This is a genomic window from Zhongshania aliphaticivorans, from assembly GCF_902705875.1.
GTDB classification, from domain to species: Bacteria; Pseudomonadota; Gammaproteobacteria; order Pseudomonadales; family Spongiibacteraceae; genus Spongiibacter; species Spongiibacter aliphaticivorans_A.
This window is the reverse complement of sequence record NZ_CACSIK010000001.1, coordinates 1326441-1441783: the sequence shown is the minus strand read 5'-3', so window position 1 is coordinate 1441783 and position 115343 is coordinate 1326441. Positions and strand designations below refer to the sequence as shown.

The following is a 115343-nucleotide window of genomic DNA, read 5'->3' as shown; positions in this document are numbered from 1 at the left end:
ATCAGTGGTTTGTGGCAACGGCAGAGCTGGCTAAACCCGCTATTGAAGCAGTTGAAGACGGCCGCATTGAGTTTGTACCCAAACAATATGAAAACATGTACTTTAGCTGGATGCGTGACATCCAAGACTGGTGTATTTCTCGTCAATTGTGGTGGGGACACCGCATTCCCGCATGGTATGACAGCGAAGGCAATATCTATGTTGCCCGCAATGAAGCCGAAGCCAGAACCAAGTATTCGCTTCCCGAAGACCTCACGCTAAACCAAGATGATGATGTATTGGACACCTGGTTTAGCTCAGCATTGTGGACATTTGGCACCTTGGGCTGGCCGGAACAAACCGAACGTTTAAAGACATTCCACCCCACCGACGTGCTCGTTACTGGTTTTGATATCATTTTCTTCTGGGTTGCCCGAATGATTATGATGACCATGCATTTCAATAAAGACCAAGACGGCAAGCCACAGGTACCCTTTAAAACCGTTTACGTCACCGGCCTTATTCGCGACGAACAAGGTCAAAAAATGTCAAAGTCAAAAGGGAATGTTCTCGACCCCTTAGACATGATTGACGGGATTGAATTAGACGCACTGCTAGAAAAACGCTGCGGCAATATGATGCAACCCCAGCTTGCCGAAAAGATTGCCAAGGCCACCCGCACCACATTCCCAGAAGGCATTGGCGCTCACGGCACTGACGCACTGCGCTTTACCTTGTTTTCGCTTGCGTCAACCGGCCGAGACATTAACTGGGATATGCGACGCTTGGAGGGCTATCGTAACTTTTGCAATAAGATCTGGAACGCCGCCCGCTACGTGCTAATGAATACCGAAGAACAAGATTGCGGCGTTAATGGCGAAGCGGTTGAACTTGGCTTAGCCGATCGCTGGATTATTTCCCGCTTACAACAGACCGAGCTAACTATTGCAGAAGCGATGGCAACGTATCGACTAGACCACGCCTCTCAAGCGATCTACGAGTTTATTTGGAATGAGTATTGCGACTGGTACTTAGAACTCTCTAAACCTATCTTATGGGATGATGACGCCAGCCTTGAAGCTAAACGTGGCACCCGCCAAACCCTCATCCGGGTATTGGAAGCCACCCTTAGAATGGCCCACCCTTTCATGCCGTTTATCACCGAAGAGATTTGGCAGCGCGTTGCCCCAATCGCGGGGGTAAATTTTTCAGCTGGCAATGACACCATCATGCTGCAGGCATACCCACTGGCGGTAAACGACAAAATCGATAACGCCGCCATCGCCGACGTAGAATGGCTTAAGCAGGTGATGCTCGCTATTCGCAATATTCGTGGTGAAATGAATGTACCACCATCGAAAGCGCTCTCACTATTATTAAAAAATGGTAGCGATGAAGACCTTCGACGTTTAAATAGCACCCGTCAGTCACTCACAAAACTTGCCAAACTTGCAGAAATCAAATGGCTTTCTGCCGATGACGAAGCCCCCATGTCGGCCACCCAACTGGTAGGTTCCATGGAAGTATTGGTGCCCATGTCAGGTTTAATCGACAAAAGTGCTGAAATCGCACGTCTCGAAAAAGAAGTGCAGAAACTCAACAAAGAGATACAACGCTTACAAGGCAAGCTCAATAACGCTGGATTCTTGGCCAAGGCGCCTGCCGAGGTCGTTGCCAAAGAACAGGAAAAACTCAGCGCTCAACAAGCCGCCCTTGAAAAGCTCAGCGAACAAATGCAAACCATAAAAACGCTTTAAGAGGCGATCAAAATCTACTATAACGCGCCAAGGCATAGACAAAACTGCTAAAGCCGTTATAGTAGAGCTCACAACGAATCTGATCTTCGCCCTAATGTAATGGTTGCTAGAAAAAACATCGCGCAGATATCAATGCTGATCCTTGGCAAAACTTGCTGTTTTTGCACCTATTCCCTGCCAATACTCCCTAGACGCGTTACCTCCAAGTATTTCCAATCAGATTCTAGCAATACAAAAACCCTCCCGTTTTCACCCAATCTAATCATCAACTCAACGAGGAAGAGCAATGAGCGACCGAGTTTCTGGTACGGTTAAATGGTTTAATAACGCTAAGGGCTTTGGGTTTATTACCCACAGCGAGGGCAATGACGTGTTTGTTCACTTTCGCTCTATTCGTGGCGAAGGTTATCGTACCTTGGACGAAGGCCAAGCCGTTGAGTTTAACTTGATTGATGGCCCCAAGGGACTGCAGGCTGAAGATGTAACCAAGATCTAAATAATACCTAACCGCGGCACTGCTGTGGTTAGGTTTTTCCTATCGCAAGTAGTCGTGGCTTAAACTCCACTGCCCGTACCAGTGCCGATGGCAACAGAGGATTACAGTACACTTTGCTTGCCTCCTTTGCCTGACCACGAACGGGCCTAGGTGAAATAAGCAGCACTCTCACCCCCGCTTTCTTGCAATATTCATTGAGGCTATCTTCCAGCTCATCTGTCGCAATAAATACACTATTTTTTGCATCTAATGTCTTAATTTGTTCAGCCAACTCGGTAGTGGAATACACCCAATGAACGTCACGTCCACCAAGCGCTAGCGCTGCCTCAATTGACTCTTTTAGCAGCCCCTCACCCAAATTAGCGAAAACCGTCGCATCTCCACCAATTGCAATACGCCTAGCCCCTGCATCCACCGTAAATGGAATGGAAAACACAAAACGACTGCCCTTCGTATAGGCCTCATCCAAGGCAATATCACCACCCATTAACCGCAATAAACGAGCAGTAATAGCCAAACCTAGGCCTGCGCCACCAAAGCGTCGAGCTCGGCTATTCTCTTCCAGCATAAAGGGTTTAAATAACTGCTTACGCATTTCGCCCGACACGCCAATGCCATTGTCAATCACTTCAAATTCCACTCGTTGCCGGGGCTCACCGCCACCTTCTACTGCACTCATACGTAATTGAATAAGCCCGTCGCTAGACATAGAGTTAGTAAATTTTATGGCGTTTTCCAATAAGATAACAATGATCTTACGCAACCGTGCTGCATCTGCGAACACAGCCGTAGGTACGTTAGGGTCAACATGTAGAACAAAGCTAAGCTTGTTCCTTGCGACAGTATCTGCAAATTCATCTGCCACCCCTTCAACAAACTCTACCAACTGAATATTCTCAACATTCAACTCTACATCACCAGACTCAAGAGCAGAATAATCCAACACATTATCTAGTGTTCCTAGTAAGCCGATGGATGACCGCCGCACGGTATCCACCATCATCCATTGCTCACGGTCTAACTTAGTTTTACTGAGCAGATCCGCCATACCAATAACGCCATTCATGGGGGTGCGTATCTCATGCCCCATAACGGCTAAAAACGTTGCCTTTGCACGATTTGCCGATTCAGCCTGCAATAGCGCACTTTCTAACTGCTGTGTCCGCAAGCGAACTCGATCTTCCAAACTTCGGTTTAAACGCCTAACCTCGCGCTCTGCCTCTTTAAAATGGGTTACATCAGAGTGCATGCCCACAATGCGCAAAACCTGACCTGAATTATCTCGTTGCGCACAAGCTCGAGTGACGGTATCCCGCACGGAACCATCCCTTCGGCGTAAACGGTGCTCATCCCTAAACAAAGTTTCATCGCTTTTAATAAATTCCTCTATTGCTGCTCTAACTCGCGGGCGATCTTCAGGATGAATACTGTCATCAAATATAGCTCGGCCATCGAGGGGCTGACCTCCGCGAATCCCAGTCATTTGTAACCATGCCGGACTAAAAAACACCGAATCCGTCTGCATATCCCAATCCCACAGACCGTCACGCGACGCCATCATGGCCATTTCAAAGCGTTTTTGGGAGTGTTGATACTGCTGATATAAATACCGACGCTCGGAAACATCGTGCAAACAAAGAACAAGAATATCGCCATCCGCAGTTTCAAAATCACCAAAAAACAGTTCAACTGGTAGCTCATCACCATCCGAGGTCACAAACAACAGCTCACGTCCCTTGCTAGCGCGTCCCTCTCGATCTCGCCCCGCATCCATATGATGCTGACTAAATAATTTATATTGCTGACGAAAACGCTTGGGGAGTAGTGCTGAAACTTCCATATGCGACAACTCGTCAACCGAGTACCTAAGAAAATTGGCCGCAGACTGGCTAGCGGCAACAACGCTTCCACTTCGATTGGCTAATATCACCACACCGGGCAACGAATCAATTAAACGATTAAGATACTTACTAGTCTCCAGCATAAATTGATGTTCCCGCGCAAAGCGACGAGAAACATAGACACCGGGAATGAAAGGGAGGAAACATAGAAAGGCTAACGTCGCAATAAACAGACTTTGTTGGCGCCATTCTTTACGCTGATCAAGCACTGATAATGCTAAGCCCGACACCCAGTCCCCTTGATATTTACGCAGCGCTTGCAATCCGTTTTGTAAATTCACACTATCTGCTTCTGGGTTTAAGGGTACAGCAAGGTCTACTAAATGCTCGCCCGCATCCGTTTGATACGAGAGGTAAAGGGACAGCATCCACACGAGGTCTTGAACATCTTGTTTTGGAAACAACTGCAAGCTTTCTCCCAGCAGGAGTTCTCGTCCCCGAGCTAAACGACTCCGAACAACCTCTATCTGAGATTTATTATTAGCAAAATATACCGCGGAGAACTCATGGAGAATCGCACCACGAGCTAGGACACGGTCAAGCTCAAGCAAAGCACTCTCTCTGTCATCAAGCTGTTCTGCAACCGCCTTTGACGTTGACTGTAGCTCTGCCTTGCGGAGGAAGTAGGCTTGGCCAGCAACTAAGGTCACCAGCAGCAACGTTAATACCACTATCGCAATATTCAGTACGGTGCGGTGCTTTTTAGTGCTAAGCTTGCTGTCTCTGGATTCCGTCCAGTCGTGCATCTACACGTCCCCTAACTTGGTCATTGTGCGGACAAGATTTACCTCACCATCAACGATCTGTCATTGTGTGTTTATTGGTCATTGAGAACTATTCGTAGTTACCCTTAGCGCCCTTACAATCTAGCACTCAGCTAATTTCTAGCAGCAAATTACGTCCCATAATTCAGCCACGAAGGTGGCTCTGATTGCCAGCATAATATTTACCGACACTAGGTCCCGCGACGACAGGGTATACGGATGCTATAATCAGCCGCGGGTAAATCATCACCCGTAAAACAAGCGCAATTTCTTTCCACTTTCAGCTATTTTTTGGATTTTTATGTTACTGATAATTAGAATTATATTTTTAGCCATCTTGACCTTTGTGAGTATTGCAGCACTCCAACTCACTGGCGTAGAAACAAGTAGTCCCCTTGCGGTCGCCATCATTGCCGCGGCGATACTTCTTGGGATGTTAGCTGCACCAAACCTTCCCGCTGTGGCCGATAAATTCAAAAGCCAACGGGAACGCGGTGTTGTTAAATGGTTTAACGTTAGCAAGGGATACGGTTTTATCACCCGCGATGCAGGTGGTGACGTCTTCGTTCACTTCCGCTCGATTCGGGGCCAAGGCAAGGGCCGCCGCAGTTTAAACGAAGGTCAGACAGTAGAATTCATTCTCACTGAGGGCGATAAAGGCCCGCAGGCTGAAGAAGTCACCTTAGTAAAATAAGTCCCCGTTAACCTGCGGCATATAATGCATGTTATTGCCGCAGGCTTTCCTACAAAGGTACCTCGCAACATAAAATATTGGCCACATTAGTAATGTGGAGGACGCTCGATTCCAACCAGCAGACTTTCCTCACCCGCGGTATTTTTCTGTTTCATTTGCTCGTGCAATAACTCTATGGTTCGCCTTAAGTTACGTAATTCAAGATCCTGCGCAACCACGCGTTCATTAAGCGCATTCAACATGTCTTCCTGAAACGTCAGCTGAGTTTGCACATCGACAAGCTGTGCTGATAAATCATTAGCCATCCTAAAGCCCCCTCAAAAACTAAAACTCAAATCGCCCCTTCTCAAGGCGAAGCTATTATAATCATCGCAGCACAAAATAGGAGGAAATCATGTCTCGACTTGTTTATTCAACGGATATTGGCCGCCGCTGCCCAACGTGTGGCCAGGCAAGTAAAGAATGTAGCTGTAAAAATACCCAGTCTACCCCCAGTGGTGATGGTGTTATTCGCATTCGACGTGAAACAAAAGGCCGCAAAGGAAAGGGAGTCACCATTGTTAACGGTCTTTTGTTAGACGCCAAAGAGCTAAAGGTATTAGGAAAGGAACTCAGACAAAAACTCAGTACGGGTGGCGCAATAAAAGACCATGAATTGGAGTTTCAGGGCGACCATCGCCAAGCACTCAAAACCCTATTAGAAACCAAGGGTTACAGTGTAAAATTATCTGGTGGTTAAACGACTTAAATACTGCCGCTAAACAAAGGTAACGTTTAATCATCAATTACTCAAAACGATGGTTTGCACATACACTTGGTATCAATCACACGGTCTAATACTAAACGCTGAAATGAAACAAAATAACAATAAAAGGTGAAAACATGCCCCCTCGCCCCCTCCCTAATAGTATAGAAATTGGTATTGTCACCACCAATATGACCGAAATGCGGCACTTTTACGGTGACACCTTAGGCTTAAAATACCAATCCGAATTAAGTTTTCCCGGTGGTGTCATGCATCGCTACCACCTTGAAAACAGTATTATTAAACTTGTTAGCTACGACACTCCCCCCGCAATTGAAGTCATAGCCGGCGGCGGATTGGCGGCAAAAGGCTATCGATACATTTCTATGGGTATGGAGGGTATATCGGCCTGGTTTGCCGAACTCGAAACAATGGGTGTGAGCATCCCCGTTCACGTCACGCCCTTTGCAGACGGTATCGGTTTTGGCTTTATCGCAGACCCAGATGGTAACTGGATAGAAGTTTTCGGTACGCTCTAGCTTAATTACTGAGACCTAATTTACGCATTTTTTCAATCAACGTTGTTCTCCGCAGCCCTAGGTGTTGTGCCGCTTTAGTCACCACACTGGCATGAATATCTAGGGCTTGTAGTATCCACTCGCGCTCTAAGTCTTGAAAATACTCTTTCATCACCACCCCCCCCTTCGGCAAGGGCGGCACACCACCTAGATCAACCTCGACAGAGGTACTATTTTCGTGAGAAGCGGCCCCAGACCAATTATCTTCACCGTGGCGATAGTTTTCAGGTAAATCGGCAAAACCTACGACCTTTTCAGGGTACAAAATCACCAATCGCTCTAATAAGTTTGCCAATTCACGGATATTGCCAGGCCAGCTATGCGCACTTAATGAACGAATTGCAGAGTCGGCTAAACGCAAACGCCCCAAGCCCTCTAGCTCACATTGTTTAGTCAAAATTCGAATCAAGTGAGGAATATCTTCCGGTCGTTCGGCTAACGCGGGTACATTTAGAGGGAATACATTGATTCTGTAAAACAGATCCTCTCGAAACTGCCCTAATGCAATCATGGCTTCTAAATCACGATGTGTGGCCGCAATAATTCTGACATCAGTGCTACGTGTTTTATCGGACCCTACCCGTTCGAACTTCCGCTCCTGAATAACACGCAGTATCTTTACTTGCATTTCTAATGGCATGTCACCAATTTCATCAAGAAATAGTGTTCCACCCTCTGCTAATTCAAAACGCCCCGCTCGGCTTGAGATCGCACCGGTAAACGCCCCTCGCTCATGGCCAAAGAGTTCACTCTCTAAAAGTTCTCTGGGAATGGCACCACAATTAATGGGCACAAAGGGCCCCTCACAACGAGAGGATAAATCATGTAAAGACCGCGCAACCACTTCTTTTCCTGCCCCAGACGGCCCCGTAATTAAAACGGTCACAGCTTTATCTGCCACCTGAGCCAGCATGTGCCGCAATGTCATAACCGCTTCACTAACGCCAACCAAACGGTCTTTACCTTGGGGTAATAATGTCTTGTTACCCACATCTAGGCGATACAATACCTCCAGCACATCTTGATAATAAAAATCAGTACTGAGAGTCAACCCATTGTTGAGGTCTTGAGTCAGCGTTTCAGGCGGCACCAAGCTTACCAATGGTGTATTAGCAGCGCCTAGCCAAAGTTTGAGTTCTGCGCTCAGGCCATCACTAAAAATGGCATCACACTCGCTTGCCTCCACCTCCGCATGCGATGTCACCACTTGGTATTTTCCCACAGCGGATAAAATTACTTGCAAGCGATAAGCCAGAGGCTTTGATGCCAAAACGGCAAATTGAAGGTATTTCTTAGCTAGGGCCACAGTCACTCAACACCAAAAAGTCATTTAATTGACTATAACAATAATTTCGACCCATGCGCACCAAAAACCCCTTACGAAAGTCAAAATATTGACACAACCTTGATCGCGTCAAACACCAATCACTATGATTTAGCACCCACTCTGATTTCGCTAACGCCTTGCGATGACGCCTCCCATACGGCACAATTTGCCACCTTCCAGCTTGCAGAAAAGTCAGCATATGTCGAACAACACCCCTCCCGTCTATTACCTATCATGGGATGAATTACATCGTGACACGCGGAATCTAGCCCGTAAACTCACCTCTCAATCATGGAAAGGGGTTATTAGCATTGCCCGAGGAGGCCTTGTGCCCGGCGCCATCCTAGCTAGGGAATTAAATTTACGGGTTGTTGATACCCTATGTATCGCAAGCTACGACCACGACCAGCAAGGTAAAATTAATATCCTGAAAACCGTTGAGGGCGATGGCGACGGCTACCTACTCGTAGACGATTTGGTCGATACGGGCGGCACAGCAAAAATAGCTAAAGAGTTACTACCCAAAGCATGTTTCGTAACCATTTATGCAAAACCACAGGCAATGGCGCTAGCTGAACATTTTGTCCGCGAATTTGAGCAAGATACATGGATCCACTTTCCATGGGATATAGAACCCAGTTACAGCGAGCCATTAGTACAATAGATAGCCCCTATCAGCAATGCGTCTTGGTTATCCTACTCTAAGCTCCGCCAGTGTATCTTTGCTTACATTCTCCTCACTGGGGGGCAATACCATTCTGTAAGTTATTGTGGACAATCGAGAAACGGTAATGCTTATGTTAAATATACTCAAATATATCACCAGCATATCTTGTCGACATTGTTTACCATATCCAAACGAAGCACGGCTACGTGGGCATGATGAGTAACCATAGGCATTGCGACAAAAACACACTTACCTAGCAGTTAAACCATACTGGTAAACTTGTAAGCTATATAAGAATCAGCAACGTGGGAATCAAAAGGATCAATCAATGACGAGAAAATACGCGACTCCGCTAGCGTTGAGCATTAGCCTAGCATCAAGCTTTTCCCTAGCATCGGAAAATAACGTCACGCCAGAAACCGTCGTTGTTAGCGCAGACAGAATCGAAAAACAATTAAATGCGCAAAGCATAGCCATGAGCGTTATAGATCAAGATGACATTGAAAATATTGGCCACACTCATATTAGCCAACTATTAAACCAAGTACCGGGCGTTACGATTAGCCGGGGTAACGGGCAAGAAAACTTAACAGCAATTCGCTCTGGCGTACTGACCGGTACCGGAAGCTGTGGCGCATTTTACTTTTCCGAAGATGGTATTCCTTTGCGAGGCCCCGGCTTTTGCAATGTTAATGAATTATTTGACGTCAATGCCGAGCAAGCGGCACGCATTGAAGTCATTAGAGGACCAGGCACTGCCGTACATGGTACCAATGCTTTAAATGGGGTGATTAATGTCATTAGTCAGTCGCCATCCGACACGCCTGAATCGCATTTATCTTTAGAAGCAGGACCAGATGGTTATGGCCGACTAAAAGCCAGCCACAGCGATACCAACGGTCAACACGCCTACCGTATCAGCGCACAAGGGAGCCATGATGATGGCTATAAGGACGATTCCGGTTACGCGCAGCAAAAGCTTAATATTCGTCACGACTACGACGGCCAAACATGGTCGATTCAATCAATGCTGGCTGCCAGTAACCTCAATCAAGAAACCGCCGGTTATATTCTAGGCAAAGACGCTTACAAGGTTAGTAGTCGCAAACGTGAAAACCCTAACCCAGAAGCCTTTCGCAATAGCAGTAGCGTACGCTATTACAGCCGCTTTGAACGAGATGGTGAGCGCGACAGTCGTTTTGTGGTCACACCCTACCTACGATACACCGAAATGGAGTTTCTCCAGCATTTCTTACCTGGCACACCGCTAGAAGAAAATGGTGAGCGTACTATCGGGCTACAGAGTGCGTTTTATCAAAACTACAGTAAAAACGTCACGCTCTACAACGGCTTTGATATGGAGGCAACCAAGGCCTACTTACAGCAGTATCAAGCTCAGGCGAGCTTTACCTCCTTCCCCACTGGCCAACATTATGATTACGAGGTAGACGCACTTTACGGCGCTTGGTTTATTGGCGGAGACTGGCAAGCCAGTAGCCGTACCAAGGTTAATTTTGGTGGCCGTTACGACCTACAATTTTATGATTACAACAACTTGATGATAGACGGTAACACCGCAGCAGATGGCAGCGCTTGCCCTTCTGGCACTTGCCGCTACGCACGACCAGCCGATGACAAAGAACACTTTCGCAACAGCTCATTTAACTTGGGCGTAATCCAACAAATTAGCGAGCACACAGACTTAACTGCAAACGCGGCGCACGGTTTCAGGGCCCCTCAGGCTGCAGAGCTTTACCGTCTGCAAGCCCAACAACTTAATGCCAATTTGAGTGAAGAGTCCCTCAACAGCCTTGAGATAGGTTTACGCGGTACTTGGAACGCCTTTCAATATCGCGTATCCACTTATTGGATGCATAAACACGATGTTATTATCCAAGACAGCAATCGTAACAATATCAACGGCGGTAAAACGATTGACCGTGGCATTGAAGCTAATTTTCACTGGCAATTGACACCTACATTGCTCTGGCAACTTCAAGCAAGCTATAGCAAGCATCAGTATGCCAATAACGCCCTTACTGCAGAGGGTAATGAGATTGACACCGCACCGCGTCAACTTGCCGGCACCGTTGTTCGCTGGACACCGCTAACTAATACTCAAATTGAACTCGAAATTCAGCATCAAGGCGAATATTATTTAGAAGAGAACAATTTGCACACTTATCCCGGACATACCCTAAGCAATATTCGCTGGCGCCAACAATACAACAAGCAACTTTACTCTGTTCTGAGGATAACAAACCTAACCGATATTAATTACGCTGAACGTGCAGATTATGCATTCGGTAATTATCGTTATTTTGTAGGCGAGCCTCGCGCCGCTTACCTAGAATTAGGAATCGATTTCTAATTTCCGCGCGTTTGCATGATAGCGGGATAAATCATCCCGCTTGTGTGAACGCGATCACAGCTGCGCAAAACGCGTATACCGCGACTAACAATAGTCGTTATATTTAAAATAACTTCGCTGCTGTTAGGTCGCTGTCATGGCTTATTTTAAAATACTCGTACTTACCTCTGTACTCGCCTTAGATAACATCGCTATTGCAGAGCGTGACTCATCGACAACAGCGCAGGTACTTCGAGCAGCGTGGTCGTCATGGAGCCATGACATAAAACCCAAAACCGATAAAGCATGGCCAGAACTTCGCAAGATAGACGCACGCTTTAAAATAGAAGCGCGCCCACAATTGAATCTACAAAAAGGTGGCTCCTTAGTCTTTACCTTAAGCCCAGCTGGTATGTCTTTAAGATCAACATTCTAGACAAGCTCCCCAAGAGAGAGAAATTCATCCCGCTATTAACTTAGCTGCCCCTTCTCAAAATACTCCGCTATTTAAAAGCAGATAAACCGACTGCTTTGCGCACTTTATCCAACATAGGAGCCGCGTGTGCACGGGCTTTCTCAGCGCCCTTTTTAAGCTCCGCTTCTAAAAACTGACCGTCTTCAAGAATAGCTATATAGCGTTCACGCGCGGGTGCAATTTGTTCGTTAATTAATCCAAACAATTCTTTTTTAGCCTGCCCCCAAGCAATACCGTCAGCAAACTTTTGACGCATTTCGGCAGTTTGCTCAGGCGTGGCAAATGCCTGCCATATTTCAAATACGGTTGAATCCGCAGTGTCCTTTGGGTCTCCAGGCTCTAATAAATTCGTTTTAATTTTATTAATGTGCTTCTGAAGTTTTTTCTCAGGTAAAAATAAAGGAATGGTATTGCCATAGCTTTTACTCATTTTACGGCCATCTAAGCCGCTAAGTACCGCCACATCATCGCCCACCTCTGCTTGGGGCAATACGAATGTCTCACCATATAAGTGATTAAAGCGTTGTGCCATATCCCGCGCCATTTCAATATGTTGAATTTGATCACGCCCTACCGGCACTTTACTGGCGTTAAACATCAGAATATCTGCAGCCATTAAAATCGGGTAGCTAAACAATCCCATAGTGACGCCAAAATCTGGATCATCACCATTTTGTTCATTTGCCTGTACTGCCGCTTTATAGGCGTGAGAACGGTTCATTAACCCTTTTGCACACACACACGTCAGAATCCAGCTAAGCTCAGTAATCTCAGGTACGTCGGATTGACGGTAAAAAGTCGTGGTATCCGTATCTAAACCCAAAGCCAACCACGTAGCTGCAATTTCACGGCTAGACTGATGCACCTTATTAGGCTCATGGCTTTTGATAAGCGCGTGATAATCCGCTAGAAAGAAAAAAGCATCAAATTCACCGCGCTGACTTTCCGCAATCGCAGGGCGAATAGCGCCAACATAATTTCCCAAATGCGGCGTTCCGGTGGTAGTAATTCCGGTAAGTACCCGCTGCTTAGCCATAGTTGTTTCCTATAAGAATCTTAACGCGAGCTTTATCGCCGACCCGCTAATGAGAAAGGCGCCTATGATACTGACTCACTTAGACGCTGTCAGTATCCGTCTAGCTACCAATTGACTCGGCACGTAACCAAGTCCCTAAAAACCTCTGCATACTTTGGCGCCAATACTTCCCAGGACAAGGCCGACACATCCACAGCAGCCAATTTCCCCAGCCTTTTTTGCGCCATGAAATACTGCAATTTAGCCAAACAATTGGCTGCCTCCTCAGCTACGTTATCACTAGCTAAATAACAATAGTCACGACCAAACCACTCCGGATAACAAAGCCGCTCTGGAACGAGGGGCACGCAACCCATTGTCACGGCCTGGAGAACAGATAAACCCTGAAAGTCATGAATCGCGGTTGATAACACAATATCGCAGCTTGACAATATTGCCTTGTATTCATTGTGGTCAGAGACATACCCCCACTGACATAATGTTAAGGTATCACTCGCTAAGATTATCGACTTAATATCATTAAACTCTTTAGGCTCCTGCCTAAACTGCTGACCAGCCACGTAAAAATCAACTGGCAGCGCAGCACTCGAGCACGCTTTAACAAGCTCTTGTAAACGATCCGGCCCCTTGTCGTATTCCCAGCGATGATTCCATAAAACACGCAGCCGATCCCCCGCCGCTCGCTTCACATAGTTCGCTGACGAGAGACCAACGGGCAATATCATGGCATCAGCAAGCTCTGCCGCCACTTCTAAGCGCGGAGTAAAATCAGGTAGACGGCGCATCAAATTATCCACACCATCTAAAAAAGAACGACGATTATAATGACTATTAAACAACACTTTATCTGCCGCCAATGCAGTGTAAAGATTGAGCATTTGCGGTTCGACGCCTTCACGCTGCCTAGAGCTTTGAGGATAAGCAAACTGATTCTCATGAAAATAAACTACTGTGGGTATTTTACAAAGCTCAGGTACTAAGCCTCGCAATGCCGATAAGTCGGTCATTGAGGTAGCAATAAGCAAATCATAAGAGGCGGTCAAGGTATCTCGTTGTTGCATAGCCCATGTCAGGCTATTCCCCCTAATGCGCCAGCTAAAATAGCGTGGGGGTAAACTCAACACCGTCCACTTAATATTAGGCAAATGCGTCATCAGCCCTTCGAGCCAGTAACGATGACTATCTGCATGATAAGCCGACAACACCAACACTCTCATCTTTTAAACCACACCATTAAACTATTTGTTTGTGAATTGACGCATGAATCCAGCTCTATTACCCTCTCGGCTCAATTAAATAATCGGATCAAACGGCTGATATGCGTAAATACAATACTTTACAGTGGGAAAATGCCAACGGCATCGCCAAAATCACTCTAAATCGTCCTGATGCGGCAAACAGTGTCAACTTAGAAATGGCACAAGAACTAATGCATGTGGCCATGGTCTGCGATGAAGACTCAAGCATTCGCGCTGTTATTTTAACAGCCACCGGTAAAATGTTTTGTGCTGGCGGCGATGTGCCCAGCTTTAAAGCCGCAGGCGATGATATTGGCCTGCTGCTTAAAGATGTCACAGCTTGCCTACACTCCGCCAACTCTCGATTCGCCCGTATGACTGCGCCTCTCATTGTTGCTGTTAACGGCACGGCAGCAGGAGCAGGATTTAGCCTCGCGGTTTCAGGCGATATTGTTGTGGCGGCAGATACGGCTAAATTCACCATGGCTTACACCGGAATTGGTGCCAGCCCTGACGGTGGCTCTAGCGTTTATTTGCCTAAGCTCATAGGTTTACGCCGCACCCAAGAGCTCATGTTAACTAACCGCGTTCTTTCTGCACAAGAAGCCTTAGATTGGGGACTGTTAACCAAGGTGGTTGCCGCCGACGAGCTTGTAAATGAAACCGAAGCACTAGCTAACAAACTTGCTAACGGCCCACTATTAGCTCATGGTCAAATTAAATCATTACTGCTAGGCAGCTATTCTAATTCCCTAGAGACTCAGCTAGAAATTGAAAGCCGCGGCATAGCCAAATGTATTAGTAGCCCTGAAGGTCGTGAAGGTTTGCTTGCCTTTGCTGAGAAACGGAAACCCGATTTTAAATCAGTAAGCTAAATCTAATATTTCTAGTACACCACTAAAAGCTTGTTTCAAGCTCTTAGTGGTTATCACTATCAAGCACAGATTCCAATTCAAAATAATTGCGCAATACCGTGTGCAAATCAAAGCTGTCACGACTGCCAGCCAACTCTCTGATTGAATGCATAGCAAAAGTGGGGACACCAATATCTAAGGTCTTCACACCAATTGCTGACGCCGTTATAGGGCCAATTGTGCTTCCACAGGCCATATCGCTGCGTACCACAAAACTTTGAACAGCGACACCACAGTTGGCACATAAACGGCGAAATAACGAGCTCGTTTCACTATTGGTGGCGTAGCGTTGATTTACATTATTTTTAATCACAGGTCCCGAATTCAACAGGGGACCATGGTTACCATCATGCTTGTCACTAAAATTGGGATGAATACCGTGGGCATTATCTGCTGAAATCATCATGGAGTTTGCTATGGCCCGCTGCCACACCACCTCCTCACCGGCTACTCTGCGCAACACTGACTCCAGCATTGGCCCCTGCGCCCCAACAGCAGACTGACTACCCACTTCTTCGTGATCATTACACACCAATACGGTGTGCTGAGTAGTATCGGCGGCCAAAAGCGCTTCTAAACCAATAAAACAAGACAACAAGTTATCTAATCGAGCACTAGCTATAAAATCGCCATTCCAGCCCATAATCGCAGCGGCTTGGCAGTCGTAAAAACTCAACTCATAATCAAGGACAGTATTAACATCATCAATACCTTGTTGGGCTAGCTGCTCTTTCAACAGCGCTCTAAAATTCACCCCCTCTTCGCTTTGCATCAGCACCACGGGGAGGTCTCGCTGAGGGTTTATGGAGCGGCCACTATTGGCCTCACGATCAAGGTGAATAGCCAGACTTGGAATCACCCCAACCGGGCGATCTATATTGATCAGTGCTGAGCACAAATCACCACTAGCATTTTCATAATTCACCCGCCCAGCCAAGCCCAAATCACGATCGAACCATGGGTTGAGTAGCGCACCGCCATAGACTTCCACGCCAAGCTGGACATAACCATGACGAAGAAGCTCAGGGGTTGGCTTAACCTTTAAATTAGGGCTATCCGTATGTGCGCCCACCATTCGCCAACCACATTCTTGCAGATTTTCCGTTCCACAGTGAAAAGCGACGATCGACGAGTTATTGCGAATCACATAATAAGACTTACCAGGCTCTACACACCACTCAGCACGTTCATTCAGCGCGATAAAACCCGCCGTTTCTAGCCGCAGCCGCATGACCTCCACTGCATGAAAAGGCGTTGGACTCGCATCTAAAAATGCACACAGATTTGCATTAAATTGATTCACATCGCTCATACTTCAAAATCACCCTGACATTCAATTCACATTAATCTTTAAGCGCTAACACCAAACTCGACGTGTCCTTTCGGCCACCACCACGACGCTGAATTTGCGCATAAAACTGATCAACCAACGCAGTCACTGGTAAGGTGACATTGTTTTGACGCGCCTCATCCAAAACGTACGACAAATCCTTGCGCATCCAATCGACGGCGAATCCAAAATCGAATTCATTTGCAAGCATCGTCTCTGCACGATTATCCATCTGCCATGACTGAGCCGCACCGCCACTAATAACATCAATCACGGCAGACATATCCAAACCAACTTGCTCTCCAAAGTGAAGTCCCTCTGCCAAGCCCTGCAATAACCCCGCAATACAAATCTGATTAACCATTTTGGCTAATTGCCCAGAACCTGCGGGTCCAACACGCTGATAACGCGTAGCGTATGTCGCGAGTATTGGCACAATTTTGGTAAAAGCCTCCTCATTGCCACCTGCCATAATCGTCAGGCTTCCGTTTTGCGCACCGGCTTGGCCACCCGACACCGGCGCGTCGATAAATTGTTGGCCATATACACTGGCCTTTTCGACCATGTCTCTTGCAAGCTTGGCAGACGTGGTTGAGTGGTCAATAACTATGCCATTTTCTGGCATGGCCGCATAAACTCCATTCTCACCACACAATACTGAGCGCACATCTTCATCCGCGCCTAAGCACAAGACCACCACTGCGGCGCCACTCACAGCCTCTGCTACCGAGGTGCTCGCTTTAAGACCAAACTCTTCTGACCAGCGCTTAGCTTTATCTTGACTACGATTAAAAACAGACAGGGTTAATCCCGCCCGACATAAATGCCCCGCCATCGGGTAACCCATTGTACCCAAGCCTATAAAAGCTACGTTCATATAAGCACCTCAAACACTATCTTAGGACGCTAAAACCCAAAATAACACCGCCGCTAAAAGCACTCTGTATATCGCAAATGGCATCATTCCCATACGCTCAACCCAACTCATAAACAGGCGGATACATGTGTAAGCCGTCACCGCTGAAACTACAGCACCAATGGCCAAGAAATTCCACGCAACCGGATCGCTTCCTTCAATTAACTCAAGTAATTTGTAAGAACCGGCTGCTGCGATAATAGGCATAGAGAGCAGAAAGGAAAAACGTGCAGAGTCGCTACGATTCAGCCCCAACATCAATGCTGCAGTAATCGTAATACCCGACCGTGATGTACCGGGAATCAGTGCTACTGCCTGTGCTAGACCAATAATGATTGCAAAACGTAACGTGATATCGGCAAGTTGTTTTCCATGTTTTGCGTATCGATCAACAAGCCCTAATAACACCCCAAATACCAGAGTAGTGGTTGCTAATACATAGCCGGAGCGAAGGTGAAGCTCAATAAAGTCATTAAAAATAAGCCCTGCTAATACCGCAGGTATCGTTGCTACAATGACCATCCAGCCAAGACGGCTATTTTCTGTGTGTTTACGAGAGACTAAACTTGCAAACCAATCTCCCAATATAGCCCGCACCTCAAGGCGGAAGTACCACAGTACGGCAAGCAGAGAGCCCACATGTACTGCGACATCAAATGCCAACCCTTGGTCTTCCCAGCCAAAAAGTGTCTGAGGCAAAACAAGATGCCCCGAGCTAGACACGGGAAGAAACTCTGTTAACCCTTGAATGGCCGCAAGAATGACCGCACGAAAAGAATCCATTATCATTAACGTCCTAGAAAGTAATTTACGTTTTTTGCCACGCGACACTATCGCGTAAATAAACAGGTTGAGCTTGCTCTGCCGCAATGTAATTACCGCGTTCATAATCACGTACAGCAAGTTTTAATATCGATTGTGCTCGAGGGTGAACATCAATAACTATGTTGTTTAGCGTTGATTCAATGTCAAATCTTGGCTCATAAACCCAACCGTTACCCAAGCCAAACACCCGGCCAGTGCTCTCAGTAATACAAATAGTTTCGGGCGATCGTAAACTGTCTGGTTCCACCTCCTCACAAAATCCATCGCGGTAACAATATCGCCCCCAATATACCTCATCCATCCTTGCGTCTATCGCCGGCAATAATATATCGCCATTACGCAGTGATATTTGCTCTCCCCAGCCTTGCGCTAATGCCTGTAATGTTGACACAGCAACCACAGGTAGATCAGCCGCAAAAGCAAGTCCCTGAACAACCCCAGCACAGACTCTCAGGCCCGTAAATGAACCTGGCCCCGCTGAAAACCCGATAGCATCCACACTACTAAGGCTTATTCCCGCCTCGGTTAAAATTTGATCAACCATGGGCAATAAATAGCGTGTATGGGCACGGGGTAAAAGGCGAAAGTCTTCACGAATATGACCTTGATGAAATAAAGCTACAGAACATGCTTCGGTTGAAGCTTCAATCGCGAGTAAACTTGTCATTAATTCAGCCGTAGAGCAGTTTCAGAATGTATTTATTAACCCGGCAGAATCATAGCATAATGCGCTACTTTGAGTTCAGAGGACTTGTCTCCTGAAAGACAATTGACTCAATGTAGACGCCAGTAACCCGGAGTTTTCATGGCAAGAAATAATATCCAAGCAGAGGATGTGACCGCAGTTATCTTAGCGGGGGGTGAAGGACGCCGCATGCAGGGGCGTGATAAAGGATTAATAACGTGGAATCAACGACCGCTCATAGAATACGCACTGGAAACCATCCCAAGCGACATTGCTCACACGCTAATTAGCTGTAACCGAAATATCGCTAATTATCAAGATTACGGCGAAACTGTACAGGATAGCGGCGAGCTGTTTCAGGGACCCTTGGCTGGGATTCATGCCGCCATGCAGCGCACAACCACGCCTTATATCATGGTTATCCCCTGTGACACGCCACTTGCACCGAAGAACATCTTGTTACATTTAATTACTACACTAAATGCCAGCAATGCCGATATTTGTTATGTGGATGACGGTGAGCGCAAACAATATTTGTTTGCCCTAATACGAACAAATTTACTTTTCTCTTTAAACGAATACTTATCATCAGGTAATCGACAAGTACATCGCTGGTATAAGCAAAACAACTATGTAGAGGCGAACCTACATGGCCAGCAACTCGCATTCAAAAATGTCAATAGTAACGCCGAACTATGAATTACAGCTAAGAAATAAAAAAGGAGGCTTTCGCCTCCTTTTTAACAAAGCTCAAGCGCTGCTTAAGACTCTGACTTTGGTGCCTCAGCAGGAGAAGCCGCCACTTCAGGTGTAGCAGCTACTTTCTTAGCAGGCGCTTTTTTAGCAACTGCCTTTTTAGCGACAGTCTTTTTTGCTACCGCTTTTTTAGCTGCGGCTTTTTTAGCAGGGGCTTTTTTAGCAACCGCCTTTTTAGCTACAACCTTTTTAGCAACTGCCTTTTCAGCCACAACTTTTTTAGCTGCGGCTTTTTTCGCGGGCGCTTTTTTTACTGCCGTTTTCTTAGCTACCACTTTTTTAGCAACTGCCTTTTTAGCAACTGCTTTTTTAGTGGCAGGTGCCGCTGCACTAACTTTCGCAGCCGCTGCTAGTTTCGGGTCACTAATTTTTGCACCAAGTTGTTTTACTGCCTGCTTATGCTTAGCAAGCAACTTTTTCTCAATCGCAGCCAACTTAAGTTTATTAGCGGCTAAACGCTTTTTCTTAAAACGCTGTTCAAATAATTTAACAGCTTTCTCTACATCTGCCTCTGCCTTACTAGCTAGAGCAGCAGAACGCTCCTCTATCTTTTGTTTTACAGCTGTTTCAGATGCCTTAATTCTGGCCAAAGCTTTTGCATTGGCGACAGCAGCTTTGGTATCAGCTACCTTGGCGCGACTTACTTTAAGCTTAGCGTTCAATTTTTCTGCAGCAGCAGCGGCACGTTTTACCGCATTTTTATCAGCGGCACGTGCAGTTTTTTTGGCTTTTGCACGAGCTGCATCCACTTTTGCTTTTGCAGCTGCAAGCGCTTTACGCTCGTTCGCCACCATGGCCTCAACTTTTTGCAAACCCGCTTCCGCTTTAGTCACAATTGGGTTTGTTAAAATCACATTTTTGGCACGAGGCTTACGTTTTGTAGGCGCTTTTTTTACACTGGTCTTGCTAGCTGGCATCAGTTATTCTCCTTGACGATTACGATGCTGGTATTAATGGGTGTAAAAATAGCACATAAAATAACCAACGCAAAAAAAAGTCTTTTAATTAACGACTTTTTCTTAATATTTATCGAAAATTTACGTTTTTTTCTTCTAAAAATGGCTTACAAAGTGAAAACAACAGATTTTGATGTTCTTCACTGTCGTTTAAACAAGGAATGTAACGGAAGGCATTACCACCATTTTCTATAAAAAATTCGTTGGCCTCACCGTCTATTTCTTCAAGCGTTTCTAAACACTCAACAGCAAATGCGGGGCAAATAACATCTAATGTTTTAGTGCCGTTAGTAGCAAGATTGATGACTGATTTATCCGTGTAAGGTTGTAACCATTCCGCTTTACCCAGACGTGACTGATACGTCAGCATCCATTGCTTTTCATTCAAACCTAAATCTAAAGCCAAAGCTTCTGCCGTTTTTTGACAATGAAGTTGATATGGATCGCCCAAATCAACATTCCGTTTTGGTATTCCGTGAAAAGACATTAACAGTAATTCAGCACGCCCATTGTCTGACCAGTGCTGCCTCACGGTTTTTGACAACGCAGCAATATAACTGGGGTGATCATAGTAACTTTTTAACCAAGCCCACTCAGGTATATCTCGACATTGGGAGAAATAATGACAAATTTGATCATGCGCTGCCGCCGTTGTCGTGGCCGAATATTGTGGGTATAGCGGTATAAAAAACAGACGTTCACACCCGCTTTCCAAAAGCTCATTAATAGCAGATGAAATACTGACATCGCCGTAAGTCATTGCCAAACGCGTATGAATTTTTGCATCAGGGTAAGAATCACTAAACTTAAGTGAGACTCCGTCAACTAGGCGTTGTGAAAAATAGCGCAAAGGTGAAGTGTCGTTCATCCAAATCTGTTTATAATTTCGCGCTACTCGAGGTGATCGAAACGGTAAAATGATCAAATAAAGTATCAACATCCAAATAACGCGCGGAACCTCCACGACTCGGCGATCAGACAAAAACTCACGTAAAAATTTTCTCACCGCCCCAGAATTTGGTGCTTGCGGTGTGCCTAAATTTATAAAAATGATGCCAGTTGTTTTCATTTCAACTCTACTAACGTATTTATCAATATACGGATTATGAGTGATATTCGATTAATTAAAACAAAAAAGGCACCCGAAGGTGCCTTTTAAATACAAATGAGCAACTACGAATCGAGCGCTTCGAACACTCGACGAGTAATCTCTGACACACTACCAACACCCTCAATACGGGAGTACTTTGGTGCATGCTCACCTTCTAAGCTGCCATAAAATGACACAAGAGGTTTAGTTTGCTCATGGTAAACATTCAAACGATTGCGGACGGTCTCTTCTTTGTCGTCCTCGCGCTGAATCAATTTTTCACCTGTCAGGTCATCAACACCCTCATTTTTGGGTGGATTATATACAATATGGTAGGTGCGGCCAGAACCTTCATGGGTGCGACGCCCACTCATACGAGTAACAATGTCTTCGTCTTCGACAGCAATCTCGACGACGTTATCAATAATTACCCCGGCATTGATCAGCGCTTCGGCCTGAGGAATGGTCCGAGGAAAACCGTCAAATAAAAAGCCGTTTTTGCAGTCATCCTCAGTAATACGCTCTTTAACTAAGCCTATTATCGTTTCATCTGAAACCAGACCACCAGAAGCCATTACTTCCTTAACTTGCAAACCAAGCGGCGAGCCTGCTTTAACAGCTGCCCGCAACATATCACCCGTAGAGATTTGCGGAATAGCAAATTTTTCAGAGATAAACTGAGCCTGAGTGCCCTTACCTGCCCCAGGTGGCCCTAATAATATAACGCGCATAGCGGGAAACTCCCCAAATAGGTTACGAAATCATAGCCTGCAGCGTAGGGGCCGCTGCAGCAAAAGCGCATAACGATACACAGCAATGACCTGCCATACAAGACTTACACCGTATGAGTACGCCAAGGTATGGTCGTTAAACGAGAAAAATCAACGCCATTTATTACTCTAATAACCGCAATTACTCGCTAAAACGGCAATATTTAGACAAAAATACATCAATGACTGATAAGACACAAATTTACAGACCGCGGCATCAAGGCGGTTATTAATTGGCTGGCTAAAAGATCGATTATCACCAATTCACTACTAGCATTCTGATCAAAAACACTAGCAAACATTGCTTATTGCTATGTATCATTTATTAGTGAGTGAATATTCTCTATAACCAGCCAAGAGAACAGGAAGCGAACAATGAAAGTGCGAGAATTACTATCTTTTTGGGAAGAAACCGCCAGCGACACTCAGACAAGTGAGAGTTACAATGTGCACCTTTCAATTAAAGATGCTGCTCGTCTGCAAGCATTAACTGAACTCTATCCTCGCCGAACCCTTGAAGAGCTTATTACGGACCTACTTAGCGCAGCGCTTGAAGAAATGGAAAGCGTGATGCCCTACCAACAAGGGTCGAAGGTTTTGTCTATTGATGACCAAGGGGACCCGATTTACGAAGATATAGGCCCTACACCGCGCTATCTATTACTTATAGAGAAACACTTGAGTCGCTATTCCGAGAATAAGGAATAATAGCACCTTACAATTCTCGGCCTAGTTGTAATTAAGTTATAGCCCTGTCGCCTTGGCCTCATTCCAAAACAACGCCATTTGACGAGTTGCGTCTTCACTTTTCTCCGACACATTCATGTCAGTACACCGCTGCTCCACGAATTTAAACCGTCGTTCGAACTTGGCACAAGCATGGCGAGCTGTAGTCTCTGCATCTAAGCCCAAATGTCGACTAAGATTCACCGCAGAAAACAACACATCTCCCATTTCATCAGCAATAGAGGTGCGCTCACCCGTGTGAATAGCCTCCTCCAGCTCAAGAAGCTCCTCTCGCAGTGCGCAGACAACCTCCTTTAGCTCAGTCCAGTCGAAGCCCATACCTGCCGCTCTTTTCTGCAACTTGGTCGCTCTTGTCAGTGCAGGCAATGCTAGCGGAATATCATCCAATACACTGTATTGTGACTTCTGCGCCCGTTCTTTTTTCTTAATATCTTCCCAGCGTGCCTTAATGTCAGCTTCATCGGGTGCCGTCACATCTCGACGCGATTCCAAAGTGCCATCGGGAAAAACATGAGGATGTCGTCGTACTAATTTTTCGACAATATCATTAACGACGTCTGAAAAACGGAAGGTATCTTGCTCAGAAGCCAGCTGGCTATAAAAAATCACTTGAAATAATACATCACCCAACTCTTGCCTAACTTGGGCAGGGTCATCTTGCTCTATGGCATCTACAAGCTCGTAGACCTCTTCAAGCGTATAGGGAATAACACTTTTTGGCGTCTGCTTTAAATCCCATGGGCACCCTGTTTCGGGGTCTCTCAACCGGCTCATCAGATATTGCAAATCAGTGATGCTATATCCCAACTTAGCTCTCCCGAATTCGCTTCACACTAACCACATTAGGCAGACCATTTAGCCTACTTAATACATCAGAGAGTGTTGCAAGGTCACGTATTTCTAGCCTAATACTCATGGTAGCCATATGATTTGCTGTGTCTGTAACCGTATTTAACGACACCACATTCACTTTCTCTGTGGCAAGTTGAAGAGTAATATCTCGAAGTAAGCCTTGGCGGTCATAGGCTTGTAGCTCAATATCAACTGGGTAAGTATCAACTTGGGCATCGGCCCAATCTACCGCGATAATACGTTGCGGCTCCACGCTTTGCAGCTGTAATAATTTATTACAATCTTGGCGATGCACACTTACACCACGACCAACAGTGATGTAGCCAGAAATAGCTTCACCAGGTAGCGGCTTACAGCAGCGCGCAAAGTAAGTCATTAAGTTGCCAACGCCACTGATGCGGACTTGGCTACCATCATTGCTTTTAACACTAGCCGGACGTAAGCGCAGTATTGACTGTCCGTTATCATCATCGCGACCAGCAATATTATTTGCCGCCCTAACCAGCTGAAACATGCTAATTTCGCCGGCACCCACTGAGGCGTACATGTCGTCAACACTCGCGCAATGCATCTGATCGGCAAGATATTTATAGTCAATGCTGTTTAATGCCAGCCGCTTAAATTCTTTATCTAACAATGCACGGCCAGCGGTAATATTATCTTCTTTAGCCTGCAGCCTAAACCAATGCTGGACTTTTGTACGTGCGCGTGATGTTTTTAAATAACCAAGGTTACTCTGCAACCAATCTCGCCGAGGTTCACTTTCTTTTCCGGTAAGAATTTCGACGCGCTCACCCGTTTTAAGCGTGTAAGTAAGCGGTACGATTCGCCCATTTACCTTTGCACCACGACAACAATTTCCGACCTCTGTATGAATATGGTAAGCAAAATCCAGCGGCGTTGCACCATTCTGCAAGTTCACTACATGGCCATCAGGTGTAAACACATAAACGCGATCTTGTGCTCGGGTAAATTGCTCAGCTACATCACTGCTGCTTCCACTTTCTTCATGCCAATCAAGCACTTGGCGTAACCATGCAATTTTTTCATCGTAACTATTGTTATTGTTCTTGCCTCCGCGATCAGTTCCCTTATACATCCAGTGCGAGCAGACCCCAAACTCAGCTTCGTCATGCATTGCTCGGGTACGGATTTGAATCTCCAAGACTTTACCGTCAGGCCCGATCACAGCGGTATGCAAGGAGCGGTAACCATTCTCTTTTGGGTTGGCGATATAATCGTCAAATTCATTTGGAATATTTCGCCACAAGCCATGGACCAAGCCCAGTGCGGCGTAGCAAGATTTAGCATCGGGAACTAACACCCGTAATGCACGAATATCATAGACTTGAGAAAAGCCAATACCCTTTCTCTGCATTTTCCGCCAAATACTGTAAATATGCTTTGCTCGACCGGCAATATCAGCCTGGATATTGTCCGCTTTTAGCGCCTTATCAAGCACCTCTATTGCATCTTCAATATAGTGTTGCCGATCAAGACGTTTTTCATCTAATAATTTAGCTATTTTCTTATAGGCTAATGGCTGCAAATAGCGAAACGAGAGATCTTCAAGCTCCCACTTAATATGCCCGATTCCCAAGCGGTGCGCCAAGGGGGCATAGATATCGGCAACCTCTCGAGCTACTCGATAGCGTTTATCTGGTTTGTTCTTAACTGATCTAATGGCGGAAGTACGCTCCGCCAGCTTAATTAAGGCCACCCGCACATCATCGACGAGGGCAACTAGCATCTTACGAATGGTTTCACTCTGCGCTTCTGATTGCCCTAACACAGGCGCATCAAGCTCGGCATTCACCTTTGAAATCGCCGCCATGCCCAATACGCCATCAACAAGCTTGGCAACCGACTGCCCGAACTGCTGTTCAAGCTCCGCTAGCGTTAAACGATTTTCCCGCACCGCACGGAATAACGTCGCGGCGATAAGGCTATCCTGATCAAGATGTAGATCTGCCAAGATCTCAACCATCTCTAAAGCCGTGTAAAAACTACTGAGAGCGTCACTTTGATCAAAAATGTTCGGCACTTGTTTTGCCGCACAAAATTCAGCCAATTCAAATGCGCGCTGTAAATCTACCGTGTGGATTATTTGCCGGTCTACCGGTAACCGCGCAATCCATGCTGTAATATCGACATTGCCATTATCTAGCAGCGGAAAGTCTTCCCTTACCTTAACCATCTATACTTCCCACTGCGGTAAACACCTTAAAATCCATGCCTATTACCCGAATCACGTTGTGAGTGCAGAGTCGAACACGCCAGTTGATAAATAACGATCGCCGCGATCACAAATAATCGCAACTATCACCGCATTATCTAACTCTTCACTTATACGAAGCGCTCCAGCAACCGCGCCCCCCGACGATACTCCACAAAAAATACCTTCCTGAGCTGCCAGTGCACGCATAGTATTTTCCGCACTTCGCTGATCCATATCGATGACTCTATCAACATGTTCAGCATCATAAATACTAGGCAAATACGCTTCTGGCCAGCGCCGAATACCTGGAATACTTGAACAGCCATCAGGCTGTAAACCGACAATTTCAATATTTGAATTTTGCTCTTTCAAATATTTTGACACCCCCATTATGGTGCCCGTGGTCCCCATTGAGCTAACAAAGTGAGTAATACGCCCGCCGGTTTGCTGCCAAATTTCCGGCCCTGTTCCCTCGTAATGCGCACGAGGATTATCATTATTAGCAAACTGGTCAAGTACTTTACCCTTGCCATCTTTCTGCATTGCTAGCGCTAAATCTCTAGCACCTTCCATGCCTGATTGCTGAGAAACCTCAATTAATTCTGCCCCATAGGCCGCCATCGCTAATTTTCGTTCGGCGCTCATATGATCAGGCATAATCAAAATCATTTTATAGCCTTTAATAGCCGCCGCCATGGCCAGTGCTATTCCAGTGTTACCACTGGTGGCCTCAATCAAGGTATCCCCTGGGGTTATATCACCTCGTTGTTCCGCCCGCACAATCATACTCATAGCGGGACGATCTTTCACAGATCCAGCGGGGTTATTGCCCTCTAGCTTGACCAATATGGTGTTTGTCCCCTGCCCTAATCGCTGTAAGCGTACCAGTGGCGTGTTACCAATAAACTGATCAATGGTCGGAAAGTCATTCATAAATACAGCCTGAACCTTATCATTAACTATCACCGCTGCATTTTAACACTACTGGCAGCAAAAATAGTGGCAGAACTTTTCCTGTGTTCATACGCAACTACCTAGTAATCACATGGCAGCGGCCACGATTTTCGGTCATGATAATACCACCGCAACACAAAAAGGCTCCATCGACCAATGCGCGCGAGATTGGGAATACGAAAACTAATACTAGTTATGGGTCTATTACCTATACTGACCTTATCTTTGGCCCTTAGTACTTACCTTATATTCAGCCAGGTTAATGAACTGCGCAAACTCATGACGGAGCGTGCCAAAACCTCTAGCGAACAACTAGCCATACTCGCCGAGCACCTTCTAGCAGATGATCATCAAGATACTCTTGCTCACATTACAACCACGGCTTTAGAAGAATCTGCCGTCAAGGCCATTGCCATATATTCTGCTGACTTGCAGCTAATTAGCCAAGCAGGTCCAAAGTCTAAGGTTTCAGTGGTCACAATCCCTAGCAATGATCACAAGCCACAGTATCAATTTTTAGATGACGGTCTTCTTATTATCCAACCGGTGATGGCATCACCGCACAATATACAGACCAACACACACGTGATCGGCTGGGTTGTCATACAATACGATTGGCGACACCTTAAAACGCAGCAATACCAGACGCTGTTCATGGGGACGATATTTTTTGTTTTCGCTTTTTTTATGTGCGTTAGCCTCACAAGCTATATTAATCAATCACTTGCCACAGATCTCTCCACTCTTCGCTTGACCATCCGAAGGATGGCCACTGGCTCTAGAAACTTTCACGCTCATATTCCAGAAAACAATGAGTTTAATGAATTAGCTGAAGAGCTAAACCAACTAAATAATGCCCACAAAAAAGAGTTACAAGAACTTCAACGTAGTATTGAGCAAACGAATATCGATTTAAGGGAAACCCTTGAAACTGTTGAAGTACAAAATATTGAGCTCGACTTAGCAAGACGAGAGGCCGTCAACGCCAGCCGCATAAAATCTGAATTCCTGGCCAATACCAGCCATGAAATTCGAACCCCGCTCAGTGGCATAATCGGTTTTAGTAAAATCCTATTAAAATCCGAACTAGAAATTAGACAGCGTGACGCCGTTGAAACCATTCACAATTCGGCAAATAACCTTTTAACCATCATCAACGACATTCTGGACTTTTCTAAACTAGAGGCAGGCAAACTCGTTTTAGATAACTCTCCCGTCAATCTCCGTGAGACGGTAGAAGACACATTACAACTCCTCGCGCCCAGTGCCTCAGAAAACAATCTTGAATTTGGCTTGGTGATCGAACATGACACCCCAGATGCAGTTATTACAGATGGGCTTCGCTTAAAACAAATTCTGACCAATTTAATCAGTAACGCCATTAAATTTACTGCGGCAGGTCATATAAAAGTTTCTATTTTAAGCAAGATCATCAACGAGCAAGAAGTAAAAATCACCTTTCAAATCAGCGACACGGGAATAGGCCTCTCTAGAGAGCAACAGCAAGTCATATTTAAAGATTTTAGCCAAGCAGACGCTTCTATCACGCGCCAATATGGCGGAACAGGTCTTGGGCTTGTCATTGTTAAGGGTATTATTGAGCAAATGGGCGGCGATATTGGTATCGATAGCAGTCCAGGGCAAGGCGCTACCTTTTGGTTCACGCTAACACTCACGATTAGCAATAGCGCCATCAGCCTCAGAGATTTCAGTGCGCTGAAAGGAAAGTCGCTTGCACTTTACGATCGAAGCGAGCTTAGTACGCAAACACTAAGCTCGCTGTTTTCAAACTGGGGCTTAGACGTACACCACACCACTAATATTAGCGAATTACCAACCGCGGACTATTACGTTATCTGCAGTGATGGAGCAACAGAACTCAGCAATTTACTTACCGACATCCACCATCCAGCAATCATTATCACGCCCTATACAGAGCAACATAGCAGTGACAATGAGCATATCTACCTAAGCAAACCAGTGGCGCACGTTAAATTATTTGACGCTCTCCACAAAGGCTTGCAACACCATTCACTTACTAGCCCTGAAACGGCCAAATTTCCAAACACAGCAATTTTAGTGGTTGACGATAATCCATCAAATTTGCACATTTTGGGCAATTTTCTTACGGATATGTCGATAAGCACTTTTTTTGCACAGAATGGAGCGGAAGCCTTACAGCAGTGCCGTGAAAAGCACTTTGACCTTATTTTTATGGACATACAAATGCCACACATGGATGGCATAGAAACCAGTAAGCAAATACGTAGCGATGGCCTAAATATCAACACACCAATCATTGCCTTATCGGCGTACTTGTCCCCCGATAACCCATCGCAATTGCGAAACGCGGGTATCAATGACTATTTCAGCAAGCCAATTTCGGAACCACAGCTAGCCACCTTACTCAGTCACCATTTGAATCTAGAGCAAAGGGATGAGTATGACGAAAGACCTGTCGATATCGCCGAATGTTTGCGCCTAACCAAACATAGACCAAAGCTTGCTTCAGAGATGCTAAGTATGCTGTTAAATACACTGCCGAAAAACCGCAAAGATATCATTTTGGCGTTCCAAACAGCCAACCTCACCGAAGTCGCTACCCTAAATCACACACTAAAAGGCGCTTGCTGCTATACAGGCACACCCGCTTTAAAAAGGCGGGTATTGGAGCTAGAGCAAAGCTTAAATAAAAAACTAGATAGCGAGACGGAGATTGACGCGCTCATCAATGCCATTGACGCCCTATTGGCATGGCGAGATGAACACGATTTAGATATTGTCTTTGAAACTTAAGCGCCTAGGCGTGAGCTCAGAGCGTAACTACTATTCAGCAGCTCCACTAGGTTTGTTTGATATTGCCCCTGTAGCGAATAAGGCTCTACTCTGCAAAGGTTTATCACCCAGCAGGACACCCAAAACCTGACGGCTTAATTTTTTTGCGACCACTAAAACTTCGCCATCAAATTTTTCCTCAGCCAAGCGTAAAATAGCCTCACCTGATAACACCAAGCCAGGCGCATTTTCAAGAACAGGAAAAAAACCTTCACCAATGTCAAATCGATAATAAGCATCTGGCTTTACTGGTTCATGACTATTCGCACACGTGGCGATATTAACAGCGTAACCTAAAGACGCTAATAAATTAAATTCAAATCGCCGTAGAACTGGCTCTAGCGGTGCATTGAGGGCAAGCTGATCTAAACAGTGGGTATAATGCAAAAACACATCAGGATGGGGATCATGGCGATATAACAAACGCTCTAATAACTCATTAATATAAAATCCACAAAAGAGCGCCCGACCAGTCAAGGAATAACTCTGTTGATGCTGCACACTCAATAGCGACTTGAGTTCCCCACGCCCCTGCCAACTTACAGCAACCAAATTAAATATTTGCAATGCTGCTCGCCACTGCTGCCGCGAACGCCCAGCCCCCCTTAAGCCCTTAACTACACAGGTAAACCGGCCATGATCTAAGCTGAAAAAATCGACTAATGCGCTAGTGTCGCGATAAGGTCTAAGGTGCAGGACAAAACAAGGCGCGCCATCAACCCTATTCATAACTACTTAAAATCGTTATAACCGAGACTACGCAGTGCACGCTCGTCATCAGCCCAACCGGACTTAACTTTCACCCATAGGCGCAGCATCACTTTATTATCAAAGGCAATTTCCATATCTTTGCGCGCTTCGGTGCCAATTTGTCGCAGACGGCTGCCGCCTTCGCCAATAATGATTTTTTTCTGACCATCGCGTTCAACCAGAATCAAAGCACTAATTTCTAATAAGCGGGAAGATGCTTTAAATTCTTCAATTTCCACCGTCATCGAATATGGAATTTCTTCGCCTAATTGGCGCATAATTTTCTCACGCACCAACTCCGAAGCCAAAAACCGCTCACTGCGATCAGTAATTTGATCTTCCGGATACATGTGTTCATTTTCAGGTAAGAAATGCGAGATAACCGTCTCTAGTTCTTCACGGTTATGGCCACGTAAAGCCGACACAGGAACAACATCGTCAAAGCCATGCCGAGCCTGAAGTGATTCAATCAAAGGTAAGATTTTACCTTTGTCTTCTAAACGATCCACTTTATTGATAACTAGCACAATTGGGCATTGGGCATTTTTAAGATTACGCAGTACAAGCTCATCATCATCTGTCCATCTGTCTCTATCGACAACAAACAAAACTAAATCTACATCTTTAATCGCTGAACTTGCGGCTCGATTCATGTATCGATTTAAGGCTTTCTCTTCTTTTAAATGCAGCCCAGGTGTATCAACATAAATAACCTGGCTTTCACCCTCCGTCTTGATACCCAATACTTGGTGTCTTGTTGTTTGCGGTTTACGGGAGGTAATACTTAATTTTTGCCCAAGAATATGGTTCAGCAGCGTTGATTTTCCCACATTTGGACGCCCCACTATGGCGACAAAACCACACCGCTGTTTACCCACAACTAAAGACTCATCGTTATTCATTCACTATCCTTTAAAGCAAGCAATACTTTTTCTGCGGCAGCTTGCTCGGCCTTCCGGCGGCTGCTACCTCTAGCCGATACCGCTGATTTCAATAATGGTACCGCGCAACTGACAACAAATGTTTGCTGGTGATCGGCACCTTCTGTGTTTATCAATTGGTAATCTGGTAATGGCAACTTACGTGCCTGTAAAAACTCTTGAAGACGGGTTTTGGCGTCTTTGTGACTAGAATCAGGGTTTAAAGTAACCAGCCTAGAATCAAACCACGCCAGCACTCTTTCACGACACACATCGAACCCAGATTCAATATAAATTCCACCGATGAGAGCCTCAACGGCATCTGCAAGCGTCGAGTTTCGACGATGGCCGCCAGTATTTTTTTCACCCGCGCCAAGCCGCAAGAAGGCGCCTAAATCAAACTCTGTTGCAAGCTCTGCCAATGTTTTCCCGCTGACCAATAAAGCTCGAACACGGCTCAATTCTCCTTCTCGCATATCAGGAAAACGCTTATACAGCGCCTCGGCAATAATCATATTGAGTAGAGAGTCACCCAAAAACTCAATCCGCTCATTATTAACGGCACTAAAACTACGATGAGTAATCGCCATTGCCAGCAGAGATTCATCCTTGAATTCATAGCCAATTTTCAGGCCAAGCTCGCTAGGAGTTTTCAAACTCAACTCCTAGGAATCACAAACATTGCTTCATCAAAATGAACCACTGCATCAACATTAAACATCACTGGGGTTCGCTTCTCATATCTAGCGTCAATTAAAATTCCTTCTTTTTCGCTACTAATTTTAATGTCACGCAAAGCAATAGATTCAACTCGATTTGTCACAAATCGATTAGATAAATCACGTCGAATAGCTGCCGGCGTTACCTCCGAGCCACGCTCTTCCTCAATCACATCATTGATGATCCGAGTCAATGTCCAGTAATCAACATAAATGGGCGCTAACTTTACTGCCAAGGTCGCGAATACAATGACAACAGTTAGTACTAATAAAGTGGCAATCATGCCCATACCAGCTTGTTTAGTTTTCATTCTTTCACCCTATCACTAACGTATACGGCCGACACGATTAAAACTTGGCAAATCACTGAATGAATGCCAATGCATCCATATGGCAAAGGCTTGACCAACAATATTCTCTTCTGGTACTTGGCCCCAGACACGGCTGTCACTGCTATTATCCCTATTATCACCCATCATAAAATAGTGTCCGGGTTTAACGGTAGTGACAAAATCACCGCGATAAATACGTTTATCGTGATTCACTAAATGATCGACATTACCCAGCTGCTCACTAAGCACCTGTGTTACTGGCTTTAGTGGTGGCACTTCAGCCATCAATGTTTGCTGAATGACATCACCATTAATATACAATTGCTTATTCACATAACGAATTTCATCACCAGGTAAACCAACAACGCGTTTAATAAAATAACGGGGGTCATTCGGTGGGAAAAACACCATGACGTCACCACGTTTAGGCTCCCCCACTTCTAGAATCTTTGTCCCAATAACAGGTAACCTCAAACCGTAATTATATTTATTAACTAAAATATAATCGCCAACCTCTAAGCTCGGCACCATTGATGCAGAGGGTATTTGAAAGGGCTCAATAACAAACGAGCGCAAAACGAGGACGACCAATAAAACTGGGAAAAAAGACCGTGCATTTTCTGCAATCGGTAGCATTCCACCAAATTCTGACTTCAGCGCATCCTGATCCTGCTTCACAAAATAGGTAATATATGCCGCTACATTGCCAGAAGCGACAAATGCTTGCCGAGCTTTTTCAAATACAAACCGATCTAAACCAGCAATAATCCCGGCCACAATAGTAAGCACGACCAATGCCAAAGCAAAATCACCGTCTTTTAACAAAACGACACTGGCAATCCAAACAAACCATGCAAACACTACCAAACGGTAGGTCCACTCTAGCCAGTTTGGTAATACTTGCTGACGAAGCGATTGGGCATCACTGGCCGTTCGTTTTTCAGCGCACCACTGCAATGCCTGTTGCATTTGTCTGCGCCCCTTAACCTCCTGAACCAGCCAAACAACAAGTGATACGGCTGCAACCACCATAAGAATCAAGTTCACCATGCGGCAATTTTTCCCTTAACTATCAATTTTTAGAACGGCCAGAAACGCGGTCTGTGGAATTTCAACATTCCCCACTTGTTTCATCCGTTTTTTACCTGCTTTTTGTTTTTCTAATAACTTACGCTTACGTGAAACGTCACCACCATAACACTTTGCCGTCACATTTTTCCGCAATGCCTTAACCGTTTGTCGCGCAATAACATGACCGCCAATAGCGGCCTGAATGGCAACATCAAACATTTGCCGAGGTATAAGCTCCTGCATTTTATCAACTAATTGCCGCCCCCGACTCTGCGCTACATCTCTATGCACAATTAACGCCAAGGCATCTACTCTATCACCGTTAATCAATACATCCAGCTTGACTAAGTTAGCAGCTTCAAAGCGATCAAAAGCATAATCCAAGGACGCAAAACCACGACTCACAGATTTAAGTCGATCAAAAAAGTCTAACACTACCTCGCTCATTGGGATTTCCCAGTTTAAGGAAACCTGTTGACCGAGGAATTGCATATCCTTTTGCACACCACGCTTTTCGGCACAAAGGCTGATAACATTACCCAGATGCTCTTGAGGCACCAGAATATTGACCTTTGCAATTGGTTCTCTCGTCTCTTCTAACTCGCCGGGATCAGGCATTGACGAAGGATTGTCAACCATGACAACTTGACCGTTCTTTTTAAGCACCTCATAAATAACCGTCGGCGCCGTTGTAATTAGGTCAAGGTTGTACTCTCGCTCTAAACGCTCCTGAATAATTTCCATATGCAAGGTGCCAAGAAACCCGCAACGGAAGCCAAATCCAAGCGCATCTGAGCTCTCGGGCTCATAAAACAACGAGGCATCGTTTAATGTCAATTTACTTAAAGCGTCACGAAAATCTTCATAATCTTCAGTAGAGACCGTGAATAAACCTGCGTAGACCTGTGGTTTTACCTTTTTAAAGCCAGGCATTGACTCCACAGTCGGTGTGGACGAGTGAGTAAACGTATCACCCACTGGCGCACCATGAATATCTTTAATACCCGCAATAACAAAACCAACTTCACCGGCCTTCAAGATTCCAGTGGACGTCTGTTTAGGGGTAAAGATACCGACTACGTCAACAACATGTGCTTTGCCAAGTGATTTGGTAATGATTTTTTCGCCGCGTTTCAGAGTGCCGTTCTTAACCCTTACCAAGGATACAACGCCCTGATAATTATCAAACCAAGAATCTATAATCAAAGCCTGCAACGGGGCATCTGGATCACCCACTGGTGGAGGAATCATAGCAACGAGATGCTCTAGCGCATCCACAATACCCATACCTGATTTAGCTGAAACAGCTACGGCATCACTAGCATCAACACCAATAATTTCTTCAATCTCATGCTTAACTTTATCTGGATCTGCTTGAGGTAAATCCATTTTATTTAGGATAGGTAAAACTTCCAGACCTTGCTCTATAGCGGTGTAACAGTTTGCCACCGACTGTGCTTCAACTCCTTGTGCGGCGTCCACCACCAACAATGCACCCTCACACGCCGCTAGGGAGCGTGAAACCTCATAAGAAAAATCGACGTGGCCGGGGGTGTCAATAAAGTTCAGTTGGTATGTTTTACCGTCGAGCGCGGTGTAATTAAGCGTAACCGATTGCGCTTTTATAGTGATACCGCGTTCACGCTCAATATCCATGGAATCCAATACTTGGGCTGACATCTCACGTTCAGTCAGACCGCCGCAGGTCTGAATAAACCGATCTGCTAAAGTAGATTTACCGTGGTCGATATGGGCAATTATTGAGAAATTGCGAATTAAATCGAGACTAGACACGCTCGGCTGATACCTCAGAGAAATAAAAAGGATGAAATTCAAGAGGCGCGATTGTATCGCAAAGCCACAGCTTTAGGCTATGAATAGACTCATTCTGAATGAGGGGAAGCATTAACTAAGGAGCAATCAATCACACTTGGACGGTCTTTTGCTATCACTGTGGCCTGAAAAGCAGGGTTATTACGAATGTATGACGCATGTAATCGCACCAAGGCGGCGCCGGCCATAAAACCCAGTAAAGCCCCAATTGCAGCAACGCCATCACCGGAGCCGTAATTTGACGCAAGCCCCATCCCTGCAATCATGCTCAAAAGCGGTAGTAAATACACAACCAATGCACCGGAAATTAAAGCCCGCTCAGGAATACTGATGCCCACCTCTTCATCCAATTCAAACATGCTGGATGGTTGCGAGCCCAATAATACCCGTAATTGATTACGGCGGCCATCAGTTGCTTTGTTCATCAAACCTTGACCGCACCCCTTTTGCGCGGCACAACTACCGCAAGTACTACGACGCACAGTTTCCACCCACAAAGCATCTTCCTCGATGCCGACTACTCGCCCCGACTCCGTTATCATCATTGATGCCAGCTTAAAGATTTAGCGACCTGCATAGCCGTCAAAATTGGCACCTCACCTACCACAGTGACAAAGACTGACTTATCAGGAAAAGCGACAGTATAACTGACCGAAGCACCTCTACGCATACCGCCCTCGACAGCCGGAACCACATCTGCCCGAGCACTTAAAAACGGCTCAATAAACACTGACATAACCGCAAAACCATCGGTATAGCTTAAGGTTTCACTATCAGCAGCGGCATCATTTATGGGGGTAAACCCTGCAGGAATCCAGTTTGGCTGCCAACGTCGCACGTTCTTCAATGAATCCTTATTCGAAGGAGAAGGACGATACTTAACTTCTACAGCGTCTTTAAGTAGCAATTCATTAGCAGGAATGTTGAGGTCGAGCATGACATACTGAAATCGCTCAAGTACGTTCCCTTGTTGATTAACAATATCTGAGCGCAACAACAAGCCGGTCTCACTATCGAGCGACAAGCGATAACCTAAACGATAAACATCTCGGGGAGTGACCGATAAATTAACCGTATCACGACCAGCGATACGGCCTTCACTGACTATGTCAATGTCGTAATAGCGATATAAACCTTGATCATCATTATGGCTTAAATGACGGATCAACTGGGGACCCAAATGGATACAACCTACTTTGTGGCCCCGACGAACCAAATCGAGTTGCTCACCATCCAGCGATTCTAAAGCCTCAAACTCCTTACCATCATTAACAGTATGAGTAATGCGATAGCTGCTAAGCTTATCTCCCCATTGATAGGTAACTATGGCGCGGTAATTTAATTCTCGATGACTATGCGTCATCTTCTCTAATAATTCACCGCCAGATTCAAGACCGAAGACTGGAATGCTAACCAAGACAGTAGCCAGCACCATCAAAGCTAGCCGAGCGATCACGCTATTTAGACTCCTGCGATACAACTCGCGCGTAAGACACCATTCCCTGGCCATTATTAAACGCTGCACGGTCTGTATGTTTGCGCAAATAAGCCTCAAAACGCTTGCGAGCTTCAGCATCGTTATTAAGCAAAGGTCCAGCTGGCGAAGCTTGTGCCTGAGCGCTCACCGCAACACCGCCAACGGCTGCAGAAACCTGAGCAGGATAAACACGGCCACTCACTGCATTGTTATCCGCCACCATAGTTGACGAGCCGCCAAACATATTACTACCCAGCGACCCAACAACCACGACAGCCGCAACGCTTGCAGCAATCGCCAACCCAGATACCGCCTGTTTCCAGCCAGTACCTGAACGGCTTGGGCTGTCTTCGTCTGCTATTTCAGCCATAACTCTTGACGAGATATCCCACGCCATAAAGTCATTACTTTCATTTTTTAATAATTGCTGCGAACGGTGTAAATTCGCCCACTCGGTACGAACTGTCTGCTCATCAGCATTAAGTATGCGTCTAAGCTCTAGCTCACTGGACTCACCGTCCATCAATGCAGACAGGGACTCCCTGACGGTATCGTTCATAGTTCCACCTCTTCGCCACTAATCTGGGCTTTAACTCGCAGATCAACTGCCTCGCGGGCGCGAAAAATACGCGACCGTACCGTACCGACCGGACAATCCATTACCGATGCAATATCTTCATAACTCAAGCCGTCAAACTCACGCAAACTAAGTGCAGAGCGCAAATCCTCGGGCAAAGCCTTTATAGCGTCTTGAACCACTTTTTTCAGCTCATTGCCGTATAGTTGATTTTCAGGGGTTTCAATATCCTTCAAACCCGATGGTCCTTCAAAATATTCCGCATCAGCCACATCAACATCAACACCCGGCGGACGACGATTCCGCGCCACCAAGTAATTTTTTGCTGTATTAATCGCTATACGGTACAACCATGTATAAAAAGCACTATCGCCTCGAAACTTAGGAAGAGCACGATAAGCCTTAACAAAAGCCTCTTGGGCCACATCCTGAATTTCATCATTATCTTTCACGTAACGTGAAATCAAACCAAAAATTTTATGCTGGTATTTAATTACCAACATATCAAATGCACGTTTATCGCCCTTTTGGACTCGCTCAACTAGCTGCTGATCCGTCTGCTTAGGGTCGGCCATATTGCCTCACTGCAGGCCTTTCGGCAGCTTGTGGTGAGTAGACCACCGAGGTTAAAAGAAGTTCTGTCATTATGTCCCTTTTCAGCATATACCCCATTAGTAATGGCGCGTATGCAGGCAAATATTGGTAAGGCGTCTTTCTATCAGTATACTTTGCGCCAATTTACATCTTGAGCGGCATATTATAGCTGCTCGGCGGCAGGAGCAAATAACAATATGACCCACTACCATTCACACGACGTTCTAGTGATAGGAAGCGGCGCCGCAGGTCTTACACTCGCACTACAGCTCGCCGACTCTGCTCACATTGCCATTATAAGCAAAGGTGAGATGGATGCCGGCTCAACCTACTGGGCCCAAGGTGGCATTGCCGCAGTACTGCATGAGGGTGACAGCGTTGATGCCCATGTTGCTGACACCGTAACCGCTGGAGCACAATTGTGCCACGAAGACAGTGTACGCTTCACCGTCAAAAACAGCAGCGACAGCATAAAATGGCTACTCACCCAGGGGGTGCAATTCAGTCTCTACGAACAACGTGAGGATGCTTTCCACTTAACGCGCGAAGGCGGCCACAGCCAACGCCGGATCATTCATGCCGCCGACGCAACCGGACGAGAAGTTTCTACAACACTAACCAAGCGTGCCAAAGAAAATTCGAACATTGAAGTCTTTACCCGCCACGTTGCTGTCGACTTAATTATCTCCCAACATCGCTGCCACGGCGCATACGTGCTCAATAGAGACAGTGGTCACGTCGAATTGTTCCACGCAAAAGCCATCGTATTAGCTACCGGCGGCGCAAACAAAGTCTATTTGTACACCAGCAACCCAGACGGCGCTAGCGGCGACGGCATTGCCATGGCATGGCGCGCAGGCTGTCGAGTAGCTAATATGGAGTTTAATCAGTTTCACCCAACCTGCCTTTACCACCCAAAAGCGAAATCTTTTCTCATAACTGAGGCCATACGCGGTGAAGGCGGCAAACTCATCTCCGCTACGGGTGAACGCTTTATGGCAAGATATGATGAGCGAGGCGAGCTTGCGCCTCGCGATGTCGTTGCCAGAGCGATAGACCACGAGATGAAACGCTTAGGAAGCGATTGCGTCTACCTAGATATCAGCCACAAATCTCCAGAGTTTATTCTCGAGCACTTCCCTACCATAAAAGCTCGCTGCTTAGAGCTGGGAATAGATATTACACGCGAGCCTATTCCCGTTGTTCCCGCCGCACATTACACCTGCGGTGGAGTAATGGTAGACCAACATGGCCACACCGACATCCCCGGCTTGTACGCGGTCGGCGAGACCTCGTTCACTGGATTGCACGGCGCAAACCGCTTGGCAAGTAATTCTCTATTAGAATGCTTTGTATACGGCGCTTCTGCAGCTTCTGACATTCGCATGACATTAGCCGATTCACCGCCCCCAAAAATCGCGCCAGCATGGGATGAATCACAGGTAACCGACTCTGACGAAGATGTGGTCATCTCCCATAATTGGGATGAATTACGCAGATTCATGTGGGATTACGTCGGCATCGTGAGAACAAACAAAAGACTACAACGGGCATTAAACCGCGCTGGGTTATTACAGCAAGAAATTGCAGAATATTACTCAAACTATAAGGTCAGCAACGACTTACTTGAACTCAGGAACCTCGCCATGGTTGCCGAGTTGATTATTCGATCTGCAATGCAGCGCACAGAGAGCCGAGGCCTACACTACACCCTAGATTACCCCGAACAACTCGACGTTGCTAAAGACACCATCCTGACCCCGGACAACTATTATCACAACGACAAACATCCCAACCCGAAGTAATTATCGGACTAAGACTCGCGGGTAAAATTAACAAGACATCGCAAACGCCGATATTGTTCTTTATCGAGGCTATCGGGCAATATCGGCACAGATAATATTCCCGCACTTATGGTCTTAAAACGCAACAACATCCCAAATGGCAGCACAACGCGGCTAACACACTCCACTCGATCTATCATTGACACCGTACCATGGCGAGCGCCCATATAGATACGCCAATGATTTTCTGCAAAGATTAGCCTAATAACCGTGCGCCGGCGTAAAAAACCAAAATAGGATATTAGATAATAAAGTAAACTCATCGCGGCCAGCCACGACAGCGCCAAAGCAACAAAAAGTGGCAATGCGAGAAATCCACTCGCAACAACAATGCAGTGAAGCGCTATAAAATAAGCACTAAGCCAATTAGATGGCTTAAGCCTAAGATCGAGGGGTTTTGGCGAACGTGTTGATATCATCGACTATCATCGCCAAATCAGCATCGACTGGGCGTTCTCTGCCTAAGAACCAAGCGAATAACTCGGTATCTTCACTTTCCAACAAACGGATAAAACGCTGCTGATCATCCTCATTTAAGGTCCTAAAACGGTGCTCAACATACGGCACCATAACCAGATCCAATTCCAACATGCCGCGACGGCAGGCCCAGCAAATACGCTTGAACTCGTTTTCCGAAACCATTATTTTCCACTTCGTAACCGCAGCCTACATTACGCAGCTGCAAAAAAGCGTATTATAGCGACATTCAAAGCGCATAGTCATATCGACCACCCATGAAACAAGAGCAAACATATATTTCAGAGACCCTATGAATACATTTTGGCAGTTTTTAAACGAACAATACCCTGAAAGTTTTATTTCTAACGACCGTTACTGGAACGTTGGCTCAACAGACACCAATGTAGATCAAGACTGTACAATCAGCGCGCTAAGCCAATATGGCTTTCTCGCTATTACCGGCCCTGACGGCAGTAAGTTTCTCCAAGGTCAAACTACCTGTGACTGGCGTAATGTCGATGTCGATAATGCTACGCTTGGCAGCTACTGCAATATTAAAGGTCGGATGGTGATTAGCTTTCTCGGTGGCACGCTGAAAAATGAAGAAATATTACTGCGACTTCATGCCGATACCGCTGACTCTGGGTGTGAGACCCTTGCCAAGTACATTGTATTTTCAAAAGCCAAAATTAAAAATGCGACAGACGAGTACGTCGCCTTGGGGATTTCCGGAAAAAAAGCAAAAGAATTACTATTAGAGCAGTTGGGTATGGCACCAACTGCAGCCATGAAGCAAGTCACCAATGGGCAAGCCATTATTGTTCAACTAGATGACGACGGCGAGCGATTTGAATGCTGGGCAACGGCCGAAACGGCTACAGAGCTTTGGCGTCAACTCGGCACGACAGCAACAACCATAGATTCGACTCACTGGGAAGCTCAAAACATTCAAGCAGGATTGGGCGAAATACGCGCGAGCACGCAAGATACCTTTATTCCTCAAATGCTAAACTACCAATTAATAGGCGGCGTTAGCTTTACCAAGGGATGTTACACAGGGCAAGAAGTTGTCGCCAGAATGCAGTATCGAGGAAAATTAAAACGACGCCTGTATCGCGCAAAATTACCACTCAACGGCTCCTTCCCCTACTCAGCTGGCGCCGACATCTTCAGCGACAATTCATCACAAAGTGTTGGAAATTTAGTATCAGCGAGTCATTCCGCACAGGAAATTAACTTGCTTGCAGTAATAACAGAGGAAGCTGTAGCGCTAAACAAGCTCCACTTCGCGAATGATAGTACCCACTTGCTGATAGAAGACCTGCCCTACCTTTCAACCGCTAGCGAATAATACAAACCTCGATATTTACCAAAGACCGAAGCGCATTAAATGCGCTTCATCACCATTTTGGCTCCCATATTCATTATCGGTACCAGTAGGCGGTCATAACTACTAGGGAATAATCGCTGTACGATATCTATTAACTTAGCATCGCCACCAATCAGTACTCGCGGTTTAGATTTACGCATACCATGCATTATCACGGACGCCGCTTTCTCGGGAGAGGTTGAGGCTATACGGCTAAACAAATCGGCGGTTTTAGCAATATCGGCATCATTACCTGTAATCGAATTTAAATGCCGACCGTTCTTAGCAATATTGGTTTTTATTCCACCAGGATGAACAGTAACCACTTTAACCGAAGTGCCCCTCAAGTCTTGACGTAAGGATTCCGAATAACCGCGTACAGCAAACTTTGCCGCGTTGTATGATGATTGCGAAGGCACCGACACTATGCCAAACAATGAGGAAATATTAACAATACACGCCTCTGGACGAGCTAATAACTCAGGCAAAAATGCCTCAACACCGTTAATCACTCCCCAGTAATTAACGCCAAACAACCACTCCATTTGCTGACGAGGCTGACTAGCTGCATGACAGCTCAATGCAACGCCTGCATTATTAATAATGCCATCGACAGCACCGAAATGAGATTTTACCGATGCCGCCCACGCTGTCATCGCCGCGCCATCACTCACATCTAAGGGAGAAAGTAATAGCTCTGCCTCTCCGCCGTATTCCCGAAGCGGCTGCAAGTTAGCTTCTACGATATCTGATGCCGCTACCTTTGCACCCGCTGCCCGCAAGCCAATCACTAAAGCCCGACCAATACCCGAACCGGCCCCAGTAACTGCAATAATTTTATTGTTAAAATTTTTCATCATTTACCTCAAAATTAACTGGCAGCAACGGCGTTAATATCAATATCTTCAACAACACAATTAGACACCGAAATATGTTTATATTCTGCTGCTGAAAAATGGCGCGTTGCCAATCGATACTGCCAAGAAAAGCTCGGCCATAAGGTTGTATTTTTACCGTCTTTGGTTAAGTACCAGCTATTGCAGCCAGAGGTCCACGTAGTTCCTTTAAACCGCTCTTGAATATCGGCATTAAACTCACTCTGCACCATAGGTTTAAGATCAAAATAAACATTAGAAGTACGGCGCAAAGTTTTTAAATATTTCAATATATAATTGATTTGTGATTCTATATAGAAAATAACAGATGTATTTCCTGGACCCGTATTCGGTCCCATGACGTAAAGCAAGTTAGGGTAACCAGACACCGTTATTCCCTTATAAGCTTCACTGCCAACTTCCCAATCTTTTTCAAGCAATCGACCATCAAGGCCCCTAATCGGCATGGGCGCGCCAGAAACCGGCACCTTAAACCCAGTTGCAAACACGATGGCATCAACCTCATGCCGCTTACCATCTCCGGTGCAGATGGCTGACTCATCAACTTTACTAATGCCTTCTACGCAAACCTTCACATTATTTTTAATAAGCGAGGGATAATACTCATCAGATAATAAAACCCGCTTACAACCCATGGCATATTTTGGCGTTAATTTGTCTCGCAACGTTGGATTACCAACCACCTTGCGAAGATAACGACGCCCCAGCGCCTCACCAAAACGGGTCAAAAAACTGTCCCACATAAACGCTGGAACCACACTTTCGGCAAGCATATATTGAAAGCGACGAACTATTTTTTGGATTAGCGGCCATCGTCGATAGAGACGCTGCCGAGCCGCACTAAGAGGCTTGTCAAACTTAGGCATAACCCAAGGTGGCGTCCGCTGAAACACGTGTAGAGTTTCGACCTCTGGCTGAATAGAAGGAATCACTTGTATCGCGCTAGCACCTGTACCAATCACCGCTACTCGCTTATCTTTCAAGCTAAAGTCTTGATCCCACTCGGCGGTATGCATGACCTTGCCCAAAAATTGATCCAGACCTTCAATCTCTGGATATTGCGGCACATTGAGCGCACCAATAGCCAGTACCACAGCTCTTGCTTGACGAGAACTGCCATCAGAAAATGTTAAATCCCATAAGCCACTTGAGTCACAAAAAGCCATTTCAGATACCGTGGTATTAAAACGTATCTTTTCGCGTAATTTGTGCTTATCGGCACAGTGAGATAAATAACGATGAATCTCTCGCTGAGGCCCAAACGTTCGCCCCCAGTCGGGATTGGGCTCAAATGAAAATGAATACAGATGCGAAGGAACATCGCACGCCGCACCGGGATAAACATTGTCGCGCCAAACGCCACCCACATCGTTAGCCCGCTCATAAATCACAAAATCATGGAGACCCTGTTGCTGCATACGGATCGCCAGCCCCAAGCCGCCAAATCCGGCACCAATGATTGCTACTTCTGCAACCACACTACCCTTATCATTATTCATTATTTAATCTACCTTTGTTCTAGCCCGCCAAAAATCAGTTACAACTCTCGCGGTTAAATCAGGCTCTTCTATCATAGGTAAATGACCCACTTCAGGTAAGATCATTGCCTTCGCACTGGGTATCTGCTCGCAAAACTGATCAGCACAGCTCACGTTTAAAACTTGATCGGAATCGCCCCACAACACCAAGGTTGGTGCTGTTATCTCAGGCAAACTCAAATAAGTGTCTTTTAGCGAATCCACCAAATGCGAAAATATAAAATCATTAACCCGTTTGCGATGACTCATCGCTCCAGCCATAAAAAGACTTAATACCAGCCCCAATAAACGATGCCGACGATGAAAGGCAATCTCAAACACCTTAAAGGTATCTCGGGGCACACTGGGTGATAAATAATTAACGCCGGCCGCCAAGCCACTTTCCAATTGACTAAGATACTTAGCGGGAGCACCTGCGGCGTTCATCAAACACAATGTGTCAACCAGTTTTGGATGACGCGAGGCAAGCTGGGCTGCAATCGCACCCCCCATAGAGCTACCAGCAACATGGCTTTTCTCAACACCTAGCGCCTGCAAAAACGCTGCAATACGATCAGCTTGAGCAGCCATTCGATAATCAGCCGTAGGCTTGAAATCACTGTCACCAAACCCTGCCAAATCCGGTACTAGCAAGTAATAATCGCGCCGCAATTTAGCGGCTAGATAACTCCAATTTTCCTTGCTTGCCCCAAAACCGTGAAGCAAGACAACAACCTGTCCAGCGCTATTGCCACCCGCCCAGTAACAAACATTGTGATCGCCAATTAAAACCTTTCGTCGCTTCAAGCCTGACTGCAACCCCATCAAAGGCTGCAGACGTTGCCACAAGGAAGTTTCCGGTTTCCAATCAGCCAATGTTGCGTGATCAATATCCGCTAAGGGGGTATTTAAATATTGCTCACGCATTTCATCGAGCTGCCCCAAAACTGCAGCTTTTTGAGCGATAGGCTCTACAGTGGCATTCATGCCGCAGCACTCGCCCCAGAAGTATCATCACTAAAGGTATTCACTTGATCAACCAAAGAGTCAATTCCGTCTAGATAATGTGCGTTGTCATGATCCCAGGGGTGGAAGCCGGGCTTAAAATAATCAAGCCAAGGCAATATCGTGCCACGTAAAAATCCAGGAGAGCCCCAAAGGAAGTTCATTGCTTTAACCCATCCAGCGATATTAAACAGCTGACCGTCCTTGCGCACCAAGCCAATATGAAAAGGAATAACCATTATCCAAAATATAGTTGTTGCCATAATTAATGCAGTGCAACGTTGGATATAGCCTAATATCCCGCCACCCAGCACCTGCTGATACAAATCATAGGCAACGGCTTTATGCTCTGTCTCTTCCATTGCATGCCATTTCCACAAGGCGCCATACCGCGGTTCTGCACCCTCAAGAAAACGCGGATTACTGAGCACCATATGGGCCAGAATCGCCGTTAAATGCTCCAGGGCAATCGTTCCTGCAAGCTGTGATGCCTTTGGCGTGAATTTGGAGAAAAACTTTAACAAGCCAACTACAATGCGACCATATCGATCTGCTGGCAGGCCCTTCTCCACCAAAGCATCGTTATATTCTTCGTGTTCACGTCCGTGCATAGCTTCTTGACCGATAAAGCCACGCACTGATTGTTTTAACTCGCCATCTTTAATTCGGTCACGGTAGTGACGCACACTATCAATAAAGAAGCGCTCTCCATCAGGAAAGAAAATCGACAATGCGTTAAAGAAGTGGCTGATATGCGCACCACCAGCATGCCAGTCGCCAATTCGCTCTTTTGGTAAGTTAAATTCAAGATTACGTCGCACCGGCTGTATTGTAGCTTTCATAGAGCATCCCCTTATGAATCATTTTTATATGTAACATCAGCTGGTGTAACATTAATCTTGACATCAATTAATGTCAAGAACTTTAGCGGCTAAATATGCGCTCAAAACACCAATTCAATCTGATAGCCCATTTACAAAACCCCTGACCAATTCTGCAAGCTCATCCGGATGCGTTAACGGCAGCCAATGCCCGCCATTAATATGACAAATACGGTTATTTGGGGCCCACTTAGCGATATCCCGATAAAGGTCGGGGCTTAAAAAATGATCGCGAGAAGGAATAATCAATTGAACAGGCACATTTGTATCGCGCTGCCTGGGCCTATAAAATCTAGGCAAGCAATTGGCTTTATACAGCCCCATCCCATTCACACCATCACGTCGACGCTGATGACAATCAGCATTACCGCCGCCATCAACAGCAACACCCTCAACAAACTTAATTATTCTTGCCCACTGCCGCCCAAGTAGGTATCGCCACAGCAATGCCGGTAAAAGCGGAAGATGAAAAAACCAGATATACCAAGATCGCAGCAACTGATTAAGCACAGCAGGAATACCACTAAGTTTTGAGTTTCTACTTCGAAACCAATGGCCAACATGATCCAAGCAAGGACCCGATATAGACGTATAAGAAAGTATACGCGTCTGAAATTGCGTACTGCTTACCGATTCCCAACTCTGGACGGATCCCCAATCATGGGCGATTAAATGAAACTTTGCGCGACTACAGAATGTAGTTGTCACCGCGTCTAGATCACCTTCTAATTTTTCTAATAAATAACCATCACGCTCTTTTGGCGTTGACGATAAGCCTGCGCCGCGAACATCGTATCTAATCACATAAAACTGTGTAGCTAGCAATGCTGCTAAAGCGTTCCAAACACTGCTGTTATCGGGGTAACCGTGCACCAGTACAATATTTGGGTTTTGTGGATCACCCTGACAGTAAACTGCAAGATCGACCTCTCCAGATGAGCAGTACTGAGGTTCAGGTAAACTTGCGTTATTATTCCCCCCCTCAGAACATTGCTCTAACACCCCTCACCTCCCCATAAAATATAATTAGTTAGCAGTAACTTTGCTGAACACTATGATGTCAGTTAATTAAAAAGGGTTAAAATTTTCATACTGGGGCTGACTTACGACCTGAGACATTGCTTTTAATGTTTCAAATGGATTATCTACAATCATGGCATTAACGAGACTTGAGGGTAATTTTCCGACGGGCTCTAGGTGCAATTGAAAAATCACTTTGGTATGCCCAGCATCGAGAGGTGTTAACTCAAAAAAACCAGCTACCTCTGTGACTCTAACGGCATCTGACTTTTTAGGAATAATCGCTTTTGCTTCAGCTGGAAGCATGTCCTCCTGAACCCCCGTCAGGGTAATTGTAGTTACACGGGTTTCAGGATCTTGGGATATTTCATTGCGTAAAATTAACTCGCGGTCGGTGGCCGGCCAGGGAAAATCATTAATCATATATTGATAGCGGTCTAATAAATTGTGTTTATAAAGCAACTGAGGATTTTTACAATTAAACATCCAGTTAACAAAACCAGCGGTATCATCAAGCACTGCCATTAATTGATTTAGCTCAGCATTAATTACCGTCTCACCACGAAATGCTTTGTAATTGGAGCCAGCCACCTCGGAAGTAAATACCTTAATTCCAGATTTATTTTTCTCTAATTTCCACTCAGTAGCGGCTACCGAGAAACTCGAAAATATGGCTAACACCAAACAAAAAAACTGAGCTTGAAACTTTTTCATGCACTCTCCTGTTAGCGACAAACATGGGCCACACCAAGGGTAGCCCACGGTTAAATTACTGAATCCGATAAGTAAACTGTAAAGCCACAGATCTTGGGGGCTCTAAAAATGCAGTGTGGCTAGTGGCGCCAAATATGGTTTTCGACAATGGCGTATCAGCGGCATAAACAACAATCACTTTATCCGTTAAGTTTTTACCCACCAAGGCCAATTCCCACTGCTTATCGATAGCACCTAAACCAATGCGACCATTAACCTTAACAAAGCCATCCTGCTCAACCCTCGGATCAAGATTTGAAGACGGGTTATAATTATCAGTAAAAACAATATCCAAACCCAAACCTATCCCCAAGGTCGGACTAATTGGGCGAATATATCCAATTAAAAAGGTACCCGACCAATCAGCCACATACTGGTTGCTCATACCTGTGTAATCGCAACTCATGCCATCCGAAGAGGTTGGCGCTTGATCTTGTTGGCATTGACCATTTTCAAAATCAGTAAATTCAAAATCCAATAACGCGAGGGCACCACCAAAACTTAAGTAATCGGTCACTTGCCAGCGACCATCCATCTCAATACCCATGGTAACGGCCTCTTCGGCATTGCCTACATTAAAGCCGAGAGTCCCGTCAAAAATACTGATTTGGAGGTCATTGTATTGGGTATAAAATGCTGCAATATTAAATTCAGCCGCGCCATCAAATAAGCCCGTCTTCATCCCCAACTCCAAGCTTCTTGCCTCTTCCTCTTCGTATTCAAACGTGCCAATTAATACCTGCTGATTAGCAATAAGGGCATTGGGGTTACGCGGGGTAGGATCCGCACTTGGTGACATATTTGAGCGTGCATCAAAACCGCCAGCCTTATACCCTTTGGTGGCTGTAAAATACGCCATGCCGTCGTCAGAGAAATCCCATTGAATATTTAAAAGCGGAGAGAACGATTTTTCAGTTCGCTTTCCTTCAAGATCATGGCGCTCAGCCGAAAAAGTAATGGCAGACACCGTATCTACTTCACCTATAGGCAAAACATTGCCATCCAAATCGGCAAATTCAAGCTTTCGGCTACCTGTCTTACTTTCATAAGTACCGCGACCGCCTAACGTCAGGCGGAAATTATTCCCCATATGGAAAGTTGCTTGTAAAAACCCAGAGAAAATATTCGAAGTACTCAAGAACTCGCGTGGCGCGGTAATATCAGCTACAGCATTACCCGCATCACCAACACCCACCAACTCTTCTGGAGATGCACTAATCTGCAACGGATCAATATCCCCACGTCCGCCAGCTTCCATTAAATCGGCCGCATTCAAAAGCTGCACAACGGTTGATGAGTCTTGAATTAATTTATCGCGGAAATCGAGTTCATTGCGCTGCATATACACACCACCAATATACTCAACATCTTGATCAGCGGGTGACACCCAGCGAAACTCTTGGCTGTATTGGGTATAGTCTTCAGCCAGTGCTAATTTAAATAATTCTGCTGCGGTAGAATCACAATCACAAAGGTCGTTATAGGTATAATTAAGATAACCTGTAATAGAGGTAAACTCATGGCCGCCATCAGTAATCCGCGTTAAATTGGCAGTAAAATTAAAGGTATCGTTATTGCTGTAATCACCGTTAGAAGTACGCTTGTAATCTTGATAATTATTCAACACCGAATCATCAATATTGACGTCGACCACGCCAGGAAACTGCGTGTTATTGAGGATTTCAGCCTCTGTCTTTCCGGTAAATAGAAACACATCCGAGGTAGACGGCTCATCGTTAATAATCTCGGCTTGACGACCTAAACTGTCAAACGTTCCCGTCTCAATTTTAGCTAGCAATGTGGTGCTATCATCAATCTCCCAGGCAGCTTTTAATCGGTATGTTGCTTGATCATATTGAGGCTCGTCACGATCTAAAAAGATATTTTCTACAAAGCCCCCATATTCACGCAAACGTGCTGAAAAGCGTAAACCTAACGTGTCAGTCAATGGGCCAGACAGCATAATGTCCGCAACTTTTTCATCGTATTCTGGTTCATATAACGCTGAAAATAATGCTTCAAAATAATCAGAGGGATTAGCCGTAATCAAGTTTACAGCACCGGCAATGCTATTTTTCCCGTGTAAAATATTTTGCGGTCCACGCAATACTTCAACACGCGCCAAATCAAGAAACGGAGCTCGCGCTAACTGGGCTCTACCATAGTAAATACCGTCAACATACATACCCACCGATTGTTCAAAGCCCTGATTCATTCCCGTGCCAATACCACGAATAAATATATCGGTACTGATGCCACTCTCAGTAACTGTGAGGTTGGGGACATAAGCTTGGAGGTCTTCCATGCGGTTAATGCCCGCCTCCATCATTTTCTCCCCGCCAATAGCGCTAACAGACACCGGCACATCTTGAAGATTCTGAGCCCGATGCTGGGCAGTGACGACCACTTCCTCCAGCATTGCGGCCATTGACGCAGATGAAAACAAAGAAAAACTGGCGAGACAGAACCACGTTGGCGTATTGCGTTTACCCATAACTAAAGACCTACCATTATTTTATTGTTATACTACATGCAATTATGTGACATCACATAATGACAAATTAATTAGCAAAGCAGTGCATGTCAAGAAGAATGTTGACAATGACACCTTCTCAATTAGCACACCTCTTCAGTCATGCCTAATAGTGTATTATGTTGTCATATGGGTAAAAATGATAAAATCGCTCATTTCAATACATATGTTTGCATATAGTTAAAGGTGCCTTTGCACAGTGAAAAGTAGAAAATTCCCTGAAAACACCATCAATAGTATGGCTCAACTTCTGCCGCAATCAGACTTTTCTGATGATGCACTTGGAACAGAGCATCAACGCGACTATTCAGTTGAAGAGCTCGCCTTAGCTGCAAACACCACTGTTCGTAATATTCGCGCTTACCAAGATCGTGGCGTACTCCCACCTCCAGCACTACAGGGCCGCAAGGGAATTTACAATAATTTTCATCTTTCTCGACTTCGCTTAATTGCAAACTTACTTGATAGGGGCTACACCCTCTCAAGTATTCGAGAATTGATATCAGCATTAGAAGAAGGCATTGGTCTAAGCGAGGTATTGGGCATTGAATCAGCCCTTAATTCACCGTGGACTAATGAAGCCCCTACGACGATTGCCATGACCGAACTGGTTAAAATGTTTGGCACAAAGTTGACACCCACGGCGATTAAAATGGCGCATGACCTTGGCCTATTCAGTATTTCAGGGACTCACCTACGCGTTTCCAGTATGAACACCCTGAAAGTGGCAGAAGAACTTTGTGCAACGGATATCCCTCTCGACGAATTACTCGACATTTTACGAATGATGCGGGGCAATGTGCAGCGCGTTGCCAACGAGTTTGTAAAACTCGTCTCCCACCATGTTCTTGAACCCTACGCAGAGCAAAAAATACCACCACCAGAAGAACTGCCAAAGATTGCAGAGTTAGTTTGGAAGCTTCGCCCCCTAGCCCAGAAAGTGGTTGATGCTGAATTAGGACGCGCAATGGAAATTGCTGCCAGTCAATTCCTTGCTGACACATTGGAATCAATAATCGAAGATCCACCCAAAGATACAAGACAAAAAAATAGTTAGATGCGCTAATGACCTATAACTGCCAGTTAATTCCCGCTTTACCGTGAGACGCCAGATAGGCATTTGCTTTAGAAAAATGCTGGCAGCCAAAAAAACCTCTATACGCAGATAGCGGAGACGGATGAGTCGCCTCTAACACCAAATGACGCTGACGATTTATGGCCACGCCTTTTTTCTGCGCATGACTACCCCACAGCAGAAAGACAAGATTTTCTCGTCCTTGATTTAGCTGCTGAACAACGGCGTCAGTAAATAACTCCCACCCCTTTCCCTGATGCGACCCCGCCGCTCCCTCTTCTACGGTTAAGACATTATTTAACAACAGAACACCTTGCTCAGCCCACGCCTGAAGGTAGCCGTGTTCCGGTATTTCAACAGATAAATCGGTATGTAGTTCTTTGTAGATATTCCGCAATGATGGTGGGATTTTTACCGAAGGCTGTACAGAAAAGCACAAGCCATGCGCTTGCCCCTCACCGTGATACGGGTCTTGCCCTAAGATAACCACCTTAACATCGCTAAATGGCGTACTATTCAAGGCAGAAAACCAGTGCTTAGCTGGGGGGTAAATATTGACGCCTGCTGTGGCTCGCTTTTCAATAAACTGCATTAAATCGCTAAAATACGGCTGCTGTAACTCATTGCCTACAACACCCTGCCATGAAGGCTCCAAAAATAATGTCACAACGAGCCTCTGGCCAAAACAAACTAAAATTCCACACTAAGCAGAACTCGCTCAATAAATCACACTCAGTTAGCGCCTGCTTAGATTTAACTCGCTAACGTTATAGAAACAATACTCACTCGTTAAAACCACGTCAATTTCATCAAAGTCGATAAATTTGGCGCAACTATCTATCATTTTCGTCATATTGCTTTGCTGCTTTGAAATATCATCAACGGCATTATAGAACACCGATTGATCTGTCATTGCTTGTATTGGAAAACACTCTTCCACAATGGCATGACAGCTAGCAATACCATCTTGCTTAACACCGTTAACAATATTTTGAACATAGCGAAACGTAGATTGTGTTTCTAAGGCGATATTAGTATGAATATTTTGCCAATAGTCCAACCACGCTTTGTATCCTAGTCGTTGCGGACATCGTAACAATGCAACCTGGCTAAAGCCTGGAGTTCGCAGCCCAAACCCAGCGGAAGACGTAGTATTGGGTAAACGTTCAATTTCATTGACATCATAACGATGATAATGCGAGCTATAAGACTGAACGTGCGCATCGATGACCGGAAGGACTTCAACGTCGTCAATATAGACTGAACACATAGCATTAAAAACAGACTCGCTATTTACTATGCGAAGTTTAGCACCGAGGGCGACATCTTGATCAACCAGATTGAGCTGGACACCAAGGATACCTTGGCAGTCCAACAAATTTGGTACTAACTTTAAGCGTAAAGTCTCACTAAACTCAAGCTCGTCAGTACCACTCCATAATAAATAAATGACTTTTTGCATAGATACAGCACCCACCACAGAATCGAAATTTATATCCCAATTGGTGGCGTCGCTGTAGACGCGTTATCAATCATCATTTCTGCTGCATTTACAAAACGTGACTCATCAGAAGCTAAATACAGCACCAAAGAAGCAATATCCTCGGGCTCACACATCGGATTTGCCTCAGTAGACAAAGATTCAATCTCTTCCCTTGTTGCACTATCTTGGCCGGTAGCCACCTTAAACACCATCGGCGTCTTAACCCCATCTGGATGTATAGAGTTGCAGCGAATACCATTTCGCTTTTCTCTACAATACAAAGCAACAGATTTAGTTAATGCCATCACCGCGCCTTTGCTTGCGCTATATGCTGCGACAAACGACATACCATGCAAAGCTGCTACCGATGACATATTAATAATAGAACCACCATTACCCGATGCCTCCATGGCAGGAATTGCCACCTTGCAACCTAAAAAGACCCCCTCGCTATTAACGGCGTTAACACGTCGATAATCTTCAAGACTACACTCCACTACATTACCCAGAGTCATCATGCCTGCATTATTAACCAATACGTCTAAACGCCCAAAATGCGCTACAGCAGTACTCACTACACGCTGCCAATCCTCTTCACTTGTCACATTGTGCTTGATAAAAAGAGCGCGATCCCCAATCTGGTCAGCAACCGCTTGACCGTCTTGTTCATTTAAGTCGGTTAACACCACTGAGGCGCCTTGTTCTGCCAGTAATAACGCATCAGCTCGACCCATACCACTTGCGGCACCCGTAACAATACACACCTTACCTTCAACTCGTCCCATAACCACCTCCTCATTATTATTAATCTATGTAAAATGTAGGGATTAACTTCGCTAAGCCACAAAAAGTTATAAACCTATAACCAAAAGTAAATCACGTATCCACATAAAAAAAAAGCGCATATGAATTACCCTTTGTTAAGATTAGGCTAACGCACCTTAGGAGCCTGTATGAATATCCCTATTTACACCCGCAAAGCGGCCATTTTCTCGCTTATTCTGCTTTTGTTAAGTATCGCGGCCGCTCGATTCCATTGGATAAGCTATGAAGCAGGCACAATAGCACTAGGGGTAGCCGGTATTATAAGCTTCAGCTGCATAAGCATCGCCGCACTTTTAACAAGGCGAACCCACTCTGAGCAAGGCCGGCGCCAATTTAGTCAAGCATCGCTAATATCGCTCCCTGCCATCATTTTTTCGAGTCTCAGCCTAATATACAGTAGCAATTCCACCCTAATTCAAGACCTCAGTACCGATATTGAAAATCCACCGGCATATATATTTTCGGCACAATACCATCAAACTCACAGCTCGCTTGCCAATCGACAACAACAGCGAGAAATTTACCCAGGCATTCACTCTATTCCAACCTTGCTTTCGGTGCCCGAGGCTCAAGTTAAAGTACTGGCAATGATAGATGATCTCGGCTGGGAGCTGAGTTATCAAGAACAGGGACACATTGAAGTTAATGTAACCAATACTTGGTTTGGCTTTACCGATGATATCGTCATTCGGATTAGCGAAACGAAAAGCGGCTCAATTATCGACCTGCGCTCAGCTTCGCGGTCAAATCGTGGCGACCTTAATACAAACGCAGAACAAATTCGTGATTTCACCCTGCACTACCTGCAGTAAAGGGCACTACCGCAGTTATTTTTCTTAAGTTATCTGCGTCATGTGCATTGAATATTCGCATTTACCCAAAGATGATAAGCCTTTACCATTGCTAAAGACTTATCTTGATGGCATTTGAATTAGTATCAAGAATTATGTGAACGCCTTGCTATAGTTGGAGCTGTATCCTGAATCATAACAAGTCCCTCAAACAGATAGACACCAACATAAGCAATGGTAAGCATCTTAGCTTGCAACGCAAATTAAGTGGTGTCCTATTTCTAGCGATCACCCTAGTTATGAGTGGACGAGGATACTACACCTACCTAAAAACCACTGCACATCAACAAGAAGCTATTCGTGAAGACCTAAGCCAATTAGAGATCAGCTTCAATTCATTGCAAAACCGCTCAAGCAGAGAGTTAATGAGGCTTACTAACAGTCTTATTTTGCCCAACTCCTTTAATCTCAAGAATGAGGAAAAACTCAACGAACCACCCACTTCAAGCGAAAAATTGCCAAAACCCCGACAGGGAGTTGAATCAATATACTATCTGGACTATGAAGGGAGGGTGCTATTTAATTCCCACAAAAATAAATTACCGCTCTTACTAAAGCCAAAACATATTCAACAAGCAATACATACTTTAAGCGAATCACAAAATTCAACCACAATTCTCGACTGTTATGCCCAATGCTATCAGCACATTTTCATTCCAGCCAAAAATGATAGTAACAATCGTTTTATTATTAACGTAAACCGTTCTGCAAATTTATTATTTAATGATTTCACTGAGGTCAGCGGCGCTGAGATCGCCATTATTGCTATCTCAAAAAATGAAAGCGACAGCAACAACCACAGAACCATTTACACCAGCGACCCTAAACTCTCTAAACGCTTGATCGACAATTTCGATTTAGCCACCTTCATAAATGACAGCATTATTGATTCGGGTCATTTTTTTAGCGCTAGATTATTCCCATTAAATCAAAGCATCAATAATCAATATTATGTTGCTGTAATAAAAGATAACTCAAAACTTCAGCAGCAAATTGCACAAGTTATTAAAGAAATTTTCATTAGCTCACTAATAACCCTGACGATCATTTTACTACTTATTGCAATCATTCTGCGGCCATCATTATATCGTTTATCAGAGTTAACCAAGATCCTCCCGCTACTTCCACATGGACGTTATGGCGAAGTTAAAAGTTCGCTTTACAAACTGCAATCACAATCACGTTGGATTGATGAGATAGACACCCTGGCAGCCACCATCGCTAAAGTCATAGACTCACTAGATAGCATGGATCAAATAGTAAACAGCCATAAAGAGGAACTAGCCGTACAGATCCGTGCATTGACAGAAGCAAAAGTGTTTAACGAAACCTTACTCGACAACTCCCCACTGGCCATTATTATTCACGACGGCGACGGAAAAATTCGCAATATTAATAGACTCGGTAGAGAACTGACTGGCCTCCTTGAGCAAACCCCAGCTGATGCCAACATTAATAACTGGGTGAAAAACGATGGCCAATATATAAACCTGAGTGCATCACTATACCCGCTATTAAAAAATGAAGATAAAAAAGTCCAAGGAGAGACCTCATTTTTCACTGCAGACAACCGCCAGCTAGATTTCCTATGGACACACAGTAGTCTCAACATCGATGGTGACAGAAAAATATTATCCCTTGGCATTGATATTACAGAACGCCACGAAGCCGCTGAAAGCCTCCGTTGGTTAGGCCAGCACGACCGAGTAACCGGGCTACTAAACCGAAGTAGCTTCACTGAAGATGCTAACAATTTTATAAAAAATCACTCAAAAACAATGCATATCGAGCTATTAATGCTGGATATCGATGATTTTGCTATGTTCAATGATCGCAGAGGCTTTGACGCTGGCGACAAGCTATTAAATGATTTTGCCGCGCATTTATGCCGCTCACTACCACCCAACACACTACTATCTCGCACGGGTTCTGGTGAGTTTTGTGCGTTAATTGCACACCGCGTTAACGTAGACACTACAGCCAAGGACCTAAGTTTAGAACACCTTACCCGTTATACTTTCAGGAACGAAAGCAGCTCCGAAGAAATTTGCTTATCGGGGGTTGTTGACGCGTTTAATAATTCATTAAGCGGTATCGATGAACTAATCTCTAACACCACATCAACCATGTTTCGCGTTAAAAGCAAACTTCGCGGGCAGTTATATTACGCCGCTAACGACGATAGCCCAGACGACAGTAGCCGCTCGTCTAGGCATCAAAAATATCGTATGAAAGAGCAGTTACTCTCAGCGCTGAATGATAATCGGCTCGTTTTATTTTACCAACCTATTGTCAATCTCAAGACCAACAATATTAGTCACTGTGAGTGCCTAGTCCGTTTACTTGATAGCGAAAGCCAATTCATTGACCCAGCTCAATTTCTAGGTATTGCCTCGGAATCAGGTTTACTGCCAAAACTAGATTATTCAGTATTAGAAAAGGCGATGCGTCAACAAAGCCTCTGGGAAGAATCTGGCATTACCACCGGCCTGAGTATTAACGTAACGGCACCGACCTTAGAGCAAGCAGACTTTCAACAAAAATTTGATGAACTCTTACAGCTGACCGGTGCTAACCCACATCGCCTCATCCTCGAAATTGTCGAAACAGACGCCATTTCAAACCTAAACATAACACGCAATTTATTGAATCACTTTAAAACTGTAGGGACTCAGATTGCCTTTGACGATTTTGGTATTGGCTTCACCTCATTTGAATATGTACGAGATCTCCCAGTAGACTTTATAAAAATAGACCAATCATTTATTCGTTTCATACATGAGCGTGAGCAAGATCGAGTACTCGTCAAATCGATGGTAGAAATGAGCCACAGCCTAGGGAAAAAAGTGATCGTAGAGGGTATAGAAAACCGCGCCGCGTTGGCAGTTGTAAAAGAGATTGGCGTTGAATATGTCCAGGGCTACCATATCTGTAGACCCATGCCGATTAGCGCATTAGACCTGAGCCTACATTTACGCTATTAAGCCCACAGGGTGGGCTTAATAGCTATGACGTCACTTAAGAGCTAGTGCGTACTCGTGACACCGCATTTTTCCAACCGGTATATCGGCGTGCCCTGTCCACTTCATTCATCTCTGGATCAAAGCCTTGTTCACATCGCCAAAGCGCGGCAATTTCCTCAAGAGAACTGTAAATACCCAATTGCAAACCCGTTAGATACGCCGCACCTAAGGCTGTGGTCTCTGTGACCTGTGGTCGCTCACAGCGACAATCCAGCATATCTGCCAAGCGCTGGACAACCCAATCATTTGCAACCATGCCACCATCAACCCGCAGAGTAGCGAAGTCAGCACCATCGCCACGCATTGCCTCCAGCAAGTCTCGAGTTTGATAACAAACAGATTCCAATGTCGCCCTTGCAATATGGGCAATACCGGTATCTCGGGTTAGGCCAAAAATGGCTCCACGCGCATCAGGATCCCAGTAAGGAGCACCTAAACCGGTAAAGGCTGGCACCATATATACCCCATTAGAACTTTCTACGCTCTCAGCCAAAGGTTGCGTTTCAGCTGCCGAACCAATTAGATTGAGGCCATCTCGCAACCACTGCACCGCAGCACCCGCGACAAAAATACTCCCCTCAAGGGCATAACAAACTTCACCACGTATCCTGTAGGCTACCGTGGTCAATAGGCGGTGATCAGATTTCAGGGCCTCCGCGCCAGTATTTAAAACGGCAAAACAACCCGTACCATACGTGCTCTTAACCATACCGGGGCTGAAACACGCTTGACCGACCGTCGCCGCTTGCTGATCACCAATAAGTGCACAAACAGGGATATCGCTGCCGAACCACTTATTATCACAGCGTCCAAAATCATCACAACTGTCTTTTACTTCTGGCAGCATAGATTCGGGTATACCGAACAAGGCCAAAAGGTCTGAATCCCACTGTTGAGTATGAATATTAAAAAGCAGCGTTCTTGACGCATTAGTGGCATCAGTCGCATGTTCTTTACCCCCAGTTAAGCGCCATAATAAAAAGGTATCCACGGTGCCAAACGCTAATTCCCCTGCATCAGCTCGCGCTTTCGCACCGCTGACATTTTCTAAAATCCAGCCAACTTTACTTCCGGAAAAATAGGGATCTAGCAGAAGCCCACTGCGGTTTGCGGCCATTTCCTCTAAACCTTGAGACTTCAATTCTGCACATCGCGCGGCGGTACGCCGATCTTGCCAAACAATGGCAGGGTAAATCGCTTTGCCTGACAAACGATCCCAAACTAAGGTTGTTTCGCGTTGATTGGTAATGCCGATACCTGCTATGTCGCTGGCGAGTATACCCGCGGCCTCTATAGCCGCATGACAGCTGCTTAATGTTGTCTCCCAAATTTCTTCCGCATCATGCTCTACCCAGGCATCTTGCGGATAAAACTGAGTAAACTCCTGCTGACCAACACCGCATATTTCACCATTTGCATTAAACACAATGGCTCGCGAACTTGTCGTGCCCTGATCAATAGCAAGTATAAAAGTATCCATTGGCAAAACAGCCTCCGTAAATTCATCACCATACTATGATGGCAGAGACTAGCAGTGACAACCAGACGCACAAGGGATACTCACCGTTAAATCTTTGCCGACAAACATGAAGCACACAAACTTTAAGCCAATATCCCACCGTCTACCCGAATATGTTCCCCCGTTATATGGCAACCGTCCTCAGATGCCAGCATTGCAATCACGCCAGCAACTACCTCAGGGCCTTTTGCCCCACTTAAAGACGTAATCCTAGACAATAAATCAAAATCTGCATCAACGGGAAACTTTACCCCCTGGGACATATTGGTATTAATATCTCCCGGACAAACACAATTTGCCCTGACGCCCCGCTTGGCATATTCCACTGCAATACTTCTGGTAAGCGCCAAAACACCACCTTTACTCGCCGCATAAGCCACACCCCAGGGTAAACCTTGAAGTGATGCCGTTGACGCGGCGTTAACAATATTGCCCTTGGTTTTTAACAACTCGGGAAGAGCCGCTTTACACAGCATAAACGTGCCCGAAAGGTTAACGGAAATGACTTTCTCCCACACAGCTAAATCTAATTCATGGCAATTTGCAAAGCGCAAAATACCTGCCATATTAACGACGGCATCTAGCTTACCAAATTCACTCCTACACAATTGAACACAGCGTTCCGCTGCCCCCACTTCGCTAATGTCAAAACATTGTGCGATTGCCCTCCCACCCAGCGATGTAATTTCATCAACTAGAGAAAGGAGGTCTGCCTCGTTAATATCTGCACAACAAAGCGAAGCACCTTCTGCTGCCAAACGAAGGGCGCTTGCTCGGCCAATTCCAGCTCCGGCACCGGTCACTAACACCACTTTATTCTCAAATCGTTGCATACTATTTCCTATTATTATTTTGGAAAACACACTGACATTTTGCTTATTCCGATAACTGCCACTTAGCTGAAGGGCTTGCTATTTGCATCCAGCCCTATCTCACTTAATAGTTGATACAACACAGTGACAATTTAATCTATAACATAATAATCGAAAATACACCCTTGAGAATGACCGCATTTGTTAATCGTTATGACGTGTTTCGTCCTTGTCATAAACACCGCATCTACTAAGCTAGTCCCACAAAATCGAATCGTAATTAGCTATCTAGACAAAGATTTTTTTGGTAACTAAATGCGACTCAGTCACTACAATAAAGGAGACCGACATGAGCGATCTCAATGACTTCCGCCAAATTGTCCACGCGTGGCTGGAGAAAAATTGTCCAGACTCTATGCGTACACCCATAACTCGTGCGGAGCAGGTTTGGGCCGGAAAAAATAAAACATTCCCCAGTGACGACGCTAAGCTATGGTTTGAACGTATGCGTGACAAAGGCTGGACGGTACCTGAATGGCCTATTGATGTAGGTGGCGGCGGATTAACTGAAGCGCAGGCAAAAATCCTAAAAGATGAAATGAAACGCTTAGGATGTAGAACGCCGTTATTTGACCTTGGTATATGGATGCTAGGCCCCGCAGTCCTTGAGCACGGCACCCCTGAACAACGCCAAAAATACCTACCTGACATTGCCAAAGGAAATGTGCGGTGGTGCCAAGGCTATTCTGAACCCGGCGCTGGGTCCGACCTCGCCAGCCTGCAAACCAAAGCCGAAGATCAGGGCGACCATTTTTTAGTAAATGGCACCAAGATTTGGACCACCAATGCAGACAAAGCTGACTGGATATTCTGCTTGGTCCGCACCGATCCCCATGCAAAAAAACAAGAAGGCATTAGCTTCCTGTTAATCGATATGGACACACCCGGCGTGTCCACCACCCCTATCGAGTTAATTAGTGGTGAGTCAGAGTTTTGCCAAACCTTCTTTGACAATGTCAAAGTCCCTAAAACAAACCTTATTGGCGAATTAAACAAGGGCTGGTCTGTTGCCAAATCTTTGTTGAAGCATGAACGTAAACTTATGTCGGAAATCGGTGGCGACACACCCGGCCCAAGCTTTAGTCCTGTTCAAGCAGCTATCGAATATATTGGCGTAGACACAGAGGGTAAATTACAAGACGCCGGAATTCGTGATCAACTGGTACGTCACGAAATGGCATTTAGGGCCGTTGGCCTAACCCATTTTCGTAGCTTTGAAGAGCGCATGCATGGCGTGGCAGACAATAACGTACCTTTAATAATGAAATACGTTGGCACGGAAGAAAGTAAACGCAAAGAAGAAGTCCTTATGGCTATTCTTGGCCATCGCGCACTGGGCTGGAATGACACTCAATTCACCGAAGATGAATTGCTCACAAATCGCGGCTGGCTTTTCTCAAAGGCATTATCTATTGCCGGTGGTACTTCAGAAGTACAGCTAAATATAATTTCAAAACGCGTTCTGGGCTTGCCAGATCAATCATAAAATCAAAGTACAGACTACGCCGTGAACAAACCGGAGCACAAACTATGTCACTGGTATTAAACGAAGAGCAGCGACTGCTCAAAGATACCGCTAAAGATTTCCTAGGCCAAACAGTGCCAGTGTCGGCACTGCGAGCATTGCGCGATAAGCAAGATGAACTTGGTTATAACCGTGAACACTGGCAACAAATGGTAGAACTCGGCTGGGCCTCGATGATAATCCCAGAAGACTATGATGGCCTTGATTTTGGCTATATGGGTCTAGGTGCTGTTATTGAAGAAAGTGGCCGAACGCTTGCCGCCTCCCCGTTATTTTCGACTATTGTACTCGGTGCAAGCACAATCATTGAGGGTGGCAGCCCCAACCAAAAATCTAACTTTCTGCCAGCTATTGCCAGCGGTGAGATTAGCCTTGCACTTGCCCTAGAAGAAAGCCCGCATCATAAAACCGATCACTTTACGACAACAGCAAGTGCCGACGGTGATGACTACATTATTGAAGGAAAAAAAGTTTTTGTACTAGATGGTCACAGTGCCGATTACTTAATCGTGGCCTGTAAGGTCGCAAGCGAAACCGGCTTATTCATTGTTGATGCCAATACGACTGGCATTAGCCGTCACCGACATCATTTAATAGATAGCCGCAACGCTGCCAACATTAGCTTTGATCAAGTACGTGTACCGCAAACTGCGCTAATCGGTGACAAAACTCAAGGACAAGCACTACTCAACTCCATACTGGATTATGGCCGAATTTGCCTAGCTGCAGAAATGTTAGGCGCGGCAACAGAATGCTTTGAACGCACGGTAGCTTACCTAAAAGAGCGGGATCAATTCGGCGTCAAAATTGGGAGTTTTCAAGCCTTGCAGCATCGTGCAGCTAATATGTATATTGAGCTGGAACTCTCTAAATCGGTGGTGCTAGATGCCCTCTCGGCCATTGATGATAAACGACCAGACCTTCCTCAACTAGCAAGCCTTGCGAAAGCAAAGCTCAATGACGTTTTCGAATTAGTCACCAACGAAGCAGTACAAATGCACGGAGGGATCGGTGTAACCGACGAATTAGATATTGGCTTATTTCTAAAACGATCGCGCGTTGCCACCCAGATATTCGGCAATAGTGGCTTTCATCGAGATCGTTACGCTAGCCTCTGCGGGTATTAGGCTTTATTAAATACCCGCGTAAAGTGATGCCTACAATTAAAGCCGGATATTGAAGTCTTTGCCATTGCTAGGCCGGCCTATAAATTGCGTTAAGCTTTTAAATAAAGGAGTGCCAGGCCTTGGGCTTAATTGGATCTGGCCGCTTACTTGGCCGTTAAATGAAACTCGAACAGTGCCACGTACTCTCGCAGCATTGTTCTCATCAATGACTAAAGTTATTCGCTTATTCTCACAGCCCAAATTGGCCGATACCGGTGCAACAGTATTGATACCGTCAATATCCCCCGTTAAGGTATTCAAACTCATTGTTCCTGCTAAAGACGCGCAACCACCCGCACTGAGTTCAGCCTCGTCTAACACCAGTGAGATATCACCATCAAAACCCATGCTGGGTATATTCGCCGCATTTAAAATTCTTTGCAGTTTTGCTCCCACGTCCACATTTTGTAACCGTAAAGACTCTGCGCCTGTAAGCCCTAACTTTCCGCGGCCAACAACGGGTTCTTTGACAGCAATTGTCACAGGAAAACCGCTAACAATCCCTAAAGGGTTTATCGTCCAACTGATTCCACCAAGGGTCATGCCCTGATACTGTGCTACATCCAAATCACCCTGCCATACTCTCCCCGTCACATTACCTATGGCCATACTAGGTTGTTGTTTTACGAGAATATCACGCACTACCCACGCAGGAGTTGCCACCACTAAACAAATAATAAAAAACAGTAAGCTAAAAACCACCCAAAAAGTACGTTTCATTCAGCAGTACCCAGCGACGCCCTCAGCGATACGCTGCCGGGTGAGTCCAGTAAAGTAAGATTGACAGAATGTAAGGTCATTCCCGTCACTAATAAGGTTTCTATAAATTGAATGGCACTGCTGTAATCTGTCTTAGCAACCCACACACTATAGCGTCCTGACGACTGCGGCTCGATGCGATTAACATTAAGACCACGCGCCGTTGCTGCCCCCGTAATCTGTTGTTGGGGTGAACCCGATACAGCTGCAGCCCGTGAGCTGGAACCGCCTTTAACACTCTTCATTTGTGATGCAGCAGATTGCATCCAAGCATAAGAGATGCGGCGTTGCTCTAAACGTGTAGCCGCCACTGAATTAGCTTTCAATAATGGCTGCCAGATTAAGAGCCAAATGATCAGCGGAACAGCAAAGCCAATACCGAGGATAAGTATTTGTCTTTCGCGCTCATTGCGACCCTCAAGAAGCTGATTGAGTATCTTCATTGTGCCGCCCCTCGAATACTTATTTGACCGGCAATGCCGCCACCATCTTGGCCAAATGCCCCGCGGTCAACGTCAAGCCCTTGCGCCTTCAGTGCCGCAAGCCATTGATCAACAAGCTCATACGACGCAGCTTTGACGAGTAATTTCATAACCGGCGGATCATTTTCATAATTCAATTGCGATAGGCTGACACCACTACGCCCCCGGCTCGCCGCTGCCACTTTATCTAACCAAGGCATCATTGCCCCAGTGGCTCCAGCACTTTCCAAGGCATTCAACTGGCTGCGCATTTGACTACGCGCATTCACCACCCGCGCACCAGGGAACACGTCTTTATAGATTTCCACCATTCCCTTATCAAGCGCGTCAGCTTCAAGATTCATCGTTCGAGTTTGTATCGCCAGTCCAAGCCAGTGTACAAATAATAAGGCGACAAGTAAGATTACTGGCCAACGCAAACGGCTTATTGCTTCGCTACTTTCATCTTTAAGAGCAAACTCACCGCTCAGCAAAGACATGGGCCACGGCTTAAAGCCACGAGCAAAAGCGTGTAAGCGGCTCCCACAGCGTTCCGTTGTTTCAGCAGCTAACTCAGTTAAATCACCAGAATAATCATCACTGAAATACCACTGCACAGCTTGATCAGCTTGCTCCCCATCACTGACTAATTGCTGCCAAACTTGGAAATTGGTCGTGCTAAGCCCGGCAGACTTCGCATGAAAATTCGCCGCAACTTGATGCGCCCCTACCACCACAGTATCGTCTGGTAGTACTGCGTAATCGGGTAATAAGGCTTTAATTCGCAAGCCACTTCGGTGCAATACATCTTTGCAGTAGGTCGCAATTTCACGACTGAGCACCAACACATCTGTCACGTGATTCGCTTTAATAACACCGGTAGTGATATGTACGCTATCGAGGTCAGAGCACAGCTTGTCTTCAAGCTGAAAAGGTAAGGCCGATAAACCAACCCTGCCACCTTTGGGCAGCACAACCCCATGTGCGCTTACCGCATCCCCTGGAATGAGTGCGTAACAAGGGACACCTTCAGCCGTTTCAGCCAATGTAGATAATTCCTTAGCGTTGTTTAAAACGCCTTCAGACACCACACTCCCGCCAACACTGTCCCAGAGTAACCAAGAAACAGGTGCCTCAGGGTCTAGGGGTAAATCAATTAACAACAACGCAGTCAAAAAACTTCTCCATATTCTCGGGCATACACAATGGCCTTGCCGTTCTTTACAACGAGTCGGCTAAACAAACGCATCTGTCGCTGCTCATAAAACACATCGGCCAAACCTCGAAAATAAAATGATTTCACACCAATTGCCTGTAGTATATTTGCCGGCAGTGGGTCTTCCGCCGGCAGCTCAAGCGCAGTGACAAAACTTGCCACATCATCCCATCCCGTGTCAGGACGACTTTCCAATATTGTCGCCGCCTGCTCCATTGAAATAACATTGCCCACTGCGGCGGCAAGCAAGGCCGCTTGCTCAACGGCTAAGGTATTCACATTAATCGTTGTACTAACTTCTGGCAACGCACATAAATAGGGTTCAATACGCGTTTGCTCGTCTTCTTCAAACTCAGCATAAAGTCCCATTTCACTCACCGAATCCAATAAACTATTAGGTGGTAAATAGGGGTAATCTAAGGCCGTGTAAGTTAAATCTTCAGCCCCGTAAATACCTTCTGGCGAAAAGTCGCTATCGATCCAATCTTGGGTTCGACCTATAATAAATTCCGCACGCTGCGCTGAAATCTCTAAGTTTTCTAAAAGGCCAGTAAATATCAATTCAGCTGCGGTCACATCTTCCTCAGCCCCTGTTGCCGCTTCAGCACGGTATAATGCATTTAAATTAAAACATGCTTGCTCATCAACAATGAGACCGGCAATAGAACCGCCGTCTATTGGGAATACTATATCTTTCCTAGCCCAATCTTGATTTAACGCCGTCACTGGTTCCGATGAAGCATCTTGCAAACCAAAAACGGCAATACGTTCACCACCCAAGGCATACCAGTAACCCTGATCCATCAAACGCTGATTCAAAAGTCGTTGACTGCTATAACGAACACCATCCGTTAAGCCAACCGCCAGCACCACCATAATGGCCACTATCAGCAACACCATCATTAATGCGGCACCACGCTGCTTATGCATCATAGTGACTGCTCAGGCAGTAATACGTTTAATTGAATATCTGGCCAAATTTCAGTCGACATTGTCATTCGTAAAGACTCAGGTTGGGTCTCTGTTACCTGTGTACTTGGCGGCCAAAATACCGACCAACGCTCACCGTCATACAGCTCAACGACAAACTCGGTCACATTAGTTAGCAACACCTGGCGCCGCCACCCAGTATTACTCGCTGGATCAGCTACTGCGGCACTGTACCTTATCAGCTCACTTTCTTCTCTTACATATCGAACACGCTCTAAGGTGCTACCTAAACTCTGCCCCGGTAATACTCGCCGGCCACCGTGAACAAACTCTAATTCACTATTCGCCCCAACCTGTTCGGCAACAATATTTGCCGCCATGGCATCCCCTTGTTCGTCACGAGGAATACGTGGTGTCAGTTGTTCTATGTCGCGTCTAAAAATCGTTAACGCTAGGGAGACTCGCTCCAAGGCTTGTTGTCGGGCTTCAATTGCCGACTGATTCACTAGCGATGTATTTAACAACATGGCACCCACGGTACCCAACAACGCCATAATGCCGACAGCAATGATCAACTCGACGAGGGTAAATCCTTGTTGCTGAGGTCTACGCATCACCTTCTCACTGACCGAGGTACGCTGAACGGCTAGCAAGCACATCAGAGCCAGTATTTAGATAAATCGTCACATCAACCCGACGCATATCAGGGTGAGCGGTTTGCTCTACACTGCGCTGCCAACGAAATTCGAACCCCGCCATACTCACTTTACCGGTATTATCATTCCCATAGCCGTCACGTAAAATATCTATGAGCACATTATGAGCCACCAAATCAGCAAACTGACGCTCCTCCAACGCACCAACACTATTAGCGCTCTCGGTTAAACTTTTACTCAACGCCACTGCTGCCGTCGCAAAAATAACCAAAGCCACCATAATCTCTAGCAAGGTAAAACCTTTACTTCGTCTCCTTAGGGCTTGGGTATGCTGTGACTGTGTTGAGAGCATATTGGCTAGGGTTCAATTGTTAACTGTTCATCAAGTAGCAAAGACTCGGCCCCATCGGCAGACAAATGCCATTCAAAGGGAGAAATCTGCCCATCGCCTAAAAACATTAATTGCGGCGTTGTTTCTGCTTGCGCTTTATCTTCACTAGAAGATATATCATTGTCTTCGTTCTTAATCGGCTCTCCGTTAAGCGTAATTAATGAGCTCACCCGCTCATCAAGCACAAGTGGTTTTGCTAATACACCTTGCTGAATCACTTGCCAGCCCTGTGCAGTAAGCACATAAAAACGCCCTTTTTGCTGGGCCCATGCTAAACCTAAGCTACGACCACTAAAAACAGCTTCTGCCCGAGCACTCCTAAGGTGTCCCAACAGCTTATACCGTTGCTCTTGAAGTAATGCTCCCCCATCCTTAGAGGGCAAAGTTAAAGCAGCAACCCCACTGAGTAAGCCGACAATAAAAATTACAACCATCAGCTCAAGGAGTGAAAAACCGCGGTTATTCCTGCCAGTTGACGATATCACTGCCAAGCTCTTCACCACCTTCTTCGCCATCTGCACCCGTTGAGTACAAATCAAATGCACCATGCTCACCAGGTTGAATGAAGATATAGGCATTTCCCCATGGATCTTCTGGCAAACGTTTGATATAGCCATTGCTCCGGTAATTTTTTGGCACAGTCCCAGTTTCAGGACGTGTAACTAAAGCCTGCAAGCCCTGATCAGTTGTTGGGTAAACATGGTTATCTAGCTTATACATATCTAGCGCTTGCTCTAAAACAGATATATCTGCTCGCGCTTTTTCTACCATTGCTCTATCTTGGTTTTGCAAGACATTGGGGGCAACCACAGCAACCAATAAGCCCATGATGACAATCACGACCATAATTTCTAATAAGCTAAACCCTTTAGCATTACGATTCACACAAGCAGCCCCGTTTAACTTAAGTACTGACATGTTTTATACACCTCCTAAAACTGAGTGAGATTATTCAACTGCAATATTGGCAGCATAATAGCTAATACAATTGACAACACTACACCACCTAAAACCACTATTAATAACGGCTCAAACAAACTAACAAACATCTGCACACGCGCTTGTAATTCGCGCTCGAGATTTGATGCCGCCCGCTGAGTCATCGCTTCCATTTCACCACTGGCTTCACCACTAGCAATCATATAAATCGCCAGAGGAGGTAATTCCGCCTCATCTTGTAAACTACGGCTAAAGCTTTTGCCTTCGCGAACCTGCTCACGAACCGTCGCCATACTCTTTTTCAAATGCTCATTAGCTAATGTGTCACACGCGACCTTCAATGTTTCTAAAAACGGCACACCGGAAGACATTAAAATAGATAATGTTCTCAGCATACGGGCGGCATCTAGCTCCAACATTAACATGCCCCACAAGGGCACTTTCAAAATAGCTTTATCTGCTCGTAAACGTCTCGATGGCGATGTTAACCACCATTTTGCACCTAGTATCAGGGCAATAATAATCACCACCATATACAACCAATTTGCCGCGAGACCATCGCTGAGAGTAATTAATATACGCGTTAACATTGGCAGGGCTTGATCGTAATGGGCAAATTGCGCCGTCACCTTGGGTACAACATAGGTCATCAAAGCCGCTATCACTGACAGTGCGACAAAACACAGCACTAATGGATACATTGCTGCCTGAACAATCACGCCGCGCAGCTTTTGGCTATCTTCGGTATATTCCGCTAGCTGCTCTAGTATTAAGCCAAGATCGCCAGATTTTTCACCTGAGCTCACTAAAGCCCTAAAAACAGCATTAAATACCTGAGGGTGTTCATTCAGGCCATCAGCCAAAGAATGCCCTTCAAGTACCCGTGCTCGTAAATCTAATACCACCCGTTTTAAATAAGCTTTACGGGTATGCTTTGCCGTGGCCGCTAAGGCCTCCTCCAATGGGATTCCAGATTGGATAAGGGTGGCTAAATGTCGGACAAATAGCGCGAGCTCAGCGATACTCACCCGCGAACGCCCAAAGCCACGACGTGCATTATCTGCACGTGTTTTCTCTCGAGTTTGTTTTACATCTAAGGGGAATAGTTTTTGATCACGTAATAGCTGACGCGCTTGACGGCCAGAGTCCGCTTCAATAATCCCTTTCTTATTGGCGCCGTTAGCATCTAGCGCACGATACTCAAAGGCCGGCATCACCGCCCTCACGTACGCTTCTTAATAACTCATCAACACTGGTTTGCCCTGACAAAACCAAACGCCGCCCCTCCCCCATCAAGGAGGGCATATCACTGCCAACTTGACGTAAAATATCGTGCTCGCTGGCACGATTGTGAATCAATTCGGCGACCTCACGATCAATAACTAAAAGCTCATACACACCTTGACGACCTTTATAACCGGTATGCTGACAATCATCACAGCCGGTAGCATTGAATGCCTTACTACCCTCAAGTTTAGGGTCACCCAATAATCTCGCCTCAGTTTTATCAAGCACAATTTCATGCCGACATTGCTGACACAATTTACGCACCAGGCGTTGGGCTAAAACACCTTTGAGACTCGACGCAATTAAGTAAGGCTCTACACCAATATCCACTAAGCGAGTTACCGCACCGACTGCCGTATTGGTATGCAATGTCGACAATACCATGTGGCCAGTCAAAGAGGCCTGAACAGCAATTTCAGCCGTTTCTTTGTCCCGAACTTCACCCAGCATGACCACATCGGGGTCTTGACGCAGAATAGCCCGCAGCCCTCTTGCAAATGTCATCCCCACCTTGGCATGCACTTGGGTTTGACCAATTCCGTCGATATCGTACTCGACAGGGTCTTCCACCGTTAGAATATTCCGTCGACGGTCGTTTAGGGACATTAACCCAGCGTATAGCGTTGTGGTTTTACCTGACCCAGTTGGACCCGTGACCAAAAGAATCCCGTTGGGTTGCTGAAGAAGATCTTTTAACGTAGATAACGTCTTATCCGGCATGCCTAGCTGATTAATATCTATGCGAGCCGCTTGCTTATCCAGTAAACGCATAACCACACGTTCACCGTAATTGGAGGGGATGGTCGACACTCGAACATCGACAGAGCGACCCGCAATACGCAGTGAAACACGGCCATCTTGAGGAACGCGTTTCTCCGCAATATCAAGACGTGACATGACTTTAATTCGCGAAACTAACAATGGCGCCAAACGTCGACTAGGGGTTAAAACTTCTTGCAGAATGCCATCAACTCGCAAGCGGACTGACATGGTTTTTTCATAGGTTTCAATATGAATATCAGACGCGTCACGCTTTAAAGCCTCGCCAAAAAGGGCATTGATTAAACGAATAACCGGAGCGTCGTCTTGGGCATCTAATAAGTCTTGAGACTCGGGAATTTCTTCGGCAAGACGATCCAAGTCAACTTCATTGGATATGTCTCCCATCGCCGACATTGCATCACCTTGCTGGCGCTGAAATGTCTCGTTGATTTTTTCTTGTAAAATGGCTTCATCACAAAGCGTAAGCTTTACTTGCCCATGCAGCACCCGCTGCACTTCTGCAACCGCAGAAGCTGGCGTTTCCTTACAGCAAAGGATGTCAAAACTATTCGCTCCAACTTCCTCTACCAACACACGATTACTGCGCGCAAAGGCGTAACTTAGTGGCTGACTCATTTATTGCGCGGCCGGTAGAGGCTGATCTTTGCTAGCAGGTAGTGGCATCAACTTCTTTTCAACCGCTTCTTCCGCAGGTGTCATTGGCGGCGGCACAGGCTTACTAGGTAATATGCCTGGAGGCGAAGGATCCATTCCCACCCACTCTGGTAGCACCGCCATCTCTGTGAACGGAAATAAATTAATCCCTTTTTCAGCCTTAACCAACTGCTCAGCACGAATGAAATTATATTTGCGAGCACTTAATTCCGATAAGGTATTCTGATCCCTAACTATGGTTGGGCGGATAAACACCATTAAATTACTTTTTACTTTACTTGTAGAGTCCGAGCGAAATAAACGGCCAAGAATAGGGATGTCACCCAGTAAAGGAACCTTTGCCGATTGCTCAGATACCTGATCATCGATCAGACCACCAAGCACAATCGTTGCGCCATCATTCACTAGCACGGTAGTACTGATTGTACGTTTATTAGTAATAACATCTGCTGCGTCAGTCGATGGACTAAGTGACGACACTTCCTGTTCAATATTGAGCTGTACCGCGTCGCCCTCATTAATCTGGGGCGTAAATAACAATTTAATACCGACCTCTTGCCGAGTGATTGTCTGAAAGGGGTTGGTGTTTGTCGAGCTAGCCGTAGAACCCGTTACTACCGGGATTTCTTGACCGACTAAGATGGATGCCTCTTCATTATCAAGCGTAAGTAAACTCGGAGTAGAAAGAATATTTGACTCTGTATCGCTGGCGAGCGCCGTAACCAAAGAGGCAAAACTAAAGGCACCGTCAGAAATCTTACCTAAACCAATTGCCGCACCCTTAATACCACTGGCCGCCGCCGCTGCGACATCATCACCAGCTAGCAAACTAACTATACCTGGCGTACTACCTGTACCCGATGCGCCGCCGCTAAAATTGACGCCACCCACTGGAGTGGTGCCTGAATCCTCGCCCTGAAACAGCCATTGCACACCCAACTCTTTCGCGCGGCTATCCGTAACCTCAATAATGATGGCTTCAACCAAGACCTGAGCTCGACGAATATCTAAATCCACGATCACCGATTCTAAATCATCGATAATATGCGGACTTCCAGACATAACAATTGAGTTTGTTTGATCATGCGCTTCAATATTAATTAGCGACGAAGCACCATTACTCGCCGATTTAGCGGCTTCATCCCCTTTAATTAAGGTATCACTGATACTTTTAAGAACGGGAGCAATATCGGCAGCTTTAGAGTATTTTAAATACCTCACGCGGATATTCGATTGATTGCGAACCTCGCTGTCCAATTCTGCAACCAAACGTCGCAAATACGAGCGGGAATCTTCATCGCCAAATAAAATGAGTGTATTAGTGCGCGGATCAGCAGCAACAACCGGTTTGGCAGCACCGCGCTTACGGGTTTGCTGAGATAGTACCTTGGTTAAAATACTCTCAATTTCCTGCGCTGAAGAGTGCTGTAAAGCAACCGTTTCCATTAATTGTGTATCCACCGAGTTAACGGCAGTAACAATAGACATTAAACGTCTAACGTTGGATTCACGATCTGTAATCAAAATAATATTAGAGTCAGCATAGCTCGTAATCACACCGACTTTATTATCTACCAATGGCCTCAGCGACTTCACGAGTTCATCAGCATCTGCGTTTTGTAATTGCGCGATCCGAGTAACAATAGACTCACTACGACCAAGCCGCGAGCTACTACCTTGGACATCAATCCCTTCGATTTTAGCAGCTTGGTTTGGGATAACTTTTAAAATCCCATCGCCCACCTCAATTGCCGAATACCCCTCAACCCCCAGTTGCAGTAAAAATATCTGATACAACTCGTCTGCGTCTAATTTGCGATGGCTTTCGACACTGATTTTGCCTTTAACACGGCTATCTACAACAATAGTTTTACCGGTTAACTTAGCGACAGTGTTGATAAACTCGCTTATATCCACATCCTGCATGTCGAGGTCAAAACGCTCCGCAAGGACATTGCCCGTCAGCAATATAAACAGTCCGAAAACTAGGCAGCATTTATGCAATAAAAATTTCATATATCAAATCTTTTGGTAAGGATTGTATCGGCTCGTTGAACCAGAAGCTCAAAGGACGTGGTGTTCTGCATAAGTTTAAATAACTCTTGTGGCTGTAAGTCTGCAACTGATTGACCATTTACAGATAAAACCACATCACCCAGAGATAAAGACAGCTTATCAAATAGACGCTTATCTCTACCGGGTTTTAGTTCGTAGCCAATCAAGTTCCCATTTTCATTAACAGGACTTGCAGAAAAAAAACGCGCCAACATTAAGGGGCTGTTTTGTACAGTGTCCCTAGCATCTCCTATCAGCTGGCGAATTTCGGTGCTGTTTAGATCGATAGTATCACTGTCATCGACACTGGGCGACGCAGCACTACTTATACCCGCCAAAGCCGTTTTTTTATCTAGCTCTATTTTTTCTCGTTTACGGTTGTTCTCAATAATGATGTATTCAGGATAAACGGCTAACAGGCGCACCGAACCCGGTACTTCAATTTTCTCGCCTATGCCATAGGCCTTGGTTATTCGACCATGCTTAAGAACGGCGACCCCTTGCTCATCACTACCCGCCACCAAACCAATGACTGTGATTTTTAGCGTGCTACGCCGGACATCCTGCTCAGTTTCGTCCGGCATTGGGGCATCCACAGCTGGCACACCAAACAAAGGGACAGCTAGGAGGCTTTGAACATTATATGAAGGGTCACTAGATTGGGTAGCGAGATCACTTAGACTGCCATTATTACCCGCAGCAGTAGGAAGCACGGGGTCTCGGAGCCACGCTGACACCTGCCAGCAAAGACTCGACAAACACACTAAAAACAGTGCCCACAGGAGTATATTTACGCCAGCTGCCACGCGAGGAGGGAATAACCTTATCAATGTCACAGAACGATCCACGTCTCAGACTTACCCCAAAAATACCGCGAAGCGCCGAATAATAGACGAACAATATGACATTTTTCTTACCAAAACTGCGACCCTAGGCCGAATTATGGTTTTGCAGTCACAATATTGTCGCATCAACTAAGCAGTATTGCCCCGCTAACACCATTAAAAACACATTTAATCTACAAGGCAGTTTTTCGCGAAGTCTAAGGCTTCGTTAGTAGACCAGTCAGCTTTCGACTTTTTGCCTAATGCCTCACACCACGCATCACTACCCACTTCCGGTGCACACCCAGAAATCATATAAGCCACAGCCAGCAATCCAAACAACTTTATTATTTTCATTATATCTACCTCTGTTATTAATCTCTCAGGATGCGCAACAAAGCCCATCCGGTGCGCATAACAGCGCGATTGAATTCACTACAAGACAACGCCTATGACTAGACGTGCTGTTACGCTGGAACCATATCAAAATCAAATTTACTTATTCCGCAATCTGGGCACTCCCAGTCTTCTGGCACGTCAGCCCATAATGTACCGGCGGGAATTCCTTCATCGGGTATACCCTCGGCCTCATCGTAAATAAACCCACAAATAACGCATTCCCACTTATTTAACTCACTCACTATGTTTCCCCCAAATACCTTATTTGTAGCAATTTGACCTTGTGCGGCCACAAACTTCAAAACGAGACCGTATACTACCGTGCATTCATTAAAATATTAAGAAAATTCAATGATATGACATCTATTCATTATTCAGAGCTAGTGTATCAAAATCGACCAAAACCACCCAATCCTGCTGATTACGCTCTAAAGTGATCGCCAAGTGATTCACATCATCCAAGCGTTCATACATGGCGGTAACCGCCTCATCGTCAGTCATGCTTATTCCGTCAAATGCCCGAACCCTATCACCAGGCTCTAAACCGAGCTGCGAAAAAATTCGTTTATCCTTGCCTGGCGATATATAGTACTCACGACCAATAGCACTGCGAACCACATCTACATTGATTGCCCCAAGCAAGGAAAGGGGGCGATCATATAAACGGTGTCTATAGTCCGAAACTAGCTGCTGAATTCGTTCATTTCCTCGCAAATCGACAACTTTGGGTTCTCGCCCGAGCGGAAGTTCCGCTATCGAATTTAGAACCTGCAACTTTAAGGTGGAGGCATCATGAGTCGGCTGCCGCAGAGACAATAGTGCATAGCTACCACAGTGATCCAATAAGACAGCATTTTTTAAGATACGACTCAACGATAAACAGGGTTCTACCAACATATCGCCCGGCTGCAATTGTCGATTATCGCCATCAACTGTCATAAGCGCGTAGTCTGGCCCAAGCTCTTGCAGGCGAAGCTCCGTATAAACATAGGGGTCTTCGCCGAACATATCTGCATTCTCGGCGTTAAAAATTAATGCTTCTTCTGATGTTGCGCGCATCACAGGCCACATCGAACCCGCAGTAAATAATATCAACCCCGTTATCGCGGAAAAAACAACACCACGCACTATACTAGATACCACTTTACTCCCCTAACTCAAATCCAAAGTACTGCACGCTAGATTACAACAAACCCGCTATTTCCAACCACACCATAAATAGATTAATGTCTAAGTGCGAGCTACGGTACAATAGCCGTTTTGATACTGATTACGTTTATGCAACTACATCTCGCCCCTATGGAAGGCGTCGTCAACGCAAGAATGCGCGCCCTTTTAACCGCCGTGGGTGGAATCGATCGCTGCATTACCGAATTTGTGCGGATAACAGATCAGCTGCTGCCCGCTAGAGTCTACCATCGCCTATGCCCAGAGCTAGAAAACGGCTGTAAAACACCTTCGGGAACCCCTGTATTCATACAGCTACTAGGCGGGGAACCCACTCCAATGGCTGAAAATGCTGCGCGAGCTGCAAGTTTAGGCGCGATTGGCATCGATACTAATTTTGGCTGCCCAGCAAAATGCGTAAATCGTCATCGCGGTGGATCGATACTTCTGAACGAGCCAGAGCTTCTTTATCAAATCATCAAAGCTATGCGCAATGCCGTTCCTTGCGACATTCCCATTACTGCTAAAATACGGCTCGGTTTTAATGATGCAAGCCAGCTCATTGACATTGTCAGCGCCATAAATGAAGCAGGAGCTAACGGCCTCACCATTCACGCTCGTACCAAAGCTGATGGGTATAAGCCTCCCGCACACTGGCACCAACTTGCAAAAGTACATGATTTTATCGATGTTCCCGTTATTGCCAACGGCGAAGTCTGGAATCCTAGCGACTTCTACACATGCCAGACACAAAGCGGGTGCGCCGACGTTATGCTGGGGCGCGGCCTGTTAGCTAGACCGGACCTAGCGCTTGAAATCAAATCTATTGAACGTGGTGAAGAGTACCAACGCTATGAATGGCCTCAAATTCTCACTTTAGTTGACGCACTTTTTTGCGACAGCATCGCAAATTGCGCCCCTCGACATGTTGGCGGACCCATAAAACAATGGTTGGGATATCTACGCAGGGAATACCCTATGGCACAGCAATTGTTTGAGCAAATTAAGCGCTTAAATACCGCCGCCGACATAAGCGCCGCGCTCAAAGAGCACAGCAACGATCAACTGGTCATTGCTGCTTAATCGGCGGATGCTCTAACTTAGGCTAATTTCTTCTTTAGATAATCTAATTCATCTTTTGCACCAGCATCTGTCTGCGAAAGAACAAATTTTTCAACTTTACCACCAACAAGAGGAATTTTTGCCTTACAGCGATGCGACACACTGTATTCACATCCACCGGCGACTTCTAATAACGACACCTTCGCAGACAACTCCACCGGCTGAGACTTGATGCTTATGGCAAGCTCCCCTTCCCAGCCTTTATCGCAAGCCCGCCAACGCTCAACAAACTCCAGTGTTTGCTTGGGGTTAAAGATTTTAGCTAATACCGAGGGTAGTTCGCGCGTCACCTCTCTGACCATACGTATGCACACCTCGTCACCGTCCTCCTCAACCTCACACTCCGCGCTCAACTCACCCAGTGCTAAGCTGCGCTCCACGCGAAAGTCAGGGTCACACAAAATAGCCCACACTTCGTCAATATTATTCTTATACTTACACGCCACTGCCATATTGCATCCCCAATTATTATCAATCTATCCCTAAATACACTCCGACCAAAACCAAGAAGATATTGACCTGTGTGCGTTGCTCAACAAACTCGCTTTTAAATTATTATGCAAATACAAACTTGTGCAAAAACATGCCAACCAGCATCGCCAGTAAAAACACAAAAAAACTTGATAAGCCGGTTAGAACTCCCACTAGAGCAGGCGCAGGGCATAGACCACTAAGCGCCCAACCTATTCCAAACAACATTGCTCCTAATATTAACCTTCCATCAATATCTTTTCTTGTTGGTAATGAAAAGACTTCCGCATACTTTGGCGAAGACATTCTCAACACAAAATAATAGCCCGGTGTGGCAAGGAGCAAAGCTGTCCCCATAACGAGAGCCAAGCTAGGGTCCCAAATCCCGGCAATATCCAAAAAATTCTGAACTTTGGCTGGGTTTGCCATACCAGATATGGCAATTCCAACACCAAACAATCCCCCAGCAAAGGCTATAAACCAACGGTTCATACCCCCTCTCCCAACAAATGCCTAAGGACAAAAACCGTGACAATACCACTCGCCATAAAAACAGCTGTGGCCACTAGTGATCGCTGCGAAAAGCGGGACACACCACAAACACCATGCCCAGAAGTGCAACCACCGCCCATTCGAGTGCCAACACCTACCAACAAACCAGCCACTATTAACATAGGAGTACTTGCGACACTCTTTACATCAATTAAAGCGCCGGTAAACAAGGCGGCTAGAAACGCTCCCACCAATAAACCAAGCAAAAACACTAAGCGCCAAGAACGTTCATTGCCACCCTCAAACATCGCGCCAGCAACAATGCCCGATATCCCTGCAATCCGGCCAACTGACCACATCAGCATCACAGCTGAAAGACCTATCAGCGCACCGCCAATAATTGCCGTAAATGGCGTAAACGCCGTTTCCATCATCACTCAGCACTCCCATAAGAGACAATATTCAGTGACCTAGCCGCCAAAACCGTCGAAAACACAGTGATAAAATAACATCGAATAATGACGCCTACACATGGGTAGGCACATAGAAAACAAGATGAACCTAAGTCATCAAAATAGCGTAAAAAGAATTACGCACGCAACGACTTTCTCGGCATTTCAGCACCAAGATGGTGATGGCTTTGCGATAAGCGATTGAGCTCTTCCGCCTCATAATCTTCTAAGATTTCGGCTAATTTACGACTGATCGTTGTACTCGCTCTAATCATTTCTATTTTAGGCCAAGTCGCCCTTTCACCCTCAGCAATAAAATACTGTAATTCGTCAGGCGTGATTTCTGTAAGCAGTTTTCTTGGATCAAAAAAGCGATACCTGGGAATAATATTGATATCACCCGTGTACTCTTGATTAATCACTGAATAAGCGATATTTGTCATCCGCCTAACACGTGGCGAATTTTTGAAATATTTACGAGCAACACTGCTCCCAACTTTAGACAGCTCTTTAATACTGCGTCCACCCAGTTGCCGCATAGCACTGACTAGACCGCTATTTTCAATTTTAGTATCCCTTACTGCCCACAATACAATTGGGTTGGTCTGGCTCACAATAAAATGGTTGACCCCATAAAGCCGACCTAAGCGTTTTGCTGGAAGATCATCGCTCACGGAACCATCAATCCAACGTCTGGTTGCAAGATATGGCTGCGGGTGGCCATGTACATTTTTGGCTTCCAACATAACCGGTGGGTAAATGCCAGGCACTGCGCAGGAGGCCAAAACCGCTTTGCGAATGTAAACATTAGGTGACGCAATGGCATTCAGCAATCGTGATGTTTGATGAACATCAGAGGGAGAAATCGAGATATTGATATGGCGGCCAGTTCGCTCAAATGCTTCCTGAAAAGTAACATCTGGAATCAACTTGGCAATCTTTTCCTTTAGTAACTGATGATTTATCCGCGGTGAGGAGTTGGACATCCGGCCATTCGCCAATTCAGCCTCGGCAAGCAACAATTTGCCAAGGTTATCCGCCGTTAAAAATTCCTTTAATTCCTCATCGGTTCTTGTACCCAGTACAGCCGCTATCAGAGATCCTGCACTAGCCCCAGAAATGACATCCGGTAATAAATCCTGCTCAATTAACGCCTTTACAACGCCAATATGGAAATTACCCAACACAGCACCACCACTAAGCATCAAGGCCGACTTACCGTAGCATTTGTTAGCGCGCCTAAAGAAATCTAAACGCTCAATAAAACTAGGGAACTCAGAGTCCAGCTGGGCCAAGTGATCCAGCGCATCTCGTATACTATTCACATAATCATGTATAAGTTGTTTGGTGCCAAACTTAGCCCGAGCATACAACACCGGTTTGCCCATACCGCCCATATTACCGTGAATGCCTTCATTTAGACTGAACAACAAGCCAATATTGTCGTTGTTTTCGCGAAAATAGCGCAGCCTTTCCAATCGTGAGCGAATGGAAGCGTAATCATAGAGGCTAGTTTTATCGACTTTCTTCCAGTGCTCTCTCCCAGAACAGCGGTCATGCTCTTTGGCTAAGGCCTGCCATTCTTGGTAGCTACTGGCGAGTTTCAGTTTATTTTCTAGTTTTTTCACAATTCAACCTATTCGTCGTTCTGACGGGAAACCCAATATCATTAGATCTTGGTTACTCCACTCTAACGAATTGCCATGCCGCTGACTATAAGCATTTTTCAGCAATGCAACAACCTAACATCAAAAATCACAATTTTACCCGTAGTTCACAGAACTTTACTGTAAATATGCTGCATATCGACACAAGGTTTACATGTAGAGCTAATACCATTCAACAATTTACCCAAGCTTAACAAATGATTCCCAAGCACGGGTTTACCCGAGGTGAGAATTGATACCGCAATATCTCGCTCGGGATCCGCCCAACAGAGAATATTCGAAAACCCCAAATGCCCATAAGCGTAATGGGTTTTTGGACCATACAGACCCACTGGATTCAGCCCCAGCATCATTCCAGCGCTATATCGCATGGGGACTAAAATCAGAGAACGGTCAAACTGCGGCTTACCCATCTCTCTCACAGCGCGATTAACCGTCAACGGTGTAAAAATTTGCTTCCCCTGCCATACCCCACCCTGTAGCAGCATCTGAAAAAAACGACTGGTTTCTTCTGCTGTAGCGTATAAATTAGCCGACGCTATTTCAGCACTTAAAAAAGCCTCACTATTTGAAATATCAACGACTTCAGAGACTCCTGCGCCCAAGATGTTAACCAACTGGCGCTCCACGACACCAATATTGGGTAAGCCAGTAGCATAGTTACGCGCTACCAGTTCATGGTCTTTTGCTTCTAAACCATACCGAAAATAATGCATCCCCATTGGTTTACGGACCACTTCGTCAAGATATTCATTTAAGGTCTTCCCCGTCACTACCCGGATCAACTCGGCTTGAATAAAGCCCCCCGTTATCGCGTGATAGGCTAAAATCCGGCCATCATTATGTAAGGACGGCTGCTTACATATTTGCTCAACAGCTGCCTTCGGATTAAATAAAAGCTCAATGGCAACATCATCAGGAACGCCTGGAACACCCGCACGATGGGATAGTAATTGGTGTATCGTAATTTGCGCCTTGCCCTCGGCGGCAAAAGCGGGAATATAATGACTAACTGGGTTTAGAAGATCGATTAAACCGTCTTCTGCCAGCTTATGTATCAGCATGGCCGACACCGCCTTCGAGGCTGAAAACAGGCACACAGGAGTTTGTAGAGAGGCAACCCTAGGCTGAGTATGATTCGCGCCGTCGGCATAGCCTAAGGTTCGATTTAATAACACATCACCACCGCGTCGAAGACAGACCGACACCATTGGGTGCATACCCGAGCTAAATAATGATTCAGCATGTCGCCACAATTTATCAATATCATCTTGCGCAAGCCCTTGTTGTGTAGCAGGTACCTCATTGCGACCAATATCGATCAATGTCGAAATATCCTCGGGCACGGATATACCCCGAAACAACAAGTTTCTGCAGCTTCGATATTGTTGCTTTAACCCCATAATAATGCTCGTAACAAAAATTAGCAGAGATTTATAGCACGACTAGATGTCATGCTCTATGGCAAAAATGACTATTCGACTATCCATAACGGTCATGAATTTACGCTATTCAGGCTGGCCACTTTGCAAATAACGTGACCACATAATACATACCCACTAATTATCGATAATTACGCCTCAGAAGAAAGTTAGGAGATAATTATGAAAATCCGCAATAAAATGATACTTGCTCAAAATAGTTATTTGTTGATACACCTAAGCAAAGCTTTATTCTTGATAATAAGCATTTAGTGCGCGGTAAATTTCATACATGAAAATGTATTTGGGGGACAATAGCGCAGCCGAGCATAGAAAAATTTTATATATTAACCTTGGCTTGGTCGACTAAATCTTGTGGCCGGCCATGTAAGTAGCCCTGAGCATAATCTACTCCCAATGATTGTAATTGCTCCATCACTTCCTGACGCTCAACAAATTCAGCTATAGTTCTCTTACCAAGCACATGACTGATATCATTAATTGAACGGACCATAGCCTCATGAACTGGGTTTTTATCTATATCATGTACGAACAGGCCATCAATTTTCACAAAGTCAACGGGTAACTCTTGAAGATAACCAAACGATGACATGCCAGTACCAAAATCATCAAGTGCAAACTTGCCACCCAACTCATGCACCCGCTGAATAAACCGTGTTACCACTGAAAAATTAGTGATTGCGACGGTTTCAGTAATTTCAAAGCAAATAATTTCTGGGTTTATATTTCCTCTTCGCAAACAACGATAGACAAAATCTAAAAATGATTCCTGGCATAATGACTGCCCAGAAATATTAATTGAATACATGACATTTTGAGAATTCAATTCAACGTTTCTCTGTAGGTAATTAAAGAAATTCTTAATCACCCAGCGGTCAATTTGAGGCATAAGCCCAAATCGTTCCGCTGCTGGCATAAATTGGCCCGGCCTTAATACGTCGCCGTTGTAGCGCATTCGAACAAGTATCTCGTTATAGATTGTCGTGCGATTCAGCTCATCAACCAAGGGCAATATACGCTCTGTTACTAAACAAAAGTCGTCATCTGCCAACGCTTTGTTAATTCGGTGCACCCAATCCATATCATCATGTAAACGACTAAGCTTTTTATTGCTCTTATCATATACGTGCACCCGACCACGTCCCGCTTCCTTGGCTGAATACATTGCCACATCAGCTTGACTCATCACGCTTTCGCGATCGTGACTGAACTCATCAATGATAACCACACCAATACTAATTGACGTTTTATGTGAAATTCCGCTCCAAAAGAAAGGCATGCGCTTTATCGTTTTTACCAAGCGGTTGGCAACCGTCTGAGCTTCAAAAATATCGACATTACTTAGCAATATGCCAAACTCATCGCCACCCAAACGACAAAACATATCGCCGACAAACAATTCCTTTCCAATACTATCAGCAATAGTTTTAATTAAATTATCACCAGCACCATGCCCACTGGTATCATTTATTAATTTAAATTGATCAATATCTATATACAGTAAGGCGTGAGTTCGAGAGCTAGTCGACGCATCATTGACTAAGTTTTCCAAACGACGCTCAAATTTTTGTCGACCCATTAACTCAGTCAAAGGGTCTAAATGACTTTCTTCATCACCGGAATGTGCAGGAGTAGGGTTATCTTTTAATAGCGATAAGCTGCGACCTACAATGTTACCGTCATCATTTAAAACATCACTAACGAAAAGACTAAACAAGCTGTCATTCAAGTGCGGTAAAGTCACTTTACAATCAACAATGTCCTTATATACAAGCTCTTCTGATAATGAATTATTACTATTAGAGATAACCAAGGGCAAAAAATCTACAATATCAATACCCGTATAGTATTCAACGTCGCTCAGGTCGATCGCCGCCGCACTGGCATAAACTACCAGACCATCCATATCCAAACAGACAAAACACTGGCCAAGACTTTTAAGTATCCAGCTAGGATTTAGCTCAACCATAATGGGCCTCCCCACCTATTCAGCCAAAGGAATGGTAAAATAGAACGTTGATCCCTTGCCAAGCTCTGACTCTAACCATATTTTCCCACCGTGCCAGCGTACAATCTTCTCGCATATCGCCAACCCTACACCAGAATCTGTACCTGTACCGTCGCTCGTATCCCGATGAAATAGATTAAATAGACCACTGTGATTCTCTGGCCTAATCCCAACACCGGTATCGCTCACAGTAAAAAGCCAATTTCGCTCATGGGTCATAGCACTAATGTAAATTTCTGGCTCTCTACCCTCTGTAAATTGAATGGCATTACTAATCAAATTTTTAAACAACTGCATCAACTGACGACGACAGGCATAAACAGTTGGTAAAGTTTCACAATGAAGGTTGGCGTGACTAGATTGAAACATACCGTCTAAATCAAGTAAGACATCACTAACAATCGCGTTGCAATCAACCAACTCCCTACTTTCGTTAAAGCGACCCACAGAGGTAAGGGCAACGAGCTTATTTAATGCTGATTGCATTGCATAAACATTCCCTCTTATTTCCAAGAAATCTTCCGCTAAATTTGCTTGCGATAGTTCTTTTTCCTGCCCACCAATACGACGTACAGCTGAAACAACATGGTTCAGTGGCATTTGCAAATCCCGTGCAGCAAGATGGGAAAGCTGCTCAATCTCATTTACCAAGCCAATAAGCTGATGACGACTACGCGCTAAAGCAACCAAGTCTCGATAAGAAGACAGCGCGGTATAAATCACCGAAAATAGACGGTCTTGGGTCAACTCGGTTTTAGCTCGGTAATCATTTATATCATAAACTTTTAATACACGGCGCTCCGGCGCTAAACCAGGCTGTCCGGTGCGGAGAATAAGGCGGACAAAATGATTCCCCAGTTCTTGACGAATAAAACGAGCAACCTCAAGGCCCGCATCATCTGTCTCCATAACAACATCAAGTAGAATAACTGCCGTATCTGGATGTTCCTGTATTAGTTTTCTGGCTTCCTGCCCTGAAAAAGCACTAACAAACTCAAGGTGACGACCACCAAAGCTAAAGTCATGCAATGCTAACCGAGTAACAACATGAATTTCCTCTTCATCATCAACGATAAGTACTTTCCAGGTATTATTCTCAGAGCTTGCATTCTGATTAAGTAATATATTGTGCTCATCAGCAAGAATTAGGTCATCATTCTCTGCCATATTGGTCGAGACCCTATCGAATGTATCGGTCATTATTACTTTCGCTCCAGTAGTGCAATTGTTTCATGAGCGATAGCGACATTTTTTACAAAAAGCTCAATCATATTAATATCTGGTATAGAAAATACATCATTCGATGTAACGTATAGAAACTGCTCCAAACCAGATTTAGTAATATAGTAGCTGACCCAATAATCTTCACCATAATTGCTCTTTTTGTTTTCTAAAACACTGCTTATACGATCAACAATTTCATCATCAAAATCAGCAACATCAAAATCTCCTTGATACTGCTTATACTTCCCTGTGCCCGCTAACACTTTAAGTTTTCCCATGCCTGAACGAGCTATAAGGCCGGATGAATTAACAAGTACTGCATCACTATTTAAATGCAGCAATGCTGTCAACTGTTCTAACACCCCCTCAGAGAATTGCGATATATCCCGAGTTTGAAATATTGTTGCCGATGAAGAAATAACCTTGGCCAACCCTTTTCTATTTTCCTCTAAAGCAATAATATCCTCATAGGATCTAAGGCTCGTGTACACCGTCGAGAATAACTTTTGTCTTGTTAACTCCGTTTTTTCTTTATAATCATTTATATCATATTGGGTAATCACCTCTTGTTCTGGCGACTGCCCAGACTGCCCAGTACGCAATATGATGCGAACAAACTTATTATTCAACTCCCGGCGAATATAGTGGACCAAATCTAATCCAGCCCGGTCAGTTTCCATGACCACGTCAAGTAAAATAATCGCAATATCATCTTGGCCTTGTAATATCTCTTGTGCTTCTAGGCCTGAATACGCACTAATAAATTCTAATGTTCGTCCGCCTAGCTGAAAACCATCTAGCGCCAAGTGGGTTACGGCATGCACGACCTCTTCATCATCAACAATTAGCAGCTTCCATGGCTTGGTATTTACCCCCACAGAGTTGGTCGCCAACTCGTCAGCAAGACTTAAACTATCATTTAATGGTGCATTATCAATTTTTTTCATAAGGAGCTACCTTGCCAACATCCTTTGGCAACAAAAAGCTTATTGTTGTGCCCTCAAGGACACGACTTTTTATATCCACCGAGCCGCACAGTTGCTGTGTCACCAAGTTATACACGATATGTAAACCGAGACCACTTCCACCGCCATTACGATTAGTTGTAAAAAAAGGATCCCAAACTCGGGCGAGATTCTCAGGGGAGATACCGCAGCCATCATCGCTAAACACCATAGAAATCCAGTCCGCATCAGACTCGTAAATTTTTAACGATAAGCAACCCGCCTTTCCATCATCATAGGCATGAACAAGGGCATTCATGACTAGGTTTGTGACTATTTGCGAAATCGCACCTGGGTAGGAGCGAATTTCAATATTGTCTGGGCAAGAGAATTCACAACTGACTTTTGTTTTAGAAAGCTGTGGATGGAGGCTTAACAATACTTGACCAATATACTCCTTAACGTCCAGCACACGAATTTCACTAGTACTTTGATCAACAGCGACTTGCTTGAAGCTTTTAATAAGATTAGCAGCCCGATCAAGGTTATCTAAAATAATACCCGACGCTGAAGTGGCATGCTTCATATATCTCAGCAATTCTGAATTTGTTAACTCACCGCGACGATATTTTTCACTTGCCGTGCGCGTGCTTTCAACTAGCGTGGATGCAGCGGTTACTCCCACCCCCACTGGCGTATTTATCTCGTGGGCAACCCCTGCAACCAAACCACCCAGTGACGCCATTTTTTCATTATTAATTAGCTGTTTCTGAGTAGACCTCAACTTTTGCATTGCAAGCGTTAACTCACGATTACTAACATCAACTTCTCGTACTCTGAGCTCAAGCTCCTCTTTCGCCTTAAGTAAATCTTGATTATTGCTTTCGACACTCGCGAGCATGGCATTGCAATATTCAGGTAATTCACCTACTACACTATTTTTTTCAATATCTGCGCGAACCGAAAAGTCACGTGTTTCTGTAATCTGTTTTATCACATTAGACAATAATTGCAGTGGAGCCAAAAAGCGCTGACCAACCATATTGGCAAACCAGTAGGCCACCGGCAGATAAAATAGAAATATAGCCACCACCCAGCCAATGATCCCAGTAGCCCCCAGGGTCAACACCGTATGAGGTTTAATATATAACTGCAGTACTTCACCGCGCTTAAGGGGTGACCAAGTAATTTCTCTACTATAAAAATTATCGTCCATAGAGAAATGGGGCTGACAAGTCAGCTTGCCAACTTTGTTATCAAACCCAGCCAACAATACCTTCTGCCCACCCTCAGCGCTACGATACAAGCAGACTGCACCGACATCATCAGAAAGCGCTAATGATGAAATAGCCTCAGATAAATCTGCCTGACTGCTCGTCTGATTGGCAATCGACTCAATTAACGCACCATAATTTTTAATATGCCGACTATCCGCTAGCTTACTAGTAATAGTCGTTGTATACATGCTCATTAGAGCCACCAATATAAGGCAAAAAAGCACATTTACGATTAGGCACAGCATTAACTGCCGAGCTATAGGCAGGGCAGCAATGGATTGCTTTACATCAAGCATCATTCCACCTGCCATACTCCCTACCTCTTATGAAATATATCGGCACACTGCCTATGCGCACACGAATCGCCATGAATACACTTTACAGTGCTTAGGTAAGGGGAATGAATAGTGTGATCTACTTACAATATGGTGGGGTGAAAGGTAATAGTTGTACAGACTTAATAATCAGCAGGAAACCCAGCTAGAATTCGAAAAAACGAGTTGCTAGACCGAACAAGCTTCGACCTAGCAATTGACCATTCCACGACCTTCTTTAATTCAGGTAGAAGTTAACACGCTCATCCTGAAACATATCAACACCTGGAGCCAGCATTTCCATATAACGATCAAAGTACAAAAATTGTTTTAACAGCATCGTGAAGGCTCTAGGAAAACGAATTCCGTATTTTTTGGCGATATCGCCGAGCTCGCTTAGCAAGGCATTAATACCCTCCCCCTGTCGATCTTCAAGTACACGCTGGGGGTCTAGGGCATTCAAACCATCAAATAACGACTGAATATCAACCGTAAGCGCATGAACATCGACCTTATCGCGAGTAACCCCAACACTGATCATCGACTCTGCCATCAAGCGATAATTTTGTTCACTCATTGCCATAAACAGACTAAATATAGCTTGCCAAGCCTCTGGCTGAATTCGACCGACCATACCAAAATCAATAAAACCTACCTTACCACCGGGCATTATCATTAAATTACCACTGTGCAAATCTGCATGAAAGAAGGGACATTGCGTTAAACTTGCAAACCAGGTGTTCAGTGCATTAAACAAGCTACTTGCCGGATCGATACCCTCTTTGACCATCGCCACTTCATTAGTCAGTGCCACACCATAAAATCGTTCCATGGTAAGCACCTTTGCCCCAGAGGCATGAGTATAGGGTTTTGGTGCCATCACAACATCATTGTGACTATCACTGAGAAACTGCCTAAACTGTTGTAAATTACCCGCCTCTTTTACAAAATCACATTCATCAATCATCGACTGGTACATCTCTTCTACCAAGCCAGCAACAGCGTCTTTATCCGTATTAGGTAAAATGAGTTCAAATAGGCGGATCAACAAATACACTGCATTCATGTCTGTCGTTAAAATTGCCTGAACGCCAGGTTTCTGAACTTTCACAACTACGTCTTCACCCGTCACCAATTTAGCCGCGTGAACCTGTGCAATGGACGCCGACGCCAGTGCAGACTCATCAAACTCGGAAAAATATGCCGAAAGTGGTCGCCCCAAGTCCTGCTCCACAATGTGACGAATTTTATTAAACGGCAAAGACGGGGTCTGATCTAAGCAGTGCTGAAATTCGTCGACGTATTCTTTGGGAAAAATTGACGGCGAACTTGCAATAAACTGCCCAAATTTAATGTAGGTAGCGCCCAAAGATTCAAATAACTCACGTAGTTCTGCCGGAGTTGGCTGGCGTCGCTGTAATAACCACTTAACTGCCCGAGGATACACGGCAACCGCCGTTTGTATTATTCGCCACGACCCACGCACACCAAACTCCGCCAAGCTAATTCTGCGGCCGGAGGTGTCGGTTGCCGCAGACAAACTAAAGCTCTTAGAGGCCGCGTTCAGAACCCCCTCCTTTACTCGAGCAGAGATATGTTTAGCCATATGTCATGATTTCCTTAAAATGCACATTACACTCGTCAAAAGGAGTGAGATTAAACGCCGCAAAACAATTTTCACACGGTAGCAGCAAACCGACAGATTACGCCATTGTAATCCGTTAATACCCACAATCGAGTTACACTACCGTTACCATTTCAAAAATGGATGAAGTCACAATAATAACAAGGAGATTTTCCATAATGCAGGATACGGCAATTATATGCCAAGAAGTGCCGGTTATCGGCGACTCAGGCAAAGAAATCACCAATCAGCACTGCACCAAAGTCGATGCGCAAACCTACCGTATTGCAGGTCAAGAAATCACACTGCCGGTTAACGTTGCAGCCGCATCTATGCTCATGAACGTCTTTGTTGTGAGCGCTAAAAAAGCACAAGCATTAATCGCCGACAGTGGCTTCACTGTGGTGGAAATTTGGCCAGGCAAAGCATTAATGCAATTACTTGGGGTTGATTATCAACAAAACGATTTAGGCAATTACAACGAAGCAGCCATTGTATTTCCCGTCACCACTCCCGGTGAGCCCAAACCGCTGCCAATCATTGGCGCAATGTCAGGCATGATTAAAGGTTCACTGGGTAATTTTGTCTATCGCATGCCGGTAAACCAGTGTTTCACCACGCATGCTGGGCGCTTCATTTGGGGCTTTCCGAAATGGGTAACCGATGTGGATATTCACTTTGGTGATAAAACGGCTAATACAACATTCAAAGATGATGAAGAATTAGTATTTAGTATAGAGGCTGCAACAGGATCTAACGCGACAGCCAAACCGCAAGCCGCACCCTCGCTGGCAATTCGTGATGGATTGGCATGGAAAACCATAGGCACAACAGAAGGTAAAGGAGTCACCTTCAAGCTCGGAGGTAAGAAACCAAAAATTGGCCAACAACATCCCTTAGCATTAAAACTCAGAGAGTTAGGTCTGCCTAAAAAACCCATATGCACTGTGTCAATTCAGCAGGCAAAAATGCATTTTGACGGCCCAGAAGCAGTCGCTATTGGTAAACCGTTTAATAAATGATGATAGCCACGAGACCTAGCCAGCTGCCATACCCGATATCAAGCCGCTCTGTGCAATGCCATCAAACAAAAACTGAATGGCCAGAGCGCATAATAAAACGCCAAACACACGACTAATCATATGCATCCCCGTTACTCCAAGCCAATTCTGGAGGCGACTTGCCAGCAATAACGAAAATAAGGTCATCAGAAGCACCAGTAACAGAGATGTAATCACCGCTACTTGCTCGACAAGATTGCCGTCGGCATGTGCCATTAACAGAATCACCGCGCCAATAGCACCGGGGCCTGCAATCAACGGTGTCGCCAAAGGAAAAACTGCAATATCATTACTCTCCTCGGCCTCTTGATCTTCATCGCTTGTTGTCGTGGTTGCACCGCTGCCCTTAACAGTAACTAGATCTATGCCAATCAAGAGCAATAACACCCCACCTGCAGCCCGCAAAGCAGCAAGGGAAATCCCCATAACATTGAGAATCATTTCACCAAGCAAGGCAAACGCCAATAATATAGCGCCACTAATCAGTACACCTCGCACCGCCGTGCGACGCCGCCTCTTATCTGACACGCCACTGGTAAGAGCCGCAAACATCGCCGCGACATCAATCGGACCAATAGTCGCAAAAAACGTCGCAAGCGAAACACTAAAGGCTTCGATAAGCGTACTATCTATTGCCATTAAGCCAACTTCTCCACTTTGGCGATTGCCTCTGCTGCCTCAGAAATTAAACTTGGGCCACGGTATATAAAACCCGTATAAATTTGCACCAATGACGCACCTGCCGCTATTTTCTCGGCTGCAGAATCACCATCGCTAATTCCTCCAACACCGATGATTGGCAGGCGCCCCTGTAAAGCGTCAGCCAATATTTGAACCACTTTGGTTGAGCTATCACGCACCGGCTTGCCGCTTAAGCCGCCCTGCTCATCGCCATTTGCTAGTCCTGCAACTGCGTCACGCGCAATCGTGGTATTGGTCGCTATAACACCATCCATGCCCTGTTCTACAAACACCTCTGCGACCCGGCGAATATCATCTTCTGCCATATCAGGCGCAATTTTAACCGCCATTGGAATGTATCGACCATGCTGCTCAGCCAGTGCCAGCTGTTCTTTTTTCAATGTACTCAGTAAATCAATTAATGGCTGGCCAAACTGAAGATCTCTTAACCCTGGGGTATTGGGTGATGACAAATTAACCGTGACATAACTGGCGTAAGGATAAACTCCGCGCAGGCACAACAAATAATCGTCAACAGCCTTATCTGCAGGCGTATCCTTGTTTTTGCCTATATTTATTCCTAATACACCCTGATAGCCACTGGCCTTTACTTGGGCTAGCAAGTGATCCAGCCCCAAGTTATTAAAGCCCATCCGATTAATAATTGCCTCCGCTTCAGGCAAGCGAAACAAACGTGGCTGCGGATTACCTGGCTGCGGCTTAGGCGTTACCGTACCCACCTCGATAAAACCAAAACCCAATGCTGATAAGCCATTTATGTGTTTAGCGTCTTTATCCAAGCCCGCCGCCAAACCCACAGGGTTTGGAAATTCAATCCCCATGACAGTTCTTGGCAATGGCAACAACGGCTTAGAGACCAAGCGACTCAAACCGCACTTTTGAAGGAGGGATACAGAGGCTAACGACAAATGATGGGAAGTTTCAGTTGGAAGACAAAACAATAAGCGTCGCAAAACAGAATACATATGTAAAAGACCTTGATTCAGAGCCGGTAGAATACCGACAACGATATCATTGAGGAAGGATTGCGGCGAGTGCTCGTACTGCCGCAGTATTTAAGCAGAGGTATGTAAACCGCATTCGCGGTTTTCTGCCACCTTGGTAGGATCAAAATAATGTTTTGCCGACGGTAAACTGTGCTCACTCATGAACGCCAACACATCGGCCTCTGTCCAGTAGAAAAGCGGGGCCACCTTCAAAATACCGCGACCATCCCAAGACAGAACATCCAGGTTTTGTCGAAATGCCGTCTCTTCTTTACGAATTCCCGTCACCCAAATTTTGGGAGCTAAATCAGCGAAGGCACGATTAAACGGCTCAAGTTTCACCTGACGGGTAAACTCCTTGTGTAACTCAGGGTTATCATCAGGGTGCGGAATTCCCCCCATAATTGCATTGCGGTGTTCAGCGGTTATTTCGGGAATATAACGTTTTAAATTGGGCTTTAGCTGTTTTATCAACTGCTCTGCAACACGGTAGGTATCCGGCACATTGTAGCCACTATCCGCCCATACCACCGGCATTTCAGGGGCAATATCGGTAATCAACTTGAGCATGACGGCTGCGTTTGGTGCAAAACTTGTCGACCCCATAATGGGTTCGCCAAGTGACACTGCCCACCGAATAATATCGGCTGCCGATTTATTGCGAAGCTCAGCATTTAACGCATTTAAGTCCAGATCCATCATTTCCATCAGTTCAAGTGTAAACAGGATCGCAACTCTAGCATAAAACGCGAAAAAAATAGAATAAAATCTTTAAAATCATACACTTATAACATAAGCATATATTGTTATAACAAATATCGCAGTTAGTGCAGTCAACTATACAAGCTATAAATCACTGAAAATGGTAAGCCCAAGGCTAAAAAAAGTAACGCTCTTTTAGCCTTGGCAATCTGGCTTAAGCTGCCTCGTAGTCCTGCAAGCTTTTCGACACCACCTCATACACATCGCTAGACAACTCAGGTTCGCTAAGAATTCGCTCTAATTCTGCATACATAAGCTTTTGCGCCGCAGGTAAATACTTGCGCCACTTAGTTAATGGCACCAATAAACGAGACGCTATTTGAGGATTGCTACGATTCAACAAAAGTACTTGGTCGGCAAGGAAGCGATAGGCGGCACCATCCTCGCTATGGAAATTAACCCCATTTTGACCACAAAATGCACCAATCAACGCCCGCACTTTATTCGGATTACGAATATCGAAGGCTGGGTGAGACATTAATTCCTTAACCGTCTTTAACGTTCCCGGCAAATGACACATAGCCTGTACCTGGAACCATTGATTAATCACCAATGGCTCATGCTGCCACTGCTGATAGAAAAGCTGTAAGGCCTCAGCCTTGTATTCTGCGTCACTATTCACGAGGCAGCTCAATGCCGCCAATCTATCCGTCATATTGCTGCTGGTATCAAACTGCGACACCGCCAACTGAGTGAAGCGATCTTCCTGTAATAGCATCAAGAAAGACAGCGCAGTGTTTTTTAAACTGCGACGCGCGATTTGCTCCGCAGTGGCTGCATACTCTTCATTGCTTTGACAGCGAGAATAGCAAGCCATCAATTCATCTTTAAGTGCGTTTGCCAGTGCTTTTCGCACCGACTCACGGGCAAGATGAATTCCATGCACATCAACGGGATGAATGATTTCAGCTAAATAAGCCTCTGAAGGCAGCTGTAACATCAAGGCCACCATGGCTGCGTCTAATGAAGTATCTGCCAATATATCGCGACACACATCGATGTACTCAGGCTCTAATAAAGCGGCCTGGGTAGCTATTGCAGATTTTATTTCAAGCAAACCTAGATGCTGACTCGCATCCCAGCGACAGAAACCATCACTGTCATTACGCATAAGTCGTAAAAGCTGGGCGCGACTATAATCGAATACCAGTTTAACCGGCGCTGAAAACCCGCGTAATAAACTGGGTACCGGCTCTTCTTCAACATCCTTAAACACAAAGTCTTGCTCGGCAAGACTAACGTTTAACACACGTTCAGTGTTATCGGCAGTCTCAATATCTGCCTCCACACCATCTAAATTGAGGGGAAGTTGTCCTGCCTCGCCGATCAGAGCAACCGCCAAGGGAATATGGTACGGCGCTTTTTGCGGCTGCCCAGGAGTTGCTGGACAAGACTGCTTAACAGAAAGGGTATAGGTCTTTGTTTGCTCATCGTATACACCACTTACCATTAATTGTGGCGTACCCGCTTGAGAATACCAGTTACGAAATTGCTGTAAATCAATACCGCTGGCATCCTCCATCGCTAACACAAAGTCTTCACAAGTTACCGCTTGACCATCGTGACGATCAAAATACAAATCACTGCCTTTGCGGAACAACTCTGGCCCCAGCAAAGTATGAATCATGCGAACGACTTCAGCGCCTTTTTCATAAATTGTAACGGTGTAAAAATTTGAAATTTCTATGAACGAATCAGGACGGATTGGGTGCGCCATTGGACCGGCATCTTCTGCAAACTGCGCCGTGCGCAGCAAGGTAACATCTTCAACCCGTTTTACTGTAGGCGAGCCCATATCAGAAGAAAAAGCGGCATCGCGAAACACCGTGAACCCTTCCTTTAAGCTGAGCTGGAACCAATCTCTGCAAGTAACTCGATTGCCCGACCAGTTGTGAAAATATTCGTGGGCAACAACACCTTCAACACGCTGAAAGCCTGCATCTGTGGTAGTTTCAGGTTTAGCTAACACACAGGAGGTGTTGAAAATATTAAGGCTCTTGTTTTCCATTGCCCCCATATTAAAATCGTCAACAGCGACAATATTAAAAATATCAAGGTCGTACTCTCTACCGTACACCTCTTCATCCCAGCGCATTGCGTTCTTAAGAGACAGCATGGCGTGATCACATTTATCGAGGTCTTTTTCCTCGACATAGATTTTAAGATCAACACACCGACCATTCATCGTCACAAATTGATCGTCAACCACCGCCAATTTGCCTGCCACTAAAGCAAATAAATACGCCGGTTTTGGGAAGGGGTCATGCCAAACCGTTTTACTTTTCCCGCTAGCCTGCTCCTCACTTGACATTAAATTGCCATTTGAAAGCAATACCGGATAACGCTCTTTGTCAGCAATAATTTCAACTGTAAACACCGACATTACATCTGGTCGATCAAGGTAGTAGGTGATTTTCCGAAAGCCCTCGGCCTCACACTGGGTACAGAACATACCGCTGGATTTATAAAGCCCCTCGAGCGAGGTATTCTCTTGCGGGCGAAGCCGTGTTTCACAACTCAAACTGAATGACGATGGAACATTGTCTATAATTAACTCTTCACCGCTTTGCGACCACTCTGCGTCACTAAGCTGACGACCGTCAATTGCCAAAGAAATCAATTCAAGCTCTGTTCCATGAAGCTTTAACGGCGCCCCTTGCTCGGCGGCATCCGGATTACGCCGCATCGCTAAAACAGAACACACCGAGGTACTGTCCTCCCCTAACTCAAATTGCAAGTGAGTGCTGTCGATCAAAAAATCGGGGACACGGTAATCACTTAAAAAGATCGTACTTGGCTGCGCGTCGCGCATGAAACTACTCCTGATTGTCTATAGTCCACAACTTAATTCAATGTGGTATCCGGCGTATTTACGAATATTAATTACGCCATTATCAAAGATAAGGTACTGCCCTTTTATCCCCATTAAAGTGCCTTCTATTAGCGGGACCTTATCTAGGTTAAATGATTTAACTTTTAAGGGATAAGTTTCAACTGGAAAGCGAATATGCTGGACAGTGGCATCATCAATCGCTTGAATCGCCTGTATGCCATTTTGTGTTTGTAAATCAGTAATACCCGCTTGGCAAAGTTCCATTAATTCATCTCGGCGTGCCGGCAAATCAACCTCACTCGGCTCCCCCTTTAACATTGCCTGCCAGCTGGTTTTATCAGCTACATGTTGTTTAAACAAGGTCTCAACCAAACCTGACTGCAAACGGTTACTCACTCTAAAAATCGGCAATGCCGCGACTGCGCCCTGGTCAATCCAGCGTGTTGGAACTTGTGTCCCACGGGTAATTCCCACCTTCACGCCAGTCGAGTTGGCCAGATAAACAATATGATCCCTGAAGCAGTGACTTTCGCCCCATTCAGGCTCGCGGCAAGTACCCTCAAAATAATGGCATTTCTCGGGGCTAACGATACAGCTGTCACATTGTGCCAATCGCTGAAAACAGGGGTAGCAATAGCCCTGACTAAAACTCTTTTTGGTTAGTCGTCCGCAATGAATACAATTTATTTGCTGACGAAATTCAAGACGAAGAGAGCGACCAATTAAAGGATTCATCTCTACAAACTCATCACCGATTGGCATGCTATATAAAGCACAATCATCAACCAAGCGAGTTTTCATTTTTGCGACAGGGCCAATATAGGAAGAAAAACTCATTTATTTATTCTGCCCACTTTAATACTTGATCTGCATCATTGTCGTGATGATCGTCACCGCAAACCTCACCTTCAGCTTTGCTGCCACGATCAATAAAACCAACGCGCTCATGCTCGTCATTCATCTTTAAATCATAGGCAATAACACCGGCCATGCAGTGCTCACGCTGCTCGGCGGTTAACAACCTGCCATCGGGCCACTTACCAATTTCTACCGCGCGCTTTAAACCTTCGTAAATTGTCGGCGTAATATTGTCCACCAATTGTTCAAAATCCATCACTCTCTCGCTTTCATCGGCCGTCAGGGTAAAATACGGCCAGTAATTATATACCAAAACATCAGCCAGGCTTACGGTCTAGCAATGCTGCGGCAAACCCCAAAATAAGACCTAACACTAGGCCACTAACGTGGGCAGTATTCGCGACGGCGCCCACACCTAACAACTCAGTAAAACCGGCTATGCATAACAGAAGCCAAACCAGCATCACTATTGCAACCCCTTTCACCAACGGAAAAGCCTGCTCCGGCCGCATGCGGTTCCAAACCACGATATAACCCAGCAGGCCATATATCACACCTGACATCCCACCAAACAGCGACACACTACTCATAGCCTGAGCGATATTTGAGCCCGCAGCGACCAACACAAAAATACCAATAATACGCACCGCCCCCTGGCGGCGCTCTATCATCCCACCCAGTTCCCACAACCAAAGACTATTAAAGACGATATGCATAAAGCCAAAATGGAGGAACGCAGGTGTAATCACTCGCCACAACTGACCAACGGGCCAGTCACCACGCAATGTACCGTCAACAATATAAAGCTGGTAAAAACTCAAATAAGATAAGTATTGAAAATTGCGATCAAGCACGGGCAATAAAGCACCCAAGAGACTTAACACAAGTAAAACAGCTATCACTGGCACAGAGGATAAACGCCGATACCAAGTATCGCTGGACCCCAGCGTAGAAGTTTGTTCTCGCATTACTGGCTGGATATCTACCTCACCCGTTTGCAAGCCTTCGTAAAGGGCCCGTGCTTGCCCGGCATGACTTTCCGAAGCAAACCAAACCACTTGCATTCCGCGCTCTTCTGCAATGCGATGTGGTATAGAAACCTGCCAAAGAAGCGAAGAAAATTGAGCTAAATCTGTATTTAAGGGCAAGCGCAAGCCCACGACCTCAGACATCAGTGTCCTCTTTTCCGATATGAGTACCCCAGCCCAATTTGTCTCGACAGCTTGCATAAAAGCTATGATCTAAGGGGTGAACCAATCGCAATTTATGTGGCTTTTTACGAACATGAATTACATCACCCGGCTGGGAAGTAATTTTCACCTGACCATCACAGGTCACCGGGGGGCGCACCACGTTATTTCGCCCTACCACCATTTTAATTTCACTTTTACCGTCTATAACGATTGGGCGGCTACTAAGGGTATGGGGAAACATAGGCACAATTGCAATCGCATCAAGGCGCGGATGCATGATTGGCCCACCCGCTGACAGTGCATAGGCTGTCGACCCTGTTGGAGTAGCAATAATTAAACCGTCAGAGCGTTGTCGGTAAACAAACTCGCCATCGATAAACAATTCAAACTGCATCATATGGCCAGATGTACCTGAATTTAACACCACGTCATTAAGGGCATCACCTCGACCTACTGGTTCCCCGTCCCTAGTTACCTCAACATCTAATAAAAATCGCTTTTCCAGACGATAGTGGCCATCGAGTACAGAGCCGACTTGGGCCTCAATCTCATCGGGCGAGATATCCGTTAAAAAACCTAAACGTCCACGGTTGACACCTAACACCGGCGCACTGTGACGAGCCAACATTCGCGCAGCGCCGAGTAAGCTGCCATCACCACCTACGACAATGATAAGATCGCAGACTTCACCAATCATACGACGGGAGCTCACCCTTAAATTATGTTCTGGGAGCAACTCAGATACAGCCTCATCAAGCACTATGCCGAGCTCTCTCATTTGTAAAAATTCAACTAGACGCACAAGGGTTTCAGCAACACCGTTGCCTTCCCGCCCTATCACACCTATATTGCGAAACTGTTCCATAATACCTACTGCCGGTTACCAAGCGATAATTATACTAGAAGCCTGGGCGAGTTGGGTGCAATTGCGGAGTTTGGAACAGAACAAGCTATAGCCGCAAGTAAAATCCCGCAGTTTTATGGCAAGATTAACCACCATTCGATAAAAAATTAGCATTGGAGTATGGCCATCAGCACTGCCGCAGCACCACAGTTTCAATCGCCACTTGTTCGCGCTTTAGCATGGAGCTGCTTTAGTGAAACCTTGATCACGGAAATAACCACCGCAACAAAAACCATTTCACGTCCGCATTTCCCCCTGACTCAGCATCGTTTGCAGTGGCTACACACCCTTGATAACAACAATCTTAAGCTCAAAACCTATTTAAACGAGCACTGCCATAGCACTCGACTGGGCTTAGTCTTTGAAAGCTTATGGCATTTCTTTCTTCAAGAAGACCCCGACACAGAACTCATCGCCCACAACATACCAGTACGCAGCAATAAGGTTACTCTGGGAGAATTTGACCTGATCTATTATTGCCACCAATCAAATAGATATATTCATTTGGAACTTGCCGTTAAATTTTTCCTTGGCATTAGCAATAAACAATCGCCTCCTGGACTAGACCAGTGGTTTGGACCGAACCGCGCAGACCGACTAGACCGCAAGTTAGCTCGCCTGAGCCAACACCAACTCCCCCTTGCTTATACAGAAGCAGGCCAAGAGGTTATTTCCACATTTGGTATTGAAGATTTTGATCAAGAGATACAGGTAAGTGGCACTTTATTTCACGATCGTAGCGATAATGCTGAGTACGCGGCATTAAACCCCAATCACCAGCGCGGCGACTGGCTGAATATCAGTGAATTTGAAAGCGAACAAAGCCAATGTTCAGCAAAAGATAAATGGCGCTATATAGAAAAACCTAGCTGGCTGGGTGCCGAATATAATTCGGCCACACAATTATCAAAGACGCATTTAGAGATGGCGAGGCAAAAGCCTATTATGCTAATTGATGCCCAGCAACAACGGCGCTTCTTAGTTGCTGACGATTGGGCGAGCTAGCTCAATGCTAGACCAAAGCCTCTCCGCCCCTGCAAACCACCGGTATGTATCATCAATATTCGACTCATTGCAGGGAATTCATCATATTCAACCATGTGATGTACAGCATAGCTCGCTTTAACCGTGTAAACCGGGTCGAGTAATACACCATACTGTCCTTCAAACATTTGCATATATTCAGCCATATACGACGGTAGGCGCGCATAAGCTCCGCCATGAAACCGATTATCAAGCCTCCAATTTCCTGGATCACCACCTAACTCAGATAACAAATTAGAAATATCGGAGGCCATAAATTTTTCAGCCTTCAACACCGGCACACCAATAACCTCGACACCTGCGGCAACCTTTGACGCAACTCCAGCCAAGGTCGTACCAGTACCACACGCCAAAACAACAGCGGTGTACTCACTAGCAGCCCCTGGAATAAGATCGACAATATCGCGACAGCCAATGGCCCCCAAGGCATTCCCCCCACCTTCCGGTACTAAATACGATTTGGGGTAATGGTCCAATAGCTCAGCAACAAAGGCAGCATCATGACGACGGCGATAATCAGAACGACTTAAATAATGGAGCGTCATCCCCCACTGCTGGGCATCGTATAGTGTTGGTGTTATTTCAGATTCTTTATCCGCCCGCACACAAGCGATGGTTTCAAGCCCCTTAGCCTTTCCCATTGCTGCCAATGCATGCAAATGATTTGAAAACGCACCACCAAAACTAAGCAATCGCGTAGCCCCAGCAGACTCTGCGGCAAGGAAATTCGGGATTAACTTGAACCACTTATTACCCGGAGCAAGGCTATTAAGCACATCCAACCGAAGCATATCTACTCGCACACCCTTAGGCGAAGTAAACACATGCTGTATCACAGGCTATACATCTCCAAATCTGACCAAACGACCCATCACAATCCTGACGTGCTGTGCTCACAGCAACGGTCCGATTCACCAACTCGAAACAACATCGGTCGCATCACTTTCTTTATAGGCTGACCACAATATTGCATATCGCCGTCAGTCGCTCTGCATATGGGTAGGCGATAATGGGATAACCAATCACGATAATGCTCATCTGAGACCTCGCACCGCAGAGCAACATAGGCAATTGGATCACGAAGGTATTCCGGCATCTCCTCTTGAGAAATCACCAAATGCTCAACGCCGGGATGATAGGCCACAAAAACCACACCTTGCTCTACCATCGTGTTTAACAATTTACCATCGCTATCCACCATTAATGATCTGTTCTGCTCTCTTAGAGCGCTCAGCTCTCCTCGCAACTCTACAATTTCAGTTGCTCGGTCATACAATTCACGTTCTCGCTTATGCAGAACATCGTCTAAAACAAGCGCCTGCTCTTTTAACCTTCGCTCCAACTCCTCAGCGTACTCCTTACGCAGCTCCGTCATCTGAAGATTATAATCCTGCCCACCTTTCTCTAGTAAATGCTCGAGCTCTGCGGTTTTTTGATTCATCAAACGCTGTTGCCGTTCTAATCGCGCCTGGGTTTGAGCTTCAAGCTCTTTTAGCTCATCCAACTCAGCTCGCTGCTTTTTTATTAACAACTCACGATCACTAAGCTGGCGAGTAAAGTCTTCGGCCTGCAACTCCAACGCACTGTCGAATGCCTCAGCTTGGGTAGCAAGCCGTAACTGCTCAGCATGGCGAATCGCGCGTAATTTCTGCCGGTAACGACGATGGAATACTGGCACTGCACTATCTTGCCGAAAAGAAGCCTCATTACGCGGCGGAACACCGGTATGCTCTTTGAAAAAATCTGCCACGGGCGCCGCTAGCGATGGAGCGCCACTCCGCTCTGCGATAAGACCTAAACGATTACGTCCTATCGCCATGCTTAGCTGACTAAATGTCCCACCTACATTGGTATCAGGATCCCATAATTGACGACGATACCAAGCAACTGGACACGCGCTTCGGCACGCAACACGTATTAAGCCCGCTCCCAAATCAGGACCGTAGCTAGCATGATCCAACAGGTGACGAAGCGGAATATTCCAATGCCCTGCTACTCGCCCCCTGACATCAAATGCGATACTAAAAAATACGACACCCGTAATACGCAAGCCATCATCTATCTGAGTAAACGCAGCTTGAACCTCGGTATTAGCAAAATCCGGAATACCAACAACATCATCAAGTACCGCCTCAAACTCTGCAAAAAACATTTCCTTCACGACAACATCGTCATCAAAGAAAATGACCGCCTCCGTTAACGCGCCCAAAATGAACCTCCACTAAGGTTTTACCATAACGCTCAGCAAGCTAAATAAGACTCCATCGCCAACCTTACAAATCTTCACATCAACAGAAAGAAGAGAACAGGCATGCGAGTAATAGTCATTAACAAAAGATAATGACAGAAATAGTGAGTTACATATAGAGAAGAGAAGTTGGCGGACCGGACGGGACTCGAACCCGCGACCTCCGGCGTGACAGGCCGGCATTCTAACCAACTGAACTACCGGTCCAGATATACGCACACAACGTAGGAATTGAATATTCGCACGAGATATGAGGAAAACAGGGAGGTCAATAATTTAAAGTTGGCGGACCGGACGGGACTCGAACCCGCGACCTCCGGCGTGACAGGCCGGCATTCTAACCAACTGAACTACCGGTCCGCATACTTTACACGATTATGGTGGGTGATGACGGGATCGAACCGCCGACCCTCTGCTTGTAAGGCAGATGCTCTCCCAGCTGAGCTAATCACCCTCTCAATCGAGTGAGGCGCATTCTACAGTAATCACTTTCGGTGTCAAACACTGTACCGTGTTTTTTTACATTTTCTTTAAAAAAAAGCTATAACACTGATTTTGCTCATTTTTTACTCAATATTACGCGCAAGATTCTCCTCCACCAAACAGTGCATGCCCAGCACGCTGTACAGTACCGCTTTTGCTGATTACCATTGGCGCCAACTTTAAAACACCACCTGACAATTACTGCCTACATTAAAAGCCGAGAATCAATTCGTGGAAATATACAAAGAATTTACCTTTGAAGCAGCGCACCGCCTCCCCAACGTCCCAGAAGGACATAAATGTGCCCGCCTCCATGGGCACAGCTTCTTGGTAAGAATCTTTATTGCGGGAGACATAGACCCACAAACCGGCTGGATAATGGACTTTTCAGAAGTTAAACAAGTGTTCGCTCCAATTTACGAACAGCTGGACCATCATTACTTAAATGACATTCCCGGCCTACACAACCCAACCAGTGAAAGCATTGCCATTTGGATTTGGGAACAGCTCAAGCCACATTTAAGCGCACTAAGTCAGGTCGAAATCCGTGAAACATGCACCAGCGGATGCATTTACAGGGGGGAGTAGCTTTTTGCTTAACGCCCCTCTTTTGAACATATTTTAGAGCACACCCAGCAATAAGTAGAAATACGTAACAGGTAACATAACTTAGGTCTTGACGTAACACTTATTCACAGATAAGGGGCAAAACCCCATTACATACACTTTAAACCACAAACCTAACGCCAATAATTCAAATAGACACATAAGTCATTGATTTATAAATATTTTTTAAAAATGACTATTTTTTGAACAATTTGTTAAACCGCCGACTAACTCTCTCTTTCCTGCCATCACCTACAAGTTACCCACCAAGTTATCCACAGATACTGTGGACAATTATCTAGCCCAATAACAGCTGCAAGACGTTACTACAAGCACTATTTGGCCTTAAATTAGTAATACACCACCACACACACTACTGCACAAATAAACCAACCTGCCATCATGCTATTACCGTCATCCCTTACCCCCCCTCTGTATTAAACGCAACTCACTACCACTGTAATAATTACGTAATACAGTTGCCGCAATTGTCATAAAACTGTAATAAAGTGGCGTGAAATTTAAAGGTTACCGCCTCCAATAAATACACCCCATGTAATCAGCCCTCGAACAGAACCCTTATGAACAAAGTCCTGCTTTTAACTGCAATGATGATTGGCCACCTTTTTGTGTACGCCGACACCCAATTCTATGGCCAAGCAAATATCTCTTATCAAAAAACTCACACTGAAATCAGCGCTAACTCGGATCAATGGGAGCTCAACAGTAATTCATCGCGTATAGGCATCAGGGGCGAAATACCTGTAGATAACAGCGGTATCAGCGCGTTTTATCAAGCCGAATACGAAGTGGCCTTTGACGACGGCGAAGCGACGACCGACGAGACATTCAAGCAACGAAATACATTCATAGGCGTAAAAGGAGAATGGGGTACTGTATTAGCCGGACACACTGACACCGCGACCAAGGAAATTCGTCGCCAAGTAGATTTATTTAATGATCTAGCGGTCGGTGATGTAAAAAACTATATGAGCGGTGAAAATCGAATGAAAAACACACTCCGCTACCACACACCACGTTTGTTTGAACGCTTCAGCGGTAGTGTCGCTGTTGTTTCCGACGAAGATAGTAATCAAGATAACAATGATGGATCGACCATTTCACTAAGCTACCAACACAACAAATTTATACTCGCCGTCGCCCACGATGAAGATATAAACGAGCAAAACCTTAGTCGTGCTATAGCTCATTTTGAGACTGGCGATTTTGGTATTGGCGCTCTAATTCAAACTGCTGAAAACACGGGTTCCGACAGCACTAATCGCGATGAAGTAGCCAGCCTGCTCAGTTTGGAGTATCACGCGACAGAAAAGCTCGACTTAAAAATACAAACAGGACAAGCCGACATCGAGCTTGATAATAATGATCAGCAATTTAAGCAAGTCGCCATTGGCATCGACTACAATCTCAACAAGTCTGTAATGGCATATGGTTATGGTGCAGAAATTACGCGTAAAACTAGTGGAGCTAGCACGCTAAAAGATCGAACGGCAGGGGTTGGCATGGTCTTGCGCTTTTAATCACACAAAATAGGATAAATGCCGAGGCAAGCTTAAGCTCACCTCGGTAATCAGTAAAAGATTACGTAGCGGGAACACCGTGGTCAGCTTCAACCTCTACACGGGAAGAACTGACTCTCGCGGCAGCCGATTGCAGCGCTTGAAGGCGGCTCGCAAACACCCCGTCACCAGGCAAACCACTATTCATCCCTTCCAGCACCTTTTGAACATCACTGTTCATGCCTGCCAAGTAGAGTAGTTTTCCACTGCTGGCAGCATCATTAGCGATGGTTTCTACTGCCAATACCGCAGAAACATCTAAAAATGGCACTCTTGAGAAATCAAGAATCAACACGCGTGAGCCAAGCTCACTGTGCTCACGAACATGATGCCCGAGGTCTGCCGCTGCACCAAAGCTCAGTGGACCACTGAATTCAAATAGCGCAACAGATTCTCCGCACGACGCTAAGCATTCTTTTTCAATATCAGAGTCCAAGTTTTCAGGTGTGTTTTTAATACTCGCTATCTGCAACTGTCCCACTTGCTTAACAAATGCTAGAGCCGCTAAGACTACACCCGTTGCCACGGCTGTTATCAAATCCACAAAGACCGTTAGCGATAATACCAATACCATTAACGCTAGATCCCAGCGAGGCCCATGATTAGCTCGCTTCAAATAACTCCAGTCAATAATATCCAAACCCACTTTGACCAAAATACCGGCCAAAACCGCAAGCGGAATCATCGATGCCAGCGAGCCCAAACCAAGCACCACAGCCAATAACAATAACGCATGCACCATCCCAGATAGGCGCGTCTTACCTCCCGAGCGAATATTAACAACTGTCCGCATCGTCGCGCCGGCACCCGCAATACCACCAATTAAACCAGCAACGGTATTACCAATACCCTGACCAATTAGTTCGCGATTACTATCATGCCGCTGACGGGTCATATTGTCTGCCACTAGCGATGTTAACAGGCTGTCAATCGCGCCAAGTACGGCCAAAATAAACGCAGCCTCAATGACTAATAAGGCTTTACTCTGCTCAAAAACGGGCCAGTGAAGCGAAGGAAGTCCTGAAGGGATATCACCCAACAACGGCACGTCTAGAAAATAGAGCGCGAATAAGGTACCAAAAATCAGCGCGGCAAGTGGGCCAGGCAAATATTTTCCCGCTTTTGCAGGCCAAAAGAAAACCAAGGCCAATGTAACCAAACCAAGAGCGAGATTGGCAAAATCAATATCCATAACCGCGCCAGGTAACTTAGCCATTGCGCCCAAAGGGTTCCCAGGGGAGCTATGACCCAGCAAGGGCCCCATCTGTAATATGATGATAATTGCCCCAATGCCCGTCATAAAACCAGAGATCACTGGGTAAGGGACAAGACGAATGTATTGTCCCACTCCGAGAAAACCAAAAACAATCTGAAAAACGCCGGCCAACATAACCGCAGTAAATACCAGCGCCACATCACCAGATAAACTGGCGAACAAGCCTGCTAATACTACGACCATTGGCCCAGTAGGCCCTGATATTTGGGACGAAGTGCCACCAAACAAGGCAGCAAAAAAGCCTAGCGCAATGGCACCGTAAATGCCTGCCATAGGGCCTAGTCCCGAGGCAACACCAAGTGCCAAGGCCAGAGGCAGTGCGACCACCCCCGCCGTAATACCTCCGGTAATATCCCCAGTTATCGTATCGCGATTGAACTTCATGCGACCTCTCCCTTGCCTTGAGCCAAGCCTTCTTCCAGCTCTAAACTGTATGAAGAGTCCATTATTTCAAACTTCTTTGTCTGCTCGTTGTAGCATTCAACTGCGCCGCTACCAATATTGTAAATCCAGCCATGTAAGCGAACTCGACCACTGGCTATTTTCGCCGCAACCGCAGGGTGAGTGCGCAGATGCTGTAATTGCAGTAGCACATTTTCCTCGGCAACCTCTTCTAGATGACACTTATCTAAGTGGCCGTGACGCTCTTTGACAACTTCACTCGCAGCCCGGCAATGCCCTAACCACTCTTTAACATGTGGTAAACCTTCCAGAGCGTCAGGATTAAGTGCACCTTTCATCGCACCGCAATCGCTATGTCCACAGACAACAATGTGAGACACCCCTAGAGCCGCCACAGCAAACTCAATGGATGCCGTCATGCCACCGGTTTGATTACTATGCGGCGGTACAACGTTGCCGGCATTACGGCAAATAAACAAATCACCAGGCTGAGTTTGTGTCAGTAAATTTGGGTCAATTCTTGAGTCTGCACAGGTGATAAATAGCACCTCAGGGTTTTGTCCATTAGCCAATTTGCGGAACTTAGCTTCATTATTGGGGTAAACCTCTTTTTGAAATTTCGCAACGCCTTGAATTAGCTCTTCCATGTCAGATCCTCGTAAATTACTAGTCAGAATTAATATGGAGTGGATTATGCTTTGATAGTTTAATAAGAAGGTATACCATTTGCTGATATCATTTAATTATCAGAAATCAGGATTAATATGGCGTCCACTGCCCAATCACCGAGCATAAAGCAGCTTACGTATTTTGTTGCTGTTGCCAAACATAGCAACTATCGGAGAGCTGCCGAAGAGCTGGGGATGAGCCAACCAGCGCTAACCAATCAAATTACTTTATTAGAATCAACACTCAACACGGCACTGTTTGAACGCTCAAGAGCAGGAACCCTACTATCACCAAGTGGTCGCGATTTACTCGATGCTGCACGCCAAGTGCTACTTAGCATGAAAGAATTTGAGGATTTAGCCGCAGCAATGAGCGACAGTCATCAAACAACATACCGTCTAGGTGTTCCCCCCACTGTTGGGCCCTATTTACTCCCCCATGTGCTGCCAGATTTACACGACCTTCATATCAATTTAAAACTCTATGTACGTGAAGCTGCACACCGAGAATTACAGAAAGATGTACTGGATGGCATTCACGACATCGCTATCGTCCCGTTACCATTAACCGCACCCCAGCTTGCTATGGAGCCCTTGTTTATTGAACCTCTCAAATTTGTTGTTCCGGTCAATCACTCATTAGCCGGACAAAAATATCTGACACCCAGTAAATTACGGGGTGAAAAAATACTGACGCTAGAAGAAAAGCACCACTTCCACCATCAAGTACAAGAAATATGTGAGCGCTGGGGAGCAGATCTTCAGCGAGACTACGAGGGCACTAGCCTAGACACCCTACGACAAATGGTGGTGATGGGAATGGGGGTCGCATTTCTGCCTGGATTATATGTTCACTCAGAAATGCACGACCCCAAAGCGCTCTATGTTTGCGAATTGCGTAATTTTCCAGTGTTACGAAAACACGCCTTAGTTTGGCGAGCCAACGCACCTAACAGAACATTCTATAGAGAGCTGGCGGCAGATATCCGCACTATAATTAACAACCGATTAAGGTATGTTATTTCCGCCACACGCTAAACAAATGTCATTGCAAAGCCTAATACAGCCGCAACGATTTTGAAGAACCACGTCTTGATGGCCACCCACCAGCTAGACTGTGCTCGCCTTTCTCTATCGATATTAGCCTGCTCTAGGATATAAGCATGTATAGCAAACGCCTGCTCCTCAGTTAAAACGTCAGAAAAGCCCACCATACCCGCTTTTTTCATAACACCATCAAGCACAATCGCATTAAAATTATCATGAAACGCTGTCGGTAAGTGGCGTAAATCTGGTATTGCCCCATTAGAAATCACTTCCGTGCCATGGCAAGCACTACAATACGCATAATAAAGAGAGCGCCCCTCTTCAAGTATGTTTTGATCACTACTTATACGCACAGGTGGCTCGTGTATTTTCTTAAGTGGATTTGCCGGAAGCGCTAGAGCGGAACCGCCCAGCTTAAAAGTTAAGACCCTACTCGGTGGCGGAGCTACCTCTCTCTCCAACCCTGCAATCAAGCCAAATGCGCCACCCCAGCCAGCCAGAATTGTTATATATTGCTCCCCGTTAACCGTGTAGGTAACTGGCGGCGCCATAACGCCGGTATTAGCATTAAAAGACCATAATTTTTCACCATTATCAGCCCGAAACGCTAGTACATCGCCGTCTGCAGCCCCCTGAAAAACAAGCCCGCCAGCGGTAGCCAATAAGCCACCATTCCACGTCAATTTATGCGGAACCTCCCATGCGGCCTCTTGCTTAACAGGGTCCCACGCCAGTAAGGCACCTTGGGTAATTTTACTTGTTAGTAATTGCGCTAAAATAGGATCAGATACAGACTGCTGCTGAGTATAGACACCAAGATTCCATTGCCCCCATTCGTGCAAATAATTCTTTACGGATTTATATTCGAATAAACTGTTAATGGCGGGAATATATACCAAACCAGTTTGCGGGCTATACGCCATAGCTTGCCAGTTATGTGCCCCCATTGATGAGGGTCGAATCATTTGCGCTTTAGTTAAATAACGTGCATTTTTAGTTTCTACGGGTCTACCAGTTTCTAAATCATAATGACTTGCCCAATTCACATCTGAATATGGCTCTGCAGAAAGTAACTCGCCGTTTGTTCGATCAATAACAAAAAAGAATCCATTTTTAGGCGCGTGCCAAATAACTTTCCGCTCCTGACCGTCAAACGCCATGTCAGCCAGCATAATGTGTTGGGTAGCCGTATAATCCCAAGATTCTGCGGGGGTTTCTTGGTAATGCCACAGGTAATCACCATTATCAGGATTTAGTGCAACAATTGACGATAAATAAAGATTATCCCCTCCGTCAGGGCTACGTACTTTTGCATTCCACGGCGACCCGTTCCCAACCCCAATGTAAAGTTGATCTAATTCGTCATCATAAACAATGGCATCCCAGACTGTGCCGCCACCACCATAATTCCACCACTCTCCAGTCCAGGTTTTTGCAGCCGCTTCCATTGCTTGATTTTCAAACCCATCGGCAGGGTTTGCAGGCACAGTATAAAATCGCCATTGTTGTTCACCGGTATTGACATCGTATGCGCTAACATAGCCACGTACGCCATATTCTGCGCCGCCATTGCCAATAAACACCTTACCTTTAGCAACACGTGGTGCGCCGGTAATTGTATATGGGTAAACACTGGTATCTGCCGTTAATACTTCCCAAATTCGCTCTCCAGTGGCGGCGTCTAGCGCTATTAAACGAGCATCTAATGTGCCAAATATTATCTTTCCTTCATACGCCGCTACCCCTCGATTAACCACATCACAGCAGGCCATTTTCCCCCACTCGCGAGGGACCTTTGGGTCATATTTCCAGAGTAATTTGCCACTTTTCGCGTCCAGCGCGTAGACTACACTCCAGTTTCCCGTCAAATATAGGACGCCATCTATGACTACTGGAGTTGCTTCTAGGCCACGGTTAAAATCAGTATCAAAAGACCAAGCCAGATTTAAATCACTGACATTATCAACGTTGATTTGATCTAGCTCACTGTAGCGCTGCTCTTTATAATCTTTGCCATAAGACAACCAATTATCAGCCGAATTTGCGCTTATACTTTCAGTGTTAACAACTGTTGGTCCTGCAGCGTGTAAACACACGGAATAAAATATCGCGCTAAAAATCAATACCAAAAACGCAATATGCCTTCTTAATTCCAGCATAATCTCCCCCACCCTTTTTATTATTTAGTATTCAACCGCTTTAACGCATCAAATTAAGTCAGCTCAGGATTAAAACCACATTTATTCTTATAAAATGCCTTAATATCAGCAATATCCTTTTCATAATCACCCGTTGGGTAAAACACTTTACCAACCCCGGTATGTCGCGTTTTTATGTCTAAAAAAGCAAGGTAGATAGGCACTCCAGCGCCCACAGCGATGTGATAAAACCCCGCCTTCCAATTATCGACCCTGCTACGCGTCCCCTCTGGGGCAATTAACAGCATGAGTTCATCTCGCGACGCGTATTGGGCAATCATTTGCTCAACCGTATTATTGGCTGTTCGTCGATCTAAACCAATACCACCAAACCAACGCATCACCGCACCTAAGCCCCCCTTAGGAAATAAAGTGTGCTTACCTACCCAGTGCACATCTAAGCGCAACACAAAGGCCGCGACCATCATGGTCGGAAAATCCCAGTTACTTGTATGTGGCGCAGCAATCATCATATATTTCTTGTGCGTTGGCTTCTCTCCAACAATTCGCCAGCCAAGTAACCATGTAAGTAGTATAAATATTGCACGGAAAAAACCGCTCACTAAAGGCGTATTAAAAATCGTTCGGGATTGCATAAATCAGAATCACTCAGCCACAGCTGACAAATATATATTCGTCGCTGCGATTATTTTTAGTTACAGGGAGTTTACCAACAAGCGGAGGCAGTTCAAGCGCTCCGATTGCTGGTAGAAGAAATGTAAGCGAATGTTAATCTTTAAAGTCGGCAGACTTACCTTCACTGGCCGCAGTAATAGCGAGCATGACATCTTCAAAGCTCAACATGCCGCTATTCCATGTAGCCTGATAATCCAAGGCGTCGGCAACACTGTGATCACGGCTGTAAAGTAGCATTTGCTTACTACCACGTACTGCCAGTGGTGACTTACGGGAAATTTCTTGAGCCAAGGCCGATACAGCTTCAATCATTTCTTCATAATTATCAAAACGTCGATTTACCAAGCCAATACGCTCGGCCTCGCTTGCGCCCACATTACGCCCAGTATAAGCGAGCTCACGCATAACACCCGCGGGGATAATGTGTGGCAAACGCTGTAATGTGCCAACATCGGCAACCATACCAATATCTATTTCTTTAATAGAAAATTTAACACCATCACAGCAATACCTCATATCACAGGCACTGATAATATCTACACCACCACCAACACAGCTACCTTGAATCGCCGCTAAAACAGGCTTACGACAACGCTCTATGGCGGTTAAATTACCTTGCAGACGTAAAATAGTGGCTCGAAACTGCTCAACAACACGGGACTTCTCCAAACCATTTTGAGCTTCCGCTATACCACTAAACATGGCTAAATCGATGCCAGAACAAAAATGACGCCCCTCACCACACAACACCACAACACGGACAAGTGGCTCCTGGTCTAGCCACTCAAAACACAGCTGAATCTCATCCCACATTGTTTGATTCATGGCATTTGCTTTATCTGGTCGATTTAACGCAACCCAGGCAACATGCTCTTCCATTCGAATTTGTACAGTTGTGTAACTTGGGGGTACAACGCTGTTCATTATTATCTCCATTCCTTCATAAAATCAGCCTGCGACATCACCGGAAGCGGCTTAGCTTGGCCATCACGAGTTCCCAAGTACAGAAACCCAGAAATTTCTTCATTGTGCACAAGGCCTAAACCAGAATGCACTCTTTGATCAAAGGCATTTACGCCGGTACGCCAAATGCCGGCATATCCTAATGCTTCTGCCGCTAACATTGCACCATGTGCAGCACAAGCAGCAGATATTTGTTGCTCTATTATCGGCACTTTTGGATGCTTTTCTAAACGTGCAATAACAATCAATATAAGGGGCGCCCGCAAAGGCTGCTGCCTAAAGCGTTGGCAGTCATCTTCGCTTAAATCAGGATCACGTTGTTTTGCCGCCGACGCAAACAGATCGCCTAGTTTAACGAGAGCGTCCCCACGAACCAACAAAAATCGCCAAGGCCGCAGACGGCCATGGTCGGGAGCACGGCTCGCTGCTGCAAAAATTTCCGCTAAGGCAGAATCATCAGGAGCTGGTTTACATAACCTTGCCGCTGAATTACGGCCCTTAAGTAATGTTAATGCATCCATCAACTGGCCTGCCTTGTGTTTTCGCGGAGTTGTTTCAATTGTGCAGGGCTTACTGCTTGCCCAGTTTCATAATATTGCTTCATGCTTATTGCCACATCCTGAATCACTTGCCGAAACACTTTATGCAGAAAGCGCCCGTACAAAAACCGTCCAAAACCACCCCAACGCATATCAAACCTTAAGCTCGTAGTGAGTGCGGTACTATTATGACCCGCATCATCAAGACGATAGCGAAATGCCGCCCTATTGAACGGTAACGGTGCGCCAGCATCGCCATTATGAAGGCGAATTAAAAAACCGTGACCTTCATTCCATTCAGAAACTGTTTCGTCCAATGGTTTGCCGGAAGCCCGAAAAACACGGCGGCTCGCATTCACGCCTTCTTTTAATTCGGTTGTAAGCTCAGTACGAACAATCCCAGGCACATAATGATGTGCAAGTGATAAATCTTTCAATAAATCCCAAGCCTGCTCTCTAGGCATGTTTATAACGACTCGCGCAGTCGCCTCATGTCTCATTGTCCATTTCCTCTGGGCAAAAAAATCCCCCGAACCAGCGGGGGACCTATTCAAACATGAATTTATTACACTGTCTCGATTGAGGCTATTTTATCTAATCAGGAAATCTATGCCAGCCTCAGGAAAAACGACGATGAAATTCCTCTGCATGGGCATCTATCCATTCAAAGGCGGCCTCCTCAGAACCAAGTTCACGCCCCTCTGACGCCAACACTTTTTGTCGATAATCTTCTATTTGGCATATCTGCTCTACCATTCGAGTACGGTAAGCGTCTTTGACACTTTCAAACTCAACCCCCAAACGATAGCTAGCACGTAAAGGCCGGCTCCACACCACTCGCCCCCGCCCCACGGGCTGGGAGGACAAAGACGGAACATAAAAGACAATTTTAGTCCCACGAGTTATTCTCCGCGCCACATCAAAAGACAAGCCTGCGGCACTCACATTCCGTAAAAAACCACGTCGAGTACCGTCGTGATGCCCCACTTTCAGTGCAATTGGGATGCTGCTTGGATGGCGGATATCATTACGCATATATCTAGCCTCCTGAATATATTTGGGCGAATTCTGACTCACAATAAATTAAGTCACACTCTAAATACATCAGCTATAAGCACTTTCCCTTACAGCAATTCGTAAATCCTAGTCGATGACTAGCCAGTTCCCGACCAACTATTAACGAATATTAGTCCTTATCCTCTAACCACGAAGCGTAAGGTGATTCAATGTTTAGAGCGACTTTTTCAGCCCAACCCTTAATGCCAATTCCTGATCGAGTCAGCTCTAGATCATCACCATCCAGTACATTTTGACCAAATTGGTAATGTACGCTGTAACCATTTGCGCATGCAGATTCATCGTAAGCCGTTGCCGCAGCCTGCACCTGTTCTCGGCGTTCCATATAACCTTGCCACGCCTTAGCACCGTGCCGCCCTTTGAGCATTTTTTCACTCAACAATGGCGATAACAACGCCACACTCGCATTATTGCCACCAAATCCTTTTGCATTAAGTATTGCCACATCAAGGCTATCTGACTCGAAATGCGTATGCTCTTTATTCAACTGCAAATTACTGCAGTGAACATCGTCAGCAATATGATCGATCGTCGCAATACCTGGCAGAATATTCTCCTGCCAGACACCCAAACTTGAAATCAGCTGATCACCGGAAGCGGCGCCAATACTATGACCTAAATACGCTTTTATCGCCCCAACTGGCCAATTTTCAATACCAAAGACTTTGGCCGTCTCATTCAAAATATGGGATTCAGTCACTCGGTTCTGTGGCGTACTGGTACCATGAGACTGCACAAATGAACGTGTCTTAATGGCTTTATCACCAATGATACCGGCAGCCGCTGCAACCGCCTTAGCCACGGTTAAATAATTACCCACCCCCGGTGAAGATATCGACTTTTTATAACCATCAGCATTCACAAAAACATCCGCTACCGAACCGTGAATTTGGGCGCCGAGCTGTAAGGCTAATTCGTCATCAAATAGAACGATAAACTGCGATGATTCAGCGATGGTGAATCCACAGTTTGTGCTAAACGGCCTACTTGCGCGGCGATAGTCTGGCTCAGCAAGTCCTTTGGCTTCATCTAGTTTTAATAAATCCGCATCAGAGGCCAACGCCCCCATCGTGTAATAGCCATCAATAATCTTTGGATCAAGCCCCGACTCGGCCACACCCACTACAGCAACCTTCACTAAGCCATTGCGAATATCATTGACTGCTTGACGTAAATTATAAAAAAATGTCGCACAAGCCCCCAGGGACGGCCCACTGGTTCCAACACTGCCCAATACGTAGGCACTAACAAAATCAGCCGGCATATCAGGCAAGCCCAAGGCCAGCTGCTTTGAGCTTACCCGTCCGCCATTGGCACGTGCACCAAGCAGTCCCCCAAAACCATTTTCATCTAACTGCGACATTGCCGAGCTTGCATACACACCCATTTGGTCTGGGCGAATATTATCCATGACTGTCTGCCACTCTATCCCCATGGATTTTAGTGCATCAGAAGCGCCACAAATGGCCATTTGCAAACCGCGGGGATGATTTCTAGAACCATACAAACTGGCAGGATCAAACCCAGAGGGTAACTGCCCGGCTGACGATACTTCTATTTTCCGCGTCGTGGGCAGTAAAACATTGCAACCGTCGCTGATACTTACTGAAACTTTACCATCCGCCAGCTCAGTTACCTCCCAGCCAGTGGGCAATACATCAGGAAGGTCCCGCGCTCGCGTCACAAATTGTAAAGCACCACTTCCCCCGGTAAGGTTCATGCGCTTATTCCAAGCAACTTCATCTGTCTTGAAAAGATTGCTCTCAATTTTTCGAATCAAGGTATGATCGCGCATATACTTACGCTGAGCTTCTGTACCCACTTGATCTGCAGGAATTCCCATTATTGCAGCCAAGCTACGATAAGTACTGTTTACCTTTTCTTCGGGTAGCGCGTCTAAAATAAGACGACGATAACCATGATGAAATGAGCTTCGCCCAGCCGCATTAACACCACCAAAACCGACAATGACAGGTAACTTACTCACTCTAAATCCTTATGCACGAGTTAAAATAATAGCGTGTTAGTCTATCGGTGTTGGGCAGATTGAAATAGAATATAACCGCCAATAGATAAGACATTATCGCCACCATGAAACAAGTTGCCCTACTCGCCTTCCATGACGCCCTAGCAACCAGTATCAGTCTGCCCAATGAACTCCTAAACGCTGCAAATAGTGTTGCCCTGCAACGTCATCGCAAAACCATCATTTCAGCAGACATCGTCGGTTTGGATCCCTCTCCCATTGAGGTCTCAGGTGGCCTCAACTTACTGGCAAGCACGGATATAAATAACAACAAAGAATACGACCTCATTATCATTCCTAGTCGTTGGCGCCACCCACATCGAGGCTCTCCGCTGCGAGCCGACGTACAGCAATGGCTTCGAGACCACGAAACGAGAGGCGCCGTCATTTGCTCAGTGGGGAATGGTAGCTACTTCCTCGCAGAGGCAGGCTTACTAGATGGGAGAGTGGCAACAACGCACTGGCATTACTTTGACGACTTTGCCACCCGTTACCCCAAGGTATCACTCCATCGCGATCACCTAATTACTCAAACAGATAATATTTTTTGCTCTGGCAGCGTCAACTCCGCGGCGGATTTAGTTGTTCACTTAATTGATCGCTACTGGGGAGCACCCATAGCTAATCGAGTAGCCCAGCAATTTTCACCTGAAAGCCGGAGGCCATTTTCACGCAATAGTTATCGAGTTAACCGCAGTGACTTACATCGCGACGAAACCATTGCGCTTGCCCAAAACTGGCTAGCCAGAAACATTGCTACCCCCCTTAACATTCCCGAACTCGCCAAGCAGAGCGGCCTAAGTGAGCGCAGCTTCCACCGCCGCTTTCGCCAAATAACTGGCCTGCCGCCTTTGCAATATGTTCAAAAACTCCGCATAGAGCTGGCTAAAGATTTACTGCAAAACAGCAATCTTAGCGTTGACGAAATTGGCCAACAATGTGGCTATAG

109 protein-coding genes and 3 tRNA genes (2 of these 112 cut by a window edge) are annotated in these 115343 nt (G+C 45.6%); 26 read left to right on the top strand and 86 right to left on the bottom strand.

From position 1 onward, the window contains the following. Together AELLOGFF_RS06555 and AELLOGFF_RS06550 are read left to right on the top strand one after the other, a co-directional pair. Positions 1-1736, top strand: partial view of a valine--tRNA ligase gene (locus tag AELLOGFF_RS06555; RefSeq protein ID WP_159267920.1) — the 3' portion only. 1132 nt of this gene lie to the left of the window's left edge; only the last 1736 of its 2868 coding nucleotides appear in the window; the start codon falls outside the window, past its left edge; it ends in the stop codon at positions 1734-1736. A 286-nt stretch (positions 1737-2022) separates the two neighbouring features. Continuing rightward, on the top strand, positions 2023-2232 hold the full coding sequence (locus AELLOGFF_RS06550; protein ID WP_159267919.1) for a cold-shock protein: 210 nt from the start codon (positions 2023-2025) through the stop codon (positions 2230-2232). 28 nt (positions 2233-2260) lie between these two features. On the opposite strand, the gene AELLOGFF_RS06545 is transcribed toward AELLOGFF_RS06550, so the two are convergent. Then, on the bottom strand, positions 2261-4879 hold the full coding sequence (locus AELLOGFF_RS06545) for a PAS domain-containing sensor histidine kinase (protein ID WP_159267918.1): 2619 nt from the start codon (positions 4877-4879) through the stop codon (positions 2261-2263). A 451-nt stretch (positions 4880-5330) separates the two neighbouring features. Here AELLOGFF_RS06545 and AELLOGFF_RS06540 point away from each other — a divergent pair, with 451 nt between their 5' ends. Then, positions 5331-5591 carry a cold-shock protein gene (locus AELLOGFF_RS06540; RefSeq protein WP_159269304.1) on the top strand — a complete coding sequence of 87 codons (261 nt, stop codon included), beginning with the start codon at positions 5331-5333 and terminating at the stop codon, positions 5589-5591. An 86-nt stretch (positions 5592-5677) separates the two neighbouring features. Here the strand turns inward: AELLOGFF_RS06540 and AELLOGFF_RS06535 are convergent, their stop codons facing one another. Further along, entirely contained in the window at positions 5678-5896 is a 219-nt protein-coding gene (locus AELLOGFF_RS06535) for a SlyX family protein (RefSeq protein ID WP_159267917.1), read from the bottom strand. 89 nt (positions 5897-5985) lie between these two features. On the opposite strand from AELLOGFF_RS06535, the gene AELLOGFF_RS06530 reads away from it, so the two are divergent. Then, entirely contained in the window at positions 5986-6330 is a 345-nt protein-coding gene (locus AELLOGFF_RS06530; protein ID WP_159267916.1) for a stress response translation initiation inhibitor YciH, read from the top strand. Between the two features lie 143 nt (positions 6331-6473). Continuing rightward, the gene (locus AELLOGFF_RS06525; protein WP_159267915.1) at positions 6474-6875 is read left to right on the top strand and encodes a VOC family protein; all 402 of its coding nucleotides are present in this window, start codon (positions 6474-6476) and stop codon (positions 6873-6875) included. A gap of 1 nt (position 6876) precedes the next feature. Here AELLOGFF_RS06525 and AELLOGFF_RS06520 read toward each other — a convergent pair whose 3' ends face one another. Continuing rightward, complete coding sequence (locus tag AELLOGFF_RS06520; protein ID WP_235035733.1) at positions 6877-8226, bottom strand: sigma-54 interaction domain-containing protein; 1350 nt, start codon at positions 8224-8226, stop codon at positions 6877-6879. A 214-nt stretch (positions 8227-8440) separates the two neighbouring features. Here AELLOGFF_RS06520 and gpt point away from each other — a divergent pair, with 214 nt between their 5' ends. The 3 genes from gpt to AELLOGFF_RS06505 all read left to right on the top strand — a co-directional run bounded on the left by gpt (position 8441) and on the right by AELLOGFF_RS06505 (position 11694). After that, positions 8441-8905 (top strand): xanthine phosphoribosyltransferase, encoded by a 465-nt coding sequence (gpt, locus tag AELLOGFF_RS06515; protein ID WP_159267914.1) that lies wholly within the window; start codon positions 8441-8443, stop codon positions 8903-8905. A 331-nt stretch (positions 8906-9236) separates the two neighbouring features. After that, the gene (locus tag AELLOGFF_RS06510; protein WP_159267913.1) at positions 9237-11279 is read left to right on the top strand and encodes a TonB-dependent receptor; all 2043 of its coding nucleotides are present in this window, start codon (positions 9237-9239) and stop codon (positions 11277-11279) included. A gap of 136 nt (positions 11280-11415) precedes the next feature. Then, positions 11416-11694, top strand: a complete 279-nt coding sequence (locus tag AELLOGFF_RS06505) for a hypothetical protein (protein ID WP_159267912.1) — start codon at positions 11416-11418, stop codon at positions 11692-11694. 67 nt (positions 11695-11761) lie between these two features. On the opposite strand, the gene trpS is transcribed toward AELLOGFF_RS06505, so the two are convergent. After that, positions 11762-12769, bottom strand: a complete 1008-nt coding sequence (gene trpS / locus AELLOGFF_RS06500) for a tryptophan--tRNA ligase (RefSeq protein WP_159267911.1) — start codon at positions 12767-12769, stop codon at positions 11762-11764. A 104-nt stretch (positions 12770-12873) separates the two neighbouring features. Then, positions 12874-13986 (bottom strand): tRNA-queuosine alpha-mannosyltransferase domain-containing protein, encoded by a 1113-nt coding sequence (locus AELLOGFF_RS06495; protein WP_159267910.1) that lies wholly within the window; start codon positions 13984-13986, stop codon positions 12874-12876. Positions 13987-14087: 101 nt separating this feature from the next. Between AELLOGFF_RS06495 and AELLOGFF_RS06490 the strand changes: the two genes are divergently transcribed. After that, positions 14088-14882 carry an enoyl-CoA hydratase/isomerase family protein gene (locus tag AELLOGFF_RS06490; protein WP_159267909.1) on the top strand — a complete coding sequence of 265 codons (795 nt, stop codon included), beginning with the start codon at positions 14088-14090 and terminating at the stop codon, positions 14880-14882. Positions 14883-14925: 43 nt separating this feature from the next. Here AELLOGFF_RS06490 and AELLOGFF_RS06485 read toward each other — a convergent pair whose 3' ends face one another. Genes AELLOGFF_RS06485 through tsaB form a run of 4 tightly spaced genes read right to left on the bottom strand, consistent with a single transcriptional unit; the run spans position 14926 to position 18659 of the window. Continuing rightward, on the bottom strand, positions 14926-16233 hold the full coding sequence (locus AELLOGFF_RS06485) for a M18 family aminopeptidase (RefSeq protein ID WP_159267908.1): 1308 nt from the start codon (positions 16231-16233) through the stop codon (positions 14926-14928). 31 nt (positions 16234-16264) lie between these two features. After that, positions 16265-17128, bottom strand: coding sequence for an NAD(P)-dependent oxidoreductase (locus AELLOGFF_RS06480; RefSeq protein ID WP_159267907.1), 864 nt, complete (start codon positions 17126-17128; stop codon positions 16265-16267). 21 nt (positions 17129-17149) lie between these two features. Beyond that, on the bottom strand, positions 17150-17950 hold the full coding sequence (locus AELLOGFF_RS06475) for an undecaprenyl-diphosphate phosphatase (RefSeq protein ID WP_159267906.1): 801 nt from the start codon (positions 17948-17950) through the stop codon (positions 17150-17152). Between the two features lie 25 nt (positions 17951-17975). Next, a complete protein-coding gene (gene tsaB / locus AELLOGFF_RS06470) occupies positions 17976-18659 on the bottom strand; it encodes a tRNA (adenosine(37)-N6)-threonylcarbamoyltransferase complex dimerization subunit type 1 TsaB (protein ID WP_159267905.1) in 684 nt (227 codons plus the stop codon). A gap of 138 nt (positions 18660-18797) precedes the next feature. On the opposite strand from tsaB, the gene mobA reads away from it, so the two are divergent. Then, complete coding sequence (gene mobA, locus AELLOGFF_RS06465) at positions 18798-19376, top strand: molybdenum cofactor guanylyltransferase MobA (protein WP_159267904.1); 579 nt, start codon at positions 18798-18800, stop codon at positions 19374-19376. Positions 19377-19438: 62 nt separating this feature from the next. Here mobA and AELLOGFF_RS06460 read toward each other — a convergent pair whose 3' ends face one another. From AELLOGFF_RS06460 to adk, 3 genes are all read right to left on the bottom strand, one after another. Next, positions 19439-20350, bottom strand: coding sequence for a histone H1-like repetitive region-containing protein (locus AELLOGFF_RS06460; RefSeq protein WP_200842616.1), 912 nt, complete (start codon positions 20348-20350; stop codon positions 19439-19441). Between the two features lie 109 nt (positions 20351-20459). After that, the gene (hemH, locus tag AELLOGFF_RS06455) at positions 20460-21458 is read right to left on the bottom strand and encodes a ferrochelatase (protein ID WP_159267903.1); all 999 of its coding nucleotides are present in this window, start codon (positions 21456-21458) and stop codon (positions 20460-20462) included. Positions 21459-21562: 104 nt separating this feature from the next. Continuing rightward, the gene (gene adk / locus AELLOGFF_RS06450) at positions 21563-22210 is read right to left on the bottom strand and encodes an adenylate kinase (protein WP_159267902.1); all 648 of its coding nucleotides are present in this window, start codon (positions 22208-22210) and stop codon (positions 21563-21565) included. A gap of 414 nt (positions 22211-22624) precedes the next feature. Here adk and AELLOGFF_RS06445 point away from each other — a divergent pair, with 414 nt between their 5' ends. Next, the gene (locus AELLOGFF_RS06445) at positions 22625-22957 is read left to right on the top strand and encodes a type 1 pili tip component (protein ID WP_159267901.1); all 333 of its coding nucleotides are present in this window, start codon (positions 22625-22627) and stop codon (positions 22955-22957) included. A gap of 36 nt (positions 22958-22993) precedes the next feature. Here AELLOGFF_RS06445 and mazG read toward each other — a convergent pair whose 3' ends face one another. From mazG to cysM, 3 genes are read right to left on the bottom strand one after another with little or no spacing between them, the layout of a single operon-like run. Continuing rightward, complete coding sequence (mazG, locus tag AELLOGFF_RS06440) at positions 22994-23782, bottom strand: nucleoside triphosphate pyrophosphohydrolase (RefSeq protein WP_268818561.1); 789 nt, start codon at positions 23780-23782, stop codon at positions 22994-22996. A gap of 22 nt (positions 23783-23804) precedes the next feature. Continuing rightward, the gene (relA, locus tag AELLOGFF_RS06435; protein ID WP_159267899.1) at positions 23805-26045 is read right to left on the bottom strand and encodes a GTP diphosphokinase; all 2241 of its coding nucleotides are present in this window, start codon (positions 26043-26045) and stop codon (positions 23805-23807) included. Between the two features lie 51 nt (positions 26046-26096). Further along, entirely contained in the window at positions 26097-26999 is a 903-nt protein-coding gene (gene cysM, locus AELLOGFF_RS06430) for a cysteine synthase CysM (protein ID WP_159267898.1), read from the bottom strand. 177 nt (positions 27000-27176) lie between these two features. Here cysM and AELLOGFF_RS06425 point away from each other — a divergent pair, with 177 nt between their 5' ends. Continuing rightward, on the top strand, positions 27177-29816 hold the full coding sequence (locus AELLOGFF_RS06425) for an ATP-binding protein (RefSeq protein WP_327785475.1): 2640 nt from the start codon (positions 27177-27179) through the stop codon (positions 29814-29816). A gap of 30 nt (positions 29817-29846) precedes the next feature. On the opposite strand, the gene recO is transcribed toward AELLOGFF_RS06425, so the two are convergent. From recO to rpoE, 10 genes are all read right to left on the bottom strand, one after another. After that, positions 29847-30584, bottom strand: a complete 738-nt coding sequence (gene recO / locus AELLOGFF_RS06420) for a DNA repair protein RecO (protein ID WP_159267896.1) — start codon at positions 30582-30584, stop codon at positions 29847-29849. Positions 30585-30586: 2 nt separating this feature from the next. After that, positions 30587-31507 (bottom strand): GTPase Era, encoded by a 921-nt coding sequence (gene era / locus AELLOGFF_RS06415; protein WP_159267895.1) that lies wholly within the window; start codon positions 31505-31507, stop codon positions 30587-30589. Then, positions 31504-32181, bottom strand: a complete 678-nt coding sequence (gene rnc, locus AELLOGFF_RS06410) for a ribonuclease III (protein WP_200842615.1) — start codon at positions 32179-32181, stop codon at positions 31504-31506. The genes era and rnc overlap by 4 nt, the downstream gene beginning before the upstream one ends. Positions 32182-32183: 2 nt before the next feature. Next, positions 32184-32555: a DUF4845 domain-containing protein gene (locus AELLOGFF_RS06405; protein ID WP_159267893.1), complete on the bottom strand. Its 372-nt coding sequence runs from the start codon at positions 32553-32555 to the stop codon at positions 32184-32186. A 15-nt stretch (positions 32556-32570) separates the two neighbouring features. Then, the gene (gene lepB / locus AELLOGFF_RS06400; protein ID WP_159267892.1) at positions 32571-33626 is read right to left on the bottom strand and encodes a signal peptidase I; all 1056 of its coding nucleotides are present in this window, start codon (positions 33624-33626) and stop codon (positions 32571-32573) included. A gap of 15 nt (positions 33627-33641) precedes the next feature. After that, positions 33642-35441 carry a translation elongation factor 4 gene (gene lepA / locus AELLOGFF_RS06395; protein ID WP_159267891.1) on the bottom strand — a complete coding sequence of 600 codons (1800 nt, stop codon included), beginning with the start codon at positions 35439-35441 and terminating at the stop codon, positions 33642-33644. 89 nt (positions 35442-35530) lie between these two features. Next, a complete protein-coding gene (locus AELLOGFF_RS06390) occupies positions 35531-36025 on the bottom strand; it encodes a SoxR reducing system RseC family protein (RefSeq protein ID WP_159267890.1) in 495 nt (164 codons plus the stop codon). Further along, positions 36022-36936 (bottom strand): MucB/RseB C-terminal domain-containing protein, encoded by a 915-nt coding sequence (locus AELLOGFF_RS06385; RefSeq protein WP_159267889.1) that lies wholly within the window; start codon positions 36934-36936, stop codon positions 36022-36024. Before AELLOGFF_RS06385 ends, AELLOGFF_RS06390 begins: the two co-directional genes overlap by 4 nt. Before the next feature lies 1 nt (position 36937). After that, on the bottom strand, positions 36938-37516 hold the full coding sequence (locus tag AELLOGFF_RS06380; RefSeq protein ID WP_159267888.1) for a sigma-E factor negative regulatory protein: 579 nt from the start codon (positions 37514-37516) through the stop codon (positions 36938-36940). Next, positions 37513-38109, bottom strand: coding sequence for an RNA polymerase sigma factor RpoE (gene rpoE / locus AELLOGFF_RS06375; RefSeq protein ID WP_159267887.1), 597 nt, complete (start codon positions 38107-38109; stop codon positions 37513-37515). Before rpoE ends, AELLOGFF_RS06380 begins: the two co-directional genes overlap by 4 nt. Before the next feature lie 216 nt (positions 38110-38325). On the opposite strand from rpoE, the gene nadB reads away from it, so the two are divergent. Next, the gene (gene nadB, locus AELLOGFF_RS06370; protein ID WP_159267886.1) at positions 38326-39933 is read left to right on the top strand and encodes an L-aspartate oxidase; all 1608 of its coding nucleotides are present in this window, start codon (positions 38326-38328) and stop codon (positions 39931-39933) included. Positions 39934-39941: 8 nt separating this feature from the next. Here nadB and AELLOGFF_RS06365 read toward each other — a convergent pair whose 3' ends face one another. Both AELLOGFF_RS06365 and AELLOGFF_RS06360 read right to left on the bottom strand, forming a co-directional pair. Continuing rightward, on the bottom strand, positions 39942-40391 hold the full coding sequence (locus AELLOGFF_RS06365; protein WP_159267885.1) for a protein YgfX: 450 nt from the start codon (positions 40389-40391) through the stop codon (positions 39942-39944). Then, the gene (locus AELLOGFF_RS06360; protein WP_159267884.1) at positions 40354-40614 is read right to left on the bottom strand and encodes a succinate dehydrogenase assembly factor 2; all 261 of its coding nucleotides are present in this window, start codon (positions 40612-40614) and stop codon (positions 40354-40356) included. The genes AELLOGFF_RS06365 and AELLOGFF_RS06360 overlap by 38 nt, the downstream gene beginning before the upstream one ends. A gap of 127 nt (positions 40615-40741) precedes the next feature. Between AELLOGFF_RS06360 and AELLOGFF_RS06355 the strand changes: the two genes are divergently transcribed. Then, on the top strand, positions 40742-41782 hold the full coding sequence (locus AELLOGFF_RS06355) for a YgfZ/GcvT domain-containing protein (protein WP_159267883.1): 1041 nt from the start codon (positions 40742-40744) through the stop codon (positions 41780-41782). A 35-nt stretch (positions 41783-41817) separates the two neighbouring features. Here AELLOGFF_RS06355 and AELLOGFF_RS06350 read toward each other — a convergent pair whose 3' ends face one another. From AELLOGFF_RS06350 to AELLOGFF_RS06320, 7 genes are all read right to left on the bottom strand, one after another. Continuing rightward, positions 41818-42660, bottom strand: coding sequence for an SDR family NAD(P)-dependent oxidoreductase (locus tag AELLOGFF_RS06350; protein WP_235035731.1), 843 nt, complete (start codon positions 42658-42660; stop codon positions 41818-41820). 11 nt (positions 42661-42671) lie between these two features. After that, entirely contained in the window at positions 42672-44195 is a 1524-nt protein-coding gene (locus AELLOGFF_RS06345) for a flavin-containing monooxygenase (protein ID WP_159267882.1), read from the bottom strand. A gap of 3 nt (positions 44196-44198) precedes the next feature. Beyond that, complete coding sequence (locus tag AELLOGFF_RS06340; RefSeq protein WP_159267881.1) at positions 44199-45200, bottom strand: alpha/beta fold hydrolase; 1002 nt, start codon at positions 45198-45200, stop codon at positions 44199-44201. Further along, positions 45197-46060: a metal-dependent hydrolase gene (locus tag AELLOGFF_RS06335; protein ID WP_159267880.1), complete on the bottom strand. Its 864-nt coding sequence runs from the start codon at positions 46058-46060 to the stop codon at positions 45197-45199. Before AELLOGFF_RS06335 ends, AELLOGFF_RS06340 begins: the two co-directional genes overlap by 4 nt. Before the next feature lie 114 nt (positions 46061-46174). Next, complete coding sequence (locus tag AELLOGFF_RS06330) at positions 46175-47101, bottom strand: alpha/beta fold hydrolase (RefSeq protein WP_159267879.1); 927 nt, start codon at positions 47099-47101, stop codon at positions 46175-46177. A 66-nt stretch (positions 47102-47167) separates the two neighbouring features. Continuing rightward, positions 47168-47833 carry an START domain-containing protein gene (locus AELLOGFF_RS06325; RefSeq protein ID WP_159267878.1) on the bottom strand — a complete coding sequence of 222 codons (666 nt, stop codon included), beginning with the start codon at positions 47831-47833 and terminating at the stop codon, positions 47168-47170. Between the two features lie 55 nt (positions 47834-47888). Further along, positions 47889-50366 carry a TonB-dependent receptor gene (locus AELLOGFF_RS06320; RefSeq protein ID WP_159267877.1) on the bottom strand — a complete coding sequence of 826 codons (2478 nt, stop codon included), beginning with the start codon at positions 50364-50366 and terminating at the stop codon, positions 47889-47891. A 238-nt stretch (positions 50367-50604) separates the two neighbouring features. Between AELLOGFF_RS06320 and AELLOGFF_RS06315 the strand changes: the two genes are divergently transcribed. Next, complete coding sequence (locus tag AELLOGFF_RS06315) at positions 50605-51462, top strand: MerR family transcriptional regulator (protein WP_159267876.1); 858 nt, start codon at positions 50605-50607, stop codon at positions 51460-51462. Positions 51463-51475: 13 nt separating this feature from the next. Here AELLOGFF_RS06315 and ung read toward each other — a convergent pair whose 3' ends face one another. The 3 genes from ung to AELLOGFF_RS06300 all read right to left on the bottom strand — a co-directional run bounded on the left by ung (position 51476) and on the right by AELLOGFF_RS06300 (position 53748). Continuing rightward, entirely contained in the window at positions 51476-52147 is a 672-nt protein-coding gene (ung, locus tag AELLOGFF_RS06310; protein WP_235035730.1) for a uracil-DNA glycosylase, read from the bottom strand. A 69-nt stretch (positions 52148-52216) separates the two neighbouring features. Further along, positions 52217-52942, bottom strand: a complete 726-nt coding sequence (locus tag AELLOGFF_RS06305) for an EthD domain-containing protein (protein WP_159267875.1) — start codon at positions 52940-52942, stop codon at positions 52217-52219. Positions 52943-52971: 29 nt separating this feature from the next. After that, positions 52972-53748, bottom strand: a complete 777-nt coding sequence (locus AELLOGFF_RS06300; RefSeq protein ID WP_159267874.1) for a glucose 1-dehydrogenase — start codon at positions 53746-53748, stop codon at positions 52972-52974. A gap of 168 nt (positions 53749-53916) precedes the next feature. Between AELLOGFF_RS06300 and AELLOGFF_RS06295 the strand changes: the two genes are divergently transcribed. Both AELLOGFF_RS06295 and AELLOGFF_RS06290 read left to right on the top strand, forming a co-directional pair. Further along, positions 53917-54600, top strand: coding sequence for a DUF1499 domain-containing protein (locus tag AELLOGFF_RS06295; RefSeq protein WP_159267873.1), 684 nt, complete (start codon positions 53917-53919; stop codon positions 54598-54600). Positions 54601-54878: 278 nt separating this feature from the next. Continuing rightward, positions 54879-57623, top strand: coding sequence for a putative bifunctional diguanylate cyclase/phosphodiesterase (locus AELLOGFF_RS06290; RefSeq protein WP_235036454.1), 2745 nt, complete (start codon positions 54879-54881; stop codon positions 57621-57623). 34 nt (positions 57624-57657) lie between these two features. Here the strand turns inward: AELLOGFF_RS06290 and glpK are convergent, their stop codons facing one another. Both glpK and AELLOGFF_RS06280 read right to left on the bottom strand, forming a co-directional pair. Further along, entirely contained in the window at positions 57658-59142 is a 1485-nt protein-coding gene (gene glpK, locus AELLOGFF_RS06285) for a glycerol kinase GlpK (RefSeq protein ID WP_159267871.1), read from the bottom strand. Positions 59143-59264: 122 nt separating this feature from the next. Then, on the bottom strand, positions 59265-60014 hold the full coding sequence (locus AELLOGFF_RS06280; protein ID WP_159267870.1) for an SDR family NAD(P)-dependent oxidoreductase: 750 nt from the start codon (positions 60012-60014) through the stop codon (positions 59265-59267). 328 nt (positions 60015-60342) lie between these two features. Here AELLOGFF_RS06280 and AELLOGFF_RS06275 point away from each other — a divergent pair, with 328 nt between their 5' ends. Then, complete coding sequence (locus AELLOGFF_RS06275) at positions 60343-61539, top strand: acyl-CoA dehydrogenase family protein (RefSeq protein ID WP_159267869.1); 1197 nt, start codon at positions 60343-60345, stop codon at positions 61537-61539. Between the two features lie 44 nt (positions 61540-61583). After that, positions 61584-62705, top strand: a complete 1122-nt coding sequence (locus AELLOGFF_RS06270; protein ID WP_159267868.1) for an acyl-CoA dehydrogenase family protein — start codon at positions 61584-61586, stop codon at positions 62703-62705. 36 nt (positions 62706-62741) lie between these two features. Here AELLOGFF_RS06270 and AELLOGFF_RS06265 read toward each other — a convergent pair whose 3' ends face one another. From AELLOGFF_RS06265 to AELLOGFF_RS06195, 15 genes are all read right to left on the bottom strand, one after another. Beyond that, positions 62742-63464: a type II secretion system protein N gene (locus tag AELLOGFF_RS06265; protein ID WP_159267867.1), complete on the bottom strand. Its 723-nt coding sequence runs from the start codon at positions 63462-63464 to the stop codon at positions 62742-62744. Beyond that, complete coding sequence (gspM, locus tag AELLOGFF_RS06260; RefSeq protein WP_159267866.1) at positions 63461-63946, bottom strand: type II secretion system protein GspM; 486 nt, start codon at positions 63944-63946, stop codon at positions 63461-63463. Before gspM ends, AELLOGFF_RS06265 begins: the two co-directional genes overlap by 4 nt. Next, on the bottom strand, positions 63943-65139 hold the full coding sequence (gene gspL / locus AELLOGFF_RS06255) for a type II secretion system protein GspL (RefSeq protein WP_159267865.1): 1197 nt from the start codon (positions 65137-65139) through the stop codon (positions 63943-63945). Before gspL ends, gspM begins: the two co-directional genes overlap by 4 nt. Next, a complete protein-coding gene (gene gspK, locus AELLOGFF_RS06250) occupies positions 65136-66113 on the bottom strand; it encodes a type II secretion system minor pseudopilin GspK (protein WP_159267864.1) in 978 nt (325 codons plus the stop codon). Before gspK ends, gspL begins: the two co-directional genes overlap by 4 nt. Next, entirely contained in the window at positions 66110-66724 is a 615-nt protein-coding gene (gspJ, locus tag AELLOGFF_RS06245; RefSeq protein ID WP_159267863.1) for a type II secretion system minor pseudopilin GspJ, read from the bottom strand. Before gspJ ends, gspK begins: the two co-directional genes overlap by 4 nt. 7 nt (positions 66725-66731) lie before the next feature. Continuing rightward, a complete protein-coding gene (gene gspI / locus AELLOGFF_RS06240; protein ID WP_159267862.1) occupies positions 66732-67118 on the bottom strand; it encodes a type II secretion system minor pseudopilin GspI in 387 nt (128 codons plus the stop codon). A gap of 5 nt (positions 67119-67123) precedes the next feature. Then, positions 67124-67642 (bottom strand): type II secretion system minor pseudopilin GspH, encoded by a 519-nt coding sequence (gene gspH, locus AELLOGFF_RS06235; protein WP_159267861.1) that lies wholly within the window; start codon positions 67640-67642, stop codon positions 67124-67126. Next, on the bottom strand, positions 67617-68075 hold the full coding sequence (gene gspG / locus AELLOGFF_RS06230; protein ID WP_159267860.1) for a type II secretion system major pseudopilin GspG: 459 nt from the start codon (positions 68073-68075) through the stop codon (positions 67617-67619). The genes gspH and gspG overlap by 26 nt, the downstream gene beginning before the upstream one ends. A 14-nt stretch (positions 68076-68089) precedes the next feature. Beyond that, the gene (gspF, locus tag AELLOGFF_RS06225) at positions 68090-69310 is read right to left on the bottom strand and encodes a type II secretion system inner membrane protein GspF (RefSeq protein WP_159267859.1); all 1221 of its coding nucleotides are present in this window, start codon (positions 69308-69310) and stop codon (positions 68090-68092) included. Then, complete coding sequence (gene gspE, locus AELLOGFF_RS06220; protein WP_159267858.1) at positions 69297-70781, bottom strand: type II secretion system ATPase GspE; 1485 nt, start codon at positions 70779-70781, stop codon at positions 69297-69299. Before gspE ends, gspF begins: the two co-directional genes overlap by 14 nt. Further along, entirely contained in the window at positions 70782-72836 is a 2055-nt protein-coding gene (gspD, locus tag AELLOGFF_RS06215) for a type II secretion system secretin GspD (RefSeq protein WP_159267857.1), read from the bottom strand. Then, positions 72833-73711 (bottom strand): type II secretion system protein N, encoded by an 879-nt coding sequence (locus tag AELLOGFF_RS06210; RefSeq protein ID WP_159267856.1) that lies wholly within the window; start codon positions 73709-73711, stop codon positions 72833-72835. Before AELLOGFF_RS06210 ends, gspD begins: the two co-directional genes overlap by 4 nt. A 177-nt stretch (positions 73712-73888) precedes the next feature. After that, a complete protein-coding gene (locus AELLOGFF_RS06205) occupies positions 73889-74056 on the bottom strand; it encodes a DUF3012 domain-containing protein (protein ID WP_200842614.1) in 168 nt (55 codons plus the stop codon). A gap of 110 nt (positions 74057-74166) precedes the next feature. Then, a complete protein-coding gene (locus AELLOGFF_RS06200; protein WP_159267855.1) occupies positions 74167-74340 on the bottom strand; it encodes a rubredoxin in 174 nt (57 codons plus the stop codon). A 121-nt stretch (positions 74341-74461) separates the two neighbouring features. Beyond that, positions 74462-75241, bottom strand: a complete 780-nt coding sequence (locus AELLOGFF_RS06195) for a hypothetical protein (protein WP_159267854.1) — start codon at positions 75239-75241, stop codon at positions 74462-74464. A gap of 135 nt (positions 75242-75376) precedes the next feature. On the opposite strand from AELLOGFF_RS06195, the gene AELLOGFF_RS06190 reads away from it, so the two are divergent. Next, complete coding sequence (locus AELLOGFF_RS06190) at positions 75377-76348, top strand: tRNA-dihydrouridine synthase (RefSeq protein ID WP_159267853.1); 972 nt, start codon at positions 75377-75379, stop codon at positions 76346-76348. Positions 76349-76365: 17 nt separating this feature from the next. Here the strand turns inward: AELLOGFF_RS06190 and AELLOGFF_RS06185 are convergent, their stop codons facing one another. From AELLOGFF_RS06185 to AELLOGFF_RS06140, 10 genes are all read right to left on the bottom strand, one after another. Continuing rightward, entirely contained in the window at positions 76366-76839 is a 474-nt protein-coding gene (locus tag AELLOGFF_RS06185) for a DUF2505 domain-containing protein (RefSeq protein ID WP_159267852.1), read from the bottom strand. A gap of 103 nt (positions 76840-76942) precedes the next feature. Further along, positions 76943-77350, bottom strand: a complete 408-nt coding sequence (locus tag AELLOGFF_RS06180) for a DUF6691 family protein (RefSeq protein ID WP_159267851.1) — start codon at positions 77348-77350, stop codon at positions 76943-76945. Further along, complete coding sequence (locus AELLOGFF_RS06175) at positions 77347-77784, bottom strand: YeeE/YedE family protein (protein ID WP_200842704.1); 438 nt, start codon at positions 77782-77784, stop codon at positions 77347-77349. Before AELLOGFF_RS06175 ends, AELLOGFF_RS06180 begins: the two co-directional genes overlap by 4 nt. Positions 77785-77939: 155 nt before the next feature. Beyond that, complete coding sequence (locus tag AELLOGFF_RS06170) at positions 77940-79430, bottom strand: DUF3336 domain-containing protein (protein WP_159267850.1); 1491 nt, start codon at positions 79428-79430, stop codon at positions 77940-77942. A 146-nt stretch (positions 79431-79576) separates the two neighbouring features. Continuing rightward, positions 79577-80815 carry a serine hydrolase domain-containing protein gene (locus tag AELLOGFF_RS06165; protein WP_159267849.1) on the bottom strand — a complete coding sequence of 413 codons (1239 nt, stop codon included), beginning with the start codon at positions 80813-80815 and terminating at the stop codon, positions 79577-79579. Positions 80816-81230: 415 nt separating this feature from the next. Further along, positions 81231-82880, bottom strand: a complete 1650-nt coding sequence (locus AELLOGFF_RS06160; protein ID WP_159267848.1) for a putative bifunctional diguanylate cyclase/phosphodiesterase — start codon at positions 82878-82880, stop codon at positions 81231-81233. A 15-nt stretch (positions 82881-82895) separates the two neighbouring features. Then, on the bottom strand, positions 82896-84119 hold the full coding sequence (locus AELLOGFF_RS06155; RefSeq protein ID WP_159267847.1) for a sensor histidine kinase: 1224 nt from the start codon (positions 84117-84119) through the stop codon (positions 82896-82898). 2 nt (positions 84120-84121) lie between these two features. Next, a complete protein-coding gene (locus AELLOGFF_RS06150) occupies positions 84122-85090 on the bottom strand; it encodes a DUF3369 domain-containing protein (protein ID WP_159267846.1) in 969 nt (322 codons plus the stop codon). Beyond that, entirely contained in the window at positions 85077-86558 is a 1482-nt protein-coding gene (locus tag AELLOGFF_RS06145) for a sensor histidine kinase (RefSeq protein ID WP_159287833.1), read from the bottom strand. The genes AELLOGFF_RS06150 and AELLOGFF_RS06145 overlap by 14 nt, the downstream gene beginning before the upstream one ends. A gap of 358 nt (positions 86559-86916) precedes the next feature. Continuing rightward, positions 86917-88284 carry an ABC1 kinase family protein gene (locus tag AELLOGFF_RS06140; RefSeq protein WP_159267844.1) on the bottom strand — a complete coding sequence of 456 codons (1368 nt, stop codon included), beginning with the start codon at positions 88282-88284 and terminating at the stop codon, positions 86917-86919. Positions 88285-88481: 197 nt separating this feature from the next. Here AELLOGFF_RS06140 and AELLOGFF_RS06135 point away from each other — a divergent pair, with 197 nt between their 5' ends. Then, a complete protein-coding gene (locus tag AELLOGFF_RS06135; RefSeq protein ID WP_159267843.1) occupies positions 88482-89324 on the top strand; it encodes an acetoacetate decarboxylase family protein in 843 nt (280 codons plus the stop codon). A 15-nt stretch (positions 89325-89339) separates the two neighbouring features. Here AELLOGFF_RS06135 and AELLOGFF_RS06130 read toward each other — a convergent pair whose 3' ends face one another. The 8 genes from AELLOGFF_RS06130 to AELLOGFF_RS06095 form a co-directional block, all read right to left on the bottom strand. Further along, on the bottom strand, positions 89340-90002 hold the full coding sequence (locus AELLOGFF_RS06130) for a MarC family protein (RefSeq protein WP_159267842.1): 663 nt from the start codon (positions 90000-90002) through the stop codon (positions 89340-89342). After that, entirely contained in the window at positions 90002-91030 is a 1029-nt protein-coding gene (locus AELLOGFF_RS06125) for a quinone-dependent dihydroorotate dehydrogenase (protein ID WP_159267841.1), read from the bottom strand. Before AELLOGFF_RS06125 ends, AELLOGFF_RS06130 begins: the two co-directional genes overlap by 1 nt. Before the next feature lie 90 nt (positions 91031-91120). Further along, positions 91121-91753, bottom strand: a complete 633-nt coding sequence (locus tag AELLOGFF_RS06120; RefSeq protein WP_235035728.1) for a phosphoadenosine phosphosulfate reductase family protein — start codon at positions 91751-91753, stop codon at positions 91121-91123. A 214-nt stretch (positions 91754-91967) separates the two neighbouring features. Next, a complete protein-coding gene (gene pepN / locus AELLOGFF_RS06115; RefSeq protein ID WP_159267840.1) occupies positions 91968-94625 on the bottom strand; it encodes an aminopeptidase N in 2658 nt (885 codons plus the stop codon). An 18-nt stretch (positions 94626-94643) separates the two neighbouring features. After that, on the bottom strand, positions 94644-95483 hold the full coding sequence (locus AELLOGFF_RS06110; protein WP_159267839.1) for a DUF2797 domain-containing protein: 840 nt from the start codon (positions 95481-95483) through the stop codon (positions 94644-94646). Positions 95484-95487: 4 nt separating this feature from the next. Next, positions 95488-95760 carry a YeaC family protein gene (locus tag AELLOGFF_RS06105; RefSeq protein WP_159267838.1) on the bottom strand — a complete coding sequence of 91 codons (273 nt, stop codon included), beginning with the start codon at positions 95758-95760 and terminating at the stop codon, positions 95488-95490. Between the two features lie 61 nt (positions 95761-95821). Further along, positions 95822-96676, bottom strand: a complete 855-nt coding sequence (locus tag AELLOGFF_RS06100; protein ID WP_159267837.1) for a rhomboid family intramembrane serine protease — start codon at positions 96674-96676, stop codon at positions 95822-95824. Next, positions 96669-97562, bottom strand: coding sequence for an NAD(+) kinase (locus tag AELLOGFF_RS06095; protein ID WP_159267836.1), 894 nt, complete (start codon positions 97560-97562; stop codon positions 96669-96671). The genes AELLOGFF_RS06100 and AELLOGFF_RS06095 overlap by 8 nt, the downstream gene beginning before the upstream one ends. A gap of 159 nt (positions 97563-97721) precedes the next feature. Here AELLOGFF_RS06095 and AELLOGFF_RS06090 point away from each other — a divergent pair, with 159 nt between their 5' ends. After that, positions 97722-98606 (top strand): DUF1853 family protein, encoded by an 885-nt coding sequence (locus AELLOGFF_RS06090; protein ID WP_159267835.1) that lies wholly within the window; start codon positions 97722-97724, stop codon positions 98604-98606. Here AELLOGFF_RS06090 and AELLOGFF_RS06085 read toward each other — a convergent pair. The 5 genes from AELLOGFF_RS06085 to AELLOGFF_RS06065 all read right to left on the bottom strand — a co-directional run bounded on the left by AELLOGFF_RS06085 (position 98603) and on the right by AELLOGFF_RS06065 (position 101347). Continuing rightward, complete coding sequence (locus AELLOGFF_RS06085; protein ID WP_159267834.1) at positions 98603-99481, bottom strand: 1-aminocyclopropane-1-carboxylate deaminase/D-cysteine desulfhydrase; 879 nt, start codon at positions 99479-99481, stop codon at positions 98603-98605. The two genes, AELLOGFF_RS06090 and AELLOGFF_RS06085, sit on opposite strands and share 4 nt — an antisense overlap. A 35-nt stretch (positions 99482-99516) precedes the next feature. Beyond that, a complete protein-coding gene (locus AELLOGFF_RS06080) occupies positions 99517-100854 on the bottom strand; it encodes a hypothetical protein (RefSeq protein WP_159267833.1) in 1338 nt (445 codons plus the stop codon). Positions 100855-101023: 169 nt separating this feature from the next. Next, positions 101024-101100: transfer RNA gene (locus AELLOGFF_RS06075), tRNA-Asp, on the bottom strand. Positions 101101-101176: 76 nt separating this feature from the next. After that, positions 101177-101253 (bottom strand) — tRNA-Asp (locus AELLOGFF_RS06070). Positions 101254-101271: 18 nt separating this feature from the next. Then, a tRNA-Val gene (locus AELLOGFF_RS06065) sits at positions 101272-101347 on the bottom strand. Positions 101348-101607: 260 nt separating this feature from the next. Between AELLOGFF_RS06065 and queD the strand changes: the two genes are divergently transcribed. After that, positions 101608-101964 carry a 6-carboxytetrahydropterin synthase QueD gene (gene queD, locus AELLOGFF_RS06060; RefSeq protein ID WP_159267832.1) on the top strand — a complete coding sequence of 119 codons (357 nt, stop codon included), beginning with the start codon at positions 101608-101610 and terminating at the stop codon, positions 101962-101964. Between the two features lie 599 nt (positions 101965-102563). Then, positions 102564-103523 carry a porin gene (locus AELLOGFF_RS06055; protein ID WP_159267831.1) on the top strand — a complete coding sequence of 320 codons (960 nt, stop codon included), beginning with the start codon at positions 102564-102566 and terminating at the stop codon, positions 103521-103523. Positions 103524-103584: 61 nt separating this feature from the next. Here AELLOGFF_RS06055 and AELLOGFF_RS06050 read toward each other — a convergent pair whose 3' ends face one another. Together AELLOGFF_RS06050 and AELLOGFF_RS06045 are read right to left on the bottom strand one after the other, a co-directional pair. Beyond that, the gene (locus AELLOGFF_RS06050) at positions 103585-105222 is read right to left on the bottom strand and encodes a SulP family inorganic anion transporter (RefSeq protein WP_159267830.1); all 1638 of its coding nucleotides are present in this window, start codon (positions 105220-105222) and stop codon (positions 103585-103587) included. Next, positions 105219-105887, bottom strand: coding sequence for a carbonic anhydrase (locus tag AELLOGFF_RS06045; RefSeq protein ID WP_159267829.1), 669 nt, complete (start codon positions 105885-105887; stop codon positions 105219-105221). Before AELLOGFF_RS06045 ends, AELLOGFF_RS06050 begins: the two co-directional genes overlap by 4 nt. 117 nt (positions 105888-106004) lie before the next feature. Here AELLOGFF_RS06045 and AELLOGFF_RS06040 point away from each other — a divergent pair, with 117 nt between their 5' ends. Beyond that, complete coding sequence (locus tag AELLOGFF_RS06040; protein WP_159267828.1) at positions 106005-106946, top strand: hydrogen peroxide-inducible genes activator; 942 nt, start codon at positions 106005-106007, stop codon at positions 106944-106946. Here AELLOGFF_RS06040 and AELLOGFF_RS06035 read toward each other — a convergent pair. The 7 genes from AELLOGFF_RS06035 to AELLOGFF_RS06005 all read right to left on the bottom strand — a co-directional run bounded on the left by AELLOGFF_RS06035 (position 106943) and on the right by AELLOGFF_RS06005 (position 114355). Then, entirely contained in the window at positions 106943-109114 is a 2172-nt protein-coding gene (locus AELLOGFF_RS06035) for a PQQ-dependent dehydrogenase, methanol/ethanol family (RefSeq protein ID WP_159267827.1), read from the bottom strand. The two genes, AELLOGFF_RS06040 and AELLOGFF_RS06035, sit on opposite strands and share 4 nt — an antisense overlap. Before the next feature lie 53 nt (positions 109115-109167). Then, positions 109168-109749: a lysophospholipid acyltransferase family protein gene (locus AELLOGFF_RS06030; protein WP_159267826.1), complete on the bottom strand. Its 582-nt coding sequence runs from the start codon at positions 109747-109749 to the stop codon at positions 109168-109170. 133 nt (positions 109750-109882) lie between these two features. Further along, positions 109883-110713: a crotonase/enoyl-CoA hydratase family protein gene (locus AELLOGFF_RS06025; RefSeq protein ID WP_159267825.1), complete on the bottom strand. Its 831-nt coding sequence runs from the start codon at positions 110711-110713 to the stop codon at positions 109883-109885. A 2-nt stretch (positions 110714-110715) separates the two neighbouring features. After that, positions 110716-111273 (bottom strand): nitroreductase family protein, encoded by a 558-nt coding sequence (locus AELLOGFF_RS06020; protein ID WP_159267824.1) that lies wholly within the window; start codon positions 111271-111273, stop codon positions 110716-110718. After that, positions 111273-111791, bottom strand: a complete 519-nt coding sequence (locus AELLOGFF_RS06015) for an SRPBCC family protein (protein ID WP_159267823.1) — start codon at positions 111789-111791, stop codon at positions 111273-111275. Before AELLOGFF_RS06015 ends, AELLOGFF_RS06020 begins: the two co-directional genes overlap by 1 nt. 118 nt (positions 111792-111909) lie before the next feature. Beyond that, complete coding sequence (locus AELLOGFF_RS06010) at positions 111910-112326, bottom strand: PilZ domain-containing protein (RefSeq protein ID WP_159267822.1); 417 nt, start codon at positions 112324-112326, stop codon at positions 111910-111912. A 151-nt stretch (positions 112327-112477) separates the two neighbouring features. Then, positions 112478-114355, bottom strand: coding sequence for a beta-ketoacyl synthase (locus AELLOGFF_RS06005; RefSeq protein ID WP_159267821.1), 1878 nt, complete (start codon positions 114353-114355; stop codon positions 112478-112480). A gap of 104 nt (positions 114356-114459) precedes the next feature. Between AELLOGFF_RS06005 and AELLOGFF_RS06000 the strand changes: the two genes are divergently transcribed. Then, positions 114460-115343: the 5' portion of a GlxA family transcriptional regulator gene (locus tag AELLOGFF_RS06000; protein WP_159267820.1), read on the top strand. It continues 106 nt past the right edge of the window; only the first 884 of its 990 coding nucleotides appear in the window; its start codon is at positions 114460-114462; the stop codon falls past the right edge of the window.

Coding starts and splice junctions, on each gene's coding strand:
- AELLOGFF_RS06550 (WP_159267919.1), top strand. CDS start 2,023: ATGAGCGACCGAGTTTCTGGTACGGTTAAATGGTTTAATAACGCTAAG.
- AELLOGFF_RS06545 (WP_159267918.1), bottom strand. CDS start 4,879: ATGCACGACTGGACGGAATCCAGAGACAGCAAGCTTAGCACTAAAAAG.
- AELLOGFF_RS06540 (WP_159269304.1), top strand. CDS start 5,331: ATGTTAGCTGCACCAAACCTTCCCGCTGTGGCCGATAAATTCAAAAGC.
- AELLOGFF_RS06535 (WP_159267917.1), bottom strand. CDS start 5,896: ATGGCTAATGATTTATCAGCACAGCTTGTCGATGTGCAAACTCAGCTG.
- AELLOGFF_RS06530 (WP_159267916.1), top strand. CDS start 5,986: ATGTCTCGACTTGTTTATTCAACGGATATTGGCCGCCGCTGCCCAACG.
- AELLOGFF_RS06525 (WP_159267915.1), top strand. CDS start 6,474: ATGCCCCCTCGCCCCCTCCCTAATAGTATAGAAATTGGTATTGTCACC.
- gpt (WP_159267914.1), top strand. CDS start 8,441: ATGTCGAACAACACCCCTCCCGTCTATTACCTATCATGGGATGAATTA.
- AELLOGFF_RS06510 (WP_159267913.1), top strand. CDS start 9,237: ATGACGAGAAAATACGCGACTCCGCTAGCGTTGAGCATTAGCCTAGCA.
- AELLOGFF_RS06505 (WP_159267912.1), top strand. CDS start 11,416: ATGGCTTATTTTAAAATACTCGTACTTACCTCTGTACTCGCCTTAGAT.
- trpS (WP_159267911.1), bottom strand. CDS start 12,769: ATGGCTAAGCAGCGGGTACTTACCGGAATTACTACCACCGGAACGCCG.
- AELLOGFF_RS06495 (WP_159267910.1), bottom strand. CDS start 13,986: ATGAGAGTGTTGGTGTTGTCGGCTTATCATGCAGATAGTCATCGTTAC.
- AELLOGFF_RS06490 (WP_159267909.1), top strand. CDS start 14,088: ATGCGTAAATACAATACTTTACAGTGGGAAAATGCCAACGGCATCGCC.
- AELLOGFF_RS06485 (WP_159267908.1), bottom strand. CDS start 16,233: ATGAGCGATGTGAATCAATTTAATGCAAATCTGTGTGCATTTTTAGAT.
- AELLOGFF_RS06480 (WP_159267907.1), bottom strand. CDS start 17,128: ATGAACGTAGCTTTTATAGGCTTGGGTACAATGGGTTACCCGATGGCG.
- AELLOGFF_RS06475 (WP_159267906.1), bottom strand. CDS start 17,950: ATGGATTCTTTTCGTGCGGTCATTCTTGCGGCCATTCAAGGGTTAACA.
- tsaB (WP_159267905.1), bottom strand. CDS start 18,659: ATGACAAGTTTACTCGCGATTGAAGCTTCAACCGAAGCATGTTCTGTA.
- mobA (WP_159267904.1), top strand. CDS start 18,798: ATGGCAAGAAATAATATCCAAGCAGAGGATGTGACCGCAGTTATCTTA.
- AELLOGFF_RS06460 (WP_200842616.1), bottom strand. CDS start 20,350: ATGCCAGCTAGCAAGACCAGTGTAAAAAAAGCGCCTACAAAACGTAAG.
- hemH (WP_159267903.1), bottom strand. CDS start 21,458: ATGAAAACAACTGGCATCATTTTTATAAATTTAGGCACACCGCAAGCA.
- adk (WP_159267902.1), bottom strand. CDS start 22,210: ATGCGCGTTATATTATTAGGGCCACCTGGGGCAGGTAAGGGCACTCAG.
- AELLOGFF_RS06445 (WP_159267901.1), top strand. CDS start 22,625: ATGAAAGTGCGAGAATTACTATCTTTTTGGGAAGAAACCGCCAGCGAC.
- relA (WP_159267899.1), bottom strand. CDS start 26,045: ATGGTTAAGGTAAGGGAAGACTTTCCGCTGCTAGATAATGGCAATGTC.
- cysM (WP_159267898.1), bottom strand. CDS start 26,999: ATGAATGACTTTCCGACCATTGATCAGTTTATTGGTAACACGCCACTG.
- AELLOGFF_RS06425 (WP_327785475.1), top strand. CDS start 27,177: ATGCGCGCGAGATTGGGAATACGAAAACTAATACTAGTTATGGGTCTA.
- recO (WP_159267896.1), bottom strand. CDS start 30,584: ATGAATAGGGTTGATGGCGCGCCTTGTTTTGTCCTGCACCTTAGACCT.
- era (WP_159267895.1), bottom strand. CDS start 31,507: ATGAATAACGATGAGTCTTTAGTTGTGGGTAAACAGCGGTGTGGTTTT.
- AELLOGFF_RS06405 (WP_159267893.1), bottom strand. CDS start 32,555: ATGAAAACTAAACAAGCTGGTATGGGCATGATTGCCACTTTATTAGTA.
- lepB (WP_159267892.1), bottom strand. CDS start 33,626: ATGGTGAACTTGATTCTTATGGTGGTTGCAGCCGTATCACTTGTTGTT.
- AELLOGFF_RS06390 (WP_159267890.1), bottom strand. CDS start 36,025: ATGATGATAACGGAGTCGGGGCGAGTAGTCGGCATCGAGGAAGATGCT.
- AELLOGFF_RS06380 (WP_159267888.1), bottom strand. CDS start 37,516: ATGAACGATACCGTCAGGGAGTCCCTGTCTGCATTGATGGACGGTGAG.
- rpoE (WP_159267887.1), bottom strand. CDS start 38,109: ATGGCCGACCCTAAGCAGACGGATCAGCAGCTAGTTGAGCGAGTCCAA.
- nadB (WP_159267886.1), top strand. CDS start 38,326: ATGACCCACTACCATTCACACGACGTTCTAGTGATAGGAAGCGGCGCC.
- AELLOGFF_RS06365 (WP_159267885.1), bottom strand. CDS start 40,391: ATGATATCAACACGTTCGCCAAAACCCCTCGATCTTAGGCTTAAGCCA.
- AELLOGFF_RS06360 (WP_159267884.1), bottom strand. CDS start 40,614: ATGGTTTCGGAAAACGAGTTCAAGCGTATTTGCTGGGCCTGCCGTCGC.
- AELLOGFF_RS06355 (WP_159267883.1), top strand. CDS start 40,742: ATGAATACATTTTGGCAGTTTTTAAACGAACAATACCCTGAAAGTTTT.
- AELLOGFF_RS06350 (WP_235035731.1), bottom strand. CDS start 42,660: ATGATGAAAAATTTTAACAATAAAATTATTGCAGTTACTGGGGCCGGT.
- AELLOGFF_RS06345 (WP_159267882.1), bottom strand. CDS start 44,195: ATGAATAATGATAAGGGTAGTGTGGTTGCAGAAGTAGCAATCATTGGT.
- AELLOGFF_RS06340 (WP_159267881.1), bottom strand. CDS start 45,200: ATGAATGCCACTGTAGAGCCTATCGCTCAAAAAGCTGCAGTTTTGGGG.
- AELLOGFF_RS06335 (WP_159267880.1), bottom strand. CDS start 46,060: ATGAAAGCTACAATACAGCCGGTGCGACGTAATCTTGAATTTAACTTA.
- AELLOGFF_RS06325 (WP_159267878.1), bottom strand. CDS start 47,833: ATGAAAAAGTTTCAAGCTCAGTTTTTTTGTTTGGTGTTAGCCATATTT.
- AELLOGFF_RS06320 (WP_159267877.1), bottom strand. CDS start 50,366: ATGGGTAAACGCAATACGCCAACGTGGTTCTGTCTCGCCAGTTTTTCT.
- AELLOGFF_RS06305 (WP_159267875.1), bottom strand. CDS start 52,942: ATGCAAAAAGTCATTTATTTATTATGGAGTGGTACTGACGAGCTTGAG.
- AELLOGFF_RS06300 (WP_159267874.1), bottom strand. CDS start 53,748: ATGGGACGAGTTGAAGGTAAGGTGTGTATTGTTACGGGTGCCGCAAGT.
- AELLOGFF_RS06295 (WP_159267873.1), top strand. CDS start 53,917: ATGAATATCCCTATTTACACCCGCAAAGCGGCCATTTTCTCGCTTATT.
- AELLOGFF_RS06290 (WP_235036454.1), top strand. CDS start 54,879: ATGAGTGGACGAGGATACTACACCTACCTAAAAACCACTGCACATCAA.
- glpK (WP_159267871.1), bottom strand. CDS start 59,142: ATGGATACTTTTATACTTGCTATTGATCAGGGCACGACAAGTTCGCGA.
- AELLOGFF_RS06280 (WP_159267870.1), bottom strand. CDS start 60,014: ATGCAACGATTTGAGAATAAAGTGGTGTTAGTGACCGGTGCCGGAGCT.
- AELLOGFF_RS06275 (WP_159267869.1), top strand. CDS start 60,343: ATGAGCGATCTCAATGACTTCCGCCAAATTGTCCACGCGTGGCTGGAG.
- AELLOGFF_RS06270 (WP_159267868.1), top strand. CDS start 61,584: ATGTCACTGGTATTAAACGAAGAGCAGCGACTGCTCAAAGATACCGCT.
- AELLOGFF_RS06265 (WP_159267867.1), bottom strand. CDS start 63,464: ATGAAACGTACTTTTTGGGTGGTTTTTAGCTTACTGTTTTTTATTATT.
- gspM (WP_159267866.1), bottom strand. CDS start 63,946: ATGAAGATACTCAATCAGCTTCTTGAGGGTCGCAATGAGCGCGAAAGA.
- gspK (WP_159267864.1), bottom strand. CDS start 66,113: ATGATGCATAAGCAGCGTGGTGCCGCATTAATGATGGTGTTGCTGATA.
- gspJ (WP_159267863.1), bottom strand. CDS start 66,724: ATGCGTAGACCTCAGCAACAAGGATTTACCCTCGTCGAGTTGATCATT.
- gspI (WP_159267862.1), bottom strand. CDS start 67,118: ATGCTCTCAACACAGTCACAGCATACCCAAGCCCTAAGGAGACGAAGT.
- gspG (WP_159267860.1), bottom strand. CDS start 68,075: ATGTCAGTACTTAAGTTAAACGGGGCTGCTTGTGTGAATCGTAATGCT.
- gspF (WP_159267859.1), bottom strand. CDS start 69,310: ATGCCGGCCTTTGAGTATCGTGCGCTAGATGCTAACGGCGCCAATAAG.
- gspE (WP_159267858.1), bottom strand. CDS start 70,781: ATGAGTCAGCCACTAAGTTACGCCTTTGCGCGCAGTAATCGTGTGTTG.
- gspD (WP_159267857.1), bottom strand. CDS start 72,836: ATGAAATTTTTATTGCATAAATGCTGCCTAGTTTTCGGACTGTTTATA.
- AELLOGFF_RS06205 (WP_200842614.1), bottom strand. CDS start 74,056: ATGAAAATAATAAAGTTGTTTGGATTGCTGGCTGTGGCTTATATGATT.
- AELLOGFF_RS06190 (WP_159267853.1), top strand. CDS start 75,377: ATGCAACTACATCTCGCCCCTATGGAAGGCGTCGTCAACGCAAGAATG.
- AELLOGFF_RS06185 (WP_159267852.1), bottom strand. CDS start 76,839: ATGGCAGTGGCGTGTAAGTATAAGAATAATATTGACGAAGTGTGGGCT.
- AELLOGFF_RS06180 (WP_159267851.1), bottom strand. CDS start 77,350: ATGAACCGTTGGTTTATAGCCTTTGCTGGGGGATTGTTTGGTGTTGGA.
- AELLOGFF_RS06175 (WP_200842704.1), bottom strand. CDS start 77,784: ATGATGGAAACGGCGTTTACGCCATTTACGGCAATTATTGGCGGTGCG.
- AELLOGFF_RS06160 (WP_159267848.1), bottom strand. CDS start 82,880: ATGGTTGAGCTAAATCCTAGCTGGATACTTAAAAGTCTTGGCCAGTGT.
- AELLOGFF_RS06155 (WP_159267847.1), bottom strand. CDS start 84,119: ATGACCGATACATTCGATAGGGTCTCGACCAATATGGCAGAGAATGAT.
- AELLOGFF_RS06150 (WP_159267846.1), bottom strand. CDS start 85,090: ATGAAAAAAATTGATAATGCACCATTAAATGATAGTTTAAGTCTTGCT.
- AELLOGFF_RS06145 (WP_159287833.1), bottom strand. CDS start 86,558: ATGAGCATGTATACAACGACTATTACTAGTAAGCTAGCGGATAGTCGG.
- AELLOGFF_RS06140 (WP_159267844.1), bottom strand. CDS start 88,284: ATGGCTAAACATATCTCTGCTCGAGTAAAGGAGGGGGTTCTGAACGCG.
- AELLOGFF_RS06135 (WP_159267843.1), top strand. CDS start 88,482: ATGCAGGATACGGCAATTATATGCCAAGAAGTGCCGGTTATCGGCGAC.
- AELLOGFF_RS06130 (WP_159267842.1), bottom strand. CDS start 90,002: ATGGCAATAGATAGTACGCTTATCGAAGCCTTTAGTGTTTCGCTTGCG.
- AELLOGFF_RS06125 (WP_159267841.1), bottom strand. CDS start 91,030: ATGTATTCTGTTTTGCGACGCTTATTGTTTTGTCTTCCAACTGAAACT.
- AELLOGFF_RS06120 (WP_235035728.1), bottom strand. CDS start 91,753: ATGATGGATCTGGACTTAAATGCGTTAAATGCTGAGCTTCGCAATAAA.
- pepN (WP_159267840.1), bottom strand. CDS start 94,625: ATGCGCGACGCGCAGCCAAGTACGATCTTTTTAAGTGATTACCGTGTC.
- AELLOGFF_RS06110 (WP_159267839.1), bottom strand. CDS start 95,483: ATGAGTTTTTCTTCCTATATTGGCCCTGTCGCAAAAATGAAAACTCGC.
- AELLOGFF_RS06105 (WP_159267838.1), bottom strand. CDS start 95,760: ATGGATTTTGAACAATTGGTGGACAATATTACGCCGACAATTTACGAA.
- AELLOGFF_RS06100 (WP_159267837.1), bottom strand. CDS start 96,676: ATGTCTGAGGTCGTGGGCTTGCGCTTGCCCTTAAATACAGATTTAGCT.
- AELLOGFF_RS06095 (WP_159267836.1), bottom strand. CDS start 97,562: ATGGAACAGTTTCGCAATATAGGTGTGATAGGGCGGGAAGGCAACGGT.
- AELLOGFF_RS06090 (WP_159267835.1), top strand. CDS start 97,722: ATGGCCATCAGCACTGCCGCAGCACCACAGTTTCAATCGCCACTTGTT.
- AELLOGFF_RS06055 (WP_159267831.1), top strand. CDS start 102,564: ATGAACAAAGTCCTGCTTTTAACTGCAATGATGATTGGCCACCTTTTT.
- AELLOGFF_RS06050 (WP_159267830.1), bottom strand. CDS start 105,222: ATGAAGTTCAATCGCGATACGATAACTGGGGATATTACCGGAGGTATT.
- AELLOGFF_RS06045 (WP_159267829.1), bottom strand. CDS start 105,887: ATGGAAGAGCTAATTCAAGGCGTTGCGAAATTTCAAAAAGAGGTTTAC.
- AELLOGFF_RS06040 (WP_159267828.1), top strand. CDS start 106,005: ATGGCGTCCACTGCCCAATCACCGAGCATAAAGCAGCTTACGTATTTT.
- AELLOGFF_RS06035 (WP_159267827.1), bottom strand. CDS start 109,114: ATGCTGGAATTAAGAAGGCATATTGCGTTTTTGGTATTGATTTTTAGC.
- AELLOGFF_RS06030 (WP_159267826.1), bottom strand. CDS start 109,749: ATGCAATCCCGAACGATTTTTAATACGCCTTTAGTGAGCGGTTTTTTC.
- AELLOGFF_RS06025 (WP_159267825.1), bottom strand. CDS start 110,713: ATGAACAGCGTTGTACCCCCAAGTTACACAACTGTACAAATTCGAATG.
- AELLOGFF_RS06020 (WP_159267824.1), bottom strand. CDS start 111,273: ATGGATGCATTAACATTACTTAAGGGCCGTAATTCAGCGGCAAGGTTA.
- AELLOGFF_RS06015 (WP_159267823.1), bottom strand. CDS start 111,791: ATGAGACATGAGGCGACTGCGCGAGTCGTTATAAACATGCCTAGAGAG.
- AELLOGFF_RS06010 (WP_159267822.1), bottom strand. CDS start 112,326: ATGCGTAATGATATCCGCCATCCAAGCAGCATCCCAATTGCACTGAAA.